This window comes from Catenuloplanes indicus, from assembly GCF_030813715.1.
GTDB lineage: Bacteria > Actinomycetota > Actinomycetes > Mycobacteriales > Micromonosporaceae > Catenuloplanes > Catenuloplanes indicus.
The window spans coordinates 8,234,742-8,347,983 of sequence record NZ_JAUSUZ010000001.1; the positions used below are offsets into that span (position 1 = coordinate 8,234,742).

106 protein-coding genes, 3 pseudogenes and 1 riboswitch (2 of these 110 only partly in view) are annotated in these 113,242 nt (G+C 73.0%); of the genes and pseudogenes, 56 read left to right on the forward strand and 53 right to left on the reverse strand.

From position 1 onward, the window contains the following. Positions 1–141, forward strand: partial view of a putative bifunctional diguanylate cyclase/phosphodiesterase gene (locus tag J2S42_RS36950; RefSeq protein ID WP_307246917.1) — the 3' end only. Its footprint begins 2,124 nt before the window's first position; only the last 141 of its 2,265 coding nucleotides appear in the window; the start codon falls outside the window, past its left edge; the stop codon is at positions 139–141. A gap of 1 nt (position 142) precedes the next feature. On the opposite strand, the gene J2S42_RS36955 is transcribed toward J2S42_RS36950, so the two are convergent. The 7 genes from J2S42_RS36955 to J2S42_RS36985 all read right to left on the reverse strand — a co-directional run bounded on the left by J2S42_RS36955 (position 143) and on the right by J2S42_RS36985 (position 7,571). Then, positions 143–517: an FKBP-type peptidyl-prolyl cis-trans isomerase gene (locus J2S42_RS36955; RefSeq protein WP_307246918.1), complete on the reverse strand. Its 375-nt coding sequence runs from the start codon at positions 515–517 to the stop codon at positions 143–145. 41 nt (positions 518–558) lie between these two features. Beyond that, complete coding sequence (locus tag J2S42_RS36960) at positions 559–1,419, reverse strand: methyltransferase domain-containing protein (RefSeq protein WP_307246920.1); 861 nt, start codon at positions 1,417–1,419, stop codon at positions 559–561. A gap of 10 nt (positions 1,420–1,429) precedes the next feature. Then, positions 1,430–2,500, reverse strand: a complete 1,071-nt coding sequence (locus J2S42_RS36965) for an App1 family protein phosphatidate phosphatase (protein ID WP_307246922.1) — start codon at positions 2,498–2,500, stop codon at positions 1,430–1,432. Between the two features lie 126 nt (positions 2,501–2,626). Next, positions 2,627–3,511 (reverse strand): hypothetical protein, encoded by an 885-nt coding sequence (locus J2S42_RS36970; RefSeq protein ID WP_307246924.1) that lies wholly within the window; start codon positions 3,509–3,511, stop codon positions 2,627–2,629. Between the two features lie 8 nt (positions 3,512–3,519). Next, complete coding sequence (locus J2S42_RS36975; RefSeq protein ID WP_307249244.1) at positions 3,520–4,932, reverse strand: GGDEF domain-containing protein; 1,413 nt, start codon at positions 4,930–4,932, stop codon at positions 3,520–3,522. Between the two features lie 60 nt (positions 4,933–4,992). After that, positions 4,993–5,235 carry a hypothetical protein gene (locus tag J2S42_RS36980; protein WP_307246926.1) on the reverse strand — a complete coding sequence of 81 codons (243 nt, stop codon included), beginning with the start codon at positions 5,233–5,235 and terminating at the stop codon, positions 4,993–4,995. 104 nt (positions 5,236–5,339) lie between these two features. Then, positions 5,340–7,571 (reverse strand): MMPL family transporter, encoded by a 2,232-nt coding sequence (locus tag J2S42_RS36985; RefSeq protein ID WP_307246928.1) that lies wholly within the window; start codon positions 7,569–7,571, stop codon positions 5,340–5,342. Positions 7,572–7,799: 228 nt separating this feature from the next. Here J2S42_RS36985 and J2S42_RS36990 point away from each other — a divergent pair, with 228 nt between their 5' ends. Beyond that, entirely contained in the window at positions 7,800–9,860 is a 2,061-nt protein-coding gene (locus tag J2S42_RS36990; protein ID WP_307246930.1) for a sensor histidine kinase, read from the forward strand. Between the two features lie 57 nt (positions 9,861–9,917). Further along, a complete protein-coding gene (locus tag J2S42_RS36995) occupies positions 9,918–10,721 on the forward strand; it encodes a GNAT family N-acetyltransferase (RefSeq protein WP_307246931.1) in 804 nt (267 codons plus the stop codon). Between the two features lie 418 nt (positions 10,722–11,139). Here the strand turns inward: J2S42_RS36995 and aroA are convergent, their stop codons facing one another. Together aroA and J2S42_RS37005 are read right to left on the reverse strand one after the other, a co-directional pair. Next, positions 11,140–12,381 carry a 3-phosphoshikimate 1-carboxyvinyltransferase gene (aroA, locus tag J2S42_RS37000; protein WP_370879466.1) on the reverse strand — a complete coding sequence of 414 codons (1,242 nt, stop codon included), beginning with the start codon at positions 12,379–12,381 and terminating at the stop codon, positions 11,140–11,142. Positions 12,382–12,529: 148 nt separating this feature from the next. Further along, entirely contained in the window at positions 12,530–15,088 is a 2,559-nt protein-coding gene (locus J2S42_RS37005; RefSeq protein ID WP_307249246.1) for a Tex family protein, read from the reverse strand. 269 nt (positions 15,089–15,357) lie between these two features. Between J2S42_RS37005 and J2S42_RS37010 the strand changes: the two genes are divergently transcribed. The 4 genes from J2S42_RS37010 (at position 15,358) to J2S42_RS37025 (ending at position 21,003) form a co-directional block, all read left to right on the forward strand. Continuing rightward, positions 15,358–16,878 carry a deoxyguanosinetriphosphate triphosphohydrolase family protein gene (locus J2S42_RS37010; protein ID WP_307246935.1) on the forward strand — a complete coding sequence of 507 codons (1,521 nt, stop codon included), beginning with the start codon at positions 15,358–15,360 and terminating at the stop codon, positions 16,876–16,878. A 56-nt stretch (positions 16,879–16,934) separates the two neighbouring features. Beyond that, positions 16,935–18,506, forward strand: a complete 1,572-nt coding sequence (locus tag J2S42_RS37015; RefSeq protein ID WP_307246936.1) for a hypothetical protein — start codon at positions 16,935–16,937, stop codon at positions 18,504–18,506. A gap of 245 nt (positions 18,507–18,751) precedes the next feature. Continuing rightward, positions 18,752–19,960 carry an FAD/NAD(P)-binding protein gene (locus J2S42_RS37020; protein WP_307246938.1) on the forward strand — a complete coding sequence of 403 codons (1,209 nt, stop codon included), beginning with the start codon at positions 18,752–18,754 and terminating at the stop codon, positions 19,958–19,960. 32 nt (positions 19,961–19,992) lie between these two features. Further along, positions 19,993–21,003 (forward strand): acyl-CoA dehydrogenase family protein, encoded by a 1,011-nt coding sequence (locus tag J2S42_RS37025; protein WP_307246940.1) that lies wholly within the window; start codon positions 19,993–19,995, stop codon positions 21,001–21,003. A 157-nt stretch (positions 21,004–21,160) separates the two neighbouring features. Here the strand turns inward: J2S42_RS37025 and J2S42_RS37030 are convergent, their stop codons facing one another. From J2S42_RS37030 to J2S42_RS37055, 6 genes are all read right to left on the reverse strand, one after another. Then, a complete protein-coding gene (locus J2S42_RS37030; protein ID WP_307246942.1) occupies positions 21,161–21,952 on the reverse strand; it encodes a spermidine synthase in 792 nt (263 codons plus the stop codon). Positions 21,953–22,051: 99 nt separating this feature from the next. Continuing rightward, on the reverse strand, positions 22,052–22,249 hold the full coding sequence (locus J2S42_RS37035) for a hypothetical protein (protein WP_307246944.1): 198 nt from the start codon (positions 22,247–22,249) through the stop codon (positions 22,052–22,054). Between the two features lie 109 nt (positions 22,250–22,358). After that, positions 22,359–22,769 (reverse strand): GNAT family N-acetyltransferase, encoded by a 411-nt coding sequence (locus tag J2S42_RS37040; RefSeq protein WP_307246946.1) that lies wholly within the window; start codon positions 22,767–22,769, stop codon positions 22,359–22,361. Between the two features lie 56 nt (positions 22,770–22,825). Further along, complete coding sequence (locus J2S42_RS37045) at positions 22,826–23,197, reverse strand: Hpt domain-containing protein (RefSeq protein ID WP_307246948.1); 372 nt, start codon at positions 23,195–23,197, stop codon at positions 22,826–22,828. Then, positions 23,194–24,351, reverse strand: a complete 1,158-nt coding sequence (locus tag J2S42_RS37050) for a response regulator (RefSeq protein WP_307246949.1) — start codon at positions 24,349–24,351, stop codon at positions 23,194–23,196. Before J2S42_RS37050 ends, J2S42_RS37045 begins: the two co-directional genes overlap by 4 nt. A gap of 31 nt (positions 24,352–24,382) precedes the next feature. Then, on the reverse strand, positions 24,383–24,892 hold the full coding sequence (locus J2S42_RS37055; protein WP_307246951.1) for a GNAT family N-acetyltransferase: 510 nt from the start codon (positions 24,890–24,892) through the stop codon (positions 24,383–24,385). A gap of 95 nt (positions 24,893–24,987) precedes the next feature. On the opposite strand from J2S42_RS37055, the gene J2S42_RS37060 reads away from it, so the two are divergent. Continuing rightward, on the forward strand, positions 24,988–26,934 hold the full coding sequence (locus tag J2S42_RS37060; RefSeq protein WP_307246953.1) for a PPC domain-containing protein: 1,947 nt from the start codon (positions 24,988–24,990) through the stop codon (positions 26,932–26,934). A gap of 42 nt (positions 26,935–26,976) precedes the next feature. Here J2S42_RS37060 and J2S42_RS37065 read toward each other — a convergent pair whose 3' ends face one another. The 4 genes from J2S42_RS37065 to J2S42_RS37080 all read right to left on the reverse strand — a co-directional run bounded on the left by J2S42_RS37065 (position 26,977) and on the right by J2S42_RS37080 (position 30,657). Beyond that, entirely contained in the window at positions 26,977–28,455 is a 1,479-nt protein-coding gene (locus J2S42_RS37065) for an RtcB family protein (protein WP_307246955.1), read from the reverse strand. Positions 28,456–28,645: 190 nt separating this feature from the next. Further along, on the reverse strand, positions 28,646–28,969 hold the full coding sequence (locus J2S42_RS37070) for a phospholipase (protein WP_307246957.1): 324 nt from the start codon (positions 28,967–28,969) through the stop codon (positions 28,646–28,648). Between the two features lie 11 nt (positions 28,970–28,980). Continuing rightward, the gene (locus J2S42_RS37075) at positions 28,981–30,372 is read right to left on the reverse strand and encodes a DUF4331 domain-containing protein (protein ID WP_307246958.1); all 1,392 of its coding nucleotides are present in this window, start codon (positions 30,370–30,372) and stop codon (positions 28,981–28,983) included. 45 nt (positions 30,373–30,417) lie between these two features. Then, complete coding sequence (locus tag J2S42_RS37080) at positions 30,418–30,657, reverse strand: hypothetical protein (RefSeq protein WP_307246960.1); 240 nt, start codon at positions 30,655–30,657, stop codon at positions 30,418–30,420. A gap of 350 nt (positions 30,658–31,007) precedes the next feature. On the opposite strand from J2S42_RS37080, the gene J2S42_RS37085 reads away from it, so the two are divergent. Together J2S42_RS37085 and J2S42_RS37090 are read left to right on the forward strand one after the other, a co-directional pair. Next, entirely contained in the window at positions 31,008–31,247 is a 240-nt protein-coding gene (locus J2S42_RS37085; protein WP_307246962.1) for a CPCC family cysteine-rich protein, read from the forward strand. A 112-nt stretch (positions 31,248–31,359) separates the two neighbouring features. Then, positions 31,360–32,187, forward strand: a complete 828-nt coding sequence (locus tag J2S42_RS37090) for an MSMEG_0568 family radical SAM protein (RefSeq protein ID WP_307246964.1) — start codon at positions 31,360–31,362, stop codon at positions 32,185–32,187. A gap of 19 nt (positions 32,188–32,206) precedes the next feature. On the opposite strand, the gene J2S42_RS37095 is transcribed toward J2S42_RS37090, so the two are convergent. Next, complete coding sequence (locus tag J2S42_RS37095; RefSeq protein WP_307246966.1) at positions 32,207–33,040, reverse strand: DUF1028 domain-containing protein; 834 nt, start codon at positions 33,038–33,040, stop codon at positions 32,207–32,209. A gap of 82 nt (positions 33,041–33,122) precedes the next feature. Between J2S42_RS37095 and J2S42_RS37100 the strand changes: the two genes are divergently transcribed. Beyond that, complete coding sequence (locus J2S42_RS37100; protein ID WP_307246970.1) at positions 33,123–33,731, forward strand: flavodoxin family protein; 609 nt, start codon at positions 33,123–33,125, stop codon at positions 33,729–33,731. Positions 33,732–33,755: 24 nt separating this feature from the next. After that, on the forward strand, positions 33,756–35,006 hold the full coding sequence (locus tag J2S42_RS37105; protein ID WP_307246971.1) for a sugar efflux transporter: 1,251 nt from the start codon (positions 33,756–33,758) through the stop codon (positions 35,004–35,006). Between the two features lie 4 nt (positions 35,007–35,010). Here J2S42_RS37105 and J2S42_RS37110 read toward each other — a convergent pair whose 3' ends face one another. Both J2S42_RS37110 and J2S42_RS37115 read right to left on the reverse strand, forming a co-directional pair. Further along, positions 35,011–35,322 (reverse strand): STAS domain-containing protein, encoded by a 312-nt coding sequence (locus tag J2S42_RS37110; RefSeq protein WP_307246973.1) that lies wholly within the window; start codon positions 35,320–35,322, stop codon positions 35,011–35,013. Further along, a complete protein-coding gene (locus J2S42_RS37115; RefSeq protein WP_307246975.1) occupies positions 35,319–36,470 on the reverse strand; it encodes a PP2C family protein-serine/threonine phosphatase in 1,152 nt (383 codons plus the stop codon). Before J2S42_RS37115 ends, J2S42_RS37110 begins: the two co-directional genes overlap by 4 nt. 41 nt (positions 36,471–36,511) lie before the next feature. On the opposite strand from J2S42_RS37115, the gene J2S42_RS37120 reads away from it, so the two are divergent. From J2S42_RS37120 to J2S42_RS37165, 10 genes and pseudogenes are all read left to right on the forward strand, one after another. Further along, positions 36,512–36,937 (forward strand): MarR family transcriptional regulator, encoded by a 426-nt coding sequence (locus J2S42_RS37120; RefSeq protein ID WP_307246977.1) that lies wholly within the window; start codon positions 36,512–36,514, stop codon positions 36,935–36,937. A 153-nt stretch (positions 36,938–37,090) separates the two neighbouring features. Continuing rightward, positions 37,091–38,401, forward strand: a complete 1,311-nt coding sequence (locus J2S42_RS37125) for a hypothetical protein (protein ID WP_307246979.1) — start codon at positions 37,091–37,093, stop codon at positions 38,399–38,401. Between the two features lie 38 nt (positions 38,402–38,439). Beyond that, positions 38,440–41,382, forward strand: a complete 2,943-nt coding sequence (locus J2S42_RS37130) for a M14 family metallopeptidase (protein WP_307246981.1) — start codon at positions 38,440–38,442, stop codon at positions 41,380–41,382. A gap of 131 nt (positions 41,383–41,513) precedes the next feature. Continuing rightward, the gene (locus tag J2S42_RS37135; RefSeq protein ID WP_306831054.1) at positions 41,514–41,900 is read left to right on the forward strand and encodes a DUF6401 family natural product biosynthesis protein; all 387 of its coding nucleotides are present in this window, start codon (positions 41,514–41,516) and stop codon (positions 41,898–41,900) included. A 175-nt stretch (positions 41,901–42,075) separates the two neighbouring features. After that, positions 42,076–42,813 (forward strand): LamG-like jellyroll fold domain-containing protein, encoded by a 738-nt coding sequence (locus J2S42_RS37140; RefSeq protein WP_307246983.1) that lies wholly within the window; start codon positions 42,076–42,078, stop codon positions 42,811–42,813. Between the two features lie 124 nt (positions 42,814–42,937). Next, positions 42,938–43,942 carry an NAD(P)-dependent alcohol dehydrogenase gene (locus J2S42_RS37145; protein ID WP_307246984.1) on the forward strand — a complete coding sequence of 335 codons (1,005 nt, stop codon included), beginning with the start codon at positions 42,938–42,940 and terminating at the stop codon, positions 43,940–43,942. Positions 43,943–44,017: 75 nt separating this feature from the next. Further along, positions 44,018–45,595, forward strand: a complete 1,578-nt coding sequence (locus J2S42_RS37150) for a methyl-accepting chemotaxis protein (RefSeq protein WP_307246986.1) — start codon at positions 44,018–44,020, stop codon at positions 45,593–45,595. Between the two features lie 562 nt (positions 45,596–46,157). Then, entirely contained in the window at positions 46,158–46,799 is a 642-nt protein-coding gene (locus J2S42_RS37155; protein ID WP_307246988.1) for a response regulator, read from the forward strand. 188 nt (positions 46,800–46,987) lie between these two features. Next, positions 46,988–48,322 (forward strand): annotated as a pseudogene (locus tag J2S42_RS37160) (ABC transporter ATP-binding protein); the annotation flags it as partial. Between the two features lie 367 nt (positions 48,323–48,689). Then, positions 48,690–50,627, forward strand: a complete 1,938-nt coding sequence (locus J2S42_RS37165; protein WP_307249248.1) for an ABC transporter ATP-binding protein — start codon at positions 48,690–48,692, stop codon at positions 50,625–50,627. Here the strand turns inward: J2S42_RS37165 and J2S42_RS37170 are convergent. Then, a complete protein-coding gene (locus J2S42_RS37170) occupies positions 50,605–51,126 on the reverse strand; it encodes a hypothetical protein (protein ID WP_307246990.1) in 522 nt (173 codons plus the stop codon). The genes J2S42_RS37165 and J2S42_RS37170 overlap by 23 nt on opposite strands. A 138-nt stretch (positions 51,127–51,264) precedes the next feature. Here J2S42_RS37170 and J2S42_RS37175 point away from each other — a divergent pair, with 138 nt between their 5' ends. After that, complete coding sequence (locus J2S42_RS37175; RefSeq protein ID WP_307246992.1) at positions 51,265–51,603, forward strand: Imm51 family immunity protein; 339 nt, start codon at positions 51,265–51,267, stop codon at positions 51,601–51,603. A 103-nt stretch (positions 51,604–51,706) separates the two neighbouring features. Here J2S42_RS37175 and J2S42_RS37180 read toward each other — a convergent pair whose 3' ends face one another. Continuing rightward, entirely contained in the window at positions 51,707–52,678 is a 972-nt protein-coding gene (locus J2S42_RS37180) for a helix-turn-helix domain-containing protein (protein ID WP_307246994.1), read from the reverse strand. A 393-nt stretch (positions 52,679–53,071) separates the two neighbouring features. Between J2S42_RS37180 and J2S42_RS37185 the strand changes: the two genes are divergently transcribed. Next, positions 53,072–53,638, forward strand: coding sequence for a dihydrofolate reductase family protein (locus J2S42_RS37185; RefSeq protein WP_307246996.1), 567 nt, complete (start codon positions 53,072–53,074; stop codon positions 53,636–53,638). Between the two features lie 2 nt (positions 53,639–53,640). On the opposite strand, the gene J2S42_RS37190 is transcribed toward J2S42_RS37185, so the two are convergent. Next, positions 53,641–54,186 (reverse strand): Rossmann-fold NAD(P)-binding domain-containing protein, encoded by a 546-nt coding sequence (locus tag J2S42_RS37190; RefSeq protein WP_307249331.1) that lies wholly within the window; start codon positions 54,184–54,186, stop codon positions 53,641–53,643. Between the two features lie 116 nt (positions 54,187–54,302). Beyond that, positions 54,303–54,356: pseudogene (locus tag J2S42_RS37195) on the reverse strand (hypothetical protein); the annotation flags it as partial. A gap of 213 nt (positions 54,357–54,569) precedes the next feature. On the opposite strand from J2S42_RS37195, the gene J2S42_RS37200 reads away from it, so the two are divergent. The 7 genes and pseudogenes from J2S42_RS37200 to J2S42_RS37230 all read left to right on the forward strand — a co-directional run bounded on the left by J2S42_RS37200 (position 54,570) and on the right by J2S42_RS37230 (position 61,267). Beyond that, positions 54,570–55,571: an Acg family FMN-binding oxidoreductase gene (locus tag J2S42_RS37200; RefSeq protein ID WP_307246998.1), complete on the forward strand. Its 1,002-nt coding sequence runs from the start codon at positions 54,570–54,572 to the stop codon at positions 55,569–55,571. Between the two features lie 15 nt (positions 55,572–55,586). Beyond that, positions 55,587–56,366, forward strand: coding sequence for an exodeoxyribonuclease III (locus J2S42_RS37205; protein WP_307247000.1), 780 nt, complete (start codon positions 55,587–55,589; stop codon positions 56,364–56,366). A gap of 123 nt (positions 56,367–56,489) precedes the next feature. Then, positions 56,490–58,100: a SpoIIE family protein phosphatase gene (locus tag J2S42_RS37210; RefSeq protein WP_307247002.1), complete on the forward strand. Its 1,611-nt coding sequence runs from the start codon at positions 56,490–56,492 to the stop codon at positions 58,098–58,100. Continuing rightward, positions 58,097–59,164 carry a cobalamin B12-binding domain-containing protein gene (locus J2S42_RS37215; RefSeq protein ID WP_307247004.1) on the forward strand — a complete coding sequence of 356 codons (1,068 nt, stop codon included), beginning with the start codon at positions 58,097–58,099 and terminating at the stop codon, positions 59,162–59,164. Before J2S42_RS37210 ends, J2S42_RS37215 begins: the two co-directional genes overlap by 4 nt. Further along, positions 59,161–59,517: an STAS domain-containing protein gene (locus tag J2S42_RS37220; RefSeq protein ID WP_307247007.1), complete on the forward strand. Its 357-nt coding sequence runs from the start codon at positions 59,161–59,163 to the stop codon at positions 59,515–59,517. Before J2S42_RS37215 ends, J2S42_RS37220 begins: the two co-directional genes overlap by 4 nt. A 46-nt stretch (positions 59,518–59,563) precedes the next feature. Continuing rightward, a pseudogene (locus J2S42_RS42065) lies at positions 59,564–59,755 on the forward strand (helix-turn-helix domain-containing protein); the annotation flags it as partial. Between the two features lie 258 nt (positions 59,756–60,013). After that, the gene (locus tag J2S42_RS37230) at positions 60,014–61,267 is read left to right on the forward strand and encodes an Hsp70 family protein (RefSeq protein ID WP_307247008.1); all 1,254 of its coding nucleotides are present in this window, start codon (positions 60,014–60,016) and stop codon (positions 61,265–61,267) included. A 718-nt stretch (positions 61,268–61,985) separates the two neighbouring features. Here J2S42_RS37230 and J2S42_RS37235 read toward each other — a convergent pair. Beyond that, positions 61,986–62,825, reverse strand: coding sequence for a helix-turn-helix transcriptional regulator (locus J2S42_RS37235; RefSeq protein ID WP_307247010.1), 840 nt, complete (start codon positions 62,823–62,825; stop codon positions 61,986–61,988). A gap of 169 nt (positions 62,826–62,994) precedes the next feature. Between J2S42_RS37235 and J2S42_RS37240 the strand changes: the two genes are divergently transcribed. Both J2S42_RS37240 and J2S42_RS37245 read left to right on the forward strand, forming a co-directional pair. Next, complete coding sequence (locus tag J2S42_RS37240; protein WP_307247012.1) at positions 62,995–63,750, forward strand: SDR family NAD(P)-dependent oxidoreductase; 756 nt, start codon at positions 62,995–62,997, stop codon at positions 63,748–63,750. A gap of 43 nt (positions 63,751–63,793) precedes the next feature. After that, positions 63,794–64,738 carry an SDR family oxidoreductase gene (locus J2S42_RS37245; protein ID WP_307247014.1) on the forward strand — a complete coding sequence of 315 codons (945 nt, stop codon included), beginning with the start codon at positions 63,794–63,796 and terminating at the stop codon, positions 64,736–64,738. A 34-nt stretch (positions 64,739–64,772) separates the two neighbouring features. On the opposite strand, the gene J2S42_RS37250 is transcribed toward J2S42_RS37245, so the two are convergent. From J2S42_RS37250 to J2S42_RS37260, 3 genes are all read right to left on the reverse strand, one after another. Next, a complete protein-coding gene (locus J2S42_RS37250) occupies positions 64,773–66,395 on the reverse strand; it encodes a GAF domain-containing sensor histidine kinase (protein WP_307249250.1) in 1,623 nt (540 codons plus the stop codon). Positions 66,396–66,475: 80 nt separating this feature from the next. Next, on the reverse strand, positions 66,476–67,441 hold the full coding sequence (locus tag J2S42_RS37255; protein ID WP_307247016.1) for an Acg family FMN-binding oxidoreductase: 966 nt from the start codon (positions 67,439–67,441) through the stop codon (positions 66,476–66,478). A gap of 89 nt (positions 67,442–67,530) precedes the next feature. Next, entirely contained in the window at positions 67,531–68,232 is a 702-nt protein-coding gene (locus J2S42_RS37260) for a VOC family protein (RefSeq protein WP_307247018.1), read from the reverse strand. A gap of 59 nt (positions 68,233–68,291) precedes the next feature. Between J2S42_RS37260 and J2S42_RS37265 the strand changes: the two genes are divergently transcribed. Then, positions 68,292–69,734: an ATP-binding protein gene (locus J2S42_RS37265; protein ID WP_307247020.1), complete on the forward strand. Its 1,443-nt coding sequence runs from the start codon at positions 68,292–68,294 to the stop codon at positions 69,732–69,734. Here J2S42_RS37265 and J2S42_RS37270 read toward each other — a convergent pair. Continuing rightward, positions 69,712–70,320 carry a M15 family metallopeptidase gene (locus J2S42_RS37270; protein WP_307247022.1) on the reverse strand — a complete coding sequence of 203 codons (609 nt, stop codon included), beginning with the start codon at positions 70,318–70,320 and terminating at the stop codon, positions 69,712–69,714. The two genes, J2S42_RS37265 and J2S42_RS37270, sit on opposite strands and share 23 nt — an antisense overlap. A 63-nt stretch (positions 70,321–70,383) precedes the next feature. Continuing rightward, a complete protein-coding gene (locus J2S42_RS37275; protein ID WP_307247024.1) occupies positions 70,384–70,824 on the reverse strand; it encodes a nitroreductase/quinone reductase family protein in 441 nt (146 codons plus the stop codon). A gap of 76 nt (positions 70,825–70,900) precedes the next feature. Between J2S42_RS37275 and J2S42_RS37280 the strand changes: the two genes are divergently transcribed. Together J2S42_RS37280 and J2S42_RS37285 are read left to right on the forward strand one after the other, a co-directional pair. Further along, positions 70,901–71,782 carry a phosphotransferase gene (locus J2S42_RS37280; protein WP_307247026.1) on the forward strand — a complete coding sequence of 294 codons (882 nt, stop codon included), beginning with the start codon at positions 70,901–70,903 and terminating at the stop codon, positions 71,780–71,782. Between the two features lie 8 nt (positions 71,783–71,790). Beyond that, positions 71,791–72,441, forward strand: a complete 651-nt coding sequence (locus J2S42_RS37285; RefSeq protein ID WP_307247028.1) for an SDR family oxidoreductase — start codon at positions 71,791–71,793, stop codon at positions 72,439–72,441. Here the strand turns inward: J2S42_RS37285 and J2S42_RS37290 are convergent. Continuing rightward, entirely contained in the window at positions 72,424–73,239 is an 816-nt protein-coding gene (locus tag J2S42_RS37290; protein WP_307247030.1) for a class I SAM-dependent methyltransferase, read from the reverse strand. The two genes, J2S42_RS37285 and J2S42_RS37290, sit on opposite strands and share 18 nt — an antisense overlap. Positions 73,240–73,537: 298 nt before the next feature. Here J2S42_RS37290 and J2S42_RS37295 point away from each other — a divergent pair, with 298 nt between their 5' ends. From J2S42_RS37295 to ppk2, 5 genes are all read left to right on the forward strand, one after another. Beyond that, on the forward strand, positions 73,538–74,836 hold the full coding sequence (locus J2S42_RS37295; protein WP_307247032.1) for a citrate synthase: 1,299 nt from the start codon (positions 73,538–73,540) through the stop codon (positions 74,834–74,836). Positions 74,837–74,927: 91 nt separating this feature from the next. Continuing rightward, complete coding sequence (locus tag J2S42_RS37300) at positions 74,928–76,955, forward strand: glycerophosphodiester phosphodiesterase family protein (RefSeq protein ID WP_307247034.1); 2,028 nt, start codon at positions 74,928–74,930, stop codon at positions 76,953–76,955. A gap of 77 nt (positions 76,956–77,032) precedes the next feature. After that, entirely contained in the window at positions 77,033–77,914 is an 882-nt protein-coding gene (locus tag J2S42_RS37305; protein ID WP_307247036.1) for a hypothetical protein, read from the forward strand. A gap of 960 nt (positions 77,915–78,874) precedes the next feature. Then, entirely contained in the window at positions 78,875–80,137 is a 1,263-nt protein-coding gene (locus J2S42_RS37310; RefSeq protein ID WP_307243119.1) for an IS4 family transposase, read from the forward strand. Between the two features lie 378 nt (positions 80,138–80,515). After that, positions 80,516–81,448: a polyphosphate kinase 2 gene (ppk2, locus tag J2S42_RS37315; protein WP_370879338.1), complete on the forward strand. Its 933-nt coding sequence runs from the start codon at positions 80,516–80,518 to the stop codon at positions 81,446–81,448. On the opposite strand, the gene J2S42_RS37320 is transcribed toward ppk2, so the two are convergent. From J2S42_RS37320 to cspE, 3 genes are all read right to left on the reverse strand, one after another. Next, positions 81,422–81,982 carry a phosphotransferase gene (locus J2S42_RS37320; RefSeq protein ID WP_307247038.1) on the reverse strand — a complete coding sequence of 187 codons (561 nt, stop codon included), beginning with the start codon at positions 81,980–81,982 and terminating at the stop codon, positions 81,422–81,424. The genes ppk2 and J2S42_RS37320 overlap by 27 nt on opposite strands. 57 nt (positions 81,983–82,039) lie before the next feature. Beyond that, entirely contained in the window at positions 82,040–82,498 is a 459-nt protein-coding gene (locus tag J2S42_RS37325) for a hypothetical protein (protein ID WP_307247041.1), read from the reverse strand. Between the two features lie 140 nt (positions 82,499–82,638). Then, positions 82,639–82,842 (reverse strand): transcription antiterminator/RNA stability regulator CspE, encoded by a 204-nt coding sequence (gene cspE / locus J2S42_RS37330; protein ID WP_033337577.1) that lies wholly within the window; start codon positions 82,840–82,842, stop codon positions 82,639–82,641. A 332-nt stretch (positions 82,843–83,174) separates the two neighbouring features. After that, positions 83,175–83,247, forward strand: a riboswitch (cobalamin riboswitch). Between the two features lie 82 nt (positions 83,248–83,329). Between cspE and J2S42_RS37335 the strand changes: the two genes are divergently transcribed. The 5 genes from J2S42_RS37335 to J2S42_RS37355 all read left to right on the forward strand — a co-directional run bounded on the left by J2S42_RS37335 (position 83,330) and on the right by J2S42_RS37355 (position 88,247). Next, positions 83,330–85,345 (forward strand): magnesium chelatase subunit D family protein, encoded by a 2,016-nt coding sequence (locus J2S42_RS37335; protein ID WP_307247043.1) that lies wholly within the window; start codon positions 83,330–83,332, stop codon positions 85,343–85,345. A 1-nt stretch (position 85,346) separates the two neighbouring features. Next, the gene (gene cobO / locus J2S42_RS37340; RefSeq protein ID WP_307247045.1) at positions 85,347–85,949 is read left to right on the forward strand and encodes a cob(I)yrinic acid a,c-diamide adenosyltransferase; all 603 of its coding nucleotides are present in this window, start codon (positions 85,347–85,349) and stop codon (positions 85,947–85,949) included. Next, positions 85,943–87,370, forward strand: a complete 1,428-nt coding sequence (locus J2S42_RS37345; protein WP_307247047.1) for a cobyrinic acid a,c-diamide synthase CobB — start codon at positions 85,943–85,945, stop codon at positions 87,368–87,370. Before cobO ends, J2S42_RS37345 begins: the two co-directional genes overlap by 7 nt. A gap of 122 nt (positions 87,371–87,492) precedes the next feature. Beyond that, positions 87,493–87,891, forward strand: coding sequence for a cobalamin biosynthesis protein (locus tag J2S42_RS37350; protein WP_307247049.1), 399 nt, complete (start codon positions 87,493–87,495; stop codon positions 87,889–87,891). Then, positions 87,888–88,247, forward strand: coding sequence for a hypothetical protein (locus J2S42_RS37355; protein WP_307247051.1), 360 nt, complete (start codon positions 87,888–87,890; stop codon positions 88,245–88,247). Before J2S42_RS37350 ends, J2S42_RS37355 begins: the two co-directional genes overlap by 4 nt. A 2-nt stretch (positions 88,248–88,249) precedes the next feature. On the opposite strand, the gene J2S42_RS37360 is transcribed toward J2S42_RS37355, so the two are convergent. The 3 genes from J2S42_RS37360 to J2S42_RS37370 form a co-directional block, all read right to left on the reverse strand. After that, positions 88,250–89,080: a hypothetical protein gene (locus J2S42_RS37360; protein WP_307247053.1), complete on the reverse strand. Its 831-nt coding sequence runs from the start codon at positions 89,078–89,080 to the stop codon at positions 88,250–88,252. Positions 89,081–89,270: 190 nt separating this feature from the next. After that, positions 89,271–90,047, reverse strand: a complete 777-nt coding sequence (locus J2S42_RS37365; protein ID WP_307247055.1) for a hypothetical protein — start codon at positions 90,045–90,047, stop codon at positions 89,271–89,273. A 57-nt stretch (positions 90,048–90,104) separates the two neighbouring features. After that, positions 90,105–90,641, reverse strand: coding sequence for a carboxymuconolactone decarboxylase family protein (locus J2S42_RS37370; RefSeq protein WP_307247057.1), 537 nt, complete (start codon positions 90,639–90,641; stop codon positions 90,105–90,107). 22 nt (positions 90,642–90,663) lie between these two features. On the opposite strand from J2S42_RS37370, the gene J2S42_RS37375 reads away from it, so the two are divergent. After that, on the forward strand, positions 90,664–91,155 hold the full coding sequence (locus J2S42_RS37375; protein ID WP_307247059.1) for a MarR family winged helix-turn-helix transcriptional regulator: 492 nt from the start codon (positions 90,664–90,666) through the stop codon (positions 91,153–91,155). Then, positions 91,152–92,984 carry a polyprenol phosphomannose-dependent alpha 1,6 mannosyltransferase MptB gene (gene mptB / locus J2S42_RS37380; RefSeq protein ID WP_307247061.1) on the forward strand — a complete coding sequence of 611 codons (1,833 nt, stop codon included), beginning with the start codon at positions 91,152–91,154 and terminating at the stop codon, positions 92,982–92,984. The genes J2S42_RS37375 and mptB overlap by 4 nt, the downstream gene beginning before the upstream one ends. 383 nt (positions 92,985–93,367) lie before the next feature. Here the strand turns inward: mptB and J2S42_RS37385 are convergent, their stop codons facing one another. From J2S42_RS37385 to J2S42_RS37400, 4 genes are all read right to left on the reverse strand, one after another. Further along, positions 93,368–94,081, reverse strand: a complete 714-nt coding sequence (locus J2S42_RS37385) for a hypothetical protein (protein ID WP_307247063.1) — start codon at positions 94,079–94,081, stop codon at positions 93,368–93,370. 35 nt (positions 94,082–94,116) lie between these two features. Further along, positions 94,117–94,476, reverse strand: coding sequence for a VOC family protein (locus tag J2S42_RS37390; protein ID WP_307247065.1), 360 nt, complete (start codon positions 94,474–94,476; stop codon positions 94,117–94,119). 53 nt (positions 94,477–94,529) lie between these two features. Then, positions 94,530–95,573 carry an NAD-dependent epimerase/dehydratase family protein gene (locus J2S42_RS37395; RefSeq protein WP_307247067.1) on the reverse strand — a complete coding sequence of 348 codons (1,044 nt, stop codon included), beginning with the start codon at positions 95,571–95,573 and terminating at the stop codon, positions 94,530–94,532. Between the two features lie 69 nt (positions 95,574–95,642). Then, positions 95,643–96,479, reverse strand: coding sequence for an AfsR/SARP family transcriptional regulator (locus J2S42_RS37400; protein ID WP_307247069.1), 837 nt, complete (start codon positions 96,477–96,479; stop codon positions 95,643–95,645). 130 nt (positions 96,480–96,609) lie between these two features. Here J2S42_RS37400 and J2S42_RS37405 point away from each other — a divergent pair, with 130 nt between their 5' ends. Together J2S42_RS37405 and J2S42_RS37410 are read left to right on the forward strand one after the other, a co-directional pair. Beyond that, positions 96,610–96,903 (forward strand): hypothetical protein, encoded by a 294-nt coding sequence (locus tag J2S42_RS37405; RefSeq protein ID WP_307247071.1) that lies wholly within the window; start codon positions 96,610–96,612, stop codon positions 96,901–96,903. A gap of 88 nt (positions 96,904–96,991) precedes the next feature. Then, positions 96,992–97,255 (forward strand): substrate-binding domain-containing protein, encoded by a 264-nt coding sequence (locus J2S42_RS37410; RefSeq protein WP_307247073.1) that lies wholly within the window; start codon positions 96,992–96,994, stop codon positions 97,253–97,255. 40 nt (positions 97,256–97,295) lie between these two features. Here the strand turns inward: J2S42_RS37410 and J2S42_RS37415 are convergent, their stop codons facing one another. From J2S42_RS37415 to J2S42_RS37435, 5 genes are all read right to left on the reverse strand, one after another. Then, on the reverse strand, positions 97,296–97,877 hold the full coding sequence (locus J2S42_RS37415) for a dihydrofolate reductase family protein (RefSeq protein ID WP_307247077.1): 582 nt from the start codon (positions 97,875–97,877) through the stop codon (positions 97,296–97,298). Further along, complete coding sequence (locus J2S42_RS37420; RefSeq protein ID WP_307247079.1) at positions 97,787–98,785, reverse strand: helix-turn-helix domain-containing protein; 999 nt, start codon at positions 98,783–98,785, stop codon at positions 97,787–97,789. Before J2S42_RS37420 ends, J2S42_RS37415 begins: the two co-directional genes overlap by 91 nt. Before the next feature lie 23 nt (positions 98,786–98,808). Next, positions 98,809–99,372, reverse strand: coding sequence for an HDIG domain-containing metalloprotein (locus J2S42_RS37425; RefSeq protein WP_307247081.1), 564 nt, complete (start codon positions 99,370–99,372; stop codon positions 98,809–98,811). Positions 99,373–99,437: 65 nt separating this feature from the next. Continuing rightward, on the reverse strand, positions 99,438–100,661 hold the full coding sequence (gene egtA / locus J2S42_RS37430) for an ergothioneine biosynthesis glutamate--cysteine ligase EgtA (RefSeq protein WP_307247083.1): 1,224 nt from the start codon (positions 100,659–100,661) through the stop codon (positions 99,438–99,440). 161 nt (positions 100,662–100,822) lie between these two features. After that, positions 100,823–101,476 (reverse strand): hypothetical protein, encoded by a 654-nt coding sequence (locus J2S42_RS37435; RefSeq protein ID WP_307247085.1) that lies wholly within the window; start codon positions 101,474–101,476, stop codon positions 100,823–100,825. 217 nt (positions 101,477–101,693) lie between these two features. Between J2S42_RS37435 and J2S42_RS37440 the strand changes: the two genes are divergently transcribed. Together J2S42_RS37440 and J2S42_RS37445 are read left to right on the forward strand one after the other, a co-directional pair. Further along, the gene (locus J2S42_RS37440; protein ID WP_307247087.1) at positions 101,694–103,328 is read left to right on the forward strand and encodes a serine/threonine-protein kinase; all 1,635 of its coding nucleotides are present in this window, start codon (positions 101,694–101,696) and stop codon (positions 103,326–103,328) included. Positions 103,329–103,370: 42 nt separating this feature from the next. Continuing rightward, positions 103,371–104,477, forward strand: coding sequence for a questin oxidase family protein (locus J2S42_RS37445; RefSeq protein ID WP_307247089.1), 1,107 nt, complete (start codon positions 103,371–103,373; stop codon positions 104,475–104,477). A gap of 124 nt (positions 104,478–104,601) precedes the next feature. Here J2S42_RS37445 and J2S42_RS37450 read toward each other — a convergent pair whose 3' ends face one another. Both J2S42_RS37450 and J2S42_RS37455 read right to left on the reverse strand, forming a co-directional pair. Next, complete coding sequence (locus tag J2S42_RS37450; RefSeq protein WP_307247091.1) at positions 104,602–105,720, reverse strand: oxygenase MpaB family protein; 1,119 nt, start codon at positions 105,718–105,720, stop codon at positions 104,602–104,604. A 215-nt stretch (positions 105,721–105,935) separates the two neighbouring features. After that, positions 105,936–106,946, reverse strand: coding sequence for a polysaccharide deacetylase family protein (locus J2S42_RS37455; RefSeq protein ID WP_307247093.1), 1,011 nt, complete (start codon positions 106,944–106,946; stop codon positions 105,936–105,938). Positions 106,947–107,078: 132 nt separating this feature from the next. Between J2S42_RS37455 and J2S42_RS37460 the strand changes: the two genes are divergently transcribed. The 3 genes from J2S42_RS37460 to J2S42_RS37470 all read left to right on the forward strand — a co-directional run bounded on the left by J2S42_RS37460 (position 107,079) and on the right by J2S42_RS37470 (position 110,963). After that, on the forward strand, positions 107,079–108,746 hold the full coding sequence (locus tag J2S42_RS37460) for an alpha/beta hydrolase (RefSeq protein WP_307247095.1): 1,668 nt from the start codon (positions 107,079–107,081) through the stop codon (positions 108,744–108,746). 110 nt (positions 108,747–108,856) lie between these two features. Beyond that, on the forward strand, positions 108,857–109,873 hold the full coding sequence (locus J2S42_RS37465; protein WP_307247097.1) for an LLM class flavin-dependent oxidoreductase: 1,017 nt from the start codon (positions 108,857–108,859) through the stop codon (positions 109,871–109,873). 67 nt (positions 109,874–109,940) lie between these two features. After that, positions 109,941–110,963, forward strand: coding sequence for an LLM class flavin-dependent oxidoreductase (locus tag J2S42_RS37470; RefSeq protein ID WP_442320097.1), 1,023 nt, complete (start codon positions 109,941–109,943; stop codon positions 110,961–110,963). Here the strand turns inward: J2S42_RS37470 and J2S42_RS37475 are convergent. Beyond that, complete coding sequence (locus tag J2S42_RS37475) at positions 110,956–111,735, reverse strand: SDR family oxidoreductase (protein ID WP_307247101.1); 780 nt, start codon at positions 111,733–111,735, stop codon at positions 110,956–110,958. The two genes, J2S42_RS37470 and J2S42_RS37475, sit on opposite strands and share 8 nt — an antisense overlap. A gap of 365 nt (positions 111,736–112,100) precedes the next feature. On the opposite strand from J2S42_RS37475, the gene J2S42_RS37480 reads away from it, so the two are divergent. Continuing rightward, positions 112,101–112,661 carry a hypothetical protein gene (locus J2S42_RS37480; protein WP_307247103.1) on the forward strand — a complete coding sequence of 187 codons (561 nt, stop codon included), beginning with the start codon at positions 112,101–112,103 and terminating at the stop codon, positions 112,659–112,661. A gap of 44 nt (positions 112,662–112,705) precedes the next feature. On the opposite strand, the gene J2S42_RS37485 is transcribed toward J2S42_RS37480, so the two are convergent. Together J2S42_RS37485 and J2S42_RS37490 are read right to left on the reverse strand one after the other, a co-directional pair. Next, entirely contained in the window at positions 112,706–113,074 is a 369-nt protein-coding gene (locus J2S42_RS37485; protein WP_307247105.1) for a sporulation protein, read from the reverse strand. Between the two features lie 84 nt (positions 113,075–113,158). Then, positions 113,159–113,242, reverse strand: the end of a protein-coding gene (locus J2S42_RS37490; RefSeq protein WP_307247107.1) for a putative DNA-mimic protein. It continues 549 nt past the right edge of the window; 84 of the gene's 633 nt are visible here — the last part of the coding sequence; its start codon lies off the right edge, out of view; it ends in the stop codon at positions 113,159–113,161.

Consider the following 113,242-nt stretch of genomic DNA (forward strand, 5'->3'; position numbering starts at 1 on the left):
GTGGAGACCGAGGCACAGGTACGCGAGCTGCTGCTGCTCGGCTGCGTCACCGGCCAGGGCTACTACTTCTCCCGGCCGCTGGACGCGCCCGGGATGGACCGGCTGATCGGAGAGGTCTCCGGCCAGCCGGTCCACACGTGACCTACTTGACGTCGACCAGGTCCACGACGAAGATCAGCGTCTCATTCGGGCCGATCAGGCCGCCACCCGCGCCGTGCGCGCCGTAGCCCAGGTGCGGCGGGATGACCAGCCGGCGCCGGCCGCCGACCTTCATGCCCACGACACCGCGGTCCCAGCCGCCGATGACCTGGCCGCCGCCGACCGGGAACGAGAACGTGTCGCCCCGGTCCCACGACGCGTCGAACTGCCGGCCGTTGGAGTGCGAGACGCCGACGTAGTGCACGATGGCGTGCCGGCCGGGCGTGACCTCTTCGCCGTCGCCGACGGTGATGTCCTCGACGATCAGGTCCGCCGGCGGCGGACCGTCGTGCGGGGCGACCTGCGGCTTGCTGCTCATGGAACGGCTCCGTTCACGTTACGAATGCTTACCGGCCCAACCTAGCCGGACCGCGCGGGGGACAGCACCTCGGCATGCAGGGCGGACATCAACTCCGGGATCTCGTCACCCGGACGGTAGGCGAACCGGATACGCACGGTGTCGCCCGTGCGCACCTCGACGGCCTCCGGGAGCGGCACGACCAGGTAGTTCATCAGCCACTCCACCGGCGCGGGCTCCTCGGTGAGCAGATTTTTCGTGATCATCCGCACCGCGTTGAGGAGGCCGTCCTCTTCCGCCACGAAGCGGACATCGGCGGCGCATGCCGACGGCAGCGACCCGGCGCCGTAGAAAAAACTCTGAAAGATCGTCGGCGGGGCCAGCGCGACCGTCCGCGGCTGCTTCGCCGACGGATCCTGGAACAGCGGCGCCGCCACTGTGTACCCATAGAAAGTGAAATCCTGGGACACGGGCTGGACGGCCTGGATCGTCGCGCACGGCAGGAACACCGGCGGCGGGCCCGAGTAGGACGACAGGAACGCGCCGATCACCTCGACCTGCCGCTCCCGCAACAGCCCCACGTGCAGCATCTCGCAGATCACCACGTCCACCGCCGCGGGCGGCACGAACGTGCGCGCGTCCGCGTGCAGCACCGTCACGTCGTCCCCGTGCGCGGCCAGCGCCCGTGACGCGGCCTGCCACACGCTCAGCTCCCGCTCCACCGCGATCACCGACGCCGCGCCGGCCTCGACCGCGAAGTGGGCCAGCACCCCGGTCCCGGCGCCCAGCTCCAGCACGCGCATGCCGGGCCCGACCACCCGCGCGATCGCGGTCCGGAACGCGCCCATCCGCCGGTCGTCCAGCAGCATCTGCGCGTGGTACTGCAACGGGATCACATCGGCCGGACTCCCCTTGTGGTGCATACCGGAGAAGTTACAGCAGGTCAGCCTCGGTGAGCAGTTGCGACAGCCCGGCACCGTCCGGCGCGCCGAGCCACTTGCGGCCGAACCGCGCGGACACCACCGATGTGTCCGACTCGGGCAGCGACGGCAGCGTACCGGCCAGCACGGCCTGTGCGGGGGAGAGCCGCCGGATCGCGACCGCGGCCACGTTGTCCGGGTGCTTCGACGCGAACTCCGCGTAGATCTCCTGGTCGTGCTGCCCGTCGTCGCCGATCAGCAGCCAGCGCACGCGCGGGAACTCCTGGGACAGCCGCTCCAGCGTCAGTCGCTTGTGCTCCGGGCCGCTGCGGAACCAGCGGTCCTTCGTCGGGCCCCAGTCGGTGAGCAGCAGCGGCCCGACCGGGTAGAGGTGCCGGCGGAGGAACCGGGTCAGCGCGGGCGCCACGTTCCACGCGCCGGTGGACAGGTAGAACACCGGCGCGCCCGGGTGCGCGGTGCGCAGCCGCTCGTAGAGCACGGCCATGCCGGGCACGGACGCGCGCGCGTGCTCGTCCAGCACGAACGTGTTCCATGCGGCGAGCATCGGCCGGGGCAGCGCGGTCACCATGACCGTGTCGTCGATGTCGGAGATGATGCCGAACGTGACGGCCGGGTCGACGATCTGCACCGGCGCCTCGACCGGCTCGCCGTCGCCACTCTGGATCGTCACGGTCTGCCAGCCGGGCGCCAGGTTCGCCGGGACCACCGCGTCCACGAACCCGCCGCGGTCGCCGACCGCCTCGTGCCGCACGCCGCCGGCCGTGATGGTCACCGGCGCGTTCATCTGGCTCACCGTGGCGAAGCTGCGCCAGCCGCGCACGCTCTTCGGCTTCGACGAGGAGGCACGCCGGGCCAGCCAGCCGGTCTTCGGCGCCGGCCGGCTGAGCAGCACGCGGGCCATCACCCGCACCCACTCGGTCGTGCCGTAACCCGCATACGCGATGATGCTCGGCTCCCAGCCGCGCTTCACCAGCCGCCGCTCGACGACCTCGTGCACCGCGTCCTCGAGCCGGGCGGCGCGATGCAGGCGGGGTCCGGTTTCTCCCACGGGGATAAGCGCCACCGTCACACCTTGCCACACCCCGATCGGTCCGGCCACGCATGGTCCGATCTTGCCGCCGGGATGTCAAAGATCAAGATCAAATTCATTCCGGGGTACGGGGAACCCGCGCGACGGCCCGGCGGAGGATCACGCGCCGGCCGTCCGGGACCGGGCGATCACCACATCGCCGCCGAGCCGGCCGTGCTCCGGATCCCGGGTCACGGCCGCGGTCTCGAGCAGCCCGTGCAGCGCGCGCAGCGTGTCCGCCGGCCGGTAGACCGTACCCGTCATGGTGAAGTGCTTCAGCTCGGTGACCGTGCGCGGCCCCCGCGCGGCCAGATGATCCAGCAGCTCCCGGCGCAGCGGCGCCGGGTTCGGCGTGAGCGAGATGTCCAGCAGCCGCCGGTCCGGGTCGTGCGGGTCGCGCAGCCGGACACCGGCGTACTCGTCCACCGCCCACAGTTCGTTCTTGAACGCCTCCAGGCTCTTCGCCGACGGCGTGCCCAGGCACAGCAGCAGCGCGCGCCCGGCACCGTCCACCAGCTCCACGGCCGCGTCCAGCCCGAACCCGGCGTCCCGCAGCGCGCGGCCGTCCGCCGTGATGATCAGCAGCTCGCCCGGCTTGCCGGCCCGGACCGCGCGCAGCGTCGCGTCGTCCGCGTCGCCGTCCAGCGCGACCAGCAGCGGCGCGCCCGCGGCCCGCGCCGCGGTCAGCCCGGCCGGCAGCAGCGCTGCGTCCGGGAGCGTGTGGACGGTGAGCGCGGCCGGGGTGCGCAGCTCCGCCTGCACCGCCGTCAGCCGCTCCCGGGCCCGGTCCGCGCCGGGCCCGGCGACGATCATGGTCAGCTCGCGTCCGCGCAGCCGGTCCGCGAACTCCGCGAGCGCGCGCAGCGCCGCCTCGGCCGCCGGTACGCTCACCTCGGTGCGCGCCACCAGCGCGAACGTGGCCCGCCGGCCGCCGTGCAGCGCGCCCGGCGCCCAGGTGCCGAGGTAGCGGACGAGCAGCTCGCGGGTCACGTCGGTGAGGGACACGGGTCCATTCAACCGGATGCCGCTATCTCTCCCGCCCGGACCACCCGGCCCCGGCCGTGCTCCTTGGCCGCGTAGAGCGCGTGGTCCGCGCGGCGCAGCAGCTCGTCCGGCGGTTCCGTGCCGTCCCAGAGCGCCAGCCCGGCGGAGAACGACTGGAGGTCCGGCGTGGCGATGCGCAGCCGGTCCAGCAGCCGGGCCGCGTCGTCCCCGGTCCGGCCCGGCATCAGCAGCACGAACTCCTCGCCGCCGTACCGTGCCAGCGTGTCGCCGTCCCGCAGCAGCAGGCTCCACGCCATCGCGGCACCGGCCAGCAGGTCGTCGCCGGCCTGGTGCCCGCGGGTGTCGTTGTAGCGCTTGAAGTGGTCCAGGTCGAGGATCGCCACCGGCAGCGGGTGCCGGCCGGCCCGGGCCGCGGCCATGTCCCGGACGATCTGGGCGTCCAGCGTGCGCCGGTTCGGCAGCCCGGTCAGCGAATCCGTGCGGGCCAGCTCGTCCAGCCGGCGGGCCTGGTCCGCGAGCTGCCCGGCCTGCTCCTCCAACCGCCGGACCATGCCCGCCATTCGCGTCACCACCAGCACGAATAGCGCGGCGGAGGTGAGCGCGACCGCCCACGTGCTCGGCTCCAGGCCGGCGAGCAGCTGCACGATCAGGATGCCGGGGGAGAGCAGCACCGCGCCGGTCAGCGCGGCCAGCCGGCGGCGGGTGAGCGTCTGCGGCCGGGGCGCCGGGTCGCCGATCGTGCCGGCCGACGGCACCAGCGCGCCCACGCCCCAGAACAGGTAGGACGCGAGGAACGCCATCGTGCCCAGCGTGGTGTTCTCCGCGAACGTGAACGTCACGTCCGCGATCAACAGCGTCAGCACGGCCGCGGTGACCAGCCGGAACGACGTGTTGCGGGCGCCGGAGACGACAAGCAGCCGGACCACGCCGCCGAGCAGCAGCACGTCGCCCAGCGGGTAGCCGAGCGCGATCAGCGTGCCCAGCGTGGACTCGCCGCTGGACAGCGCCGGAGCGATCAGCAGCACCCAGTACGGCAGTGCGAGCCCGGCCACCAGCATCGTGCTGTCCAGCCGGGCGAGGTGGTCGTCCGCGGTGCGGTGCCGCCGGGAGAGCACTAGCAGGGCCGCGGTGAGCAGGGGATATTCGGCTAGGTAGAAGGCGTCGGCGGGGGACGGGAACGGGTCGATGAACGCGATGTTCTCGTAGTAGAGCCAGAGCAGGTCACCGGCGACCGCGCAGGCCTGGCCGGCCGCGAACAGCGCCCACGGCCAGGAGCGCCAGTGCCGGGCCGCGACCGCGTTCGCGGCGACGCTGAGCGCGCCGATGCCGGCGTAGAGCACGTTGCGCTCGAGACCGGCGGGCAGCAGGAACCATAGGCCGATCAGCAGGGGACCGCCGATCAGCAGGAACCGGCGGAACATGGTGATCACGGCCTACCATCGGCCCGGTGCCCGCGGCCGTGAGTTCCTGTGAGCGGTTACTCACGCGTAGTGAATATCCAGCCGGTCGAAGCCGTGTGCGCGGAACCGGTCCGTCACGCCGCGCAGCGCAGCGCCCGCCCGCCCGCAGTCGACCATGGTGAGCGACCGCAGCCCCGGCGCGTCGAGCAGCGCGGGCATCGCGGCGACGTCGGCGCGGTCCAGTTCCGTCTGTACGCCGTTGAGCCGCAGCGTGGTCACGGTCGTCAGCGTCCGCAGCCGCCGGAACGGGAAGCCGCGCCGCACGCCACCGAGCGCGAGCGCCTGAGTCCGCCACGCCCGGGTTGCCGGCGACGTATGACCGGGGGAGAGCCGTCACCCAGCGGTAGCGGCTCTCGCTCAACAGGCCGTCAGGCACCGGTCCGGACCAGGCCGGCGCCCTCGCCCTCCTCCTCGATCTCGTCGGTCTCGGCGAGCCCGGCCCGCTGCTGCAACCGGCGCAGCGGCCCCGGCGCCCACCAGGCGGCGTCGCCCATCAGCCGGATCACGGCCGGGACCAGCAGCATGCGGACCACGGTCGCGTCCAGCACGAGTGCCAGGATCATGCCGACGCCGATGAACCGCATCATGGTCAGCGAGGAGAGAGCGAACGCGCCGGTCACCACGACCAGCAGGATCGCGGCCGCGCTGATCACCCGGCCGGTGCGGACGATGCCGGTGACCACCGCGTCCGCGGTGGACGCGCCCTTGGTGCGCGCCTCCACCATCCGGGACAGCAGGAACACCTCGTAGTCGGTGGAGAGGCCGAACACCACCGCGGCCATCAGCACCACGATGCCGATCTCCAGCGGCGCCGGGGTGACGTCGAGCAGGCCGGCGCCGTGCCCCTCCTGGAACACGAAGACCAGCACGCCGAACGTGGCGGTGAGGCTGAGCGCGCTCATCACCACCGCCTTGACCGGAAGCAGCACCGAGCCGAACGCCAGGAACATCAGCACCAGCGTGGCACCGGCCAGCAGCAGCACCATCCACGGCAACTGCGCGTAGGTGGCGTCGATGCTGTCCACGTTCCGCGCGGTGAAGCCGCCGACCAGCACCTCCGCGCCGGCCGGGGCGTCGAGCGCGCGGATCTGCTCGACCGCGTCCGTGGACGCCGGGTCCAGCGCGTCCTCGGACTCCAGCGCCGCGGTGATCTCGGTGACGCCGTTCTGCGAGCCGCTGACCGTGGCCTCGCCGATGCCGGGCACGTTCGCGACCTGTGCCGCGAACGGCTGCGCGGCCGCCGCGTCCGCGCCGCGCAGCACCACCTGGACGCCGGTGCCGCTCATCGCCGGGAACTCGGACTTCAGCTCGGCCAGCGCCACGCGGGCCGGGTCGCCGGCCGGCAGCACGCGCTCGTCGATCTCGCCGAACTGCACGTCCTTGATCGGGACGGCGAGGAAGACCAGCAACGCCAGGATCGGCAGCGCGACCAGCACCGGGCGCTTCATCACGAACCGGGCCAGGCGCTCCCACCCCGTGCTGACGACCGGCTTCTCGCCCTCGATCTGCTTCTTCCGGCGCGGCAGCGCCAGCTTGTCCACGCGCGGGCCGAGCAGGCCGAGCATGGCCGGCAGCAGCGTGAGCGAGGTGAACGCGGCCAGCGCGACCGCGGACATGCCGCCGTAGGACAGCGACTTGAGGAAGCCCTGCGGGAACAGCATCAGGCCGGCCAGCGCGATGATCAGCAGCGTGGCGGAGAACGCGACGGTACGCCCGGCGGTGGCCACCGTGTTCCGCACCGCGGCCGCGGTGCTGCGCCCGGCGGCCAGCTCCTCCCGGAACCGGCCCACCATGAACAGGCCGTAGTCGATCGCCATGCCGAGGCCGAGCAGGCTGGCCACGTTCACCGCGAACGAGTTGACCTCGGTGGTCAGCGCGATCACGTGCAGCACGCCGAGCGCGCCCAGCACGGCCAGGCCGCCGACCAGCACCGGCAGCGCGGCCGCGACCAGCGAACCGAAGATCAGGACCAGCAGCACCAGTACGACCGGGAGCGACACGCCCTCGGCCAGCGTCAGGTCGGACTTGGACCGCTCGGACGTGGAGAGCTGCAGCGCGGCCGCGCCACCGACCTTCGTCGCCACGCCGTCGACCGTGAAGTCGTCCTTGATCTCGCGGTAGTTCTCCAGCTTCTCGGTCTCGTCCGCACCGGCCAGCGTGAGCAGCGCGATCGCGCTGCGCTTGTCCGGCGTGACGAACTGCGCGGCCTGTGCGGCGGCCTGGGCGGCCCGCGCCGCGGTCTGCGGGTCGGCCGGCTGTCCCTGCGGCTGCCCGGCGGCGGCCTGCGCCCCGGCCGCGAGCTGCCAGTAGGAGAGCGTGGAGTCGACCCGGTTTTGCGGGAGGGCCTGCAGGTCCGCGGTGATGGCCTGTGCCACGGCCGGGTCGTCGACGTTCCCGCCGTCCGGCGTGTAGATGACGATCACGTCGCCGCCCTGCGGGCCGAGCGCGTCCTCGGCGACCTCCGCGGCCCGGGCCGACTCGCTGCCGGGATCGATGTAGCCGCCCTCGGAGAGCTGACCGAAGACGCCCAGACCCCACACGCCGGAGGCGATGGAGGCGGCCACGACCACGATCACCGTGGTCCAGCGCAGGCGGTGCATGAGTGAACCCCATGACGCGAACATCGAGTCCGTACCCTCCGGTGCTCTGTGGTTTTCGGGAAGCTCCAAAAAGTAAACACGTTTCACGGCCGCTCGCACGGGCCGGGGGTTGCTTACCCGCTTTTCCCGAATCGACCCGCGAACCGCCTGCCGCGCGTTAGCGTGAGTTTGTCGTATTTTTCGGAAATCTTGTCACCCGTTGCCCGCGCGGGAGGTGGTAGGCCCGTGGTGTCCCGGCCTCGATCGGCACCGGTGCCGGACCCGGAGATGGCCGCGCTGGCCGACCTGCCCGTGCTCGCCGAGATGAGCATGCTCTCCGACGACCTCGTGCGCGCCGGCGAGATCGCCGAGGCGATCGGGCTGCGCCGGGTGCTGGAGACCACCACCGAGGCGTTCGTCTCGATGGACTCCGACGGCCGCATCCGCGCCTGGAACCCGGCCGCGGAACGCCTGCTCGGCTGGCACGCGGCCGAGGTGATCGGCCGGGTCCTGGCCGACACGATCATCCCGGAGCCGCTGCGCGAGGCACACGCCGGCGGCATGCGGCGGTACATGGCCACCGGCGAGGCGCGGGTGGCCGGTGAACGGCTCGCGCTGCCCGCGCTGCACCGCGACGGTCACGTGGTCACGGTCGAGGTGGTCATCTGGCCGAACCAGGTCGAGGGCGTCTGGTGGTTCCACGCGTTCCTGCACGACATCAGCGACCGGGTCGCGGCCGAGGAACGGCTGCGCCGGGAGCGGATGTTCCTCGCCACCGTGCTGGACAGCCTCTCCGACGGCGTGATCGCCTGCGACGCGGACGCGGTGATCACCACGGTCAACCCGGCGGCCCGGCAGCTGCACGGGCAGCCGACGCCGACCGTACCGATGGAGGACCTGTTCACCCGGCTCGGCGCCTGCCACCCGGACGGCCGGCCGATGGCGTACGACGAGCTGCCGCTGATCCGTGCGCTGCACGGCGAGATCGTGACGGACGCGGAGCTGGTGGTCGGCGACCGGCGTCTGGTCTGTACCGGCCGTCAGCTGCGCGACGCGACCGGCGCGGTCTCCGGCGCGGTCGTCGCGGCCCGGGACGTCACCGCGGAACGCGCGGCCGAGTCGCACAACACGCTGCTGGCCGCGCGGCTACGGCAGACGATCGCGGTGCAGCGCGAGGTGATCGAGCAGGCCGCGGACCGCACCGAGACGCTGCGGCTGGTCGCGGACCGGGCACTGGAGATGTTCCCACAGGCGGACGGCGCCGCGGTCGCGATGCGCGACGGCGACGTGATGGTCTACACCGCGGTCGCCGGCTCGATGTCGCCGAACGCCGGACTGCGGCTGCCGGTGGCCACGTCGCTGAGCGGGCACGCGGTACGGACGGCGACCACCGTGCGCTGCGACGACCCGGACACCGACCCGCGCGTGGACCCGGAGGCCTGCCGCCGGGCCGGTGTCGCGGCCGTGCTGGTCGCCCCGCTGCTCTCCGAGGACCACGTGACCGGCGCGCTGCTGGTCACCAGCCGCCGGACCGGCGCGTTCGACGACAGCGACGCGCACCACCTGGAACTGCTCGCGCACGGCCTGAGCGGCGGGCTGCGGCACGCCGACGACTACGCGGAGATCAACCGGCTGCTGGCCGAGCGTACCGAGGCACTGTCCGAGGTGGAGGCCGCGAACGCGCTCAAGCTCGACCTGATCGGCATGCTCGGCCACGAGATCGCCACGCCGCTGATGTCCATCTTGGCGACGGTAGAGATGGCCGACCGGCCCTCCGCGGAACTCGAACTGATCGGGCGGCAGGCGACCCGGCTGGACACGCTGGTCCGCGAGGTGCTGACCCAGGTGGCGCTGGACGCGGGGCGGCTGCACGCGGACCGGGAACCGGTGCCGCTCGGCGCCGCGATCACCGCCGCGATCGAGCTGGCCGCGGCGGGCCCGGTGCCGGTGCACGGCGACGCGTCGGTCTCCGTGCTGGTCAACCGCGGGCACCTGCAGCAGATGCTGGTCAACTACCTGACCAACGCGGCCAAGTACGGCGGGGGCGCGGTCGCGGTCGAGGTCACCCGTACGGCTGAAAACACGATCCGGGCCGGGATCCGCGACGCCGGGGACGGTGTGCCGGAGGGGTTCCGGGACCAGCTCTTCTCACAGTTCAGCCGCGCCCGCCGGACCGCGGCCAGCAAGCCCGGGACCGGGCTCGGTCTCTACATCGTCCGAGGTCTCGCGCGTGCGAACGGGGGCGATGCCGGATATCTCCCGGCCGTACCGCATGGGTCGATCTTCTATCTAGACCTGGAAACGGCGTGATGTCCCGATCGTCCCGGTCGCGGCGGGTTGCCGCCGGCGCTTTGCCACACTGACGCCGTGCGTACCCGTCCAGCGATCGTCGACGATGCCTCCGCGCTCGCGGAGATCCACGTGCGCACGTGGCAGGCCACCTACCGCGGCTTCGTCCCCGACGCCTACCTGGGCTCGCTGGACCCGGTCCGCTGGCGCCCGTTCTGGCAGGACCGGTTACGCACACCGGAGGGCCGGGCCGGCGTGCTGGTCCTGCTCCCACCGGACGCCGACCGGCCGATCGGCTTCGTCAGCTTCGGCCCTTCCCGCGACGCGGCTCCCGGCCGCGACGTTCCCGGCGGCGACGATTCCGGCCGCGACGTTCCCGGCGGCGACGATTCCGGCCGCGCCGCTCCCGGCGGCGACGATTCCGGCAGTGGCGGTCCCGGTAGCTGCGGTTCCGGTGGCGGTTCCAGCAGCGGTGGTCCCGACGGCGGTTCGGGTGGCGGCGATTCCAGCAGCGGCGCGTCCGCCGGGGACGGTTCTGGCAGCGGCGGGTCCGGCGGCGATGATGCCGGCGCCGACGGTCATGTCGCGGACGGTCCTGATGGTTCCGGTGATGCCGGTTCCGGTGGCGTCGGGGAGATCTTCGCGATCTATGTACTGCCCGCCTACCAGCGGGCTGGCGGCGGGCGGCTGCTGATCGCCGAGGCGCTGCGCGCGCTCGCGGCCGACGGGTGCGGCCGGGCCACGCTCTGGGTGCTGGACGGCAATGCCGCCGCGCGCCGCTTCTACGAGCGTGGCGGCTGGCGACCGGACGGCCACACCAAACGTGACGAGTCGCGTGGCTTCCCGCTCGACGAGATCCGCTACGTCCGCGACCTGCCGTGACCGCCCCCGGCTTGCCGCACCCGGTTCACCGCGTCCCGTCGGCCATCGGCCGCCTCACGGCGTCAGCCGCACGGTTTACGACGCGGTCACCGGGTGCGCACGGAGCCACAGCAAACGCGATCATCGGGTGCGGCGGGCGAAGACTTTATCCCGATATCTCGAGAGGGTAGCGCACCTGGCCGTGACGTAGGCCGGTGCGGAACGGGGATGTGCGGGCCGCGCGGTGCCTGGGTCGGGAAGGCTGCCTGGGTCGGGAAGGCTGCCTGGGTCGCGCGGGCCGTTGGCGGCGCGGGCCAGGGAACCCGCGCGGCCGGCCGTACGCGGCCAGCGCCTCGGCCGGAGTGGGCAGAGAGGCGGGATCATGCGAGAGCGACCCCGCCGGAAGACGGAAGCGGGAAAGCGCGGCGAGTGCTTTTTCCTAGAAATCCCACTCGCCGCGGAGGGCGCCGAAGACGTCGTGGAACTCGGGGAACGTCTTCTTCACGCACGCCGGGTCGTCCAGCGTGATGTGCGGGACGCGCAGTGACGTCACCGAGAAGCTCATCGCGATGCGGTGGTCGCGGCGGGTGCCGATCTCGGCCGGGACCGGGACACCCGGCTGGATCTCGATCCAGTCCTCGCCGGTCTCGACCAGGATGCCGAGGCGGCGCAGGTTGTCCGCGCACGCGTCGAGGCGGTCGCACTCCTTGACCCGGGTGTTGTAGACGTCCTCGATCCGGACCGGGCCGTCCGCGAACGGTGCGATGGCCGCGAGCGTCGGCATGGTGTCGGAGATGTCGCGCATGTTCGTGGTGATGCCGGTGAGCCGGCCGGTGCCGCGGACCGTGGTGGCGTCCGCGCCGATGGTGACCTCCGCGCCCATCCGGCCCAGCACCTCGACGAAGCCGAGGTCGCCCTGGAGCGCGCCGGCGCCGAGGCCGGGCACGGTCACCTCCTGGCCGGTGATCGCGGCCGCCGCGAAGAAGTAGCTGGCGGTGGAGGCGTCCGGCTCGATCGGGTACGTCGTGGCCCGGTAGCCGCCCGGCGGCACCCGGAGCGTGTTGCCGTCCCGGACCACGTGCACGCCGAAGCGGCGCATCATGGCCAGCGTGATCTCCACGTAGGGTGCGCTGACCAGGCCGGTGACCGTGATGTTCAGGCCCTCCCGGGTCAGCGGGCCGGCCAGCAGCATCGCGGTGAGGAACTGCGAGGACAGGCTCGCGTCCAGTTCCATGTCGCCGCCCTTGATGCCGTCCGCGACCACGGTCAGCGGCAGGTGGCCCTCGCGCTCGGTGTGCCGGACGTCGACGCCGAGCGCGCGGAGCGCGGCGGTCAGCGGCGCGACCGGGCGGCGGCGCATCTGCTCGGACGCGTCGAACCGGAACGTGCCGTGGCCGGCCGCGACCAGCCCGGGCAGGAACCGCGCGGCGGTGGCGGCGTCGCGGCAGTAGACGTCCGCGTCGTCGGCGGCCGGTCCCTCGGGGCGGCCGGTGATCGTCCAGTCCGCGGTATCGCGGCTGACCCGGTAACCGAGCGCGGTCAGGCCGTCCGCGAACGCCTCCGTGTCGTCGGAGAGCAGCGGGCGGCCGAGCACCGTGGTGCCGTCCGCGGCGGCCGCCAGGAACAGCGCGCGCGCGGTGATCGACTTCGATCCCGGAATCGCCACCACAGACACCCGAATTACCCCCTGCGCTCGCGTGGATTCGCTGCCACAGATCGTAACGGGCGTGGTGCCGTCGTCCGACGGACTCCGTGCCCGTCCCGTCCGTCGGGAGCCCATTCACGGGTACGGCCCGGAAGCGGTGCTTCCGGGCCGTACCGCCGTGTCGTCAGCGACGCTTGGCGTCGCGCGAGTCGCCGCCGGAGGAGAGGCCCTTGTCGAGGCCGGCCCGCTTCAGCGCGTCCGCCATGGCGGAGTTGGCGAAGTCCGGCCGGCCGCCGCGCTGCTGACCGCCGCCGGACCGGTTGTCCCGGTTGTCGCGGCCGCCGCCACGCCGGTCCTGGCCGCCCTGACCGCCGCGGTCGCCGCCGCGGCCACCGCCGCCGCCCTGACCGCGACCGCCGCCACCCTGCCCGCGGTCGCCGCCCTGGCCGCCGCCCTGGCCGCGCGGGCCGCGCGGGCCGCCGCGCTCGCCGCCCTGAGCGCCGCCGGGTCCGCGCTCGCCACGCGGGCCACGCTGCCGGTCGCCGCGCGGTGCGCCGCCCTCGGCGTCGTCCTCGAGGCGCAGCGTCAGCGAGATGCGCTTGCGCGGGATGTCCACGTCGAGCACCTTGACCGTGACGATGTCGCCCGGCTTGACCACCTCGCGCGGGTCCTTGACGAACGTCTTGGACAGCGCGGACACGTGCACCAGGCCGTCCTGGTGCACGCCGATGTCGACGAACGCGCCGAACGCGGCCACGTTCGTGACGACGCCCTCCAGCTTCATGCCGGGCTGCAGGTCGGCGAGCGTCTCCACGCCGTCCGCGAACGCCGCGGTCTTGAACGCCGGTCGCGGGTCACGGCCGGGCTTCTCCAGTTCCGCGATGATGTCGGTGACGGTGGGCAGACCGAACTGCTCGTCCACGAACTGCGCGGGGGAGAGCCGGCGCAGCGCACCGCCGTTGCCGATCAGCGCCTTGAGGTCGCCGCCGGTCGCCTCCACGATCCGGCGGACCACCGGGTACGCCTCCGGGTGCACGCCGGACGCGTCCAGCGGGTCGTCACCGGCCGGGATGCGCAGGAAGCCGGCGCACTGCTCGAACGCCTTCGGCCCGAGGCGCGGAACCTGCTTGAGCGCGGCCCGGGAGCGGAACGGCCCGTTCGCGTCGCGGTGCAGCACGATGTTCTCCGCGAGGCCGGCGCCGATGCCGGAGACCCGGGTGAGCAGCGGGGCGGACGCGGTGTTCACGTCCACGCCGACGCCGTTGACACAGTCCTCCACGACCGCGTCGAGCGAGCGGGACAGTTTCACCTCGGACAGGTCGTGCTGGTACTGGCCGACGCCGATCGAGCGCGGGTCGATCTTCACCAGCTCGGCGAGCGGGTCCTGCAGGCGGCGCGCGATGGAGACCGCGCCGCGCAGCGACACGTCCAGCCCGGGCAGCTCCTCGGAGGCGTAGGCGGACGCGGAGTAGACGGACGCGCCCGCCTCGGACACCACGATCTTCGTCATGCCGAGCGCCGGGAACGCCTTGATCAGGTCACCGGCCAGCTTGTCCGTCTCCCGGGACGCGGTGCCGTTGCCGATCGCGATCAGGTCGACGTTGTGCTTGGTGGCCAGCGCGGCGAGCGTGGCGATCGACTCGTCCCACTTCCGGCGCGGCTCGTGCGGGTAGATCGTCGCGGTGTCGACCACCTTGCCGGTCGCGTCCACCACCGCGACCTTCACGCCGGTGCGCAGGCCCGGGTCCAGGCCCATGGTGACGCGGGTGCCGGCCGGCGCGGCCAGCAGCAGGTCGCGCAGGTTCGCCGCGAAGACGCGGACCGCCTCCTCCTCCGCCTCCTGCCAGAGCCGCGACCGCAGGTTGATCTCCAGGTGCACCAGGATGCGAGTGCGCCAGGCCCACCGGACCGTGTCCTTCAGCCAGCGGTCGGCGGGCCGGCCCCGGTCCTCGATGCCGAACCGGGCGGCGATCGCGGCCTCGTACGTGGTCGGGCCCTCGACCTCGGTCGCGTCCGGGGACAGCGACAGCTCCAGCACCTCTTCCTTCTCGCCGCGGAACATGGCGAGGATCCGGTGCGACGGCAGCTTCGTCAGCGGCTCGGAGAAGTCGAAGTAGTCCTTGAACTTCGCACCCGCCTCCTCCTTGCCCTCGCGGACCTTGGAGCCGAGCACGCCGCGACTCCACACCTGCTCGCGCAGCGTGCCGATCAGGTCCGCGTCCTCGGAGAAGCGCTCGACCAGGATCGCCCGGGCGCCGTCCAGCGCGGCCTGCGGCGTGGCGACACCCTTCGCCTCGTCGACGTAGCCGGTCGCGGTCGCCTGCGGGTCGTGCGTGGGGTCGCCGATCAGCGTGTCGGCGAGCGGCTCCAGGCCGGCCTCGCGGGCGATCTGCGCCTTGGTCCGGCGCTTCGGCTTGAACGGCAGGTAGATGTCCTCCAGCCGCGCCTTCGACTCGGCCGCCAGGATCTGCGCCTGCAGCTCCTCGGTCAGCTTGCCCTGCCCGTGGATCGACTCGAGGATCGCGGCACGCCGCTCCTCCAGGTCGCGCAGGTAGCGCAGCCGCTCCTCCAGCGTGCGCAGCTGCGCGTCGTCGAGCGTGCCGGTCACCTCCTTGCGGTAACGCGCGATGAACGGCACGGTCGACCCGCCGTCCAGCAGGTCCACCGCGGCCGCCACCTGCCGCTCCCGCACACCGAGCTCCTCGGCGATGCGCTGGTTGATGGCGCCGGCGCTCGCCGCCACGAACGCCGCGGTGGTCGCGGTCGGCGTCACCGCGACCGGCTCGGCCGCCGCGAGCACCTCGGGCTGAGCCTCGGCCGGGGGCAGTGCAGGGTCCACAGACGTAGTCACGCTTGATCCACCTTCTGATGTCATCTCGGCCGCCATTCTGCCCGCACCCACCGACACTTGTCGCGCCACCCCGCGCCGCCCGGCGTGCCGCCGCCGGTGGCGTCGCACCCCACCCCGTACCGTCCGCGGGTAGATGATCTTCAGGCTGTTAGCGTGGCGGGATGGCTGACTCCGAGGATCCCCGTGCGCAGCGGCTCTCCGGTGCCGGGCGGGCGCCCGGCGACCTGGCCGGGTCGCCGTTCCGGGCGGACCGGGACCGGATCGTGTCGTCGACGTTCTTCGCCCGGCTGGGCGGCGTCACGCAGGTGATCAGTCCGGGCGGCTCCGGGCTGCTGGTGCACAACCGGCTGACGCACAGCCTCAAGGTGGCACAGGTCGGCCGCGCGATCGCGGAGCGGTTGCTGGCCGACCCCGGACACCGGGACCTGCTGGACAAGCTCGGCGGCTGCGACCCGGACGTGGTGGAGGCCGCGTCGCTGGCGCACGACCTCGGGCACCCGCCGTTCGGGCACCTCGGCGAGCGGGTGCTGGACCGGCTGGCCCGGGAGCGGCTCGGGCTGGCGGACGGCTTCGAGGGCAACGCCCAGTCGTACCGGATCGTGACCAGCACGGAGATCCGCGGCGAGGCGCGCGGCGAGACGATCATCGGGCTGGACCTGACCGCGGCGGTCCGCGCCGCGATGCTGAAGTATCCGTGGACCCGCCGCGGCTACCCGGCGCCGCACCCGTCCACGCTCAGCCCGGCACCGCGCGGCGCGACCGTACCGGCCGCGGAGCCGGGCAGCGGGTCGCTGAAGTTCGGCGCGTACGGGACCGAGGTGCGTGACCTGCGCCAGGCCCGCGCGCCGTTCGAGGGCCGGATCGCGGACTGGCAGCAGACCGCCGAGGCGTCCATCATGGACACCGCGGACGACATCGCGTACGCGATCCACGACGTGGAGGACTTCTACCGCGTCGGCGTGCTGCGGCAGGGCGAGGTCGCGGCCGAGCTGACCGCGTGGCAGCGGCACGCGGGCGAGCTGGCGATCGAGTCCGACGCGGCGCTGGAGCTGAACGCGCGCCGGCCCGGCCGGTCGATCGAACGGCTGCGGCGCACGCTGCACCGCAAGGATTCCTGGATCAGCGACGACGAGGCGTTCGCCACCGCGGTCGCGCACGTGCGCCGCGAGCTGGTCGACGGGCTGCTGTCCGCGCCGTTCGACGGGTCGGTCGAGGCGGAGCACGCGGTCTCCCGGTTCTCCGACACGTGGACCCGCGGCCTGGTCGACGCGATCACGGTGACCGACAGGCCGTCGATGCGGTCCGGGCACGTGCTGCTCTCCCCGGTGCAGTGGCACGAGGTGCAGGTGCTCAAGTTCGTGCACCACCGGTTCGTGCTGGAACGGCCGGACCTGGCGCTGCACCAGCGCGGCCAGGCGCGGCTGCTCGGCACGCTGGTCGAGGCGCTGCTCGCCTGGATCGACGATCCGGACGAGACCACCCGCCTGCCGCGCCGCCTGCACGACCTGGTCGAGCTGGCCGAGGCGGAGCTGGACCCGGCCACGCCGCACCGCGCCGCGCAGGCCCGCGGCCGCGCGATCGTGGACTTCGTGGCGTCGCTGACCGACAGCCAGGCGATCGCGATGCTGGACGCGCTGTCCGGCCGCTCCGGTCAACTGTGGACGGACGCGTTCGTGCTGTGACGTGCGGCGCGAATATCGGGGTGTCGCGGTGGTGATCATTTCGGTAGCGTGCGCGCGTGCAATCACCCACCCCCGATCCCGCCGGTCGGCCGTCCGCGGCCACCGGCGACACCGCCGCGCCGCCGCCCGCCGCACCGCCGGCCTCCGCCGCGCCGGCTCCCGCGCCCGCTCCGGAGAGCCGGCCCGCATATCCGCCCGCGGTCCTTGCCGCGCCGGCCACGGTCCCGGCGACACCGGTTCCCACACCCGCCGCGGGTACGCAGGCGCCCGCGCCCCGCGGCCCGGAGGCGCCGCCGGCGTCCGGTGACGGTCCCGCGGCACCCGGCCCGGCCGCCCCGGTCACCGCCGTGCCGGACGCCCCGGTTGGCTCCTCCGCCGGTGCTGCCGCGGCCGCGGCGGCCGACGGCGGCCCGGCCGCCGCAGGTGATCCAGTTGCGCCTGGCGGTGCGGTTCCGGCCGGTGACCCGGTCGCGCCGAGCGGCCCGGTCGCGGCCGGTGGCCCGGATGCGGCAACCGGCCCGGTTGCCGCCGGTGGTCCGGTCGCGCCCGGTGGCCCGGTGGACCCCGGCTGCGGGCCGGCCGTCGAGGCGCAGATGCGGCAGCACTCGCCGGTACTGCCGCCGCCGGTGCTCACGCCGCCGTCGCCGCACTTCCCGCCGCCGGCGAACGAGCGCGGCCCCCGGCCCGCCACCGTGACCGTCGCGGTGATCCTGCAGTACGTGGTGGTCGCCCTGCTGGTGGCGATGGTCGGCCTGCTCGTCTGGGAGGGCGTCAGCTACGGCCTGCTGATCGACCAGGCCGCGGACACGCCCGGTGCCTCGCAGTTCGAGGCGGACGCGGAACGCGTCGCCAACTGGTCGATGAACGGCCTGGCCATCGCGCTGCTGGTGCTGCTGGCCGGCTGGCTGCTGACCAACACGCTGCTCACCGCGCGCGGCAACAACGTGGCCCGGATCCTCGGCGTGGCCGGTCTCGGCGCCGCGCTCGGCCTGGTCGTGCTCGGCGCGTGCAGCGGCGGCCTGATCAGCTCGCTTCCGTTCTCGCCGGCGGGTTACGGCGCGAGCGACCCGTTCGCGGAGTATCCGCTCGAGGAGGACCCGTTCCTGGAGGATCTGCCGTCGTCCGGCGGTTATTACCACGAGAACGCGTTCTACGACCGGCTCGCCGATCTGGTGGCCGAGCGGAACTCGGTCGCCTTCGACGCCGGTATGCCGCTGCTCGGCGTGATCGCGGTCTTCCTGGCGATCACCGTGATGGTGCTGCTGCTGGTGCCGTCCGCGAACCGCTGGTTCAACCCGGGCCGCCCGGCCGCCGGCCCGCGTCCGGGCCCGCAGCCGTGGCCGCACGCCACGCCGCGCCCGGTCCCGCCGTTCACCGCGCCGCCGTTCGCCCCGCCGCCGTTCGCCCCGCAGCCGTTCGCGGTCCCGCACTTCGGACCGCCGCCGAACCCGTACGTACCGGCGCCGCCGCTCAATTTCCCGGTCCCGCAGCCGGTGCCGCCGCACTACCCGGTGCAGGTACCGCCGCAGTACCCGGTGCAGGAGAGCCCGCAGTACCCGGTGCAGCCGCCGTACCTCGCCGGGCAGCCGCCGCAGCAGCCGTACCCGGGTAGCAACCCACCGCAGTGACCACACCGGGGGTACGGACGACAGGTCCGTACCCCCGGATGGTCGTCAGGGCTGAAGCGCGCGCGAAGTCGATCTCGATGTCCAGCGGGTTGCCGCGCCCCCACCAGCGGCGCAGGTGCTCCTTCTGGGTGTGGCAGGCCCAGACCAGGTCGCGCGTCGTCAACCCGAAGGTTGAATGCGGTCCCGGCTCCGGATAGTCCAGTTCTCCTATCGTTTCCATAGGTGTTACGGCTCGTTGAGCGGGCATGACTGTCGCGATCATCGGGGCCGGCGCGAGCGGCATCCTGGCCGCCCGGGCGCTCCACCGCCGATGTCCGGGCCGGGAGCTGGTCATGATCGATCCGCATCCGCCGGGCGGGGCGGCCTATCGCGCGCCGGAGCCGTGGCACCTGCTCAACTCGCGGGCTGCCGCGATGGGGGACGGCTTCCTGCGCTGGGCCGGCCCGGTCGATCCGGACGCGTTCCTGCCGCGCCGGCGCTACGGCGACTACCTGCGTGTGATCCTCGCCGGGCTGCCGGTCGACCTCCGCGCCGACCGGGCGGTCCGGATCACCCGCGGCGCGGGCGGGCTGACCGTGCACCTGGCCGGTGGGCTGCCGGTGCGGGCGGCCGGTGTGGTGCTGGCGCTCGGTCCGCCCGGGCCGGTGGTGCCCGCGTTCGCCGCCGGGCGTCCGGGCCTGGTCCCGGACCCGTGGGCGCCGGGCGCGCTGGACGCGATCGACCCGGCGCGGCCGGTGGTGGTCGCCGGAACCGGGCTGACCGCGGTTGACGTGGCGCTCACGCTGTTGCGCCGCGGGCGATCCGCGCCGATCACGCTGGTGTCCCGCCGCGGTCTGCTGCCGAGAACCCATCAGGAGCATCCGGGCGTACGGCCGGACGATGCACTGATCGGGACGGTGCTCGGCCGTGGCCGGCCGCTGCGGTCACTCGTCCGGGGGATCCGGGACATCGCGGCGAGTCACCCGGGCGGCTGGCAACCGGTGATCGACGCGGTCCGCCCGCACGTGAACGCGCTGTGGGCCGCGGCCGCACCCGCGGACCGGGACCGGTTCCTGCGGCACGGCGCCCGGCACTGGGACGTGCACCGGCACCGGATGGCCGCGCCGGTCGCGGCGGAACTGGCTCGGCACCGGGCGAGCGGCGCGGTGCGGGTGCGGGCCGCCGGCGTACCCCCGAAGGATTTTGATCATGAAGGTGTGCAGGTGGTGAACGCGACCGGGTCCGGCCGGCCGCTGGACTCGCCGGATCCGCTGACGGCCGCGCTGGTCGCGGACGGGCTGGCCCGGATCGGCCCGCACGGGCTGGGCCTGGACGTGGCGCCGCCGTTGTGGCTGCTCGGGCCGTTGCGGCGCGGGCGGCTGTGGGAGACCACCGCGATCCCGGAGATCAGGCAGCAGGCGGACGCGCTCGCGGACGCGCTCAGCCGCCCGGATGTATCGGACGTTGCCGCCTGATTTCGGCATATCGGATTCGATACGTTGGCACCATGACTGATGCGGCGACCATGCGTGCGCGGGCCGAGCAGATCACCGAGGAGATGTTCCTGCCGGCCGCGGCCGAGGTGGACCGGGCCGGACGCGTGCCGCGGTCACACCTCGACATGCTGCGGCGGTTCGGCTTCTACGGCGTGGCGGCACCGGCCGAGCACGGCGGGCTCGGCACGGACGACATGGCCACCGCCGCGTATTTGCTGGAGGTGCTGGCCAGTGGCTGCCTGACCACCACACTGGTCTGGATGCAGCACCACGGCGTGGTGCTCGGCGCCGCGGCCAGCCGGACGCCCGGCCTGCGCGAGTCGTGGCTGCCCCGGCTGGCCGCCGGTGACGTGCGCGGCGGCGTGGCGCTCGCCGGGCTGCGGCCCGGTGGTGAGGGCGTGCGGGCCCGCCGGGTGGACAGCGGGTTCGTGCTGGACGGCGAGGTGCCCTGGGTCAGCGGCTGGGACATGATCGACGTCGTCCAGGTGGGTGCCCGTGACGACGCGGGGAACGCCGTGTTCCTGCTGGTGGACGCGGTGCCGTCGGACACGCTGACCGGTACGGTGCAGGACCTTGCCGCGCTCCGGGCGAGCCGCACCGCGGTGCTGCGGTTCACCGGGCATCCCGTGCCGGCCGACCGGCTGATGCACGCGCTGCCGCTCGACTCGTGGACGCGCACCGAGGCCGGCGGCAGCGCGCTCAACGGTTTCCTGGCGCTCGGCGTGGTGCGCCGCTGCTGCGCGCTGCTCGGACCGTCGTCGCTGGACGAGGAGCTGGCGGCGGCCCGGGCCGCACTGCTGGCCGCGGACCCGGAGAAGACGCCGGCCGCCCGCGCGACCGCGTCGGAACTGGCGGTGCGCGCCGCGGCCACACTGATCGTGCACGCCGGTTCGACTGCCGGACTGCGCGGCGGCCACCCGGAGCGGTTGCTGCGCGAGGCCGGGATGCTGCTGGTGTACGGCACCCGGCCGCTGATCCGCGATGAACTGCTGGACCGCTACGCGTTCCGGCCCCTGACGTGACGTTCGGGCCGCTTCGCGACGTGGCGTTCGGGCCGCTTCGCGACGTGGCGTTCGGGCCGCTTCGCGACGTGGCGTTCGGGCCGCTTCGCGACGTGGCGTTCGGGCCGCTTCGCGACGTGGCGTTCGGGCCGGTTCACCGCGTGGCGTTCGGGCCGCTTCAGGACGTGGCGATCGGGTCGTGGAGCGGGGCCGCGCCGCCGGTGAAGCCGGGCAGGTCGGCGCCGCCGATCGCGCGGCCCGGCTCCGGGTCGCGGGCCGCCAGCGCGTTCAGCCGCTCCACCGGGATCCGGCCCTCGGACAACCCGGCGACCAGCACCGTGTTGCCCCACCGGCGGCCGCGCAGCATGCCGTTCTCGCCGATCACGCACACGTCCGGCAGCACCGCGCCGAGCGTCGCCGCCATCACCCGCGTCCGGGCGGACGGCGGCACGTCCACCACGTTCACCGCGAGCAGCCCGTCCGGTCGCAGCACCCGGGCCGCCTCCCGCACGAACCCGGTGCCGGTGATGCTGCGCGGCATCTGCGCCGCCTGGTACACGTCCGCCACCACCAGGTCGAACTCCCGGTCCGGCAGTTCCTCCAGCGTCTGCCGCGCGTCGCCGAGCAGCACCGTGACGCCGGCGTCCTCGGGCAGCGGCAGCCGGTCCCAGATCAGCGCCATCAGCAGCGTGTCCCGGTCGACCACGGTCTGCACCGACCCGGGCCGGGTCGCCGCGATGTAGCGCGGCAGGCTCAGCGCGCCGCCGCCCAGGTGCAGCACGCGCAGCGGCACCCCGGGCCTGGCCGCGGTGTCCACCACCGTGACCAGCCGGCGCATGTAGTCGAACTTCATCCGGGTGGGATCGCGGACGTCGACGTACGACTGCGGGACGCCGTCGACCTCCAGCGTCCACGCGCCCGGCGCGGACGCGTCCGGGACCAGCTGGGCGAGGCCGAAACCGGTCGGCATCGCCACTCCCGCAACGGGTTCAGGGAGATTCACGCACCCAACCTACGCCCACGGGAAAAGGGCCGGTGAGCTCCACCGGCCCTTCGGTCAGGCCGCCGGCTACTTCGACGGCTCCGGCACGTCGCAGTTCACCTTCGGGTTCAGGCCCACGTAGTTCAGCGGTCCGGCCACGATCGTGACCGCGGTGGTGGAGATCTCCGCACAGTTCTCCGCCTCGTTGGCGAAGTAGCCACGCTGTCCCGCCGCCAGAGCGCCGATGATCAGCCAGATGACGATGACGACCGCTCCGATACGCACGTCAGCCTCCTATATAGAGCGTGTGGCATATTCGCCCGCACGCTGCCCGTCGTGTGGTACCAGCTCTCTACCCAACCGCGCTCCGCGCTACACTGCCCCGCACCGGCGCCTACGGCAGCCGCTTGTGGAAGTGGTGTTTGCCGGTGCCACCGGGCATTCCGGGCGTGTAGCCGACCTCGCGGTAGCCGTGCCGCAGGTAGAAGCCGGGCGCGTGGAAGGACATGGTGGCGACCACGACCCGGTCGCAGCCGCGCCGGCGGATCTCGTCCTCGGCGGCGGCCAGCAGCCGGGCCCCGTGCCCCTGCCCGCGGTGATCCGGGTCCAGCCACAGCGAGGTGATGCCGCCGCAGCCACCCCAGGTGTAGCCGGTGAGGCCACCGATCAGCGTGCCGTCGTCACCGGTCAGCCGGATCGCCAGGTTCCGATGGTCGTCGGCGCCGACCGCCGCGTCGTTGATCGCGTCCAGTTCGTCGGACAGGCGCTTCTCAAGATCTGGATCGTCGTCACCGAGACTCAGCATGCACGCGAGTCTCGCCGACGATCGCGGCGGACGCACCCGGATCGTCTGCGACCGGGTCAGCCGGACAGCCGGCCGGCCGCCGCGGTGAGCAGCGGGCAGACGGCGTCGGTCTCGGTGCGGAGCGCGGTGACGGCCGCGGGGGACGGCGGGCGGCCGGCCCGGATCTCGTCCTCGACCGCGCCGGCGAGCAGCGCGAGGCCGTCCGCGCCGATGTTGGAGGCGGAGCCGCGCAGCGCGTGCGCGGCGGTGCGGGCCTCGGCCGGGTCGTCGCCGGCCAGCGTGCGTTCCAGGTGGTCGAGCATCGCGGGGACCTTGCGGAGGAAGTTCTCGATCAGCCGGACCATCAGCGCGCGCTCCGCGGCGGACGGGTCCGGGCCGGCGATGTCGAGGAGGCGTTCGTGCAGCGCGGCCGCGCGGGCGTCGGTCATGACGGCTGTCGCCAGCGGGCGAGGATGTCCGCCGGGATGACCGCGAGGACCGGCTCGGCGATCGTGGCGATCTGCCGGTAGTTCATCAGCCGTTCCAGCAGCAGCTCGGTAACCCGGGTGCCACGGCCGATCAGGACCGCGCCGGTGACGGTGGCGACGTCCTCGGCCATCCGCATGCCGACCTCCAGCTCCGCGATGGCCAGTGCCCGTACCGTGTCGGGGGTTGCCGTGATGCCCTTGATCCGGCGCAGCGCGGCGAGCGCGCCGGGGTGGTGACGGTCGTCGGCGCGCTGCTCGATCGCGCGCAGCGCGGCCTCGCCGGAGACGCCACGGGCGGTGTGGTTCTCGAAGTCGAGGGCCGCGCGGATGACGCCGGCCCCGAGCGACACCAGCGGTGGCGCGGCCGGGTCCGGTGCGCGCAGGCCACGGACGATCGCGAGGACGTCGTCCAGGTTGGGCACGTCGCCGAGGAGGCGGACGGCCACGTCCGGCATGGCGTCGACCATGCGCTGCTCGCGTTCGCCGAGCGGCAGTCCGGCGTCCATTTTCTCCAGCACGCCGGGCGGCAGCGCGACCGCGCCGAGCTGGGAGCACATGGCCGCGACCTCGATCTCCCACCGGTTGTCCAGGTCGAGGTCCTGGCAGAGCGCGCTGACCAGCGTACGGATCCGGCCGGCCCGGGCGAACGCGGCCGGGTTGGCGAGTTCGAGCACGCCGAACAGCGCCTGCAGGCTGGCGCGCAGCGTCTTGGCGAGGACGGTGCGTTCGGCGACCGCGATCCGGTGCTGCGCGACCGCGGCGCTGACCGTGGTGCGCAGCTCGGCGGTGGGGCAGGGCTTGGTGAGGAAGCGGAACGCGCCGCCGTCGTTGATCGCGGCGATCGCGCCGGCCACGTCGGCCTGCGCGGTCAGCAGCACGCGGGTGGTGTCCGGGTGGCGCAGCCGCATCTCGCCGAGCAGCTGTGCGCCGGACATGTCCGGCATCAGCATGTCGGAGACCACGACCGCGATGTCGTCGCGCGCGGCCAGCACGGTCAGCGCGGTGCGGCCGTCCGGCGCGGTGTGCGTGCGGAAGTCGCCGCGCAGCTGGAGCGTGAGCGCGTCGAGCACGGACTCGTCGTCGTCGACGAGCAGCACCGCGGGGCGATCGGCCACGTGTGTCCGATCGGCGGCGGTGGAGTCCGGTTTAGCATTCCCGGCTCATCGCCACGCGCGGCCACCGGTCCAGCCCGCGCGCGGCCTCGTCGGCGCGGATCGCGGCCAGGCCTGGCGTCAGGTCCCGCGGCGGTACGACCGTGAAGCCGAGCCGCGCGTAGTACGGCGCGTTCCACGGCACGCCGGCGAACGTGGTCAGCGTGATCCGCCGGGCACCCCAGGAGCGGCCCCACGCCGCGCACCGGTCGATGAGCGCGGCGCCGAGCCGCTGTCCGGCGTGCTCCGGGTGCACGGTGACCTGCTCGACGTGCGCCGCGTCGTCGACCCGGCCGGCCAGCAGGTAGGCGACCGGCGTACGGCCGGACAGCGCGACCCAGGCCCGCCCGTCGCGCTGGTACCCGGCCAGCGACTCCGCGGTGGGCGGTGCGTCGGCCGCGATTTCCCACATGTTCACAGTGATGAACGCGCGGCCCGCCGCCACCTCGATCGGTGGCAGGAACGGCAGGTCAGCGACGGTGGCGAGGCGCAGTTCACGGGGCACGGACGGCACGGTAGCGACCGGCACGGGACTGCGTGAACCGAATTTCGGCGCCTAGTCTGACCCCGGCACAGTGTCCAGCGTCCATGGGAGGCGTCGTGAACGTACGCACAACCCTGCGCAGAACCGCACCGCCGCTCCTCGTCCTGACCCTCGCCGTGACGATCGCGGCGCCCGCACCGGCCCAGGCCGCGCCGCCCGATCCGGCGAAGCTGACCAGCCTGACCGCGACCGGGGCGAACCCCTACCTGTCGTTCGGCGCGAAGGACGCGCCCGGTGCCCGCGGCACGGCACCCGGCATGACGTTCGGCCTCGACGGCCGGCTGACCACCACGCGGATCGCGGCCTGGCAGCGCGCGATGGCCACCGGCGCGGAGGCGGCGGCATCCCGGCCGGGCGGCGGCACCGGCTCCTACACCGAGCGCGAACCGGCCACGGTCCGCGGCCGCAACGACACCCGGCCGGAGCTCATCCGCGGCGTCGGCTCGGGCCGGCCCGAGTCCGGCTCGTTCACCATCGACGGCACGCTCGCGTCCGAGGCGCCGGTGGCCGAGCCGCTGGCCCCACCGGCCGAGGACGACGGCGCGATCCCGCTGGCCACGGAGACCGGCATCTCGGCGGCGCGGCGCGCGGTCACCACGAGCGGCACGATCGGCGACGGCCCGCACGGCTCGGCCGGGACCGGCACCGGCGACTTCGACTTCTACGAGCTGACCGGCCGGGCCGGTGAGGTGGTCACGGCGGACGTGGACACCCCGGGCGCGGTGCTGGACAGCTTCGTGGCGCTGTACGCGGCGGACGGCACGCTGCTCGGCGGCAACGACGACCAGGCCCCGCCGGACGACTGGAGCAGCCGGTTCTCGATCGAGCTGCCCGCGGACGGCACGTACTACGTGGCGGTCGGCGGCTACTCCGAGCTGCTGCTGCCGGCCGACCCGAACGATCCGGCCAGCGGCCCCGGCGCCGGCTCGGAGGGACCGTACGCGCTGTTGCTGCAGGTCGCGGCCGAGGATCGGGACTCGTTCGCGGTCGACCTGGACAAGGGCGACGTGCTCGGGCTGAACGTGTCCGGTGGCGCGGCCCGGCTGGAGATCTTCGATCCGAGCGGCACGCAGGTCTTCGGCTCGGTGGTGGACCTGTCGTTCATCGTGCCGCCGTCGTCGCCGCTGCCCAAGGGCGGCAACGCGATCGCGGACCACATCGCGGCGGTGTCCGGCCGGCACCGGATCGTGATCGAGCGCGGTGCCGGGGCGTACTCGGCGAACGCCGTGATCACCCGTCCCGCGGCGGAGTCCGAGCGGAGGGGCACGAAGCAGACGCTGCTGATCGACACGAACGGCGCCACGATCGACCCGGCCATCTTCGGCACGGGTGCGTCGGGGGAGCGGCCGGTGACCGGCCTGCCCGCGTTCCTGCCGAATTGGGGCCTGACCGAGGCGGACCTGCCGCGGCTGCGCGACGTCATCACGCGCACCGTGAACGCGCAGCTCAACCAGGCCCGCCGGGACGCGCGCGTGGGCGAGCTGGCGGTGCGCGTGGTGACCGACGCGGACGGCCCGGAGACGTGGGGCCGGCCGGACACCAGCCGGGTGATCATCGGCGGCACGATCGAGGAACTGGAGATCCCCACGGTCGGCATCGCGCAGTCGATCGACCCGGGCAACTTCGCCCGGGAGGAGACCGCGATCGTGCTGCTGGACCTGCTCAGCGGCCCGGCCGGCAGCCCGGTCTCGCTGAACACGTACCTCACGCCGGCCAGTGACCGGGTCGGCTTCGTCGGCCGGGTGCTGGGCACGCTGATCAGCCACGAGGCCGGTCACTACCTCGGCAACTGGCACCTGAGCAGCATCGACGACCAGCTGAACATCATGGACGAGGGCGGCGCCGACCCGGCGTTCTTCTTCGGCGTCGGGCCGGACAACGTCGGCGGCACCGCGGACGACGTGTTCGCCCGCTACGGTCCCGGCCCGCTCAGCACGTTCGAGGGCTTCGACGGCACCGAGAACACCGCGGTCCGCACCGCGTGGGCCCTGATCAAGCCCTGACGGTCGGCGGGGGTACGGAGATCACCCGTACCCCCGCCGGACTCAGCCCTTGACGGTCAGCAGCGGGCGCAGCTCCACCACCGGCGACGCGACGCCCGCACCGCGCAGGCTGTCCACCACCGGCGCCACGTCCTTGTAGGCCCAGGGTGCCTCCTGCTTCAGGTCGCGGCGCCACGCGTCGATGATGTCCCGCCGCGCCAGCACCGCCGGGTCACGGTGGTCGAGCGGCGTGACCACCCGGAAGTCGCGCAGGAAGGCGTCGAGTTCCGCGTCGCTGCCCCGGGCAGCCGCGCCGCGTGGCACCCGGCGGCCGGCACCGTGCGCCGCGCTGCCCAGCGCACGCGGCGCGTCGAGCCCGCGCAGCAGGTAGCTGGGCGCGCCCATCGAGCCCGGCACGATCACCGGCTCGCCGTACAGCCGGTGCGGGTCACCGGTGGGCCCGCCGGCCGGCGTGGCGCCCTTGCGGTGCACCACCGTGCCGTCGGCGGACGGCCAGAGCAGGTTGTGCGGCGCGTCGTAGATCAGCCGGGCGCCGACCTCACCGGCGACGTCCGCGAGCCCGGCCCGCAGCATCATGGCGAGGAAGAACCGGTTGCCGATCGCGAAGTTCGCCGCGTTCCGGAACGCGGTGAGGTAGCGCGCCGGGTCGCCGGCCAGTGGCAGGATCCCGTTGCGCGGCATCGGCAGGCCGCGCGGCCACGCGGCGCGCGCCGCGTCCCGGCCGAGCGCACCGGCCTGGTGGCCGAGCGACAGCGAGCCGCTGTGCACGGTCAGCACCACCCGGCCCGGCGCGAGACCCCACGCGTGCGCGGCCGCGCCGTCGTGCACCGCGGAGACGTACTGCAGCTCCGCGAAGTGGTTGCCGCCGCCGATGCTGCCGATGATGCTGTCGTAGCTGACACCGCCACCACTGGAGATCCAGTCCTCGAAGCCGGCCGCGGATTCCGCCGGGAAGCCGGTCGCGTGCAGCCGGCCGTCCAGTCCGGTCACGTCGTCCGGCCGGACCTGCGCCCACGCACCGCCGTCCGCGTCCGGGACGCCGTCGGCGAACAGGCCGGACAGCCCGTACCGGAGCAGCCCTTCGCGTCGTGCGGCGGTCAGCCCGATCCGCCGCCCGCCCTCGAAGAACAGGTGCCGCAGCCGGCGCTCCAGCGCGTCCAGGTGCGGGCGGATCCGGTCGACGGTCAGCGCGGTCGTCTCGACGCGCATGCCGCAGTTGATGTCGTTGCCGACCGCCGCGGGAATGAGCGCGCCGGTGGTCTGGATCACGGTGCCGATCGGGATGCCGGCGCCCTTGTGGAAGTCCGGCGTGCAGACCACCCGGTCGATCCGCGCGGAGCCCAGCGTGCGCAGCGTGCCGGCGGTCTCCAGCACGGTGAGCAGCTCGTCCACGGCCGCGGCCTCCAGCGGCACGTCCGGTCCGGCGCAGATCTCCACCGGTACGCCGTGCGGGTTGGGCAGCGAGAGCCAGTTGTCGTCGAGCCGGACCAGGCGAGGGTCCGGCCGATGCGAGAGGGGCATCGAAAAACCTTTCACAGAACTGCTGACGCGGGGGTACGAAGCAGCGGCGCACGGATTCACCCGTGCGCTGATGCTGTTGTGGTGCCTGACGGTTCAGCAGCCGCGAGGTCTTTCACCCAGCATAGAAAAGGTGATCAAGCAATTTTGCGACGCGGGAGCCGGGACCTGGCTCCCGCGTCCGGGGGCGGGGCTAGTTGGCCGGCCAGGAGAACTCGGCGACCCGGGAGGCCGCGATGGTGACGGTGCCGGCCTGCTCCGACTCGCCGCGCCAGACCGCGTAGCGGCCGGCCGGGAGGCTCGGGTAGACCGCGCAGTAGAGCTTGCCGTGGTTGATCAGGCGCTCGCGGACGGCCACGTGCGTGCGGGCCGCGGTCAGCGTGTCCAGCGGGCTGATCTCGATCTCCAGGCCCTGCTGCTCCGGGCCGGTGTAGATGACCAGCGCGCCGGTGTCCCGGCCGATGTCCAGCATGACGCTGGCGGTCTCGGAGGTGCCGTAGTGGTGGTGCGTGTGCATGGTGACTCCTCTCAGGCGGACGGGTTGTTGAAGCCGTCGTACGGCAGGCCCAGGTAGGGGAAGTGACCGAGGAACCCGGCGGTGACGTCCGCCGCGGTGATCCCCTGCTCCAGCAGCGCGGTCGCCTCGTCCGGCGTGAAGTCCTTGTCGATCAGCGGGAACGTGGCGCCCGCGACCGCGCGCAGCGCGATGCCGACCACGTCGTCCTCCGGGCGGCGGCCGTTGGGCCAGCCGGCCGCGTCGCCGGCGACCAGCCCGAACGCGTTCGGCTCCGCGGCCGGCGGGATCGCGGTGTTGAGGCGCAGCAGGTCGGCCTGGGTCTCGCCGGTGAAGTTCTGGAAGCCGTCGATGATCCCCTCCGGGATGCCGGTGAGCAGGATCGCCAGCAGGTCGGCCCGGTCGGTCTTGTCCGCGACCAGCTTCTCCAGGTTCGGGAAGACGTCCGGGTAGAGCACCGGCAGCAGCGTCGCCAGCTCGGGCCGGGCCACGAACTCGGCGAACCGCTTGTCCTCCTTCGGCTCCAGCGCGTTGAACTGGTCCTTCTGCGCCATCGGCACGATGACCTCGTTGAACAGTGGGTTGCCGAGCCGGGATACCTGGACGGTCGGGCCGAGGTCGAGGTCGTTGCCCTTGTTGCCGTGCAGCACGCGCACCTGGCGGCGGCTGGCGGTGGTCCACACGCCGATCGTCGCCTCGGCGTCGGTGTACTTGTACTTCTTGCCGCCCTTGGTCACCGACGAGATCGGCAGCTGGATCGCGATGCTGTGCACGTTCGTCCTGTCGAGCGTGTTCACGCCGTCGCCGGCCGCGTCGAAGATGTTCTTGCCGGCCACGTGCAGGTTCTGGAACGGACGCAGCGTGCCCAGGTCGAAGATCGCGCCGAGGTCGACGAAGAAGCCGTCCGCGCGCTGCCCGGCGAAGACCCGCGCGCCGCCCTCCAGCTTGTAGACCGCGTCCTTGGCCAGCTTCGCGTAGTCCGGCGTGGACGCCGGGCCGATGTTGCACGGCGGGCACGGGATGTCCTTGCCCAGCACGGTCGCCTTGCCGTGCATGTCGACGCAGGTGACCGTGTAGAACTGCTGCCGGTTCCAGTCCGGGTCGTCCAGCGACTCGATCGGCCCGGTGTTGTAGAGGAACGTCTTGTCGTTGTTGATGACGGTCCGGAACCGGAATTGGTACGTCAGGTCGGCCTGTGCGTCGCCGTTGTTGTCGATGTGAATCTCGTAGAGCACGTCGTCGCCGAACTCGAAGAAGTTCGGTCCGCCGGACGGGACCTGCAGCGGCAGATAGTTCGCGATGATCGTCACGGTGTCCGGCTTGTCCGGGCTGACGAACGCGTAAAGGTCGGTGCTGTCGGCGACCGGGTCTTTCGAGATCTCGGGGGCCTCGCGGTGCGAAGACATGCTGGTTACCTCTTCGAGTCGGGAGAAGGGCGAGGAGAGGACGGGCTACTGCTTTTTCCGTGAGGCCTTGACCAGGTCGGACGCGAGGCCCTTGTCCTTGACCTCGATCACCCGCTCACCGACGAAGATGCTGAGCAGTCCTTCGCGCGCATTGACCACCTGGACGACGATCGCGTCGTCGGACTCGGCGCCGTTACCCTGCGCGGCGGCGAATCCGGCTACGGCGGCCGTACCGATTCCGACCGTCGCGGTGCCGGCACCGATGAGCACCTTGCGGCGCGACACCGCGGGCCGCGAGCTGTTTCGAAACATCGTCATTCCTTCTTTCCGCCGCCGCCTTCCGAAAAGGAGCGGCGGTGTGTCGGGTGATTCAGCGAGGCGCCCATGAGTACGCGACCGGTAGCCGCGATGGTTCGACGGTTTTCGGAGAGATCCACATACGCACAGCTCACGCACAGTTTGTGACCTGCATCACGTGTAATTGCGGGTGAACGGACCCATCCGCGCCGCCCGCGGCTCCGGATCCCTCCGCGTGGAGGTCTCTGCCCGTGCCGGGAAACGCGCCGGAAACCGGGCGCCGGGCGAGAGGAACTCCGGTCTACCCGCGCCGGGGGCGGCATGGCAAGGTAACCGGGGTGGAGCAGTTTGTAGTCAGCCGGTGTGCGTGTTGCGGGTACCGAACCGGGGGCGGTACGTGCCCGGTGTGTTTCTGGACAGAGGACGGATCGAGCGACCGGGACGCGAAGGTCGCCAAGGGCGGTCCGAACGGTGAGCTCAGCCTCGACGAGGCGCGACTCAACTTCGCGATCTACGGCGCCAGCCACCGCCGGTACCTGGACGTGGTGCGCAAGCCCCGCGAGGACGAGATGCCCTGATAGATCGCTGTGGCCTCCTCACGAGGGGGCCACAGTGGACGTGAGACAGCGTTCACCGGCACTTGTCACGGCCGAAACCCGAAAGATATAGGTAGCCGTCGAAGATTCTGGGATGGCCGCGCCTCCGCGCCCCCGCTTCTACGACCTCACCACCGCCGACGGCACGGCGTACCACCGGATCGCCCGCATGCCCGAGGCCGGTCTCGTCACGTCCACGGTCGTGCAGACGTGCGTGCGCTACGCCGAGCCGGACCGCTGCCGGTTCTGCGCCGTCGAGGAGCCGCTGCGCGAGCCGGACGGCACGCTGCCGGTCAAGCGGCCCGGCCAGCTCGCCGAGGCGATCCAGGCGGCCGTGCGGCTGGACGGCGTCCGCCGGGTGTCGCTGACCACCGGTACCGGAGCCGGGCCGGACCGGGGTGCGCGGTACCTGGCCCGGTGCGTGCGCGCGGTCCGCGCCGCGATCGGCCCGGCCGTACCGTTGCACGTCACCTGCGAACCACCTGCCGACCTGGCCGCGCTCGGCCTGCTGCGCGAGGCCGGCTGCACCGCGGTCGGCATGAACGCCGAGACGCTCGACGACCGGCTGCGCCGCCGCTGGCTGCCCGGCAAGGCCCGGGTCCCGCTCGCCCAGTACGACGCCGCGTGGGAACACGGCGTGCGGGTGTTCGGCCGCGACCACGTCTCCACCTGCCTGCTGATCGGGCTCGGCGAGCGGCCGGAGGACCTGATCGACGGGGCCCGGCGGCTGGTCGCGCGCGGCATCCACCCGTTCGTCGTACCGCTGCGGCCCGTTCCCGGCACGCTCGCGCACCGGGACGGCCTCACCGGGCCGCCACCCGCGCAGGTCGCGCTGATCACCGCGGCCGTGGACGAGTTGCTGGCCGCGCACGGGCTGGCCGGTGGCGCCGGCATGCCGCGCCGCGCGGCCGCGGTCGGGTGAGCGCGCCTGGCGCGAGCGCTCAGAGCGCCCGCAGATGAGCCAGGACCAGCGGGTCGATCCGGCCCGGGACCAGGCGCTCCTCCAGGTTCTCGATGCCGGCCCAGCTCGCCAGCGCGTCGTCCAGCGTGGTCGTGACCGGGTGGCCGAGCGTGACCAGCCGGCCGGTCACCTCGGCCGCGAGGTCGGCGGTGAGGTCCAGCAGCGTGGCCGGGTCCGGCTTCTCGAACAGCATGGTGTGGATGCCGAGCAGCCGGGACAGCTCCGCCACCGGGTCCGGGTGGTCGTCGGCGCGCAGGTCGACCAGCACGTCACCGGTGCCACCGTAACCGCCGCCCTTCTCCACCACGTAGAGCCCCGCGCTCTGCCGTCCGCGCCGGTCACCGCCGGCCCGGTCGCCCGCGGCCAGCGCGCGCAGCAGCCGCTCCGCGAAGCGCAGCGACGCGGCCGCCGGGTCCAGCCATGCGTCCCGCATCGCGTCCAGCACCCGCGGGCCGGCCAGGATGTTGCCCTGGACCGCGAAACCGTCGCCGGTCAGGTGCCCGGCCCAGTCGTGGCAGCCCGCACCGGTGAACGCGGCGCCGTCGCCGGCCGGGCCGACCACACCGACCTGCCGGTGGTCGCGCTCGCCGTCACCGGAGACCAGCGCCGCCACCGTCTCCGCCGCGGACCGGCCCTCGCGCAGCAGATCCAGACCCCGCGGCCGGTACGACAGGTTCAGATGCGCCTGCGTCGCCACCGCGCCCAGCGAGGCCTCCGCGGCCGGCACCAGCGCGCCCGCCGCCAGGAACTTGCTCGCCACCGCCACACCGTGCAGCCGCCCGTCGGCCGACCGCCCCACGATCGAGAACGTCACCGCGCGAACCTACCTCCGGTTTGCGGGTTTTCGCGACGGGTAAGGCCCGGTCAGGCACCCGCCGGAACCGGAAGGGAAACACATGACGCTGCGCGCGATCGTTCTCGGCTGCTCGCTCAAGTCCTCCGACGAGCCGTCCAGCTCGGAGCTGCTCGGCCGCGAGGTACTCACCGCGCTCGCGGACCACGACGTGGACGGCGAGTTCGTCCGCGTCGCCGACCACCACGTGAAGTTCGGCGTCACCACGGACGAGGGCGACGGCGACGAGTGGCCGGTGATCCGCGCGAAGATCATGGATGCGCAGATCCTGGTCGTCGCGACGCCGATCTGGATGGGCCAGCCGTCCAGCGTCTGCAAGATGGTCCTGGAACGCCTGGACGCGGAACTGTCCGAGACCGACGAGCAGGGCCGGATGAGCACGTTCGGCAAGGTCGCGGCCGTGGCCGTGGTCGGCAACGAGGACGGCGCGCACCACGTGGTGGCGGAGGTGCTGCAGGCGCTCAACGACGTCGGGTTCACCGCGGCCGCGGCCGGTTCCACGTACTGGGTCGGCGAGGCGATGGGCAGCGTCGACTACCGGGACGCCGGGCCGAAGCCGGACACCACCGGCAGCGCCACGAAGACGCTCGCGGCCAACACCGCGCACCTGGCCCACCTGCTGGCGAAGGAGCCGTACCCTCCGGCAGCCTGAGACCGCGGGGCGTAGCCTGGCCCGGTGTTGAGTGATCTTGCGGAACGGCGTGGTCTGAGGCGGCTGCTGCTGCCGCTCGGGGTCATCTGCGTCGCGGCCGGGCTGTCCGGCGCGATCTTCTCGCCGCTGCTGTCGCTGTTCCTCAGCACCGACGTCGCGGCGAGCCCGGCCCAGATCACGCTGTTCCTGGTCGCGTCGCCGCTGGCGGCGGTCGCGGTGTCCACGGTCGCCGGGCGGCTCTCCGACCGGTACCCGATCCGGCGCGCGCTGCTGGTCGCCACCGGCGTGGCCGGCGTCACGGGCATGGTCGCGGCGGCGTACGTCCGGGACTTCTGGGTGCTGCTCGCGCTCGCGGTCACGGTGACCGCGTTCGCGCAGACCACGTTCCCGCAGTCGTTCGCGTACGCGCGACAGGCCCTGGCCCGCGTCGAGCCGGGCCGGTCCGCGATGGCGATCAGCACGCTGCGCATGCTCTACTCCGCGGCCTGGGTCGGCGGCCCGCCGATCGCGGCCGTGATCCACTCCGCCGGCGGTTTCCGGTACGTCTACCTGCTCGCGGCCGCCGCGTTCGCGATCGCGATGCTGGTCGCACTGGCCTGGCTGGCCGAGCCACCCCCGGTCCCGTCCGCCGCCCCGCCGTCCGCCGGCCCGGATTCCCTGTCGCCGGCCGGCCCGGACGCGCTGCCGGTCGAGGCGCCCGGTGCGGTGCGGACGCGGCCGAACGCGCCGGGCTGGGTGCTGGCCGTGACGGTCGCCGGGTTCACGCTGCTCCAGACGCCGCTCACGCTCGGCATCCAGGCGCTGCCGCTGTTCGTCACCCAGGACCTGAACGGTGCCACCAGCGCGTCCGGCCTGATCCTCGGCCTGTGCGCGGCGCTGGAGATCCCGTTGATGCTCGGCTCCGGCGCGCTCGCCACCCGGCTGCCGCTGCGCGGGCTCATCCTCGGCGGCGCGGTGCTCGGCACCGCCTACTACGGGCTCGCCGGGCTGGCCACCGAGGTGTGGATGCTGCTGGCCGGGCAGCTGCTCAACGCCGGCTACATCGCGGCGGTCACCGGCCTCGGCATCTCCTACGTCCAGGACATGCTGCCGCGCGAGCCGGGCCGGGCGACCACGCTGTACAGCAACACGTACACGATCGGCGCGATGCTGGCCGGCCCGCTGTTCGGCGTCGCGCAGACGTTCGGCATCCGCTGGGCGTACCCGATCGCCGCCGCGCTCTGCGCCGCCGGCCTGCTCCTGCTCCTGGTCACCCGCCGCGCCTACCCGGTCTGAGCGCCTACGCCAGGTCTATCAGGGTGTCGATGCCGGCCAGGGACATCACGCGGCGCAGGCGTGGGCTCGGGTGCAGGGTCAGTGGCACGCCGGCGGCACCGGCCGCGCGCCACGCCGCGATCAGTGCGGCCAGGCCGCGCGAGTCGCAGAACGAGACCGCGGCACCGTCGATCAGCAGGTGCGTGGGCGTGGTCGCGACCGCGTCGAGCAGCGCGCGTTGCAGCGCCGGCGCGGTCGCGCCGTCGATCTCGCCGTCCACGTGGACGGTCAGTCCGCCGTCCGGCCGGTCACTGCGTCGCAGCATCAGGTCCGTCATGTCTGCCTTCGGTCGTCTCCCGGGCCGGGCGGGGTCCAGTCCAGGCAGACCGCGACCGCGTCGTCGACCGTCTCACCGCCGATGAACGCGCGGAGGTCACCGATCACCGAGCGGACCGCGGCCAGCGGGGACAGCGCGCCGCTGCGGGCCAGGAACCGGTCCAGCAGGTTCTCGCCGTACCGGGTGCCGCGCGCGGTGGCGTCCACGATGCCGTCGCTGACCACGAACAGCCGGTCGCCGGGCTCCAGCGTGAACGTCTGCGTGGCGTACATGGTGCCGTCGAACATGCCGAGCGGGTCCTGCGCCTCCAGCGCCACCGGGCTTATCTCGCCGCCGCGCAGCCGCAGCAGCCGCGGTGAGCCCGCGTCGACCGCGGTCACCACGCCGGTCCTCAGGTCCAGGTCCAGCAGCAGCGCGTCTATGTGCTGCGCACCCCGGTGGTAGGAGTAGATCGCCTGGTCCGCGAGCGTGGCCTGGTCCGCCACGTCCAGCCCGGCCCGGCGCGCGTTGCGCAGCGCGTTCATCGCCAGGCAGGTCAGCGTGGCCGCGGCCACCCCCTCGCCGTGCCCGTTTATCACCACGACCTGCAGCCGGTCCAGGTCGTCGGACCAGTCGAACGTGTCGCCGCGCACCGCGTACGCCGGCTCCAGCTGCCCGGCCAGCGCGAACGCCGGTCCGGTGCGGCCCCGGCCGGGGAGCAGCCCCCACTGCATCTCGGCCGCGAGCGTGAGCCGTTTCGTGCGGGCGGCCACCGCGTACCGGTCGGTGCCCTCGCGGGCCGCGGCCAGCGAGTGCCCGAGCAGGTCCGCGATCTCGGCCAGTTCCGCGCGCAGCCGCGGGTCGTCCGGCGCGGGCGTGATCCGGACGACGCCGAGCCGGTCGCCGCGGACCGCGACCGGGAGCCACAGCGCCGCGCCGTCCACCACCTCGGCCAGGTGGTCGAAGGCACGCCAGGCCGGTGCGCCGGGGTGCGTGACGGCCGGGCCGCCGTCCAGCGGCACCAGCTCGCTGAGCCGGTAGTCGACCTGGAACAGCTCGAGCGCGGCGACCGCGTACTGCTCGGTCAGGTATTCCGACAGGTGTTCCACGATCTGGTGGGCCGGTGCCGACATCAGCGTCCGCTGGGCACCGATCAGACGATCGTGCATCGTGTCTCCCGGGGGCGAACGAGGATACTCTTGCCTGCACCATGGCTTCCGACCGTGATCCGGACGTGGCCGCCGCCGTCGACGCGGCGGCGGACGGGCTGCTGACCGCGTTCGACGACGATCTGCCCCAGCCGCTGTCCGCGTCCCAGTTGCGCGCGGTGCTCGCGCTGGAGTCGCTGCCCGGCGGTGTGAATCTGCGTGGTCTCGCCGACCGCCTCGGCGTGGTGCTCTCCTCCGCCAGCCGGCTCAGCGATCGGCTGGTCGCGGCCGGGTTGCTGGACCGTCGTCAGTCCGACGCGGACCGGCGTGAGGTGCTGGTGCGCCTGTCGCCGTCCGGCCGCCGTTTCCTGGCCGAGATGCGGGCCCGGCGACGGGAGCGGCTGGCCAGGGTGCTGGCCCGGATGACGCCCGACGACCGCGCGGCGTTGCGCCGCGGCCTCGAGGCGTTCCGTGAGGCCGCTGACTAGAGCGGCCCGGTGTTCGCGCACGAATCATCCCCTCCCGCGCAGAAAGATACTTGCTGGACGGCAACTATTCAACGCCGGGCGGCGTGGCGTGGCTTTTGTGCAACAACCCTCGGGTAAAAGGTGCATATCGGGCGGAGTAACGGGGGTTCTCCAATGGTGACAGTCGGTGGGCGGCGGCTGCTGCTCAAAGCGGCCGCGGGCGGCCTGGTCGGGGCCGCGTTGCCGGCCGGGACCGCGAGCGCGGCCGTACCGTGGGTGCAGGCGGCGCGGTTCCTCGACGCGATGACGGACGCGTACGACACGGACGGCCCACGACTGCCACAGTCCTACTCCGACCAGGTCGGACTGCTGAGCACGGCGTTCACGTACGACGCGGCGCTCACGATCATCGCGTACCTCGCGCTCGGCGACCTGAAACGTGCGGTCTCGATCGGCGACGGGCTGCTGCACGCGCGCACCCACGACCCGGAGTGGGGGACCGGCCCGCTGCGCCAGGCGTACGCGGTCGCACCCTACCGGCGCGGCGACCGCGCCTGGGCGCACACGTTCGCCGCGCCGGACGGCACGGTCGACGCGGGCGGCCCGTTCCGGTTCACCGCCGTGTTCACCGGCGACCAGGCCTGGGCCGGGCTCGCGCTGCTTGCCCTGCACCGGCGCACCCGCGACCGGCGCTACCTCGACGGCGCGACCGCGCTGGCCGCCTGGGTACGCGACGAGGCCCGCTCGCCCGGCCGGCTCGGTGGGTACACGCTGGGCCGGAACCGGCAGGGCGCGCCGATCACCGCACAGTCCACCGTGCACAACGCGGACCTCTACACGCTCTTCTCCCGGCTCGGCTGGAAGGCGGAGCAGGACCGGGCCCGGCGCTTCGTCGAGCGGGCGTGGATCGTCGGCGCCGAGGAGTGCTGCTTCTCGGCCGGCTCGCCGGACGGCGGCACGCTCGACGACGGCGCCCGGACGCTGGAGGCGCAGACGCACCCGTGGCTGGCGCTGCGCGACGAGCGGCACCGCGGCGCGCTGACCTTCGTGGACCGCCGGCTGCGCGTCACCGACACGCCGGACGCGCCGAACAGCGAGCTGACCGGCCGGCAGCGCTACCGCGGGATCACGGCCAGCACGCTGAGCCCGGCGTCCGACCCGGGCCGGCCGATCGAGGAGGGCCTGCCGCGGCCGGACCCGCAGGCGGTCTGGTTCGAGGGCACCGCGCAGTACGCGGTGGCGCTGCGCGCGGCCGGTGAGCCCCGGGACGCGCTGCGCGAACGCGACCCGGTCACCGACGCGCAGGCCGAGCTGGGCGCCGGGCAGACCGTCGGCGGCCGGCCGCTGCCGGAGAAGGCCGGCGTGGTGGCCGCGTCCAGCCCGCTGCACGTGGGCTTCGCGGACTCCGGCTACTACCCGAGCCGGCACCTGGCCGCGACCGCCTGGTACGTCCTGTCGATCAAGGGAGTGAACCCGCTTTCCTGAGCCGCCCCTCAGTCGTTGAGGCCTTCGAGGGGGTACGCATGAGAGCAGCCGTGGTGCTCGCGCTGGCCGTCACGATCGGCACCGCCGGGCCCGCCCGCGCGGACGCCGGGGCGGAGCAGCTGGAGGTCTACACCGGCACGGTGACACCCGTCCAGGCCGACCGCATGCGCGCTTCCGGTCTGGACGTCGAGGGCGCCGGCGCGGTCGAGGCGGTGCTGACCCGGCGGCAGGCCGACCGGCTCGCCGCGCGGGGCGTCCGGCTCACGCCGCGGACCGTGCGCGGTGAGCGGGCCTCGGACGCGCTGCGCGCCCAGGCGCGGGCCGGGTGGACCGCGTACCGGTCGTACAGCGAGCCGGGCGGGCTGCGCGACGAGCTGACCGCGACCGCGGCCCGGTACCCGAACCTGGCGAAAGTGGAGACGATCGGCCGTACCGTGCGGGGAAAGCCGATCCTCGCGGTGAAGGTGACCGCGGACGCGCGCCGGGTGCCGGACGGGAAACGCCCGGCCGTGCTCTACGCGGGCGCCCAGCACGCCCGAGAGTGGATCACGCCGGAGATGGTCCGGCGGCTCTACCACCACGTGCTCACCGGCTACGGCGCCGACCCGGAGATCACCCGGCTGCTGGACACCACCGAGCTGTGGTTCCTGCCGGTCGCGAACCCGGACGGCTACGACCACACGTTCACCGAGGGCAACCGGCTCTGGCGCAAGAACCTGCGGGACAACGACGGCGACGGCCGGATCGCACCCGGCGACGGCGTGGACCTCAACCGCAACTTCGGCTACCGCTGGGGGTACGACGACGAGGGCTCGTCCGGCGACCCGGCCGCGGAGACGTACCGGGGTGCCGCGGCCGCCTCCGAGCCGGAGACGCGCGCGCTGGACGGGCTGTTCGCGCGCGTCGGATTCGAGTTCTTCGTCAACTACCACTCGGCCGCGCAGCTGCTGCTCTACGGCGTCGGCTGGCAGGTCGCCACGCCGTCGCCGGACGACGTGATCTACCGCGCGCTGGCCGGTGACGACGCGCACCCGGCCGTGCCGGGCTACGACCCGGATCTGGCCGCGGAGCTCTACACCACGAACGGTGACACGGACTCGCACGCGGCGGAGCGCTACGGCACGCTCGGGTTCACGCCGGAGATGTCCACCTGCAAGGTCGCGGCCGACTCGGTGCCGGACGACCGGTGGCGGGCCGAGGACTGCGCCAGCGACTTCATCTTCCCGGACGACGAACGGCTGATCTCGGCGGAGTTCACCAAGAACGTGCCGTTCGCGCTCGCGGTCGCCGCGGCCGCGAAGGACCCGGCGCTGACGCACAGCACGCCGGACCTCACCGCCGACCCGTTCGCCGTCTCGTACGGCACGTCCCAGCCGGTGGCCGTGACCGCCCGCCGCGGGCTGAAGCGCGTCGCGCTGCACTACCGGATCAACGGGGGTACGCCGGGGACCGCACCGGCCCGGGAGTGGACCGGCGGCGAGCGCTACGGCACCGACGGCACCCGCTGGTTCACCGAGCTGCGCGGCACCGTCCCCGCCCAGCGGCCGGGCGACCGGGTGGAGGTGTGGTTCAGCGGCGAGAAGGACGGCGTCACGGTCACCGGCGGGCGGTTCGGCTACACCGTCGCCGAGGACATCGGCGGTGACGTGCTCCTCCTCGCGGCCGAGGACGTCACCGGGACCAGCCCGGACCAGGCCGGCACGTCCGCCCGGTACGCCGCGGCGCATGCCGAGTCGCTGGGCCGGGCCGGCTTCGACACCGACGTGTACGACGTCGACGCGCGCGGCCGGACCGCGCCGCACCACCTCGGCGTGCTGTCCCACTACCGGGCCGTGGTCTGGGAGACCGGCGACGACGTGATCCCGCGCGCCAAGGGCCAGCCGAACGGCACCACCACGCGCGCCGCGGCCGCGACCGAGCTGGCGGTCCGCGACTACCTCAACGAGGGCGGCAAGCTGCTGGCCGGTGGGCAGCACGCGTTCTACCCGCAGTCGCTCAACGGCGGCGCGGTGTACCACCAGACCGGGCCGGGGGAGTGCACGGACGCCGGCTCGGCCGCGTGCATCGGGCTGTCCAACGACTTCCTGCAGTACTGGCTGGGCGCGTACACGTACGCCGGCGGTGTGCAGAAGCACCCGCTGACCGGAACCGGCGGCGCGTTCCGCGGCTGGACCGGCACGCTGGACGACGGGCAGAAGCACACGGCCACGTTCCTGAGCACGCGCGGCTACTCGCACGTGCCGGTCGGCTGGGACCGGCCCGGCGCCGCGCCGTACGGCCCGGCGACCGGCGACCGCTACGTGTGGAGCGGCCGGCACGACGCGGCCTACCAGCGGCTCAGCCGCCGGGTCACGGTGCCGGCCGGCAAGCACGCGTCGCTGCGGTTCGCCACGTCGTACGACATCGAGAAGAACTGGGACTTCCTGATCGTCGAGGCGCGGCGGGCCGGCACGGACGAATGGACCACGCTGCCCGAGGCCGGTGGCCGGACGAGCACCGCGCCCGGCGAGAGCTGTCCGGTGGAGCTGCACCCGGAGCTGGGCCGCTACCTGACCGAGGACGGTGCCGCGTGCGCCTCCACCGGGCGCTGGCATGCGGCGACCGGTGCGTCCGGCGGCTGGCAGCGGTGGACCGTGGACCTGTCCGGATACGCCGGGTCCGAGGTCGAGGTCGCCATCACGTACGTCACCGACTGGGGCACCACCGGCCTCGGCGTGTTCGTCGACGACGCCACCGTCATGGTCGGCGGCAGCACGGTGTCGGCCACGTCGTTCGAGGACGGCCTCGCCGGCTGGACCGCGCCGGAGGGCTGGACCGCCACGCCGCGGGTGTTCGAGGACGGCGCGGTGGTCACCACGCCGGACACGGTCCTGCTCGGCTTCGGCCTGGAGGGCTTGGCCCCGGCCGCGCGCGACGACCTGGTGCGGCGTGCCATGACGCACCTGAAGATCAAGCCCAGGACCCGTTCGGGGGTACGGTGACCGCGCACACCTTAGAACTTTGTCGGCATTCTGGCTGTTTTCCGTGGCATCGGTAGCCGGTCCGGGTGCAGTTGGTTGTCATTCAGTTACCCGTCTACCACTCAGCGTGTTTACTGCCTAACGTTCACGGCATGAACAACGACATCCCCGCGGTGACCGCCCAGGGCCTCGACGCCGAGCTCCTGCTCAACGCCGACCTGCTCTTCCTGGACGAGGTCATGGCCCGGGTCGGCGTCGACGGCATCACGGCCGCCTACGCCAACGCCGGCCTGCTCGCCGCGGTGGATCAGCACGCGGCCGCGGTCCGTGAGTCGCTGCGCGACGCCGGGCGCGCGATCGACGCGCCCGCGCTCGCGGCCTACGGCCGGTCGATCGCGGCGGCCGCGCGCCGGGCCGGGCGGTTCCTGCCGGACCCGGGCGGCGCGCACGTGGCGCCGCTGGACTGGCTGACCGCGGAGTGGCACCTGCTCCGGCTGGTCGCGGTGTGCATGCTGGCGGAGGACGCCGCCGTGCTCTGACCCTCTCGTGCCCGACACCCCGCCCGGCTGCGGCCGCGGCGGGGTGTCGTGCTTTTCCGGCGTCGTGCTTTTCCGGTGTCGTGCTTTCCGGCATATCGTGTGAATCTGGTTTGTCGTCCTTTCGGGAACGGCACGGCAGCTTTGCCGCTAAAAGGGACGAAACTACTCTGCCCGCATGAAGGTTCCCACCATGTTGCTGGCCGCGGCCGCGTTCGCGCTGCTGCCGGCCACCGCGGCGACCGCCGCACCGGCCGCACCCGCGGCCGCCGCGTCCACGATCGTCGCGAAGTACACGTTCGACAGCGCCGCCAGCACCGTCAACGACGCGTCCGGGCGCGGCCTGCCGCTGAAGATGCGCGCGGCCGACGGGGGCGCGGTCCGCTACGTCACCAAGGGGTCCGGGCGCGCGCTCGCGTTCCCGGTCCGCTGCGCCGCGAACGCGGCCAAGTGCCCGCGCGTGCTCCTCGAGGGCGGCGACGACTCCGACCTCGACCCGGGCACCAAGCCGTTCTCGTACGGCCTGACGCTCGCCGCCACCGCCGCCGCGGTCGGCAGCGAGTCGAACATCCTGCAGAAGGGTGTCGCGGACGCGCAGGGCCAGTGGAAGCTGCAGATCGGCGGCAAGAAGAAGCTGCCGTCCTGCGTGATCGCCGGTGCCGGCAAGGGCGCGAAGCGCTACATCGCGAAGTCCTCGCAGAGCGTGCTGGACAACAAGTGGCACACCGTCACCTGCCAGCGCACCGCCACCCAGCTGATCATCTGGGTGGACGGCCAGAACCGCGGCTCGGTCGCGGTCCCGTCCAGCGTCAGCATCAGCAACAACCTCCCGCTGCGCATCGGCGCCCAGAACCTGAACGCCAAGCAGACCGCATTCGGCGGCGCCATCGACGACGTGGTGGTCGCGGTCGGCTGACCGACCACCCGGCGCGGGCCCACCGGCACGACACGGGCCCGCGCCGGGCGGCACGTCCCCGAGGGGAGACGCCAGGGAACTCCCCGATGGATTCGGTCCGGGGCGATGCCTACCGTCGGTAGTCATGAAGGCCATCGTGCAGCAGCGGTACGGAGCCGCTCCCGCAGTGCTCGAGGTCGGGGAGGTCGCGATGCCCGCGGCCGGGCCCGGCGACGTCCTGGTCCGGGTCCACGCCGCCGCGGTCAACGCGGCCGACTGGCACATCATGCGCGGTGACCCGTGGATCGCCCGGCTGGCCACACCCGCGATCTTCGGGCGGCGCGGGCCGAAGCAGCCGATCCGTGGCCGGGACATCGCGGGCGTGGTGGAGGCGGTCGGGCCGGGGGTGGAGCGGTTCGCGCCCGGCGACGAGGTCTACGGCGATCTCGGCGACGCCGGTGGCGCGTTCGCGGAGTACGCGGTCGCGCCGTCCACCAGCCTCGCGGCCAAGCCGGCCGATCTGACGTTCGTCGAGGCCGCGGCCGTGCCGCTGGCCGGCAGCACCGCGCTGTACGGGTTGCGCGACCTGGCCGGTGTGCGGGCCGGCCAGCGAGTGCTGATCAACGGCGCCTCCGGTGGCGTCGGCACGTTCGCGGTGCAGATCGCGGCCGCGATCGGCGCGGAGGTGACCGGCGTGTGCAGCACCCGGAACGTCGAGTTGATCTCCTCGCTCGGCGCGTCGGACGTCATCGACTACACACGCACCGACTTCGCGGCGCTCGGCCGGCACTGGGACGTCGTCTTCGACCTGGCCGCACGGCGCACGCTGGCGGACTGCCGGCGCGCGCTCACGCCGGACGGCACGTTGCTGCTGGCCGGCGGCGGTGTGTTCGAGGGCGGCAGCCTGTTCGGGCCGATGACCATCCAGGTGCAGGGGCGGCTGCTGGCCCGGGCCGCCCGCCCGCAGCGGCTGCTCCCGCTGCAGATCCGGCCGCGCGCGGCGTACCTGGACGCGCTCCGTGACCTGATCGAGTCCGGCGCGGTCCGCCCGGTGATCGAGAAGACGTATCCGCTGGCCGCGGCCGCGGAGGCGGTCCATCACCTGGAGCAGGAGCACACCCGGGCCAAGCTGGTGCTGACCGTGGTGTGACCTTGTGCTCAGCATTGCCGGAGTTGCGCCGAACGGAGGGGAAAGTACCGGCATGAGGTAGAAGGTGGCGGGAGAATGCGGTCCCTGAGTATGCGCACCAGCCTGCTGGCCACGGCCGCGGTCGCGCTGGTCGTGGCCCTGGTGGTCGGTGGGCTGAGCGTGGTGCGGATGTCCGCGATCGCGGACCGCGCCGAGTCGGTGTACGACGAGGCGCTGCGGCCGCTGAGCGTGGTGCAGGACATCGAGCAGCTGATCTGGCACTCCCGGTGGGCCAGCCTGTCGAACCTGACCGGCACCGACCCGGTGAAGGTCAAGGCGTACGCGGAGGAGACCGCGGCGATGCTCGACCAGGTGTCGGTGCGCATCGACGAGTACGCCGGGCTGACCGTGACGGACGCGGAGCGGGCCGCGATGGCCACGTTCACCGACAACTGGGCGACGTACCTGGACCTGCGGCAGCAGTCCGCGGCGCTGAAGCAGGCCGGGAAGCTCGAGGAGTGGCAGGCGTTCCGCAGCAGCACGCTGAACCCGTCCATCGTCACCGCGATGGAGGACCTGACCGCGCTGAAGGAGCTGTCCCAGGCGCACGCCACCGGGACCGCGGCCGCTGCCCGCCGCACCGCCGACCAGGCCCGTACCGTGATCATTATTGTGCTGGTCGCCGGTGTCGTGCTCGCCGCGGCGTTCTCGCTGCTGGTGGCGCGCGGCCTGGTCCGGCGGCTGGCCGGGCTGGAGTCGGTGCTGGCCGCGATGGCCGCCGGTGACCTGACCGAACGCCCGGCCGACACCGCCGGTGACGAGATCGGCCGGATGTCCCGGGCCGTGCACCAGGCGAACGCGCAGATGCGCGCAGCCGTGCGTACGCTCGCGGAGGCCAGCACCGGGCTGGCCGAGCGGTCCACCGAGCTGCAGCGGGCCAGCGGCACGTTGTCCAGCAACACGGACGAGGCATCCGGCCGGGTCAGCTCGATCGACGAGGCCGCCGGCGAGGTGACCGCCGGCGTCAGCGCGGTCGCCAGCGGCGCCGAGGAGATGGGCGCCGCGATCCGCGAGATCGCGGTCAGCGCCACCGAGGCCGCCCAGGTCGCCGCGGACGCGGTCCGGGTCGCGTCCCAGGCCGAGGAACTGATGACGAAGCTGGACACGTCCTCCGCGGAGATCGACAGCGTGGTCAAGGTGATCACCGCGATCGCCGGCCAGACGAACCTGCTCGCGCTGAACGCCACCATCGAGGCCGCCCGCGCCGGCGAGTCCGGCAAGGGCTTCGCGGTGGTCGCCGGCGAGGTCAAGGACCTGGCGCAGGAGACCGCGAAGGCCACTGAGGAGATCAGCCGCCGGATCGAGGCGATCCAGGTGGACACGCGCACCGCGGTCGAGTCGATCTCCGGCATCGGCGAGATCATCGGCCGGATCAACGACTACCAGAACACGATCGCGTCCGCCGTCGAGGAGCAGAGCGCCACCACGAACGGCATGACGTCCGACCTGAACCGCGCCGCCGGCGGCACCTCCCAGATCAGCAGCCAGATCGGCGAGGTCGTGCAGGTGACGGCCGCCACCCGCGAGGCCGCCCACGCCACCGAGACCGCCGCCGGCGACCTGGCCCGGATCTCCGGCGACCTGCGCGCCGCGGTGTCCGGCTTCCGCTACTGACCACTCCCGGCGGATGCCCGGCCGTTCCGGGCATCCGCCGCAGCCACGCCGGGCGTCACCACGCGATGCGTGTTCTCGCAGGGGACGTGCTGACGAGCTGCCAACCGCCACCGCAGGTGTTACTCAGGCCGCTGCCGTTGCGCCTTCCATCCTGTGCGGCGGTCGGCTTCGACAGCGTGGACGGCCTGCACGATCGCGGTGGCTCAATGGGCAGCAGCGCAGCGTGGTGGGTATCGCTGTGCCGCGCTGCTCGCTGTGCCGCGCTGCTCGCTGTGCCGCGCTGCTCGCTGTGCGGTGTCGCTTGCGCTGGGCGTTCTTCTGGTTGCCGGCCCGCCGCGCGCCTCGCACCGCCTCCGCCGCGAGTAATCGGCCGGCACCGCGATCAACCGTGCCGGCTTTGGCTCTTGTCCCGCGAAACCGGCAGGGAGGAGCGCAGCGACGACCGTTGCCCGCGGGAGCATGCGGACCGTGCCGCGCCGGAAGCGGGAACATCGAGATTTTGATCTTCCGAAGGGACCTTCGGCCCTGTCCCGGTTCCCGTCCGGCCCGGTAGAAAGGAGGGGTGATTCGTGTGTTTCTGCTCGACGACCACGAGGTCGTGCGCCGTGGCATCGCCGACCTCCTCGGGGCGGCCGATGACATCGAGATCGTCGGTGAGTCCGGCCTGGCTCAGGAGGCGGCCCGGCGGATTCCGGCGCTGCGGCCGGACGTGATGATCCTGGACGGCCGGCTGCCGGACGGCAGTGGCATCGACGTGTGCCGGGACGTGCGGGCCGTCGACTCCTCGATCAAGGGCCTGATCCTGACGTCGTACGAGGACGACGAGGCCCTGTTCGCCGCGATCATGGCGGGTGCGTCCGGTTACGTGCTGAAGCAGATCCGCGGCAATGACCTGGTCGACGCGGTGCGCCGGGTGGCACAGGGGCAGTCGCTGCTCGACCCGGCCGTCACCCAGCGGGTGCTGGAGCGCATCCGCACCGGCGTGGAGGAGCCCCGGGAGCTGCGGTCGCTGACCGAGCAGGAGCGCCGGATCCTGGAGTACGTCGCGGAGGGCCTGACGAACCGGGAGATCGCCGGCAAGATGTTCCTGGCCGAGAAGACCGTGAAGAACTACGTCTCCAGCGTCCTGGCCAAGCTCGGTCTCGAGCGCCGCACCCAGGCCGCCGTCCTCGCGACCCGGCTGCTGGGCGAGCACAAGGGCTGACCCAGGCCCTAAGCTGGGCCCATGGTGGACGATAAGTGACCGACTCGTCACCACGGCGGGCGCCCAGGGCCGGGATCGATCCGGATGTCACGAAGGGCTGGCTGCGGCGGGCCGCGCCGATCGTGCGGGCGCACCGGGGGCTGCTGGTTTCGTCGCTGGTGCTGTCGTTCGCCGGGCTGATCGTGCAGGTGCAGATCCCGGATCTGGTACGGCGCGGGATCGACACGGCGCTGGTGGCGCGCGCGGCCGCCCTGGAGCCGTTCGTCTGGCAGATCATGGGGCTGGCGCTGGCCCAAGGCGTGATCAACTTCCTGGCCCGGCTGTATCTGCTGCGCACCGCGTACGAGATGGAGTACGACCTCCGCACCATCGTCTACACGCACCTGATGCGCATGCCGTACGCGTTCTACGACCGGGTGCAGTCCGGCGAGCTGATGTCCCGGTCCAGTGCGGACATTCGCGCGGTGCAGATGTACCTGGCGTTCGGCCCGTCGATCGTGGTGCAGTGCGCGATCGCGCTGGTCGCGTTCGGGCTGATGCTGACCATCAACGTGCCGCTGGCGTGCGTGGCGATGGCGACGATGCCGCTGATCGGTGTGCTCGGGCTGCGCATGCGGCGGGCGATGTTCCCGGTGTCGTGGGTGATCCAGGCGCGGCTGGCCGGGCTCGCGACCGTGGTCGACGAGAACATCCAGGGCGTACGGATCGTCAAGTCGTTCGCGGCCGAGCAGCGCCAGGTGGACGCGCTGGCCACGGCCGCGGACCGGGTGCGCTGGGTCTACATGCGCGACGCGGCGATCCGCAGCCGGTGGAATCCCGTGCTGGACAACCTGCCGCGGTTCGGCCTGGCGCTGGTGCTGCTCCTCGGCGGCCTGATGGTGATCGACGGCAGCGCCACCGTGGGCACGATCGTGGCGTTCAACTCGTACGTGCTGATGCTCCAGCCGCCGTTCCGCATGCTCGGCATGATGATCATGCTGGGGCAGCGCGCGGCCGCGTCCGCGAAGCGCATCTACGAGATCTTGGACACCCGGCCGGACATCGAGTCGCCGCCGGACGGACTCGACACGGCGATCAGCGGTGCGGTGCGGTTCCACGACGTCCGGTTCGACTACCCGGACGGCACCCGCGCGCTGAACGGCCTCGATCTCGACGTCCGCGCCGGTGAGACGGTCGCGCTGGTCGGCGCGACCGGGTCCGGCAAGTCCACGATCGGCCGGCTGATCGCCCGCTACTACGACGTGACCGGCGGATCCGTCACGATCGACGGCCGGGACGTGCGCGACTACCGTCTGGACCGGCTCCGCGACCAGATCGGGATCGTGCCGGACGAGCCGTTCCTGTTCTCCGAGACGGTGCACGCGAACATCGCGTTCGGCCGGCCGGACGCGAGCCGCGCGGAGGTCCGGGCCGCGGCGCGCGCCGCCGGGGCCGACGACTTCGTCCAGGCCCTGGAGCACGGGTACGACACCGTGGTCGGCGAACGCGGCTACACGCTCTCCGGCGGGCAGCGGCAGCGCGTCGCGATCGCGCGGGCGCTGCTGGTCAACCCGCCGGTGCTGGTGCTGGACGACGCGACCAGCGCGGTCGACGTCGCGGTCGAGCACCGCATCCACGAGGCGCTGCGCAGGCTGCTGCGCGGCCGCACCACGATCATCGTCGCGCACCGGCCGGCCACCATCGCCCTGGCACGGCGCGTGCTGCTGGTCGACCACGGCCGGATCGTCGCGGACGGCACCCACGATCAACTGCTGAGGACCGAGCCACGGTACGCCGCGGTGCTCGCGGCCCTCGCGACCGCGGAGAGACGGCCCTCGCTGCTGCGGAGGAGACGGCCCGCGCGACCGCGGACGAGACGGCGCTCGCCGCCGCCGAGGAGACCGCGTGAGCATGTTCGGCGGTGGTTTCGGCGGTCCCGGCGGCGGCCCGGGGTCGGGCTCGCCCGGCGGTTTCTCCGGCAGCGGCGCCGGGAAGGCCGCGCGCAACCAGGGCCTGCCGTTCGCCGGAATCCCGCCCGAGCTGGCCGACGGCGTGGCCCGGCTGGAGGCCACCGAGCCGCCGGTGCGGCCCGCGCACGAGCCGTTCTCGTTCGCGCCGGACGGCGGGCGCGTCTCGCTCTGGTCGCTGCTGTCCCGCCGCCCGCGCCTGCTGGTCGTGGCCGCGGTCGCGGTGCTGGCCGAGGCGCTGCTGCTGCAGTCCGGGCCGTACCTGGTGCAGATCGGCATCGACCACGGCATCGTCGCCCGCAGCGCCCCGGTGCTGGTCGCCAGCGCGGTCGCGTTCCTGCTCGCGGTCGTGCTCACCGGCGTGGCGACCGGCGCCCGGATCCGGCAGAGCGGCCGGCTGGCCGCCTACGCCACCCGCGACCTGCGCGTCCGCGTCTTCGCCCAGCTGCAGCGGATGTCGCTGGACTACTACACGCGGGAGAGGGCCGGCGTCACCATGACCCGGATGACCTCGGACGTCGAGGCGCTGCAACACCTGCTCCAGGAGGGGTTCGCGCAGTTCCTGATCCAGGGTTTGACCATGGTCGTGGTCACCGCGGTGCTGGTGCGCTACGACGCCGGGCTGGCCGCGCTCACGTTCCTGATCGTGGTGCCGCCGCTGCTCGCGCTCACGCTGTGGTTCCGGCGTGCCGCCGACGACACCTACAACCGGCAGCGGGACAGCATCGCGGCGATGTTCGCGCACCTGTCCGAGAGCCTCTACGGCGTGCGGGTGATCACCGCGTACGGCCAGCAGCACCGGCACGTGCTCGCGCATCGCGGTGTGGTCGGCGCGTACCGGGACGCGAACGACGCGACCGGCCGGATCAACGCGGTCTACGGCCCCGGCACGTCCGTGATCGGGCTGCTCGGACTGGCCGCGCTGCTCTGGATCGGCGGCCGGATGGTGCTGCGCGGCGAGCTGTCGATCGGCGAGCTGACCGCGTTCGTGCTCTATCTGAACGCGTTCTTCCTGCCGGTGCAGCAGCTGGTCCAGCTGTACACGAACTATCAGCAGGCCCGCGCCGCGATCGGCAAGCTGCGCGGCCTGCTGAGCACGCCGCCCGGCGTACCCTCGGGGGAATTTGATCTTCCAGAGGTGCGCGGCGAGATCACGTTCGCCGCTGTGGACTTCGCCTATGAACGCGGGCGTCCGGTGCTGACCGGCGTGTCGCTGCGGATCGCGCCGGGGGAGACCGTGGCGTGCGTGGGACCCACCGGCGCCGGGAAGTCCACGATCGCCAAGCTGGTGGCGCGCTTCTACGACCCGGTGTCCGGCACGGTCGAGATCGACGGCCACGACCTGCGCACGGTGTCGCTCCCGTCGCTGCACCGGCAGGTCGGCGTGGTCCCGCAGGAGCCGTTCCTGTTCGCCGCGTCGCTGCGGGACAACCTCGCGTTCGCCCGGCCGGACGCCGGCGACGCCGAGATCATGGACGCGGTCACCGCGGTCGGGCTGGACGACCTGGTCGCGCGCGTCGGCCTGGACGGCTTCCTGCACGAGCGCGGCCAGTCCGTCTCGTCCGGCGAGCGGCAGCTGATCGCGCTGGCCCGCGCGGTCCTGGCCGAGCCGCGGATCGTGGTGCTGGACGAGGCGACCTCCAGCCTGGACTTGCGCTCCGAGCTGCGGGTGGAGGCCGCGCTGGACCGGCTGCTGGCCGGGCGCACCGCGATCCTGGTGGCGCACCGGCTCTCCACGGCGCGGCGCGCGGACCGGATCCTGGTCGTCGAGGACGGCCGGGTGGTCGAGTCCGGCCCGCACGACGCGCTGATCGCCGCCGGCGGCCGTTACGCCGCGATGTTCGCCACCTGGGAATCCGCTATTCCAGGAACCGCGCGGTGAACGCGGCGAAGCGCTCGCCGTACTCCGCCTGGGCGGCCGCCACGATCGCGCCCGGGTCGGTGACCGGCTCCTCGCCGAGCCAGGCCACGAAGTCCTCGTGGGAATCCCGGTGCGCGTCGTCCGCGGCCCGGTAGAACGTGACGCCGTCCCAGTCCACCATCGGCTCCGCGTCGAACGTGGCGATCCGGAACAGCTCACGCAGGTTCCGGGCCACCACGTGCTGGCCGCCTTCGTCGCCGAACACCACCACCGGCAGCGTGGCGAGATCGGCCCGGTCGTCGACCTTCCACAGCGCGTAGAACGAGCCGCCGTCGGTCGCCCGCGCGAACGGGATCAGCGCGGCCAGGAACTCCGGATCCTTCGACCAGCCGGCCTCGAGACCGGACTTGTCGTCCCAGTCGTCCAGGCTGAAGCCGTCGGCGTACTCGCCGTACCCCACCTCGTCCTGGAGGTCCATCAGCCGGTTGAGCTCGGGAACCGGGGAATATGCGCTGGTCACGTCGTTTCTCCTCCTGCTCGGTGCGCCGCGAGCGTACGCCATCGCCACCACCCGCCGCGGACGATCAGCCGACCCCGCGCGGGTGGACTCGCCAATCGGATCTCCCGGCGTGCCGACCCGGGATGCGACCATGGTCCGGTGGATCCATTGAGTCTGATCGAGACCAAGCCCGGTGCCTACTCGCTGATCCTGCACGCCGGCAGCACGCCGGTCGACGAGGTCATCGAGGAGCTCGGCCACGAGCCGAACGGCTACTTCTGGGAGGGCGTGGCACAGCTCGTCGTCCGCTCCGACGCCCCGCACCTGGAGGGCCGCTTCCGCTACGACCCGGAGGGCAGCATGTTCTGCGCCTACGGCGCCGACCGTGCCGCGCTGGAGGAACTGGCCACCCACCTGGCCTCGGTCGCCACCGACGCGGTCCGCGCCCGCCTGATCGTCACGAACGCGGAGGCGCAGGGCTTCGAGTTCGACGACTGATGCGGTTCGCCGACGTCCACGTGGCGGCGGGTGGCTGCCGCCGTTGTCGCGGATGGTGGGGCGGCGTCCGGAGCGGGGCGCCCGGGCCGGCGGTGGGTGACGGTCAGGCGGCCACCAGGAAATCGTGGCGGCGGGCCGGGGTGGCGGCGGTGACGGTCCAGGCGAAGCGGACCGAGACGCCCGGTTTGAGCGGGGTGTCGCTGCGCCACTCGAAACGGTCCAGGTCGCCGAGCGGGGTGACCGTGGCGGGTGGGTCGAGGGGGCGGTCGCCGCTCATCGAGGAGAACTCGCCGGCGACGTGCATGGACAGGTGGCGGGGGAATTCGAGGCGGACCACCAGTTGCTTGGTCAGCCATCGGATCTCGCGCTCGAACCAGTCGCCCCAGTGGGTCTCCGGGAGGCGGTAGCCGTACTCGACGGTGGCGCGCTCGCCGGGATAGATCGGCTCGTGCAGGCCGAAGCGGCGGAAGCGGATCGCGATGTCGCGGCGCCACTCGCTGACCCGCTCGACCTCCCAGGTGACCGGGCGGCCGTTGTACCGGGCGTAGAAACCGAGGTCGCGGTCGCTGATCGGCTGTGCGGTGTAGAGGCGTTTCGCGGCCTGGTAGTCGTCCGGGGACGCGTCCGGCGCGACGTGCGCCGGGAACCAGGTGACCGGCGCGGACGTGCGGTTCAGCAGGTGCCGGCGGATCGAGATCTGGTAGCGCCGGTACGTCTCGTCGTAGCGGACCGAGGCCTCCTCGCGCTCCACGATCAGCTCCGAGGTGCCGGCCGCCGGCAGTTCGGCCTCGCGCGCGATGACCGCGCGCCGGGCCGGGTCGCCGGGCTCGCCGTGCCGCGCCTTGGCGCAGAGCTTGAGCAGCTCACCGTCCGCGCCGAGCACCGCGTCCGCGCGCATCGCGAAGTTCGGCGTGGGTGCGCAGCGGCCGCTGACGATGTGGCTCACGTACGACGGGTGGAACTGCATGGCCGCGGCAAGGTCCTTGTTACTCAGGCCGCGCTTTTCTTGTAGCGTTTTGAGCGTGGCGCGGAATTCTCTTTCGTCCGCTGCCTCTCGCCACCCAAGATCAGTCATGACTACGCCCACCTCCTGCTCAGACAACGAGTATTGCCACGATTACAGGCGGGGCGCAACCCTCTGTCCGAGGTACGGTTGACGAGATCCGGGATCATGTCGTCTAGCTGCTAAAACGGGGGTGGTGCGGTGCCGCGATCAGCCAGGTGGCAGATGGCTGGGGGGCACAAAGGACAATCGCTTTGAGGCGTCTGGCGATTGACCACCACGCAAATCGAAATGCAATTAATCGCCCTTTTCTTATTCCGCCGGCACGCCGCCGGACCCGCTTTCGTTCCCCGTCGGGTCGACATAGGTGATCTTTCGGACACGTCCTCGGTGATCCGTGGGGCATGTCGAGTAGGTGCCGGTGCCGTTCGACGTAGCATCAGCAACCTACGTGAGGAGACTCTGATGCGTACCTTGATCGTCACCGCGTTCGTGTCGCTGGACGGTGTCATGGAGGCGCCGGGCGGCGAGCCCGGCTACCGCAACTCCGGCTGGACGTTCAAGGGCGTGGAGTTCGACCCGGCCGCGTACGAGATCAAGGCTCGTGAGCAGGACGAGGCGGGCGCGATGCTGATCGGCCGCCGGTCCTACGAGGCGTTCGCCCCGGTCTGGCCGACCATGACCGAGGACTTCAAGGGCTACAACAGCATGCCGCGGTACGTCGTCAGCACCACGCTGGCCGCGCCGGACGAGCGCTGGCCGGCGACCATCCTGCGCTCGCTGGACGAGGTGGCGGCGCTGAAGGAGACCGAGGGCGGCCCGATCATCGTGCACGGCAGCGCCACGCTCGGCGCCGCACTCGCCGACGCCGGGCTGGTCGACCGCTATCACCTGCTGGTCTTCCCACTGCTGCTGGGCGCCGGCAAGCGCCTGTTCAGCACGGCCGACAAGGACCTGACGGCGCTGCGGCTCGCCGAGCACGAGGTCTACGGCAACGGGATCCAGAAGCAGGTCTTCGACGTGGTCCGCTGAACTCAGCCCGCGTGCACGGTCTCGCGGATCGCGGCGTCCAGGGACCGGCCGCTGACCGGCTCGATGTACAGGTTGCGCCGCGCGAGCCGGGCGAACGCGGCGATGTCCAGGCCGGTCTCCCGGCTGGCCAGCCTGGTGCGCGCGCCGCCGACCGCGGCCGGGAGCGTGACCGCGGAACCCGGGAGACGGCGGACCGGCCGGGCGCGGCCGGTCGCCGCGGCCATCCGGGCGAACAGCTCGCGCCAGGTCAGGTTCTCGTCCGCGACCGGGAGGTCCGCGCCGCCGCCCCGGTCCGGCGCGTCGGCCGCGGTCTCGGCGACGCTGCGCGCGGAGACCGCGGCGGTGCCGCCCCGCTCCGGCAGCCGCCACTCCGGATGCAGCCGGTGGAAACACGTGTAGTAGGAGCCCATCAGCACGCCCCGGGTCAGCCCCTCCGCGCGGGTCGCGGTGAACAGCCGGACCAGCGGGTCGACCATGTTCGCCCGGAACGCCGGGTGGGCCGGTCTCGGCACCGGCTTCTGCTCGTCCGTCCGCGCCGCGTAGACCACGCCGTCGTACCGCGCAGCAGCGCGCGCAGGTCCGCGACCGAGGCGGTCCCCGCGTCCAGCACACGCTGCACGTCCGGCCGGGCGGTGCGCGCCACGGCGGTGACGTCGTGCCCCCGCGCGGTCAGCACGCTGACGACATGTGCCCCGATGAGACCGCTTCCACCGACCACGCGACAACCTGCATGGACGCATTGTCCGGACTCGATGCGGCGCCGTCACCCACGACGAGACGTGCGGGGAGGAGTGCCGTCGACGACCGGTGCCCGTGGGAGCGTGCGGAACCCGGCCATGCCGGAAGCGGGCGGATCATTAAAGGTCTTTCGGCCCTGAATGCTGCTCGCAGCGCAGGTCAGAGTGGAGGGAACACGTTCAGGAGGTGTGCCATGGTCCGGATCTCGCCGGCGGCGGACGCCGCCCCCACGGCGCCGGACGGCTATCGGGCGGAGGATCTCGCCGCCGCGGTCGCCGCGGCCGTGCGGGCGCCGTCGCAGCACAATACGCAGCCGTGGCGGTTTCGGCTGTCCGGTGGCGCGATCGAGATCCGGTCGGACCCGGCGCGGCGGCTGCCGATCGCGGACCCGACCGGCTGGGCGGTGCGGATCGCGTGCGGCGCCGCGCTCGGCAACGCGCGGCTGGCGCTGGCCGGCCGCGGGCGGCCGGCGGACGGCGTGATCCGGCCGGTGCCGGGCGAGGCGGACCTGGTGGCGCGGCTGGTGCCGGGCCCGCCCCGGCCGCCCACGCGGACCGAGCTGGCGCTGCTCGCGGCCGTGCCGAGGCGGCGGAGCACGCGTGGCCGGTTCTCGGCGCAGCCGGTGCCGGCGTCGATCCGGGCCCGGATGCTGGACGCGGTGCGCTCGGAGGGCGGCTGGCTCGACCTGATCGTGGGCACCCCGGCCGTGACCGCGGTCGCGGAGATCGCGCACAGCGCGGACCGGGTGCTGCGGCGCAACGACGAGTACCGCGCGGAGATCGAGGCGTGGACCCGCCCGGCGCCGTCCTTCGACGGCGTGCCGCCGGAGGCCGCGGGACCGAAGGCGGACCCGACGGACATCCTGCCCCGGCGCGACTTCCGCGGCGCGGTGCCGGACCGGGACGCGACCCCGGAGCCGGAGCCGCTGGTCGCGGTGCTCGGCTCACCGGCGGACACCGCGACCGAGCAGATCGCGGCCGGTCAGGCGCTGCAGAAGCTGCTGCTCACGATCACCGACGCGGGCCTGGCCGCGTCGATGGTGTCGCAGCCGATCGAGGTGCCGGCCGCACGTGAGCAGCTGCGGCTCGCGCTCGGCCGGTCCGGCCCGCCGCAGATGGTGGTGCGGATCGGCTACGCGGACCCGGGCGCCACCACGCCACGCCGCACCGTGGAGAGCGTGATCATCCCGGCATAGGGCACTGTGGGACCCATGCGGCTCGCCACCTGGAACGTCAACTCCGTCAAGGCCCGTCTGCCCCGGCTGCTCGAGTGGCTGGCGGCGACCGGGCCGGACGTGCTGTGCCTGCAGGAGCTCAAGGTCTCGGCCGGGCAGTTCCCGCACGAGGAGATCACTGCGCTCGGGTACGAGGCCGCCGTGCACGGCGACGGCCGGTGGAACGGCGTGGCCGTACTGTCCCGCGTCGGGCTGGCCGACGTGCGCACCGGCTTCGACGGCGACCCCGGCTTTCCGGACGAGGCTGCGCAGGAGACGCGCGCGGTGTCCGCGACCTGCGGCGGGCTGCGCGTCTGGTCGGTCTACGTGCCGAACGGCCGCACTCCGGACGACCCGCACTACGCGTACAAGCTGCTCTGGCTCGCCCGGCTGACCGAGGCGCTGGAGCGCGAACCGGCTCCGCTCGCGGTCTGCGGGGACTTCAACGTCGCCCCGGCCGACGACGACGTGTGGGACCCCGCGGTGTTCGCCGGCTCGACCCACGTGACGAAGCCGGAACGGGACGCGCTGGCCGCTCTGCGCGAACGTCGCGGTCTGCACGACATCGTGCCGCGGCCGCTCAAGGGAGACCGGCCGTTCACCTATTGGGACTACCGCGCGGGCATGTTCCACCAGAACAAGGGCATGCGGATCGACCTGGTGTACGCGACCGAGCCGGTGCCGTCGCGGGTCACCGACGCGTACGTCGACCGCGAGGCGCGCAAGGGGAAGGGGCCGTCCGACCATGCGCCGATCGTCGTCGACATCGATCTGTAACGGGTTGCGGTGAGAACCGTCACCGTTAGGCGCGACAGTTGCCGCCAGGCAAGTAGGGCGTAGGCTGGCCGTTGACCGCGCTGAACGACGCAAAACCGACACCCGGAACCGGAGGAGAACGCCGTGACGGGGATACGGAACGTCAGCACGCCACCGCCGACCCACCTCTTGCACGCCGTACTCGATGCCACCGCGGAAGCGGTGCTGCTCTGTGACGACCAGGGCACGATACTGCTCGCGAACGCCGCCGCGCACCGTCTGCTGCCCGGCCTGCTCACCATCCGGGAGATCACCGACGACCCGGACTCGTTCGACCGCGAGCTGCACGGGCGCCCGCTGCGGGGACGACGCCAGCCGGTCGACGACGCACACGACGTGTGGACGGTGCACGACTGCACGGACGAGACGGCCCGCCTGGCCGCGATCGCCGAGGAGCGGGAACGCACCGCGTTCCTGGTCGAGGCGAGCCGCCGGCTCTCCGCCTCGCTGCACCGCGGCCGGTGCGTGCGCACCACGGTCGAGCTGGCCGCCGCGCACCTGGCGGACGCGGCCGTGGTCGTGCTGCCCCCGGCCCGGCACCGGGTCGAGTGGGTGCGCGCGGTCACCGGCAGCCGCTTCGAGACCGGCGTGATGAAGGAACGCGACGCGGAGAGCGTGCCCGGCCTGTCCGAGGCGCTCGCCGGGTTCCCGCCGGTGCCGAGCCGCTGGCTGGACCAGACCCAGGTGCCGGCGTCGCTGCTTCCGGCCGGGTTCGGCGAGATCGGCGCGCTGCTGGTCACGCCGCTGCCCGGCAACGGTGTGCCGGCCGGCGCGCTGATCCTGGCCCGGCGTGCACCCGGCGCGTTCGCCGAGTCCGAGGAGTTGCAGGCCCGCATCTTCGCGGCCCGGGCCGGTGGTGCGATCTCCGCGGCCGTGCTCTACCAGGACCAGGTGGAGACGACCGCGATCCTGCAGGCCGACCTGCTGCCGCCGGACCTGCCGCACATCGACGGGCTGGAGCTGGCCGGGGCATACCGGCCGGCCAAGGACGCGGCCCGGATCGGCGGCGACTTCTACGACGCGTACCCGCGCACGCCCTCGCTCTCCCCGTCCGGCACGGACGCGGAGACCATGGTGGTGCTCGGCGACGTGGTCGGCAAGGGACCGAAGGCGGCCGTGCTGGCCGGCAAGGTACGCCAGACGCTGCGCGCGCTGCGGCTGCTGGAGGGCCGCCCGGAACCGCTGCTGCGGGTGCTCAACCAGGCGTTGATGGACCCGCGCGACCGCACCCGGTTCGTCACCATGGTGCTGGCCTCGATGGTCCGCGACGGTGACGGCTGGCGGGTCACGGCCGCGTCCGGCGGGCACCCGCCACCGCTGATCCTGCGCGCCCGGGGCGGTGTCGAGGCGGTCCCGGCCAGGGGCACGCTGATCGGCGTCACCGGCCCGATCCGGGTGGAGACCGCGACCGTCCGGCTCGGCCCCGGCGACCTGCTGCTGCTCTACAGCGACGGCCTGTTCGAGGCGCGCGGCGGCGTCGGCGGCCGGGACGCCTACGGCGAGGACCGGCTCGCCGACTCGCTCGCCAGCTGCCGCGACATGCCCGCGGCCGCGGTCGTGGAACGGCTCGAACAGCTCGTCTCCGACTGGATCAACGGTGCCGGGCACGACGACATCGCGATGCTGGCCGTGCGGGTACCACCGCGCATATCGGAGAACGGATACCATCCGGCGAGCTTCCGGCGTGCCCGATGACGGCGACCACGCCGCTGCGGCACGGCGTCGACGAGCAGTACCTGGAACTCATCGGCGCCGGTGACGAATGGGGCGCCACCGACCTGGTGCTCACGCTGTGGGAGAACGGCGCCGACCCCGAGCAGCTGCTGCTCGGCCTGATCGCGCCCGCCCAGGTGCGCGTGGGCGAGCTGTGGGCGGCGAACGAGTGGTCGGTCGCGCGCGAGCACGGCGCCACCGCCACCAGCGAACGCGCCATAGCCGCACTCGTCGCCCGCGCCGCACCCCGGCCCACGCTCGGCCGGATCACGGTCGCCTGCACCGACGGCGAATGGCACGCGCTCCCGCCCCGGCTGCTCGGCGAGGTGCTGCGGCTGCGCGGCTGGCGCGTCGACTTCCTCGGCGCGAACGTGCCCGGCCCGCACCTGGTCACCCACCTGCACCAGACCGGTCCGGACGTGGTCGCGCTCAGCTGCGCGCTACCCACCCGGCTGCCGCGCGCCCACGCCACGCTCACCGCGTGCCAGGCCGTGGGCGTACCGGTGCTCGCCGGTGGCCGCGGCTTCGGCGCCGACGGCCGGCACGCGCGCCTGCTCGGCGCGGACGGCTGGGCCGCGACCGCCACCGACGCCGCGGACATCCTCGACTCCGGCTGGAACCCACCGGCCCGCGCCCCGCACGACGACCTGGCCCACCTCGCGGACGAGGAGTACACGCAGCTCGTCCGGCAACGCCACGGGATCATCTCCGGCGTGCTGGACCGGCTCCGTGACGCGTACCCGCCGATGCGCGCCTACGACGCCCGCCAGGCCGACGCGACCGCCGAGGACGTAACGCACATCGTCGACTTCCTCGCCGCCGCGCTCTACGTCGACGACGCCACGGTCTTCACCGACTTCCTCACCTGGACCGCCGCGGTGCTGGCCGCCCGCGGCGTCCCCGCCTCGGCACTGACGGTCTGCCTCGACCTGCTCAGCACCGACCTCCGCGACTTCCCCCGCGCCGGGGAACTGTTGAAATCGGGTTTAGCGGAACTGGCCACGGGTATTTCTCCGGGCCAGGACATCACAAGGCCGGAGCGATGATCGACGATTCCCCGCTACGTATCCACCAAAGTCACCCGGACAAGACGACAGTCATCCTGTCCCTCTCCGGCGACCTCGACTTCGACACCGCCGAAGAATTAGTCGACCACGCCGGCCGAGCCCTCACCCCGGGTATCTCGTCACTCTCCCTCGATCTGTCCGGGCTGTACATCTGCGACTCATCGGGGTTGAGCGCGCTGATTCATATCAGCCAGGAAGCCCGCGGTCTTGGGGCCACTTTTGCGATGACGGGGATCACCGCCCAATTGCGCCGGATCCTTGAGGTGACCGGGCTGGATTCGGTGCTGGGTACCGCGGCGCACGATGACGACCGCGCCGGGGCGCATTCCTGAGGTTCGCCGGATTGCGTCGCGGCCTCGGTTCACCGGCGTCTCACAACCCCGCGTCCAAGTCCCGCTCGCCCTGGCGCATCCGCGTTATGGCGACACGTAGGCCCGCCTCGCCGACGGGTTCGGTGTCGGGCTGGCGACCGCATGGCGTTACGTGTGCGGAGGCCCGCACGGGGAATGGATCCCGGCCTCACCCGCGCTGCCGGGCGGTGCACACGACCTTACCGCCGCCCGCACCCGGTACCGGTCGTCCGCAGGACCCGAGCACCCGGCGGCCACAACACCCCTCCTGAGCGGCCGCTCAGTTTTCCACCCCGCTCACGGGATGTGATCGGGCCGGGATTTCGATAGCGTGCGCGGGAGGGATGACGGTCGGTGCGGTGGTCGTCGCTTAAGTTGATCACCCATCAGTGTGGTCTCTAGCTGCGGGGCTGGGTCCGTGGGTACCATCCCGGCGGCGCGGCGGCGCGCTGGCCGGGAACGGGTGGGGGAGACAGCAGTGGAGAGTCCGTCGCAGCTGGCGGTGGATCTGGGCACGACCCACACGGTCGCGGTCGTCGGGCAGCCCGGGGAAGCGCCTCGCACGCTGCTGTTCGACGGGTATTCGCTCATGGATTCGGGCGTCTACCTGGATGCCGAGGGCAACATCGTGACCGGACTGGAGGCGACCCGGCTCGGTGCGAACGATCCGGTCCGGTTCGAACCGCACCCGAAGCGGCGTGTCGGTGAGGGGTCGATCCCGCTCGGCGGCGTCGAGGTGCCGGTGGTGCTGCTGCTCAGCGCGGTGCTGTCCCGGGTCGCGCACGAGGCGCGGATGGCCGGGGTGAACCCGGACGGCGCGCTGCTGACCTGCCCGGTCGGCTGGGGGCGGCAGCACCGGGAGATGCTGACGGACGCGGCACGCCGGGCCGGCATGGGCGAGGTGCGGCTGCTCGAGGAGCCGGTCGCGGCCGCGGTCTACTGCACGCAGGTGGAGGGGCACCACGTACCGTTCGGTGGTTCGATCGCGGTCTTCGACTTCGGCGGCGGCACGCTGGACGTCACGGTCGTGCGCCGGGAGATCAACGGCTGGCAGGTGGCGAGCACCGGCGGCCTGGCCGACCTCGGCGGCGTCGACATCGACCTGGCGCTGCTCGACCACCTGCGCCGGCATCTGGCCCGCCGCGACCCGGAGACGTGGAAGCGGCTGTTCCGCCCGCGTACGGCCGTGGAACTGCGGTCACGCCAGGATTTCCGCACCGAGGTGCGCGGCGCGAAGGAGGCGCTGTCCCGCAACTCGGCCGTGACGGTCCGGGTGCCGGGCTGGGACCGGCCGTTGCACCTGACCCGGGAGGAACTGGAGCACGTGGCGGAGCCCCTGGTGGCCCGCGCGGTCGAGGAGACCCGGCGCGTGGTCGAGGCGGCCGGCGTGTCGTCGTTCCTGCTGAACTCGTTGATGCTGGTCGGCGGGTCGAGCCGGATGCCGCTGGTCTCCGCGCGCCTCTACGCCCGGCTCGGCACCACGCCGTCGGTCCCGGAGCAGCCGGAACTCCCGGTCGCGGTCGGCGCGCTCGCCTACCACCGGCTCAGCCGCAACGAGGAGACCGGCGACCTCTCCCAGGTCGTCGCGATCACGCCGGAGTCCGGCCACGTCACCCGCGCCGGCCAGGCCGCGCAGAGCTTCCGCGTCCCGGTCGCCCAGCCGAGACTTCGGCACCTGCAGCGACGCTGGCTCGGCGCGGTCCGCAACGCCTTCAAAACCCCGAAGGACTGACGGAAGGCGATTTTCCCGCTTCCGGCCCGGTTGCGGCCCGTACGCTCCCGCGGGCCAACCTCGCCGAGGGCTCCGACTCCGCTGGCGCTCCGCTCCGCCCGCGGCATCGGAGCCGGTCCCGCCGTGGCCGGGAAGGACCACGCGACCTCCGCCGGTCACCGGTCTCCACCGCGCCGCGCCCCGGGCGCCGGCCTTCGCAGGGTGTTGTGTTCTCCGGCCGCCGGTTCCGGTCGGTTCCTGCGCTGTCCGGCCGCCGGTTCCGGCCGGTTCCTGCACTGTCCGGCCGCCGGTTCCGGCCGGATCGTGCGCTGGCCGGCCGGGGTTTCCGCCGCGCCCGCCGGCCGCCGGTCTCTGTCAGGAGTTCGTGGAACCCTGGCTCCGGGCGGGTGCCACCCTTTTTGCCCCTTCGGCCGCGGTTCCGCTGCGCCCCGGACTCCGCCCGCCGGTTTCAGATTTCCGCCGGGTCTCCGCGCGCCGGCCTCCCCGGCGCCGGCTTCCGTGGGGTGTTGCGTTCCTCTGGCGCCCGTTCTCGTCACGCGCCGGTTCTCCGTGGCCGGTTTTCGCCACGCGCCGCGTTCGGCGGGTGATGGCTCTGCCGATTGTCGCGTTCCCGGCTGCCTGATTCACCGGTGCCACGACGTGAATGACGGCCCGGTCGCGGACGATGGCGCTAGCGGCCCCGAGTGGCGACAGGATCCGCTCCCGCGCCGCCCGGCGGTCAGCCCCGCTGTTGCACTCCGATGACCGAGAGCAGGCGCAACTTGTCCCAGGACTCGCTCCCCGGAACCGCCGTGTAGATGAGCAGCCGGTGGGCGCGTTCCGGGTCGAGCAGGGTCTGGCAGTTCAGCTCGAGCAGCCCTACCTCGGGATGATTCAGCCGCTTGGTCTCGCTCAGTTTCACCCCGATCTCGTAACGATCCCAGTAGTCCGCGAAATCGCGACTCTCCTTGAACAGCAGAGATGAGATGTGCGCGGCACGCGAGTTCGCTCCATCGCGACCCACCGCGGCCCGCAGGCCCGACGCAAATGCACGGGAATGGAGCTCGTGCAGATCGGGCGGAAACAAGTCTCGCTGCCGCTCGTCGGTGAACCACCGGTAGATGATGCTGCGCGCAGGCCCGGTGAACCGCGTGGTGTCGCCGGTCAACGCCGCACCCAGTGGGGTCTGGCGGAGTGTCTCGCCGAGTTCGGTCGAGACCTCGGCCGGGGTGTCGGTGAGCCGGTCGAGTGCCCGCATCATTCCCGGGCTGACGTGGTCGCTTGCGCGCCCGCTCGCAGGAGGCCGATACCCGGCGAGGACGAAGAGATGGTCGCGCTCGTCCAGTGACAGATGAAGCCCTTGCGCGATCGACGCGACCATCTGCTCGGACGGCTGCGGCCCGCCGGCGCGTTCCAGGCGTGAATAGTAGTCGGCCGACATGTTGCTCAGAGCGGCCACCTCCTCACGCCGCAGGCCGGGTGTCCTACGGCGCGCGCCGGGGAAGATGCCGACGTCCGACGGCTGGAGGGCCTCGCGGCGGCTCCTGAGAAAGCGGGCCATACCTACTCGGTCGAACACCGGGAGTTCCCCCCTGTCGTCTCAGCCATGTCTCGCCTGCGGTGCGACGCCAGTCGCGTAGCTCCATGATCGCGCACGCCGGCCCGGACGTTCCTCTGCATGACATGCACTGGTTGGTCGCAAGCGGCTCTCTGATCATGGAGGAACGCACCCACTCAGGAGGAATGACATGACTGATCTCACGGGAAAGGTCGCTGTAGTCACCGGATCCGCTCGCGGCATCGGCGAAGCAATCGCAAAGCGCTTCGCCTCGCTCGGTGCGAATGTCGTCGTCAACTATTCGACGGACGAGGAGAACGCACGGCGCACGGCGAGCGAGATCGAAGCGGCCGGCGGGCGGGCGCACGTCGTGCAGGCCGACATCTCGTCGTTGCCCGACATCGACCGGCTCTTCGACGAGACGCTCACCACGTTCGGCTCGGTCGACATCGTCGTCGCGAACGCAGGACGCGAGGTCGTCGGTCAGCTCGCGGCCGACGTGACGGAAGACGATTTCGACCGGCTCTTCAGCGTGAACGCCAAAGGCGCGTTCTTCACCCTGCAGAAGGCGGCGAAAGTGCTGACCGACGGCGGCCGCCTCATCTCGATCGGGTCGACGACGACGATCTTCCCGTACTCGGGGCTGGGCCTGTATTCGTCCAGCAAGGTGGTCGCGGCTCAGTTCGTCCGCATTCTCGCTCTCGAACTGGCCTCGCGCGCCATTACCGTCAACACCATTCTGCCGACCGGCATTCTCGGCGCGGGCGTTTTCGCCGACCCCGCCGGCGCCGAGGCCTTCCGCGCCGGGGACGCGCAGATGGGCCGGATCGACGGGCGCGTCGGGACGCCCGAAGACGTCGCGGATGCAGCCGAGTACTTCGTCGGCGACCTCGCCGGCTGGGTGAGCGGACAGACGCTCACGGTCGCCGGCGGCGCCATCGCCTGACCCGCGCCACCAGCCACACTCACACGTACGCAAGGAGCACCACATGTCACCCCGGAAGCAAGACATCACCATCCCCGATATGTCGGCGAAGCGCGTTCTCGTCACGGGCGCGAGCGATGGAATGGGACTCGTCATCGCGCGCACGCTCGCCGCCGCCGGCGCCGAGGTCATCATGCCGGTCCGCAACCGGCGAAAAGGTGAGGCCGCCATCACGACGATCCGCGATCACGCGCCTCGGGCCAGGCTCGAACTGCGTGAGCTCGACCTCTCGTCGCTCGAGTCGGTCTCGGCGCTCGGCGAGCAGCTGCGTGCGGAGGCGGCCCCGATCCACGTCCTCATCAACAACGCCGGCATCATGACGCCGCCCAGCCGGCAGCTCACCCGGGACAGGTTCGAGGTACAGTTCGGCACGAATCATCTCGGGCATTTCGCGCTCGTCGCGCACCTGCTTCCTCTGCTGCGGCAAGGAAAGGCACGGGTCGTGTCGCAGACCAGCGCGTCGGCCCAGGCCGGGGGGATCAATTGGGACGATCTAAACTGGGAACGGTCGTACTCGGGCTCCCGCGCCTATGCGCAGTCCAAGATCGCGGTGGCCCTGTTCGGTCTCGAGCTCGATCGCCGCAGTAAGGCGAACCGGTGGGGGATCACGAGCAACGTGTCCCACCCCGGTCTGGCGCCGACCAGCCTGCTGGCCGCGCGGCCTGAGGTCGGCCGCGCGCGGGACACGTCGACCGTCAGAATGATCCGTTGGATGTCGGCGCGGGGCATCCTGGTCGGAACCGTCGAGAGCGCCGGGCAATCAGCTCTGTACGCCGCCACGGCCCCCGAGATCAAGGGCGGCGAGTTCGTCGGACCGGGCGGTGCCGGTGGCCTGGGTGGCCCGCCGCGGATCCAGCGCCCCTACCGGCCCTTCAGGGATCAGCATGAGGTAGCTCAGCGCCTCTGGACGACGTCGGAAGAACTGACGGGAACGAGCTTTCCCTCCTGAGAGTCCGTTGTGCTTCGCGCGTCCCGGGCACTCATCAGATGGGGATGGACCAGGTGAGGAGGGTGCCGGACGGGTGCGGCGCGGGTGCGGGGGTGAGGTCGAAGGTGCCGTCGTGCGTGGTGGCGCGGTCGCCGAGGTTGACCAGGCCGCTGCGGGCCGCGTCGGGTGGGCAGCCGACGCCGTTGTCCAGGACGGTCAGTGTGAGGCGGCCGGCGGCGACGCGCACGCCGACCTCGACCACCGTGGCCCGCGCGTGCTTGACCACGTTGGACAGCGCCTCGCGCAGCACGGCCAGCAGGTCGTCCCGGACCGCGTCCGGGACGGCGCTGTCGACCGGGCCGAAGAGGTCCAGACGGGGGCGGAAACCCAGGGGGATCGCGGCCGCGTCGACCATCTCGCCGAGGTCGGCGCGGAGGGCGGGCGCGACCGGGGTGCGCAGTTCGAAGATGGCGCGGCGGATGTCGCGGATCGTGCTGTCCAGGTCGTCGACGGCCGCGTTGATCCGGGCGCCGGCCTCCGGGCGGCCGGCCAGCGGTATCGCGGTCTGCAGGTGCAGCCCGGTGGCGAACAGCCGCTGGATGACCACGTCGTGCAGGTCGCGGGCGATCCGCTCGCGGTCCTCCAGCACCACCAGCATTTCGCGTTCCTCCTGCGCCCGGGCGCGTTCCAGGGCCAGCGCGGCCTGCCCGGCGAACGTGCCGAGCATGGTCAGGTCATCGTCGTCGTGCCGGATCGCGGCCGGGTCGTGCACGACCACGAGCGCGCCGTGCAACGCCTCCGCGCTGCCCAGCGGTGCGATCATCGCTGGGCCGCCGGGCACGTCGCCGGGCCAGGCCGCAGCCTTGGCGAGGCTGTCGACGGTGACGGTGCCGGCGCCGGTGACCGCGGGCAGGAACGCGGTCTCGCTGGCCACCAGCTGCACGCCGGGGGACACGGACGAGTGGCCGTCCACCACCTCGACGGTGAGCCGGTCCGCGTCCGCGTCGTAGAGCAGGACCAGCACCAGGTGCGCGCCGGACACCTCGCGTGCGCGGCGGGCGATCAGCGACAGCGCGTCGGTGCGGCGGACCTCGGACAGCAGCACGCCGGTGATCTCCGCGGCCGCGGCCAGCCACTGCTCGCGGCGGTGCGAGATCGCGTACAGGCGGGCGTTCTCGATCGCGACACCGGCCGCGGCCGCGAGCGCGACCACGACCTCCTCGTCGTCCACCGTGAACTCGGCCGCACCCTGCTTGTCGGCCAGGTACAGGTTGCCGAAGACGTGCTCGCGGATGCGCAGCGGCACGCCCAGGAACGAGTGCATCGGCGGATGATTGGCCGGGAACCCGTACGACTGCGGGTGCTGGGTGATGTCCGGCATGCGGACCGGGCGCGGGTCCTGTATCAGCAGGCCCAGCACGCCCCGGCCGTGCGGCAGGTCGCCGATGTGCGCGGCCTGCTCGCGGGTCATGCCGTGGGTGATGAAGTCGGTCAGCCGGCGGTCCGGCCCGACCACGCCGAGCGCGCCGTACCGCGCACCGGCCAGTGAGCACGCGGCCTCCACGATGCGCTGCAGCGTGCTGCGCAGATCGAGGTCGGTGCTGATGCCGACGACCGCGTCGAGCAGTGCGCGCAACCGTTCCCGGCTGGCCACCACGTCGCCGACGCGGTCGAGCATCTCCTGCAGCAGTTCGTCGAGGCGGACCCGGGACAGCGGCCCGAGTCCGAGCGAGGGCGGTTGGTCTACGGCCACGAACGCTAGCGTACGGCGGACGTGTCGATCAGTTGTGCCGCCGGCATCCGTGGCGTGGCCGGCGGTCCCGCATGCTCGGTGTCCGGCAGGCCCAGGCGCACCACCAGGTACGGGTAGCCCAGCTCGGCCAGCGTCATCCGCAGCGCCGTGCGGGTCACGTCGACCTCGATCACGCCGGACAGCGGCAGCACGCCGATGCCGCGCTCGGCCGCGGCCAGCCACGCCGCGGACAGCGCCTCACCGGCCCGCAGCCAGGTGCGCGGCTCGTCGTCGGGACCGAAGATCACCCCGTACGACGCGAAGTTGTCGTGGCCCTCGCCGATCGGCAGCCGGCCGTGCTCGCCGAAGTCCCGGTTCGGCACGGTCGACTGCACCGGCGTCTCCGGCAGTGACTCGGCGGGCAGCGTCTTCGCCTTCCAGAAGTCCAGCTCGTGCTGCACGAACGGGTCGCGCACCGCCACCTCGACCGCGCGCCCGGCCGCGGCGGCCAGCTCGTAGACCTGGTCGTCGACCAGCAGGTGCAGTTGCACGCCGTGGTCGGCGACGATCCGCTGCAGCGCGGTCAGGTCGGCCGGTGCGACGGCCTCGTCCCGGGTCGGCCGCCGGTCGGTGCGCCGGGTCCGCAGGTGCTGCACGCGGCGCATCGCGGCCGGTGTGACCTCGCACGGCGCGCTCGGCGTGATCCTGGCCAGCAGCTCCGGCCCGTCGAAGCGCTCCACCGAGGCGGTGAGGCCCAGCGCCTCGAGCGCTACCACCGCGTGGTGCAGTGCCGCGCCGACGCTGACCGTGAGCAGCCGGCCGGCCGGGTCGATGGAGAGCACCTTCCGCTCGGGTACGGCGTACAGCTCCAGCGCGTCCGGCAGCACCCGCCACCGCCACGGCTGCGTGTTGTGCACCGACGGCGCGAACCCGGCCGTCGCCGCGGCCTCGGCCAGCACGGTCGCGGCCGTGCGGGTGGTCTGGCTCGTCATGGTGTGCCTCCTGAACTCTCACTGCCATGACCAGTGTCGCGGCGCAGGCCCGGGACCCGGCAGGGCCACGGGCACCGGTCGCACAGGACCTAAGTCCCGGCCGGGAACGCGCAGAACTCGTTGCCCTCCGGATCGGCCATGATCCACCAGCGGTTCTCGTCGTCCGGTGCGCGCAGCACGGTGGCCCCGGCGGCGACCAGCGCGTCCGGTGCGGCGTCGGTGAGCGTCACGTCCCAGTGCAGGCGGTTCTTCACGGTTTTCGGCTCCGGCACGTTCCGGAACACGAAGTTCTCGAACGTCTGACCGGCGCCGTCCGTCACGGCCGCGAAGTCGCCGGACTCCTCGACGTCCCCGCCGAGGACCGTGCGCCACCACCGGGCCTGGGCCGCGCCGTCCCGGGCGTCCACGACCAGCTCGTACAGGCGGGGCGGTCGCCCGTCCGGCGGGAACACGCAGAACTCGTTGCCCTCCGGGTCCCGCATCAGCCACCACTTCTCGTCCGGACGCGGCTCCAGCAGCACCGTCGCACCGGCCGCGACCAGCGGCGCGATCGTCTCGCCGGTGCCGAGCCGCAGATCGAGGTGCACGCGGGTCTTCACCGGCGGCGGCGCCTCCGGCACGTCGTTGATCCACACGACGGGCGCGTCCCCGATGCCGGGGGTCAGCCACCAGAACTGCGGATGCGTCCGGTGTGGCGTCCGTTGCGCGTGCAGCGCGAGCTGCCAGAACCCGGCCGTGCGGTCGCCGTCGGAGGCGTCGATGCAGATGTCCTTCAGGCTGGCGAGCGGCATGGTCACATCCTGCCCGATCGTCCGCTGCGTGGCAGACTCGATCGGAGAGGGAGGTTCACATGACCGACGACCGCCTCAGGCCACCGAGTGAGACCGTCGAGTGCCGGGGTGCGGCCGTGCGGATCGTGGACCCGGACCGGATCCTGCTGGCCGCGGCCGGCCCGGAGCCGGTCGAGCTGCTGCACGGCGCCTCGTTCCCGGGCCCGCTGCGCGCGGTGACGCTGACCGCGGGCAGCCGGCTGTCGACGAACGGGCCGGTCTACCGGTTCGTGGGCACGGCACGGCGGGCAGCCGGCTTCGACGCGCTGCGGATCGGGCTGACCGGGCCGGTCGGCGTGATGCTCGCGCGGCAGATGGCGACGAAGGACCCGCTCGGGTTCGCGGCGCGGACCGCGTCGCTGGCCGGTGAGACGATCCGGCGGCTGGGGGAGCGGCCGGAGGACCTGCCGAAGGACCGGACCGTGGTGGACGCGGTCTCCGGGCTGTCCGCGCGGGTCATCTACGGCGTGGAGCCGTCCGGGCTGCCGCAGCAGGTGTCCGTGACCGTGACGGCCGAGGCGCCGCGCCGGGCCGACGTGGCGCTCACGCCGTACCTGCGCGGTTTCGTGGTTTTGTTCTTCGAGGTTCTGGCGGACCTGGCCGGGGCGGAGCTGAGCGGCCGCTACCACGTCGGGTTGCGGGAGGAGATCGCCGAGCGGACCGACCGGACGACGCTGGACCAGGTCGGCGGGCTCGACCACATCGTGTCCCAGCTGCGCGAGGTCGCGGTCAGCTTCAACCATCCGGAGGCGATGGCCCGGTGGGGTGCGCGACGGCCGCAGGGCATCCTGCTGTACGGGCCGCCCGGCACCGGCAAGACCATGCTCGCCACCGCGCTGGCCAACGAGATCGGCGGTGAGCTGCGTGAGATCCGTACGCCGGAGATCCTGGACCGGTGGCTCGGCGCGTCCGAGCGCAACATCAAGAAGATCTTCACCGAGGCGCGCCGCTACACCACGCCGACCGTGCTGCTGTTCGACGAGTTCGACTCGATCATCAGTTACACCGGCGGCGGGCAGGACGCGGCCGGTCAGGCGATCAACTCGGTGGCCGGCATCTTCAAGCAGGAGATGAACACGCTGATCGAGGCCAACCCGCAGGTCATCGTGGTCGCCACGACGAACTTCCCGGACCGGGTGGACGCGTCGCTGACCCGGTCCGGCCGGTTCGACATCAAGCTGTCCGTGCCGAAGCCGGACACCGGCGGCCGCGCCGAGATCATCGCGAAGATGCTGCGCGCGCTGATCGCCGCGCACGAGACGCCCGGGTTCCGGATGTTCGGCGACGACGTCGACGCGGGCGAGCTGGCCGCCGCGAGCCCGGGCGCGACCGGCGCCGACATCCGCGAGGCGCTGCGCCGCGTGCAGCTGCAGAAGGCGATGGCGGAGGCCCGGGGGCACGCGCCGGAGCCGATCAGCCAGGCCGAGCTGATTCAGGCGCTCATGACAGTTTCTCCGGCTTGAAGCCCCAGTGCCACGGCTCGCGCGGGGTGTCCTCCTCGAAGCCGTACTTCCCGGCGTTCTGCCGCATCCAGGCCTGCGCCTTCGCGTTCAGGTCCAGGTCGGTCGCCATGCCCCAGCCGTGGTCGGAGGTGCCCGGCTTCGCGGCCAGCCCGCCCTGTGAGTAGAGGCCCTTGCGGCGTACCAGGTCCACCTGCTCCTCGTACGGCCGGTACGAGTCGGTGATCCCGATCGTGACGCCCTGTGCCTTGGCGTCCGCGATCATCTGGGTCAGCTTCTCCGCGGCCGGTGCCCAGAGCTTGTGACCGGTGCTGCCGACCTGGCCCAGCGCACTCGCCGGGATCTTGCCGTTGCCGTACCCGGCCAGGTCCTCCGGGATGCCCTTCGAGTTGACCTTCATGCTGGCGGTGGGCGTGGCCGGGGCCGGGGCCGTGCTGCCGTGCACGGCGCTGGCCAGCGCGGACGCGAACGCCTGGCCGGTGTGCGAGACCGCGCTCGCGGTCCGCGCCGCGGTCTGCTGGGTCATCGACGCGATCCGCTGCTCGATGTCGTTTATCCGCGCGGTGATGCCGGTGATGCCGTTCAGCACGCGCCACCTCCCCCGAAGCTGGTTCAGCCACCCATCGGCGGCCGCCGCCCCGACCTGAGGGGATCAGGGCACCGGGATCAGCCGGAAGATCCGGACCGGCCGGTCGCCCGCGGTGTCCAGGTACAACCGGTACCCGGGCCAGCGCGCCACGATCGCGGTCCAGAACCGGTCGTACTCCGCCCGGTCGGTGACCTCCTCGGCCCGGACCGCCAGGTCGGCGCCGCGTACGGTGACGATCGCGACCGGCGTGGCACCCAGGTTGAACACCCAGCCGGGTGGGCTCGGGCGGCCCCAGTTCGTGCCGACCACGACGAACGCGTCGCCGTCGCGCAGGTAGCTGATCGGGTTCCGCCGGGGCAGACCGGAGCGCCGGCCGGTCGTGGTGAGCAGCAGGCTGGGCAGCATGCCGAGGGCGACCACCCGGCCCCGGGTGACCCGGCTGATCAGCCGGTCCAGCGGCACCGCGGCCTCGGCGAACCGGGTGAACCACCGGTACCGGCTCATCCGTGAGGAGATCATCCGCCACCATCGCATGCGCTCACGATCCCGAATGCGACCGGAAAAATCTAGGATCGTCGCCATGCTCGCCGAACCGCCGGATCTCGACCGGGCCGACGTGGCCGCCGCGCTCCACAGGGGATGGGGGCTGACCGTGGCGGCGCTGGACTACGCGCCGCTCGGCTACGGCGCGCACCACTACCGGGCGCGGGACACCGGCGGCGCCGAGTGGTTCCTCGGCGTGGCGCTCGACCCGGACGTGGCCGCGCTGGAGCGCGCGTTCGGCACGGCCGCGGCGCTGCGCGAGGCGGGGCTGGACTTCGTGGCCGCGCCGCTGCGCCGGCCGGACGGGCGGTGCGTGACCGTGACGGCCGGGGGTGCGGCGGTCTCGGTGACGGAGCTGATCGACGGGCGGTCGCACGGGTTCGGCGACGTGCTGCCCGCGCCGGTGCGCGCGGAGCTGCGGTCCGCGCTCGACCGCATGCACGCCTCCCCGGTGCCGCCGGGTGCGCCGGTCGACTCGTTGGCCGTGCCGTACCGCGACGAGCTCGACGGTCCGTGGAGCGACGGGCCGTACGCACGGCGTACCCGCTCGTTGTTGATCTCTCGAACGGCTTTTCTGGAAGATCTTTTCGCCCGGTACGACGCGTTGGTGCCGGTCGTGACGGCGGAGCGGGCGGCGTGGGTGGTCACGCACGGTGAGCCGCATCCGGGCAACGTGATGCTCCCGGCCGGCGGCGGCCTGCGGCTGATCGACTGGGACACGGTCGCGGTCGCGCCCCGGGAGCGCGACCTGTGGATGGTCGCGCCGGACGACTCGCCCGCGGCCGCGCTGTACCGGTTGCGCCGGACGCTCACCGACATCTGCGCGTTCGTGCGCGAGCTGCGCGGGCCGCACGTGGACGACGAGGACACCCGGCTGGCCTGGCGCGAACTGAGCGGATACCTCGCACCGGCCATATGATCGGCCGCATGGCACGAGTCCTGATCGTCGGCGGGCACGGCAAGGTCGCACTCCTGCTCGCGCCGCTGCTGGTCGCGGCCGGTGACGAGGTGACGTCGGTGTTCCGCAACCCGGAGCACGTGCCGGACGTGGAGGCGACCGGCGCGCACCCGGTCATCGCGGACGTGGAGTCGCTGGACGTCGAGGCGATCGCGGCGCTGCTGGCCGGCCACGACGCGGTGGTCTGGTCGGCCGGTGCCGGTGACGGCAACCCGGTCCGGACCTACGCGGTCGACCGGGACGCCGCGATCCGCACCATGGACGCGGCCGAGCGGGCCGGCGTGCGGCGGTTCGTGATGGTGTCCTACTTCGGTGCCGGCCCGGACCACGGCGTGCCGGCGGACAGCGGCTTCTTTCCGTACGCGGACGCGAAGTCCGCGGCCGACGCACACCTGGCCGGGACGTCGCTGGACTGGACGATTCTGCGGCCGGGCCGGCTCACGACGGACGCGCCGACCGGGCTGATCGAGACGGCCGCGCAGGGTGCGGCGCCGGGCGCGGTGTCCCGGGCGGACGTGGCCGCGACCGTGGCTGCCGCGCTGGCCGACCCGTCGACCCGCGGCCTGACCGTCGAGTTCAACAACGGCGGCACGCCGATCGGGTCAGCGCTCGTACCGTAGGTACCGGGACATGTGCCGGACGGCCGGGATCGGGCGGAGCACGGCCGACATCATCCGGGCGCCGTGCGGCAACCGCTCCACACCGGGCGCGGTGAGCGCGTCGACCGCGTCCCGCAGGCGCAGGCCCGGCACGTCCCGCACCAGGTCCCGCGGGTGATCCACGCTCCAGTGCAGCGTGGCGCCGGACATCCGGACCGCCGGGTTGGCCTTCTGGGCGCGGATCGCCAGCCGGTTGAACGCGTCGAACGCGATCGTGGTGCCGCCGTTGAAGCGGTCGGTGATCCGGCGCAGCAGTGTGAGACCCTGCTCCTCGGTGAGGTACATGCTCAGGCCCTCCGCCACGGCCAGCGTCGGCCGCCCGGTCGGGATGCGCTCCAGCCAGCCGTCGTCGGTGACCGACGAGCCGATCATGTGGTAGCCGGGCCGCTCCGGGAAGAGCGCGCGACGGATCTCGATCACCTCGGGGAAGTCCACGTCGATCCAGGTCACGGCCGGCCCGGGAGCGATCCGCCAGACGCGGGTGTCCAGCCCGGCGCCGAGATGGACCACGGTGGCCTCGCCGTCGTGCTCGCGCAGGAACTCGCGCACCCACTCGTCGATGAACCTGGCCCGCACCGCCACGGTGGGCGCCATTCGCGGCGTGATGTGCGTGGCGCCGAAGTCGAAGTCGATCGCGTCGACCGCCTCGGCGGCCATCGTGTCGCCGAGCACCGGATCGGCGGCGCGTGCGTCGAGCGCCCGCGCGTACAGCGTGACCAGTAGCGTCTCGCGCGCGCCGGAGAGGCGGACCGGCAACATCCTTTGACGGTACGCGCGACGGTCCGGCGCGTGGGGCCCGCGCGGTGCGGCATACGGCAGAACGGGCGCACTGCACATTTCGCACCCGCCGGACGCCGCGGCGGCGATATGGTGCCCGGGTAAGGCCGCACGACGCGCCGGAGGTCGACCGAACAGCATCCGTTGAAGCCGCGTCAAGGCGCGATGACCGCGCTCGGTGATCCATGCCTCACTGGGGCCGTTGCGCCGGTTCCCGGCGGAGGGTTTACGGTGAACGGAAGGTCTACCCAGAGATCTGCCGGTAAAGCGAGGGAAATACATGACGGACGTCAAGGCGAGCGATGTCAAGCTTGAGCATCCTGGCGGACAGCTGTCGATGCCGGTCCGAAACGCGGTTGAGGGACCGGCGGGTGTCGACGTCGGTCAGTTGTTGAAGGAAACCGGATACGTCACCCTCGACACCGGATTCGTCAACACCGCCTCCTGCACCTCCGCGATCACCTACATCGACGGCGACGCCGGCATTCTGCGCTACCGCGGTTACCCGATCGACCAGCTGGCGGGTAACGCGTCGTTCCTCGAGACGTCGTACCTTCTCATCTACGGCGAGCTCCCGACCACGGAGCAGCTCGCCGAGTTCGACTCCCGGGTCCGCAAGCACACGCTGCTCCACGAGGAGATGCGCCAGTTCTTCGGCGGTTTCCCGCGCGACGCGCACCCGATGGCCGTGCTCTCCTCCGCCGTGAGCGCGCTGTCGACGTTCTACCAGGACGCGCTCGACCCGTTCAATCCCGAGGACGTGGAGATCTCCACGGTCCGGCTGCTGGCCAAGGTGCCGACCATAGCGTCGTACGCCTACAAGAAGTCGATCGGCCAGCCCGCGCTGTTCCCGGACAACAACCTGGGCTACGTGGAGAACTTCCTCCGCCTGACGTTCGGCGTCCCGACCGAGGACTACGAGGTCGACCCGGTCGTCGCCAAGGTGCTGGACATGCTGCTCGTCCTGCACGCCGACCACGAGCAGAACTGCTCCACCTCGACGGTGCGGCTGGTCGGCTCGTCGCACGCGAACCTGTTCGCCTCCGTCTCGGCCGGGGTGAACGCGCTCTTCGGCCCGCTGCACGGCGGCGCGAACGAGGCCGTGCTGACCATGCTCAACGGCATCCACCAGTCCGGCGGCGACATCAACGCGTTCGTCGAGCGGGTGAAGAAGAAGGAGCCCGGCGTCAAGCTGATGGGCTTCGGTCACCGGGTCTACAAGAACTACGACCCGCGCGCCGCCATCGTGAAGAAGGCCGCGCGGGACGTGCTGGAGCGCACCGGCGGCAACGACCCGCTGCTCGACCTCGCGATGCAGCTGGAGGAGATCGCGCTCGCCGACGACTTCTTCATCTCCCGCAAGCTCTACCCGAACGTGGACTTCTACACGGGCCTCATCTACAAGGCGATGGGCTTCCCGACCAAGATGTTCACGGTGCTGTTCGCGCTCGGCCGGCTCCCCGGCTGGATCGCGCAGTGGCGCGAGATGATCAACGACCCGGCTACGAAGATCGGCCGCCCGCGCCAGCTCTACACGGGCGAGGCCGAGCGCGCGTTCGTCCCGATCACCAACCGCTGAACCTCGGCTGACGGGCCCGCGCTCCGGCGCGGGCCTTTGCCGTCGGTCCGGGTTCACGTCGATGTCGCCTGGGGCCGACATCATGTGCGGCATGTGGAATCGACGACTGTTGACGGCCACGCTGGCGTCGGGGTTGATCGCGGGCGTGCTGGTGGCGCCCGCGTCGGCCGCGGCCCGGCGATCCTTCGATCTCCAGGCGCACCGGGGCGGGCTCGGGCTGCGCGTGGAGAACACGCTCGCGTCCTTCGGCAACGCGCTCCAGCTCGGTGTGTCCACACTGGAACTGGACGTGCAGATCACCGAGGACCGCCGGGCCGTGGTCACGCACGACCGCCGCGTCTCCGGCACGAAGTGCGTGGACACCGCACCCGCGGTCGCTGGTGATCCCGAGTTCCCCTATGTCGGGAAATATGTCAATACGTTGACGCTGGCCCAGGTCCGTACGCTCGACTGCGGCTCCAAGGTTCTGGCCGGCAAGCCGGGGCAGCTGGCCGTGCCGGGTGCCCGGATGCCGCTGCTCAGCGAGGTCTTCGCGCTGGTCAAGCGCTACCGGGCGGACGACGTGACGCTCAACATCGAGACCAAGGTGGAGGCGGGCGCACCGGCCGAGACCGCGCCGCGCGAGCAGTTCGTGCAGGTGACGCTGGCCGAGATCCGCACGGCCGGGATGCTGCGTCAGGTCACGATCCAGAGCTTCGACTGGGGTGCGCTCAAGCGGTTCCGCGAGGTCGAGCCGCGGCTGCCCCGGGTGGCGCTGACCAACTACGACTTCCTCCAGACCGGGCAGCCCGGCGCGTCACCGTGGCTGGGCGGCCTGGACATCGACGACTTCGGCGGCGACCCGATCCGGGCGATCAAGACGTTCGGCGCGTCCGCGTTCTCCCCGGTGCACGGCTTCCCGCAGAACGGCACGGTGACCGATCCGGCGTACCGGCCGTACGTCACGCCGGCGATGGTCGCGCACGCGCACCGGAACGGCATCAAGGTCATCCCATGGACCGTCGACGACGTGCCGACCATGGCCAAGCTGCTCGACGACGGCGTGGACGGCCTGATCACCGACTACCCGGACCGGCTCCGCACGCTGCTCGCGTCGCGCGGCTATCCGCTGCCCCGCGCGTACCGCTCGCCGTTCGACGTGCAGGCGCACCGCGGCGGCCGGGCCACACTCCCGGAGAACACGCTCCCGGCCTTCTCCGCCTCGCTGGCCAACCCGGCGATCTCCACACTGGAGCTGGACACCGGCGTGACCCGCGACGGTCACCTGGTGGTGCTGCACGACCGTACGATCAACGGGTCGCACTGCGTCGACACCGCGCCCGCGTTCCCGGGCGACCCGGCGTATCCGTACGTCGGCGACCTGGTCCACTCGCTGACGCTCGCACAGATCAAGACCCTCGACTGCGGTACGCGGACGAACCTGCCCACCCAGACCCCGGTGCCCGGCGCGCGCGTGCCCACGCTGGGCGAGGTGTTCGACCTGGTGCGCTCCTCCGGCCGGACGGACGTGCGGCTCAACATCGAGACGAAGATCAGCCCGACGGTGGACGACACCGCACGGTACGACGTCTTCACCCGCAAGCTGGTCACCGCGATCGGGCAGGCACGCCTCACGTCCCGGGTCACGATCCAGTCGTTCGACTGGCGCACCATCCAGCTGTCCCGCCGGCTCGACCCGCGGATCGAGACGGTCGCGCTGGTCTGGCAGTACGGCCCGGCCGAGTGCGCGTCCCTGGCCGACGAGTGCTCGCTGCGGGCCGTCTACGGCGATCCGTCGGTGCGCAGCCCGTGGACCGGCTCGCTCGACTGGTGGCGCTTCCGCGACCTGGGCGCGCTGGTCCGCGCCGCGGGCGCCGGCACGGTCTCGGCCAACTGGCAGGTCCACGACCCGCACCAGCCCGCGGTGGCGAACCCCGACTGGTACGTCCGCACCGACCCGTCCTACTTCCACGGACCCACGGTCCAGGTGCTGCAGCGGCGGCACCGGCTGAAGGTGGTGCCCTACACGCTCGACGACCCCGCGGTCATCCAGCGCGCCATCGACCTCGGCGTCGACGGCATCATCACGGACACCCCCGCCCTGGTCGTCGACATCGCGATCCGCAACGGCCTCCGCTGAGCCGGCGTCCGGGCCGCCGCCGGTCCTCCCGGCGGCGGCCCGTTGCCCATCGACGGATTTAGCGACATCATCTCGGGGTGAACCGCACCGCGACGTACGTGCTGACGATCGCGGTGGCCCTCGTCCTGATCTGCGCGGTCTGCGTAGCGGTCGTGTTCCGGGACTCGGATCGCGCGACGAACCCGCCGCCCGACCCGCACGCCGACATCCAGCGTGTCTATCGCCTGGGCCGCGGCGGCCTGACCGGCGGCGTGGCCACCGTGGAGGCCCTCGATCAGCTCACGGTCGGCGAGCCGGCGCGCGTCACGGCCCGGGTCTGCGGCGACCTGAGCGCCGCGTGCGAGCCACCGGCGCCGTCCGCCGCGGCATCGTCCACCGTGCCGGGCCAGAGCGCGCCGGTGCCGGTCGGCGCGCGCATCGAGGTGATCGCGGCGGGCGGCGACGAGCTGACCGTCACGCCGGTCAGCGGCGCGGTGCAGCCGATCTTCGACCGGGGCGACTGGGCCGAGTGGGAATGGTCGATCACGCCGAACGCGCCGGGCAGCCTCACCCTCACCGTACGATTCCGCGTGCTGCTGGCCGACTCCGGCGAGTCCCTCGTACCGGACACACTGATCCACGTCCCGGTGCGCGCCGCGCCGAAGCCGGTGAACCCGTTCACCCGCGCCCTCGACGCGGCGACCGGCTTCCTCGGCGCGGTCTGGGCCGTCCTCCTCGCCGTCTTCTCCGTCCTCGGCGTCACGGTCGCCGGTCTCTGGCGAACGCTACGCCGCCACTGGCCCCGCCGACCCACCACCACCGGAGCCGCTGCCACCACCGGAGCCGGAGCCGACGACCGTCCAGCCGAGGTGGCAGGCGCGGGGCCGGGAGATCCGGGCGCGGAACCGGGTGACCCGGGCGCGGGCGGAACCGGCGCTGTGCCCCACGGTGGCCCGCCAGGTAGCCCGGCCGGCTCCTGATTCGCGTCTGCCGACCCCGGGGAAGCGAGTGCCGCTGCCCGCTCCGCGTGTCGTGAGCGGTCCGATCGTGGGGTGCGGCCTCGGAAAGGGGGCCGCAAGCCCTCGCTGTCATCGCTCTGCTCTGCTTACCTGACCTTCCGCCCTACCCGAACACCGACCTTTCCCAGCACCCCCTCACCCCAGGCGACCAGCCGAAATACTTCGCAACCGGCGCAAGGCCTACACCCCGAAGGCACACGCCCCGCCCCGCTCCGGAGACCCGCCCCGGTCCGGTGGCACGCCCCGGCTCGGCACGGGCGTGCCGGGCACCACACGAACGCGCGAAGCGCAGCGTCGGGCTGCGCGACGCGACACGGTCCGGCGCTGCGCAGTGGCGATGCGCCGTGGCTGCTTCGGAGCGCGTGCCAAGCCCACGTCCGAAATATCGGCATATCTGGCGCCGCCTTCGGGTGTCCGAGTTCGCGGGAATCCCGCCTTCCCGGCTGAGTGATCAATCAGTGGTACCAAATGGCGATCAACTTCGATATTTGACCTCTTTTTCGTACCACTGAGTGATCACTCAGGGCTGGCGGCGCCGCCTACGCGCCGGGCCGGCGGAGAGCCGCCGGGCACCTCGCCCCGGATATGGCGATATTTCGGGGCGCGGGGCGCGGGGCGCGGCGGTTGCCGGCTCGGTGGTGCGGTGCGAGATCTGTGGGCCGCTGGTGGCTGCTTCGATCCGGGCGAAGCGGCCACCACCACACCGGGATCTTCGATCCCCGCACGGATGGAAGATCATCCCGGGCGTCGGCCCGCCTGCGGTGGCGGGCGAAGCACGCGGATTGCCGGCACCACGGCCTGCGCGCCGGCGTCGCTGTGCCAGGGCGGAGCGCCAGCGACGACCGGTGCCCAATGCCACTTAGCTTATTTTGATCTTGGTTGCCTGGTGGGTGGTCTGGTGGCTTTGTCTGCTTCGATGGTGTGGTGTCGGGTGTGGGGGTGCGGCCGGATCAGGTGTCGGTCGGTGTGCTGGTGACGGCGGTGCCGCGGGATGCGGTTGATGGGGCGGTGGCGCAGTGCGGTGTGGGTGCGAAACGGTCGGATGGGAAGTTGCCGCCGCATGTGACGGCGTATCTGACGATGGGGTTGTGGCTGTTCGCGGATGATGACTATGCCGAGGTCGCGAAGAAGGTGACCGGTGGACTGGACCGGTTCGGGTGCTGGGATGCGGGCTGGTTGGCGCCGACGCCGGGTGGGATTTCTCAGGCCAGGAAGCGGCTGGGCCGGGATGTGCTGGCGGAGGTGTTCGAGCGGGTCGCCCGGCCGGTCGCGTCACCGGTCACGTCAGGTGCGTGGTTGCGGGACCGGCGGGTCCTTGCCATCGACGGGTTCGACGTGGACGTGCCGGACACGATGGAGAACGCGGCCGAGTTCGGGTACTCCCGGACCGGTGGTGGCCCGTCGGCGTTCCCGAAAGCCCGGGTCGTGGCGTTGACCGAGTGCGGGACACACGCGTTCCTGGCGGCGGAGGTCGGCGCGTATGCGGTCGCCGAACAGACCCTGGCCATGCCGTTGTATTCGCGGCTGCGACGCGGGGAACTGCTGACCGCCGACCGTGCCTTCTACTCGTTTACGGCGTGGGACCGGGCGCAGGCGACCGGCGCGGACCTGCTGTGGCGGATCCAGGCCGGGATCAGGCTCCCGGTGATCGAGATCCTCGGCGACGGCACCTATCTGACCGTGTTGATGGACAAGACGATCCGCGGTGGCCGCCGGGACCGGATCCTGGCCGCCGCGGCCGGCGGGACCCTGGACACCTGCGACGACGCGATCAACGACCGTGGCCTGCCCGCCGCCCACCTGGTCCGGGTCGTCGAGTACGACGTCCCGGACCGGGCCGGTAACGGCACCGGTGAGCTGATCACCCTGGCCACCACCATCACCGACCCCGCCCAGGCCGGCCCGGACGAACTCGCCGAGGCATACCACCTGCGATGGGAACACGAAACCGCCAACGACCAGCTCAAAACCCACCTCCGCGGGCCCGGCCGGATCCTGCGCTCGAAACTGCCCGACCTCGTCCACCAGGAAATTTGGGCCTGGCTGCTCGTCCAGCACGCACTCACCGTCCTGATCACCGCCGCCGCCGACGCCGCCGCGATCGACCCCGACCGGATCAGCTTCACCGACACCCTGCGCCTCGTCCGCCGCTCAGCCACCGGCTCAGCGGCCATTTCCCCCTGAGGACTGGACCACCCAGCTACCCACCATCTGGACCCACATCACCCGGGAACTCAACCCCACCCGACGCCACCGCACCTGCCCCCGCGCCGTCAAACGCTGCCGCCGCAACATGTACCGGCCCAAACGACGCGACGAACCCGCCAGCACCCGACACACCGGCCCCGCCACCATCCGCCTCCACCCACCATCAAGATCAAAATAAGCTAAGTGGCATTGGACCGGTGCCCGCGGGAGCATGCGGAAGGTGAGCCGCCGGAAGTGGGTATATCGGTTTGAAGCAGTATGTAGCACCCGTGGTGCACCGCGGCCGCGCAGTTCATGCGATGTTCGCCGGGCGTAGGCATATTCGGCGGCGTGACGACGGGGTATCACCCTGTCATGGTGGACATGACGCACGGCGATGATCTTCAGCCCGTTCTGGACCAGCTCGGGGAGTACGACGTGCGCGACGACGACGATGACGACCCGATTCTGATCAAGCCGGACGGGTCGCCGGTCGACACGTGGCGCGAGGACTACCCGTACGACGAGCGCCTCCACCGGCCGGACTACGACCGGGACAAGCGGCTGCTGCAGATCGAGCTGCTGAAGCTGCAGAACCACTGCAAGGCCAGCGGGGAGCGGCTGGTCATCCTGTTCGAGGGGCGGGACGCGGCCGGCAAGGGCGGCACGATCAAGCGGTTCATGGAGCACCTGAACCCGCGCGGCGCCCGCGTGGTGGCGCTGGAGAAGCCGAGCGAGCGCGAGTCCACCCAGTGGTACTTCCAGCGGTACATCCAGCACCTGCCGGCCGCGGGGGAGATCGTGCTGTTCGACCGGTCCTGGTACAACCGGGCCGGTGTCGAGCGGGTGATGGGCTTCTGCACCCGTACCGAGTATCTCGAGTTCATGCGGCAGGCGCCGGAGCTGGAGCGGATGCTGGTGCGGTCCGGCATCAAGCTGGTCAAGTTCTGGTTCTCGGTCACGTCCGGCGAGCAGCGCACCCGGTTCGCGATCCGGCAGGTCGACCCGGTGCGGCAGTGGAAGCTCTCGCCGATGGACCTCGAGTCGCTGGACAAGTGGGATGACTACACCGAGGCGAAGGAGGCGATGTTCTTCTACACGGACACCGCCGACGCCCCGTGGACGGTGGTCAAGAGCAACGACAAGAAGCGGGCCCGGGTCGAGGCGATGCGGCACGTGCTGAGCCGCTTCGACTACGAGGACAAGGACGTGAAGCTGGTCGGTACGCCGGACCCGCTCATCGTCGGCCCGGCCTCGCTCGCGGTCGAGGGCGTGCAGGCCTCACCGCGGGTCTTCCCCCGCCTCTGACGCCCACCTGACGATCAGCTCCACCAGGCCGCGCAGCCGTTCCAGCTCCGCGGCGTCGTCGTCCAGCGGCCGGCCGTAGGCGTTCCGCGCCTTCGAGCCGCGAATCATGCGGCCGAGCACGGCCGGCCCGAACCAGCTGTACTTCGCGGCCCCGCACGCCGCGATCGCGCGCCGGACCAGGTCCGGATCGCCGCGCCAGCCGCCGTCGCGCAGCCCCTCCAGGTAGCCGGCGGTCGCCGCCTCCTCGATCTCGGGCAGCAGCGCGGCGTCGATCAGGCCGTCCGTCACGCTGTCGGCGACCAGGTTGGCGATGTCCTCGCCGAGCGCGCCGTCGCCGGTGAACGCCCAGTCGATCAGCACGGTACGGTCGCCGTCCGCGATCAGGTTCGTCGGCCAGACGTCCAGGTGGGCGAGCGTGCGCGGCATCGCCTCGGCGGCGCGCAGCACCCGCTCCCGGCCCTGGTGGAGCGCGCGCAGCTCGCGGGCCGGCCAGGCCGCGGTGATCGGGTGCGCGTAGTCCTCGCCGGTGTGCATCCAGACGACGTTCGCGGGTCCGTGCACCAGATAGTTGCGCAGCCAGCGCCGGGACAGTCAGGGCAGCTCGGGCACCCGGCCGGCCCAACGTGCCTGACCGGCGCCGAGCCGGCGCGCGAAGTCCCGGAACCGGGCGGGCGGCCAGGCGGTGCCGTGTGCGCCGGTGGCCTCGGCCAGCCAGAGCTCGACCGCGCCGTCCGGCCGCTCGACCGCGTCGATCAGGTCGGGCGGGACGATGCCGGTGCCGGCGTAGGCCTCGGCGGCGAAGCCGGTGGTGTAGGCGAGGACCTCGCGGCGCCAGTAGTTCCAGTGGTCCGGCGCGTCGCTGGTCTGCCAGTTCGGGCTGCCGGCCGGCGTGGCGGACGGCGGCCGGGCGATCTTGCGGATTGCGGTGCCGGCCGGGCCGTGCACGCGCCAGATGCCGCCGGTGGCGGCGTTGCCGGAGTTGTGCGTCAGCGGCTCGGCGCGTGTGACGGTGCCGCCGATGCGAGCCGGAACCCGCGGTGCTGGCTCCATGGCGGGCCTCCGGGTGACGATCGTCATGACGTCGTGCGGGACGGCACAGAAAAGCACCGGCAGTCGGTGGCTGCCGGTGCTCTTCTATGAGGTCTTGGGCACCGCCCGGCCCGGATGGCTACGGGCGGTGGGTGTGGTCCTTAGAGCGGACGGATGTTCGCGGCCTGCGGGCCACGCTGGCCCTGGGTGATCTCGAACTCGACTCGCTGGTTCTCGTCGAGCGAGCGGTAGCCGCTGGACTGAATCGCCGAGAAGTGCGCGAAGACGTCGTTGCCGCCGTCATCAGGGGTGATGAAGCCGTAGCCCTTGTCCGCGTTGAACCACTTGACGGTGCCGACAGCCATGTACTTCTCCTTGCCAAATCGAACCCCGCGTCGTGCGGGGTCGCTAGGTAATGAGCCCGCAACTCACGAGCCCGTTCGTTGCAATTCCGGCCCCAACGCAAGAAGCGCCCGCGGTCGTAATCCCGCAGGCGCTGCCGAACTCTCAAGAGAAGCACGCTCTCGAGAGAGATAACACTGGGAACCAAAACTGCAACGTTGCGATGCTAACACGGTTACCGCCCGGCGCCAGATGAATCCGCGGGAAAACCCTGGGTTCACGCCGTGGTGCCCGTAACCCCGCGTTGACGTGCGCGCCGAGGGTACGCGAGCATGGCCGTCGAGCGGATGCGGAGGAAACCCGGTGCGAGTCCGGGACGGTCCCGCCACTGTGACCGTGCGGCGGCGCCGCACGGGAAGTCAGGTCACTCCGGCCGCTCGTACCGACCACCAGCGCGGGCGTGGACACCCGCGGAAGGGACACGAGCATGCGGCCGCCTCTGAGCGCGGAATGACCACCCCGTACCCGTTCTCGGCCGTCGTCGGCCTCGACGATCTGCGCCAGGCCCTGCTGCTCACCGCGGTCTCCCCGGCGGTCGGCGGCGTGCTGGTCCGCGGCGAGAAGGGGACCGCGAAATCCACGGTGGTCCGCGCGCTGGCCGCGCTGCTGCCGTCGATCGACGTCGTCGCCGGGTGCCGGTTCGCCTGCGACCCGGCCGTGCCGGATCCGTCCTGCCCGGACGGGCCGCACCCGGCCGGCGGCGCGGCGGACAGCCGCCGGGCCCCGCTGGTCGAGCTGCCGGTCGGCGCGACCGAGGACCGCGTGGTCGGCACGCTGGACATCCACCGGGCCCTGGCCGACGGTACGAAGGCGTACGAGCCCGGCCTGCTCGCGGCGGCGCACCGGGGTGCGCTCTACGTCGACGAGGTCAACCTGCTGCCGGACCACCTGGTGGACCTGCTGCTGGACGCGGCCGCGATGGGCCGGGCGCACGTGGAGCGGGACGGTGTCTCGGTCAAGCACGCGGCCCGCTTCCTGCTGGTCGGCACCATGAACCCGGAGGAGGGCGAGCCGCGGCCGCAACTCGTCGACCGGTTCGGGCTGGTGGTGAACGTGGCGGCGCCGCGCGAGGCCGCGCTGCGGGCCGAGGTGGTGCGGCGGCGGCTGGCGTACGAGGCGGACCCGGACGGGTTCGCGGTGCGGTGGGCGGCGGACGAGGCCGCGCTCTCGGCCCGGATCGTGGCGGCGCGGGCGCTGCTGCCGTCCGTGACGCTGCCGGACGCGGAACTGGACCGGATCGCGCGGATCTGCATCGCCTACGCGGTGGACGGCATGCGCGCGGACATCGTGGTGGCGCGGGCGGCGATCGCGCTGGCCGCGTGGGCCGGCCGGACCGTGGTGACCGGCGACGACGTGCGCGACGCCGCGCGCCTCGCGCTGCCGCACCGGCGCCGCCGCGACCCGCTCGACCCGCCGGGGGCGGACGAGGAGAAGCTGGAGGAGGCGCTGAACGAGGCGGGCGCCGATCCGGAGCCGCCGGCCGGGCCCGCCGACGACTCGGACGACTCGGACGGGCCGGAGGACGGTGGCCCGGGCGGTGGCGGTGGCCCCGGCGGAGGCCCGTCCGGTGGACCCGCCGGCGGTCCGGACGGTGCCGGGTCGCCGCCGCCGTCCTCGACGTCACCGCCCTCGTCGCGCAACGGCTCGGCCGAGACCGGGACACCGCCGCCGGGGAACGGCAAGGAGCGGCAGGCGGCGCAGCCCGCGCCGGTCGGGGCCGCGTTCCGGCCCAAGGCGTTCACGGTCACCGGCCGGGGCGAGGGTGCGCACGCCGGGCGGCGCTCGCCCGCGTTCGCCCGCCGCGGCCGGGTGGTCGGCGCCCGTACCCCGGTGGGCCGTCGCGGTTTCGCCGCGCACCTGCCGGCCACGCTGCGGGCGGCCGCGGGGCGGGGCAGCCGCACCGTCGAGGCCGTTGATCTTCGTGAGGCCGTGCACGTGGGCCGGGAGGCGAACCTGGTGCTGTTCGTGGTGGACGCGTCCGGGTCGATGGCGGCCCGGCAGCGGATGCGGACCGTGAAGACCGCGGTGCTGTCGCTGCTGCGCGATGCGTACCAGCGGCGGGACCGGATCGGCATGATCACTTTTCGGGGCGGCGAGGCGACCACCGTGCTGCCGCCCACGTCCAGCCACGAGGTCGGCGTGGCGCGGCTCGCGGAGCTGCGCACCGGCGGGCGTACGCCGCTCGCGGCCGGCCTGCGCTCGGCCGCGACCGTGATCGCCGCGGAGCGCCGCCGTGACCCACGCCGCCGCCCGCTGCTCGTGGTGGTCACGGACGGGCGTGCCACCAGCGGGCCGGACCCGCTGACCGTGACGCCCGCGCTGACCGGCACGTCGGCCGTGGTCGTCGACTGCGAGTCCGGGCCGGTCCGGCTCGGGCTGGCCCGGCGGCTCGCCGGTGCGCTCGCGGCCGACTGGATGCCGCTGGACCACCTGTCCGCCTCCGCGATCTCGATGAGGACGGCCTGAGATGCCACAGGGCAGAGTCGATGTCGTGCCGGACGACGGGCTGACCACGCGGCAGCGCCGCCGGCAGCCGGTGCTGACCGTGCACACCGGGCCGGGCAAGGGCAAGTCCACGGCCGCGTTCGGCATGGCGCTGCGCGCCTGGTCGGCCGGGTGGCCGATCGTGGTGTTCCAGTTCGTGAAGAGTCCGAAGTGGAAGGTCGGCGAGGAGACCGCGCTGCGCGCGCTCGGCGAGGTGCCCGGCGGTGCGCCGGTGACCTGGCACAAGATGGGTGAGGGCTGGTCCTGGATCCAGCGCCCCGGCAGCGAGCGCGACCACGCCGTGGAGGCCGCGCAGGGCTGGGCCCGGATCAAGGAGGACCTGGCCGCGGAGGCGTACCGCTTCTACGTGCTGGACGAGTTCACGTACCCGATCAAATGGGGCTGGGTCGACGTCGACGACGTCGTGGCCACGCTCCGGGACCGGCCCGGCAGCCAGCACGTGGTGATCACCGGGCGGGACGCGCACCCGGCGCTGCTCGGGGCCGCCGACCTGGTCACCGAGATGACGAAGGTCAAGCACCCGATGGACGCGGGCCGCAAGGGACAGCAGGGGATCGAATGGTGAGCATCCCGCGCGTGGTCGTCGCCGCACCGGCGTCCGGCCACGGCAAGACCACGGTGGCGACCGGGCTGCTGGCCGCGTTCGCGGCCCGTGGCACCCGGGTGGCGCCGTTCAAGATCGGGCCGGACTACATCGACCCGGGCTACCACGCGCTCGCGGCCGGCCGGCCCGGCCGCAACCTGGACGCGGTGCTGGCCGGCGCGGACCGGGTCGCGCCGCTGTTCGCGCACGGCGCGGCCGGCGCGCAGCTGGCGATCGTCGAAGGCGTGATGGGGCTGTACGACGGGCGCGTCGGTGAAGGCGACTTCGGCTCGACCGCGCACGTGGCCGGCCTGCTCGGCGCGCCGGTGATCCTGGTGGTCGACGCGACCGCGCAGGGCCGCTCGGTGGCGGCGGTGGTGCACGGCTTCCGGTCGTTCTCCACCGGCGTGCACATCGGCGGGGTGATCCTGAACCGGGTCGGCTCGGACCGGCACGAGTCGCTGCTGCGCGAGGCGTGCGAGGAGGTCGGCGCACCGGTGCTGGGCGTGCTGCGCCGGCACGACGCGGTGGCGGCGCCGTCCCGGCATCTCGGGCTGATCCCGGCGGTCGAGCGGCGGGCGGAGGCGTCGGCCGCGGTGGACGCGCTCGCGTCGCTGATCGCGTCGTCGGTGGACCTGGACGAGGTGTACGCGCTGGCGTCGTCGGCCGGAGCGCTGCCGGTGCAGGCGTGGTCGCCGACGGAGGCGGTGCGGACCGCGGCCGGGCGGGCCGGCGGCGTCGGCGCGGCCGGTGCCGGGGACGGCCCGGCGGCCGCTGCCGCGGGTGCGCGGCCGGTCATCGCGGTCGCCGGGGGAGCCGCGTTCAGCTTCGGCTACGCCGAGACCACGGAACTGCTCGCCGCCGCCGGTGCCGACGTGGTCACGGTCGACCCGCTGCACGACGAGAAACTTCCCGAGGGCACGCGCGGCCTGGTCGTCGGCGGCGGCTTCCCCGAGGTGTACGCGTCGCAGCTGTCCGCGAACGCGTCGCTGCGGAACGAGGTGTCCCGGCTCGCGTTCACCGGCGCCCCGATCGTCGCCGAGTGCGCCGGGCTGCTCTGGCTGGCCCGCACGCTCGACGGCACGCCGATGTGCAACGTCCTCGACGTCGAGGCCGCGATGACGCCGTCGCTGACCCTGGGTTACCGCGACGCGGTCGCGCTCGCCGACAGCGTGATCACCCCGGCCGGCACCCGCGTCTCCGGCCACGAGTTCCACCGCACCATGGTCAGCCCGCGCTCCGGCCTGCTGCTCGCCCCGCGCGCCGACGCGGCCTGGGCCTGGCGCGGCGCCGAGCCCGAGGGGTTCGTCACCGAGAACGTGCACGCCTCCTACCTGCACCTGCACTGGGCCGGCCAGCCGGAGATCGCCTCCCGCCTGGTCGCCGCCGCCACCGCGGCGTGACGCCGGACGACGATCCGGGGACCGGTCCCGCCGATCTCCCGGCGGCCGCGTCGACGTCACGCCCGGACCATCGCCCCACAGCGGCCCCGGCGGCGCGAACCGGCCCGCCGCGCCGCTACACCGTGGGAGTCGGCGCTCGTCCGCGGCTCACCGCGGACGAGCTCGCCGGCCTGATCGACGCGGTGCTCGCGGACCACTCGATCGCACCGGAAGCGGTCCTCGCGCTCGCCACGCTGGACCGCCGCGCCGATCACCCCGCGCTGCGGACGGTCGCGGCGGCGCACGGCTGGCCGGTGCTCGGCTACCCGGCGGACGAGCTGGCAGCCGTACCCGCGGCGGCGGGCTCGGCCCGGGTCCGGGCCGCGACCGGCACGCCCAGCGTCGCCGAGGCCGCCGCGCTGCGCGCCGCCGGCGCGAACGGTGGCACGCCGTCGCTGGTCGCCGCCAAACGCACCGTACCCACCGCCTCCGTCGCGGTCGCGACCCGAGCCCCCGGGCCTGGAGAGGAACGAGAACAGTGAGCCACCCCCTCCTTACCGGCTGCCTGGTCACCGTGTGCCGGGACTGCTGCTGCGGCAGCCGGCGCAAACACCCGGGCGTCGACCACGACCGCCAGCTGAGCCGGCTGGAGAGGCAACTGGCCCCGGCCGGTCACCGCGTCCGGACCAGCCTCTGCCTGGATCTCTGCGACCAGTCGAACGTCGTGGTCGTCCACCCGGCACCCGCCGCCCGGCGGCGCGGTGCCCGCCCGGTCCGGTTCGGTCTGGTCCTGGACGACGCGATCACGGACGACATCGCCGGCTGGGTCCGCGCCGGCGGCCCCGGCATCGCGGAGATGCCGGCGCCGCTGGAGCTCTCCGTGATCGAGAAACCGTAGCGCTACCGCTGCTGGAGCGCGCGGAACGCGGCCAGGGCCGCGGCCAGGTCGGCCGCCGACCCCAGTTCACCGCCGGCCGGCGCACCGGCCGGCCGGGCCGCGTCGTACTGGTCGAAGCTGAACGAGACCCCGCCGGCCGGACGGTCCCCGGCCGCCGGGTACTCGAACCCGAACTGCCGCAGCCGTCCCTGGTGGTCGGTGGTGGCGCGGAACGGCAGCGACCGCGCCCGGTCGCCGAGCGCCGTGACGTGGTCCTGCGCCAGGCCGAAGCCCAGCGTGCCCGGACCGGCCGCGGTCACGTCGACCGTCCCCTCGAACGAGGCCGTGCCCTTCCGGGTCACCGTGACCACGGCGCCGACCAGGCTCTCCACCCCGGTCAGGCGCTTCTCCGGCCCGATCAGGCGCAGCGCGCCGAACTCGGTGCCGTTCGAGATGCCGGCGGCCGGCAGCCACATGCGGCCGGTCAGACCGCCCGGCAGGTCGCCCGGCACGTCCGGGAACTGGGAGAAGTCGATCCGCAACCACTTCTCGTCGCCGACCCCGCGGTATCGCACGTCGCTCATGCCGCCGTCGCGGAACCGGGCGCGCTGCTCCAGCTCCAGCGAGCCGGTCGGCGCGTGCACGACGCCGGAGATGTCGCCGTCGTACGGCGATGCGAGCTTGAACTCGTAGTCGAGCTGGTCGAGCGCTGTGACCGAGGCGGCCAGCGCCGCCGCCGGATCCGGCAGCGCGGCGGCGCTCGATGCGGCCGGCTGCGGTGCGCCCGCCGCCCCGGAACAGCCGCTCAACGCGATGATGATCGCCGCGAGTGCGGCTATGTGTCCCCGTGACAAGTCGTCTCCAGTACGTGGATCCTGTCGAAACGTCCGGAGCCTACCGATCGGGTACGACTACCGTCGCTCGGCCAGTGCCCGCAGCACCTCGGCCCGTCGCCGCGCCTCCGGATCGTCCCCGTCGGACCGAGCCGCCAGCATCCGCGCCCGGTCCGCCGGCTCCGCCGGGAGCGGGGCGCGGATGGGTCGATCATTGCCGCTGGATGGCCTTCATCGCCTCGTCGTAGTTCGCGACCTTCGCCGGGTCCGGCTTCGCCGGGGGCTGGGACGCGCCGTAGCCGCTGAGCGTCAGCTCGACGTGGTTGGCCGGGACCGACCCGGCGGCCGGGACGTCGTAGACGAACGTCAGCAGCCGGCCCTCGCCGTCCAGCGTGGCCGTGAACGGTACGGCCGAGGCCGCGTCGCCGAGCTGGGCGAGCAGTTCCGCGGTCGGGCCGACGCGGAGCACGCCCGGTCCGACCTGGGTCAGGTCGAGCGTGCCCGCGTACGTGCGGTCGCCGGTCGCGCGGGCGTCGGTGACCGCGCGGACGGCCGCGGTCGCTCCCACCACGTCGTCGCCCGGCTTCGGGAACGGGATGCCGCCGAGTTCGGTCACGGCCGGGTCGGTGAGCGGCACCCATTTCGCGCCGGTCATCACGTCCGGCAGCGCGGACGTCATGTTCTCCACCTTGCTGAAGTCGAGCAGCACGAACCGCTCGCCGGACACGGTCACGAAGTCGGAGGTGAACTGCTGCCCCGCGACCCGGGAGTCCAGCGTGACCCGCATCGACTGCGCGTCGGCCAGCATCGAGCCGTCGACCACCTGGTACGTGGTGGTGTGCCGGAACGTGTAGTTGCCGTCCAGCAGCGCGACCACGGAATCGTCGAGCGCGTCGAACGGGTCCTCGGGCGCCGCTTCCTCGCCGCCGCAGGCGCCGAGGGCGAGCGCGATCAGCACCACCGAAACTGCCCGTAGCTGCTTCTTCACCGCTCGTCCGCTCCTGTTCATCGCCCGCGACCGCCGCGAGCCTACCGTCTCCCTTCCTTACGCACGGGCGGCCAGTTCCGGATCGACGGTGGCGCCGGTCAACCTGTTCGCGAACGTCGACAGCGTGTAGGTGGCGATCCCGAGCACCACCTCCAGCGCCGCCTGCGCGCTCCACCCGGCCGCCGCGAAAGCCGCACGGCCATCCGCCGGTACGTCGCCGGAGTGCGCCATCACGGCCAGCGCGAACGCCCGTACCGCGGCAAGGTCCGGCTCGTCGATCGGGGTCTCGGCGCGCAGCGCGGCGATCAGGCCGGCGTCCGCGCCGAGCTGGTGCAGCCGCTCGGTGTGCAGCGCGACGCAGACGTGGCAGCCGTTGCGGACCGCGACCGTCATGATCACGGTCTCCCGGGCGAGCGGTGGCAGCGACGTGGACCCGAAGAGCGCGTTCAGCCGCTGGAAGCCCTCCAGGACCTGCGGTGACGTGGCCATCCGGGCGGCCGCGTCCGGCAGGTAGCCGAAGTGTGCCTCGATGGCGTGCAGGCCTCTCCGGGCCGTGCCGGGCGCGGAGGCGGTGGTGTGTGCGGGGAAGTGCACGGCATCTCCTAGACTCGTCAACGTGGTTGACGAAAACGTAAACCGGGTTGACGAGTCTGTCAACGGCTGGGAACTGCCGCTGCTGCTCTTCGGCGGCTTCCGCACGCTCGTCGACGCGTTGCACGCGGAACTGGCCGCGCAGGGCCACCCGCACGCGCGGCCGGTGCACGGCTTTGCCATGCAGGCGATCGGCCGGCACGGCGCCACCGGCACCGAACTCGGCCGCCGCCTGGGCGTCTCCAAGCAGGCCGCCGGCAAGACCGTCGACCGCCTGATCGCCCTCGGGTACGCGGAACGCGCCGACGACCCGCACGACGCCCGCCGCAAGATCGTCCGGTTGACCCCGCACGGCCTGGACTGCCTGGCGCGCTCCGCCCGCATCTTCGACACGCTGCGCGCCTCCTGGGCGGGGCGGCTCGGAACGGACCGGGTCGCGGACCTCGAGGCCGCGCTCCGCACGGTCGTCCCGGCCGACGCGCTCCGCGTCGACGCACCCGGCTGGCTCGGCGCATGAGCGCGCCCGGCTCCCGGCGCCCCGCGCGGCTCGGTCCGGCCCGCGCGCGGCCGGTCTCGGTTCGCGTGCGGCTCGGTTCGGTTCCCGCGTTGCTCGGCTTCGTGTCCGCGCTGGCGCTGGCCGGTGGGGGCTGGTTCGCCGGTGCGCTGCCCGCGGGGCACCGCACCGGACCGGCCGGCCCGTACACCGCGGGTCTCGTGGCCTGTCTGCTCGGCCTGGCCGGGCTGATCGCCGCCTGGGTGCTCATCGCCCGCCGGCCGCCGCCGTCCCGTGGCCTGCTGCTCATCGGTGTGCTCTGGCAGTTGCCGTTCCTGTTCGCGCCGCCGCTCGGCTCCCGGGACGTCTACTCCTACGCCTGCCAGGGCTGGGTCTTCGCCCGCTCGCTGGACCCCTACACGGTCTCACCGCGCGCGGCCGGCTGCCCGTGGCTGCCCGGCGTGGCCACGCTGTGGCAGGACGCGACCACCCCGTACGGCCCGTTCGCGCTGCTCCTCTCCGGCGCCGCGGCGACGTCCGGGTCCTGGATCGCGGCACTGGCCGTACTGCGCCTGTTCGCCGTGGCCGGGCTGGCACTGACCGGCTTCGGCGTGTACCGCCTGGCGCGACGCTTCCACCCGGACCCGCGCCGCGCGGTCTGGCTGGCGCTGCCCGCACCGCTCATCGCCGTGCACGCCACCAGCGGCGCCCACCACGACGCGCTGCTGGCCGGACTGGTCCTCGCCGCACTCGCCCTCGCGCTGAGCGCGGGCGGCTCGCCACCGCCCTTCGGGGCCGCCTCCTATGGCCCGCTGGTGACCGGGCGTGAATCCCGTCCGGTCACGGACGGTGATCGGCCTGCCGGGGGCGTGCCCGCGGCCGGCGGTATGCCGGCGGGCGACGACGTCCCCGTGGCCGGCGGTGCCGCCGAGGGGATCGGTGCTGCGGGAGCCGCAGGTTCCGGCGGCGTGACCGGCTCCGCCGGCGCTTCCGCCGGTGTCGCTGACGTCGCTGACGTCGGCGGGGAGGCGGGTCCCGCTCGGGCGGCCGGTTCCGTCGGCGCTCCCGCCGGTGTGGCTGGCTCCGCCGGTGTGGCCGGCTCGCCGGTGGGGCGGGGTATGAGTGCGCGGGGCCGATGGCCTGTCGTGGTTGCCCTTGTCGCCGGTGCGGCGATCGGCCTCGCCGCCGCCATCAAGATCACCGCGTTGGCCGCGCTGCCGTTCGGGCTGATTCTGGCCGCCCGTGCCGCGCTCCGCCGTACCGTGCCGGTCATTGTCGGTGTGGCCGGCTTGTTCGTCCTGGTCAGCGTTGTGTCCGGCCTGGGGGTGGGCTGGGTCGCGGCTCTCACCGAATCGACCGGTCCGAAGCAGTGGACCTCGATTCCCACCGGCGTCGGCATGGTCGCCGGCTACGTGCTGAGCCCGCTCGGCCTGGCGGCCCACGAGGACACCGCGCTTGCCGTCGCTCGCCTCGCCGGTCTCGTCGCGCTCGGCGGTATCACGATGGTCTGCCTCTGGACCGCCTGGCAGCGTCGGAACGACCCGAGGGCCGTCGTTCTGCGTGCCGGATATGTTCTGCTCGCGCTGGTTCTGCTCGGGCCGGTCGCGTACCCGTGGTACTTCCTGACCCCGATCCCGGTCCTCGCCGCGGCGCTGATCGACGATGCTCACCGGCGCTGGCTCGCGCTCGGTGCCGCCGTCGCCGCGCTGCTGGTCCTGCCGGACGGCCTCGGCATCCCGTCCCAGACGAAGGCGGTCGGGGCCTTCGCCGACCTGTTCTTGATCATCGCCGTCACGACCATCGCGATCCGCCGCCGAAGAGCGGCTTCCCGCACCCCGGCGGCGGGCGGTTGATCCGTCGTCACGGTCGACGATGATCTCTGCGGAGTCATGCCCGACAGGTGCCGTACAAACGCATGAATCTCACGCGACCCACTGTTCCCGTGTTGAGTGGCGCCCGCCGCGCAATCGGCGTGGCGCCGGGAACCGCGTGGATCACGCCGGGAGCGCGTTCGCCGGGTTCCCGGCGCCCTCGGCCGCCACGGCGGGAGTCCCGTGCTGCGCTGCCGATCGGCGGCTGCGCTCAGCATCTCGGCCGGCGCTGGGCGTCCGACACCGGGCTGCGGACTCAGGACCGCCGGGGATCCCGCCGGTACGCGGTCACCTCCGCAACAGGCGGTCACCTGGCGCAGCAGGCGGTCGCGTGCGTGGCAAGCGGTCGCGGACGTGGCAGGCGGTCAGCTCCGCAGCAGGCGGGCGGCGAACACCTCGGCGTCCGCGCCGAGCGCCTCGCGGGCCGCGTCCGGGCCGCCGTTGACCCGCCGGGCCACGTCGACGCGGGTGAACTGGGCCGGCCACAGGTGGTCTACCAGCGTGCCGCCGGTGAACTGCGGTGACATCGCGGTGTGCGTCTCCTGGGTGAGCAGGAACGTGCCGGGGCAGTGCACCGCCTCGGTGGCCAGTACCTCGCCCGCGCTGACGCCGTCCCGGCACTCGATCCGTCGTGCACCGGCCAGCGTGTAGCCGTAGGTGGCCGCGAGCAGCGCGCCGGTGACGGTGAGCGTGCCCAGCACCACGACCCGGGCCTTGCGCCGCAGCACCAGGTTGCCGTTCACGGTCACGTCGCCGGGCCAGACGCGCAGCTCGCCCTTGTCCAGCACGACCGGGCCGGTCAGCGACAGGGGCGGGCCGGGCGGTACGGCCGCGGTGAGCACGCGCAGCATGGCCCAGCGCAGCGGCAGGTGGGCGCTGCTCCACTCCTTGAACGCGGGCACCTCGGACAGGTCGTCCGGGATCTCCTCGAACGACCTGTCCAGCGCGTCGGTGCCGCCGCGGGCGAACGGTGTCTCCCGGGCGAGCGTCTCCCGCAGTGACCGCCAGACGTCCAGCACCCGCGCCCTGTCCAGCGGTGCCGCCGCCTCCGGCCACTCCGTCCCCGTGTCAACGCCCACCGGCGCATCGTAGCCCGGTTCGTACCGAGATAGGCCTAATTCACGCAGAGGCAGAACGGGTGCCCGGCCGGGTCCAGGAACACCCGGAACGTGGTGCCGGGCTTGTGTTCGTGCCTCACCGCGCCCAGCTCGACCACGGCGGCCTCGGCGGTGTCGAGGTCGTCCACGATCACGTCGAGGTGCATCTGCTGCGGTTTCTCCTGACCGGGCCAGACCGGCGCCGCGAAGCCGTCCACCCGCTGGAAGCTGATGCAGGTGCCGTTCTCCGCGCGGATCTCGGCCCAGCCAGGGTCGGAGTCGTCGACCTTCCAGTCCAGCAGCGTGCCGTAGAACCGGGCGAGCGCGCCCGGATCCGGGCAGTCGAGCACGAGGCTCGGGAATCGTGCGATAGCCATGCCGTCACGCTAGAACCGGTTCCCGACATCTTTTGTCGGGTTCACCGAAAAGATCAGGCCGGGTCCCGGTGACCCGGCAGCAGGCCGGTGACCGAGCTGGGCCGAAGCGCGGCACTGGCCGTACCCGCGTGCTGCGACATGCCCTGGACCAGCTCGTCGAGCGCGGCCCAGGCGTCGTGGCGCGGCGCCCACCCCAGCTCCGACGCGGCCCGGCCGGCGTCCAGCAGCGGCACGCCGACGGCCAGGTCCAGCCAGCCCGCGTCGGTCGGCTGCAGCCGCGCCCGCCAGGTGGCCGCGGCCAGCCCGCGCAACATCCCCAACGGCACCGGCACGGTACGCCCGTGGAAGCGATGCGCCAGCCCGGCCGGTTCCAGCACCGGGTCGGCCACGATGTTGAACGCGCCGGACACGTCCGCCCGGATCGCCCGCAGGTACGCGTCCGCGACGTCGTCCGCGTGCACCGCCTGGACGCGCAGCCGCGGGTGGTCCGGGATCAGCGGCACGCGCCGGAACCGCAGCAGCGACACCGGCAGCAGCGGCCCGAGGAACAGCCGCGCGATGCCGGAGCCCGCGTCGTGCTGGAAGATCAGCCCGGGACGCAGCAGCACCACCCGTGGCCCGTCCGCCGCGCGCAGCAACTCCTCCGCCGCCACCTTGTCCCGGCTGTAGCTCGACGTCGGGATGCCGGTCGCCGGGTGCGACTCGTCCACCGCACGGTCCTTCGGGCCCTCGCCGTAGACGCCGACCGACGACGCGTGCGCCAGCACCGGCACACCCGCGCGCCGGACCGCCTCCAGCACGTGCCGGGTCCCGTCGACGTTGGTCCGCCGCAGCCGCTCCCGATCGTGGCTCGGCTGGATCTGCCAGGCCAGGTGGATCACCGCGTCCACGCCGTCCAGCCACCCGGCCAGCGGCGCCACCACCGCCGGGTCGCCGAGGTCGGCCGCGTGCCACCGCACGCCGTCGTAGGGTGCGCCCGCGCCCAGGGCCGGCACCCGCCGCGCCACCCCGATGATCTCGATGTCCGGCTCCGCGCTCAGCCGCCGCAGCACCGCCGTACCCACGTTCCCGGTCGCCCCGGTGACAAGAATTCGCATGTCCGCCCTTTACCCCACCGGACCGAAACCATCCGGCGGTACGGCGCCGGCGCACCGGATCCGCGGACGTCAGGCGGTGCCGCACCGGTGCGCCTCCGGCACCCGCATGGGTGCGGACCGGCGCGGGCCCGGTACGCCGACCGGTGGGCGCAGCCGCGAGCCGCGCAGTGCGCGCAGCAGGGAGCCGTGCAGTGCGCTCAGCTCCGGGCCGGGACGGAGGCCGAACCGGTCGGCCAGGCGGCGCCGGTGCCGCTCGCACTCGCGCAGCGCGTCCGCCGGCCGGCCGGTCGCGATCAGCGCCCGGACCAGCGCCGACGTCAGTGACTCCAGGTCCGGGTGGTCGGCCGCGGGGCCGCGCAGGCCGGTGAGCACGTCCGCGGCGAACCCGGCGCGCGTCTCCGCGCCGGCCCAGGCCACCAGCGTGTCCAGGCACTCGCGGTGCAGCAGCTCGCGAGTGCGGGCGGCCCAGTCGCCGGGCACGCCGGTGAGCGGCTCACCGCCGGGTAACGCGACCGCGCGGCGCAGCCCGGCGAGGCGCGCGGCCGCGGTCCGGGCCGGGTCGCGCGCCTGCCGGACCAGGCGGCGCATCAGGTGCAGGTCGACCCGGTCCGGGTCGACGTCGAGCCGGTAACCGCCGGGCTGCCGGACGATCCGCGGCGGGTCCGGCCAGTCCGCGTCCGCGATCACCCGGCGCAGGCGGGTCAGGTGCGCGCGCAGCGTCTCGGTCGCCTTCGCGGGCGGGTCGTCGCCCCAGACCCGGTCGACCAGCGTGCTACGGCCGACCACGGTGCCCGCGTCGACCAGCAGTGCGGCCAGCACCGCGCGCCGCCGCGGCTCGCCGACCGCGACCGGGTGCGCCCCGTTGTCGATCTCCACCGGCCCGAGCAGCCGGAATCCCGCGACCATGATCGCCCCCCGAGGTGGCGGTGCCCCCTGAGACCACAACGCTATCGTCAGCCCGCCGGTTGCATACTCGGCCCGCGCCGGAGCGGTCGGCCACGGGGACGGCGGCGACCGGTGCGCCGGAGGAGGAGAGATGAACCGGACCATCCGGACAGCCGCCGGTCTGGCGGCCGCGCTGGTGCTGGTGGCGTTCGCGCTGCTCGGCGCCGCCGTGGCGGGCAGCTACCACGACCTGGGCGTGGTGCTGGCCGGCACGCACTGGGACAGCATCGCCACGGGCGTGCTGACCGGGACCAACTGGGATGCGGTGCTCCCGCTGTTCAACAAGAACTGGAACGTGACCGGCGCGGCCGACATCAGCGTGGTTCTGCTCAGCGGCCAGGACTGGACCGCGATCGGCGTCGCCGGGTTCCAGAAGCCCACGTGATCCGGTAGCCGGCGGTGGTGGCCGTGAGCCTGCGCGCGGCCACCGCTCCCGGTCGTACCGTGGGGGTCAGGTGTCGCGGAGCGACGCGGTGGAGTTGACCCATGCCAGGATCAGCGCGCAGCCCGGCAGCGTGGCCAGGCCCAGGATCGGCGCCTCCTACGACGACGAGGTGGCCCACCTGGCCGAGCCCGCGCTGACCGCGGTGCGGCCGCCGAAGAACCACGTCGGCCGGGTGGCGGTCGAGCTGATGGTGTCGCGGCTGCTGGAGGGCGAGCGCCGCCCGTCCCAGCAGGTCCCGGTCATGCCGGAGCTGGTCATCCGCAGCTCCTCGCTGCCGCGGATGATGCGCTGACCGGCCGCGCCGAGCTGACCGGCCGCGCCGAGCCGAACGCTCAGCGACGCACCGGATATCGCAGGTGCAGCACCCGGTTGCCCTGGATCACCACGTCCGGGTCCGCCAGCAGACGCTGTGCGTCGACCGCCCCGAAGTAGCGTTTGCCGGAGCCGAACACGACCGGTACGACGTCCATCCGCACCTCGTCGACCAGGCCCGCGGCCAGCACCTGGCCACCGACGTCACCGGCCGCGACCTCGACCAGCCGGTCACCGGCGAGCTCCCGCGCCCGGGCCACGGCTGCCTCCACGCCGTCGACGAAGTGGAACGGCGCCGCCGGGTGCCAGCCCTCGGGCCGTCCCCGGTGCGTCACGATCACGACGTGGTCGATCCCGCCCGGCGGCGTGCCGTCCCAGCCGTCCGTCATGTCGAACACGTGGCGGCCGGCGATCGTCACGCCGATCGCGTCCCAGTACGGCCGGACGTAGTCGTAGGAGGTCTGCGACACCGTCAGCGCGCCGCTGCCGTCCAGCGGGACGTCGCCGCCGGTCAGCCACTCGAACAGCGGTCCGGGCTGGTCGCGCTCGTCCGCGATGAAGCCGTCCACCGACACCGAGGCGTACATGACCACCTTGCCCACGCCGGCTCTCCTCTGCTCTGGGGTGCCGCCAAACTAGCGCGCCGTGAGCCGCGGCTCTTGTAGAAAATCAATCGGCCGGCAGCGGCCAGCCGTCCAGCGTGTGGCCCGGGTGCTCGCGCAGGAACCGCCGCCGGACCTCCAGGTACCGGGTCGGCGGGAGCCCGGTGAACGCGCGGAACTCGTGGCCGAAGTGCGCCTGGTCGAAGTAGCCCGCGGCACCGGCGAGCGCGCCCCAGTCGACCGGGCCCGGCCGGGTCGATGGTGAGCACGGCGGCGGCGAAGCGGTGGGTGCGGGCCAGCCGCTTCGGCGTGACGCCGATCAGCTCCTTGAACCGCTGCGCCAGATGGGTGCTGCTGACCCCGGCCGCGTCCCGCAGGCCGCCGATCGGCACCGCGCCGCCGGTCGCCGCGATGACGCCACCGGTGCGGCGGACCAGCCCCAGGCCGGTGGTCTCGCGCAGCCGCCGCAGCAGCTCCTCCTCGAGCAGCGTCAGCATCCGGTGCGGCCGGTCCGCTGCGGCCAGCCGGTCGCGCAGTTCCGCCACGGCGGGCCGGCCCCAGACCTGCTCCAGCGTCACCGGCCGGTCGCACAGTTCGGCCGCGGGCATCGGCAGGAACGGCGCCAGGCCCCACGGCTTGACGTGCGCGCCGACCGACCCGGTACGGGACGGGTAGCCGAACTCGAACGCGCGGGTGGGCGTGGTGATCACGCAGCCGTCGGCGTACTCGGCCGTCGCGCGGTCGGCGCCGCCGCGGATCCGGAACGGCACGCCGAGGTTGACGATGAGCAGCGCGCCCGGCATCGGGGGCAGCGTCAGCCGGGCGTACGGCGACGGGCCCGCCAGGTGGTAGAGGTCGTCGATCAGGCCGTCCAGCGGCGGCCGCGGCACCCGGGACACGTACTCCACGCGCCGAACGGTAACGGGCTCTCCTACAGAGCCGCGCCCAGACGGGTCCGGACGCGGTCCGCGATCGCGCGGATGTGCGGGGTGCGCAGGTGGGCGACCGCCGCGTTCGGCGAGCCGGGACCGTGGCGGTGCAGCATGTCCGCGATGCGCGCGTCGATGCCGAGCGGCTCGCCGCGGGAGCCGACGGTCTGGTCGGCGTAGGTCAGCGCGTCCGAGGTCGCGGACGCCTCGTCGGGGTAGGCGGCCATCTCCGCCTCGAGGCCGTGCACCGCGGCGACGAAGCAGGCGCCGGAGTGGTTGGCCACGAGGCGGGAGATGCGGGCCGGCCAGCCGTGGTGGTCGAGCAGGCGGGCGCCGTCGAGCGGGTGGAAGCCGGTGACGCGGGCCAGCTCGCCGTAGCCGATGTCGTGCAGCCAGGCCGAGGCGACGAGGATCTCCCGGTCCTCGGCCGGGACCACGGCGGCGAGCTGCGCGGCGCGGGCCGCGACCGCGGCGGTGTGCAGCCAACGGTTGCCCAGGTCACCTATCACGCGGTGGGCCAGCGCGCGGGCGGCGTCGGCGGTGGGACGCAGCAGGACCGAAGACATGCCCACACGGTACGACCGGAGATGGGCGTTCTGACCAGCCAGTTCGCCGGGTGTTCACCCAGGTTTCAGGGGCGCGTCGCTGACTCCTCGCTCAATCGTCGCGCGATGATCTCCGAGACCCGGTTGCGGGTGGGCGCGTCGAGCGTGGTGCGGTCCAGGCGGCGGACGGCCAGGTCCAGCACGGCGTGCGCGGCGCGGGCGACGGCCGGGTCGGTGAGACCGTCCCGGGCGGCCGGCTCCCAGCGGCCGGCGGCCGGCGCGGCCAGGTCATGGGCCAGGTCGGTGGTCTCGTCGTCGGCCAGCAGCGCGGCGATCGCGGCGATCGGTGCGATCCACTCATTGCCGGGCTGCGCGTCGAGGCAGCGGACCTCCAGGTAACCGCGCGGCCGGATCGGCGGGAACAGCAGCGTGAGGTGGTAGTCCAGGTCCTCGGTCGTGGGCGGCGTGTCCAGCGCGCCGTCTATCCAGTCGTTGAACGTCAGGCCGCGCGGCGCCGCCCAGTCGCGGTCGTCGCGGCGCACGCAGAGCAGCGGCGCGGCGAGCGCGTGCCGGGCCCACGCGTGGGCCGGGTCGGCGCCGAGGTCTATCTCGCGGGTGAGCTGCCGGTCGACGCCGAACCAGGCACGCATGCGGGCCGAGCACCAGCCGGTGTCGATGCCGCCCTGGCGGTGCGACGTGGCGAACGCGGCCATCAGCGCCGGACCGGCCGCGTAGAGCGCGGCCCAGCGCGCCGCGAGCTGCCGGGGTTCGCCCGCGTCGACGCACGCCTGCAGGCCGGCCGTGTTGCACATCATCACGCGCCCGGCCGAACCGGTGCGGTCGAAGGCCTTCTCCAGCGCGTCGAACCGCGGGGTGTGCAGCAGCCGGCGCGGGGACCGCCACGGGTCCAGGCCGCTCTCGCCCAGCACCAGGCCCTCGGCGGCGAGCAGCCGGGCCAGCTGGCGGCGGTCGCCCTCGGTGGCCGCGTAGAGCGCCGTCAGCGAGCGGAACGGGGCGGACGAGATCTCCACCTGGCCGCCCGGCTCGACCGTGACCGGCGTGCCGTTGTCCAGCGTCTCGTGCGGACTGTCCGGCGCGATCGTGGCCGGCGCGTGCGGGCCGAGCGCGCGGCGCAGCGTGCCGAGATCGATCGGGCGGGCCGGGTCGTCCGCATGATGGACCGTGAACTCGAGCTCGGCGCCGATCAGCCGGGACGGGCCGGTGCGGAAACAGACGGAGGCGATGTGCGCCTCCGCCTGATCCCGATCGGTGACCGGGGCGTGCGGTTGCGTGATGGTGGACGTTGACAAGACCCTTGCCTCCGGGACGCGTGGACCAGCGGATTCCCCGTGTGGACGTGCGAGTGCGCGTCGCGCCCACATCGGCCTGGGCTGCGACAACCCACGCGACGTTACCGGCTCACTGCGTTCGGTGACACCCCCGCGCCGTGCAATTTTCTGTTCTGCATGGTTCACGTCACGCGGTACCACCAGACCTCGGCTTCCTCGCCCCAGGCTGCCAGGTCCTCATCGGACGGGCGGTATCCGTCCGGCAGCGGCACCGAGAGCGCGCCGGTGCGGCCGACGATCTCACGCAACCGTCGCAGCGCCGGGCTCTCGTCCATCTCCTCGACGGTCGGTGTCAGTGTTTCCATGATCGTCGTGGGGCCGAGCGCGTACCACAGCGCGATCAGCTCGCGGTCGCCGTCGCGCTCCGCGGCCTCGCTCACCGCGAGCACCACGTCGAGCAGCCGCACCGGGCGTGGCGGAGCCGCGTCCGCGCCGTGCAGCCGGCCCTCGTCCACCAGCCGCCGCCACCGGGCGCCGCCGGCCTCCGGGTAGACGAAGTCGTCGTCGGCGTACTCGTCGTCGAGGCCGTCAAGATCGTCGTCGTCCGGATCGTCTTCGCCGGGGTCGTCGATCTCCGCGATCGGGAACCGGTAGGAGTGGCGGTGGCGGAGCAGGACGTCCAGCACCCGGCCCTGGGTCAGTGAGCAGTCGTGCGTGCGCTGGAACGCGTAGAGCGCGACCAGCCAGTCACGCACCCGGTCGTCGTCCTCGGCGTGGTGCCGGTCCAGCGTCCGTACGGAGTCTTCCACCAGGTCTTCGATGAGATGCTCGGACATGGGGTGACTCTACGATCATGGGCTGGCTGCGCGGGCCCGGAACCGTCCGTCCCGACCGAGTGCCGGGCCCGCACATCAGACGAGTCAGCGCCACCGATCACGGTTCCGTCACTCCGGCGGTGAGGTCAGTGCGCCAGATCACGCGCCTGGCGAATTCGTCGTGGCCGGAGCGCCTCCCTGATGCGTCGCTGTCACACCTAGTGGGTAGTTTTCACGTATGCCAGAGGCCCCCACCATGATCGCCGGACGATACCGTCTCGGCGAAGCGATCGGCTCCGGCGGCATGGGCCGGGTGTGGCTCGCGCACGACGAGCGCCTCGATCGAGATGTCGCCATCAAGGAGATCGTCCTCCCGCCCGGGAGCGAGGAGGACGCGGCGGTGGCCCGCCGCCGGACACTGCGCGAGGCCCGCGCGGCCGCCCGGCTCAACCATCCCGGCGTGGTCGGCGTCTACGACGTGTTCGAGGCGGACGGCAAGCCGTGGATCGTGATGGAGCACGTGCCGTCCCGCTCGCTCAAGGAGATCGTCCAGGAGGACGGGCCGCTCGACGACCGGCAGGCCGCCGTGATCGGGCTGGAGATCCTGGAGGCGCTCAAGGCCGCACACAAGGCCGGTGTCCAGCACCGCGACGTCAAGCCGGCGAACGTGCTGATCGCCGACGACGGCCGCGTGGTGCTGACCGACTTCGGCATCGCCACGATCGAGGGCGACGGGCTGGTCACCAGCTCCGGCCAGCAGCTGCACGCCTCGCTGGACTACATGGCGCCGGAGCGCGCGCAGGAGGGCGAGGCCACCGAGGCGGCCGACCTGTGGTCGCTCGGCGCCACGCTCTACGACGCGGTCGAGGGCCGCGCGCCGTTCCACCGCTCGTCCGCGGTCGGCACGCTGACCGCGATCGCGGCCGACCCGCCGGACCCGATGGAACGCGCCGGCGCGCTCGCCCCGGTGATCGACGGCCTGCTGAAGAAGAACCCGGGCGAGCGCCTGTCCAGCGCGGAGGCGGGCCGGCTGCTGCAGGCCGCGGCGGAGGGCAAGCCCCGGGTCGCGCGCGCGTCCGCGGTGCCGGTCGCGCCACCCAGGAAAAATCATGACCCGTCCACGGTACGGCCCGGGCCGGCCCGGCCGCTGATCATCGGCGCGGCGGCGGTGGCGGTCCTGCTGGTCGTGGCGCTGGTCGCGTTCGTCGCGATGCGGCCGGACGGCACCACGCAGACGCCGGACGACACCGCCGCCGCGCCCGGCCCGGCCGCCAGCGCGGGCGCGCCCTCGGCCGTACCGTCGGATGCCTCTGCCTCTCCGACGGCGGAGCCGTCGCCGGCCGGTGCCGCGACGCCGTCGCCGACCGCACCGGCCGCCGGTGGTGGCGACGACGACGGCGGCGGCGGTCCCGGCCAGGGCGCCGCGCGGCCGCAACTGCCGGCCGGCTGGCGGGACTACACCGATCCGACCGGCTTCAAGGTCTACGTGCCGAACGGGTGGGCGCAGTCGCAGGAGGGGACGATGGTCTACTTCCGCAGCGCCAACGGCCGGGTGCTCGGCATCGACCAGACGGACCAGCCCCGGCCGGACCCGGTGGCGGACTGGAGCGCGCAGCGGGACACCCGCCGCGCCGGTGGCGAGTTCCCCGGGTACCGCGAGGTGAAGATCGCCGAGGTGGACTACTTCCGGAAGGCGGCGGACTGGGAGTGGTCGTACGACACGAACTTCGGGCGGGTGCACGTCAACAACCGCGGCGTGGTCACGTCACCGAACCAGGCGTACGGGATCTACTGGCAGACCATGGAGTCCGACTGGGCCGCGGCGAACAAGGACCTGCAACTGATCTTCGACAGCTTCGTGCCGCGGTCCTGAGGCCCTTGACCTGAACCGCGGTTGAGGTCCGAGTCTGTGCGCATGGCGGATTCGGACCTCGACGAGGCGTACGCACGACTGGCCGGCACCGGCCCGGAACGCGACGGCTGGCTCTCCAACCACGCACCGATGGCGGTGGAGGTGCTGGCCGCCCGCGGTGCCGGCGACGCGGTGCACCGATGGATCGACGACTACCGGGACCGGCTCAGCGAACGCCCACGCGGCATCGCCCCGATCCGGCCGGAGGAATGGCGGGACCCGCTCGGCGACCCGGTCCGCACCGGCGACTGGCTGGACTTCTTCGCCCGCGCCACCGCCGCCGCACCGTGGCGGGACGTGCTGGTCACCTGGTGGCCCCGGCTCCTGCCGGGCATCGCCGCCGGTGCCACGCACGGCGTGATCCGGGTCGGCCACGCGATCCGCGCACTACGCGCACGGGAGACACCGGAACGGGTGGCGGAACTGGGTCACGGACTCGCCTACTGGGCGGCGCGCTGGCAGCCGCTGGCACCGGCGGGGTCGGGGCCGTACCGGGCGGGCGACCCGCGGTCCGCGCTGGACGCGGTGCCGCTCGTGCGGGACCAGCGCTTCGGCATCCGGTCCCGGCTGGCGCAGCTGGCGGCGATGCCGTCCTGGGCGGCCACCGCGGGCGCGATTCCCACGCCGCCGGGTTCCACGATCGCGCACCGCGCACCCGGCGCGGCTTCCGGCTCCGGCGTGGGTCCCGATCGTCGCGCGGCTTCCGGTGGCGGAGCGGCCGAGGCCGCGGCGGCGATCGCGGCGATCGTGGACGCGGCGGTGGCGCGGCACGTCACGCACGGGTACCGCAATCCGGTCATGCTGGTGCACGCGGCGACCGCGCCCACGGCTGTGCTGCGGGTCCTTCCGGTACTGCCGGCCGGACTGCACCGGGCCAGCCTGGCCGCGGCGTGGGCGGCGACCGCGGCGGTGACGGCCGCGTACTCCGCGCCCACGCCCCGGCCGGCGCCCGCCGGCACCTGGCCGGCGGAGGAGACGCTGGACCGTGCGCTGGCCGGCGGTGATCCACATGCGATCAAGTTCGCCGACGCGGCCATCGACGCCTACGCACGCACCGGCGATCCCCGCCACCTCACGGCCTCGGTCACGGCCACGGCCGACATCGGCTGAGCCGCGGTCGGGCGCGTCGCCGCGTGCGGGCCCATCCCGCCGCGCACGGTGGCTCGGGCGGGTGGCCCGACATGTCAGCCTGCCGCCGTGCCTGGCGGGAACGACCGGATCACCGCGCTGCCGCTCAGGGGTGATGGCGGCCGGTGGCCTGGGAGCGGCGGAGCTGGCGTTCGGCGCGGGCGAGGAGCCGGCGGCGGCCGCCCGGGAACCGGCCGGCGACGTGGGTGGCCGCGAGGTTCGAGGCGACGCGGGACAGGGCGAACCACGGCATGCGCGGCGGCAGGCCGAGGTCGCGGAGCGCGGCCGGGCCGAGCAGCCAGGTGGCGACGGAGAGCGCGCGCTCCCGGGACTCGGGTGCGCCGGAGTCGATCAGGGCGCGGGCGAGCGCGGTGCTGTTCGCGTCCGGTGGCGGGTCGTGGGCGAGCAACTGGTAGAGCAGGCGGCGGCCGGTGCGTTCGGTGTACGGCAGCCAGCGGTCGGCGACCCCCATCAGCGCGCCCACGTAGCTCCACAGGTGCATCACGGCGGCGCCGTCCGCGCGGCTCACCCGCACGCCGAGCAGCCGCAGGTGCAGCAGGAAGCTCGTGCTGAACACGCCGAGCGTGCTCGCCTGGTCGTACTGGTTGATCGGGACGCCGCGGCCGGGGTGGTCCCAGGACGGGTCCGCCTCCAGCCGGTGGTTGACCATCGCGTGCATCACCCGGACGTGCAGCGTCAGCCGGTGGCCCTCGGCGCCGGGCCGCAGACCGCCGGGCGCGGTCACGGCGCGCCACCACTCGGTTGTCTCCGCGATCCGGCGCGCGGTCTCCGCGCCGGTCAGCCGGCCGGTGCGGACCAGCGGTTCGAGCGCGGCGGCGGTGCGGTAACCGCCGAGCAGCGAGCCGTACGCCAGGACCAGGGTCGCGTCCAAACCGAACGTGCGGCAGGCCTCCGCGCCCCGGTCCAGCAGTCGGTCGTCCACCCAGGACGGACGTACCCGTACCGTGTCGAGGAACTGCTCCATGGGTTCCGGCGCGTCGGCGCCGGGGTCGGCGAGCGCGGCACGGACCTGGTCCTGGGTGATCGTGCGGTCGGTGAGCAGCGCCCGGGCCAGCGTCGCGCCCGGCTCGTCGCGCTGCAGCAACGCTTCCCGGAGCGCGGTCAGGTCGTCCGCGGTGGGTCGTGCGCCGGGACCGGCCACGAGCCGGAGCGGGCGGGCGGCGCGTTCCGCCCACGCACCGCCGGCCCCGAATCGTGCGACCATTCAAAAACCATAGATCAGGCGGGTGCGGCGTGCCGGTCGAGGACGCCGGGGGCGGACCCGCCAGGGCCGGGCGGCATCCGCCGTGTGCTGGGCGAAGAAGCCGTGCGGCGCGTCCGGGAAGAGTGTGGACCGGGCCTCGTCGCCGGCCCTGCCGTGTCCGCCACCGCGGCGAACCGGTCGACCAGCCCACTGGCCGGTCGACCGGTTCGTTCCGGTCAGGGGGTACGGCAGGTGACGGCGGGGGCGGTCCAGGTGCCGTTCGCCATGACGGTGAAACCGAAACTGGTACTGGCACCGGGCGCGAGCGCGCCGTTGCCGTTCGGGCGCATGGTCATCACGGTGCCGGAGGAGTCCCAGGTGGGCGAGCCGTTCCAGGTGGTGGAGACGCGCTGGCCGCCGGAGAGCGTGACGGTGGAGGTCCAGCTCGTGATGGCGGCGCTGCCGGCCCGGATGGTGACCTGGCCGTTGAAGCGGTCGCCCCAGCGCTGCGTCTCGGCGTAGGTCGCGGTGCAGGACGCCGGGCCGGGGTCGGTGCCGCCGTTGCCGTCCGGTGCGACGGCGCGGCCGGTGGACGGGGAGATCATGCCCGGGCAGAGGCCGCGGGCGGCGAGGTTGGCGACGATCTGCGGTACCGCGTTGATCGTGGTCTGGTAGGCGTCGTGCATCAGGATGATGCCGCCGGGCTGCAGCGAGTTCGCGGCCGCGACGATCTGCGCGGTGGACGCGTTGTTCCAGTCCTGCGAGTCGACGGTCCAGATGATCTCGCGCAGGCCGAGCTGCGCCTCGACCGACTGCAGCGTCCCGTTCGTCTCGCCGTAGGGCGGCCGGAACAACCGCGGCGTCACGCCGGTGGCCTGCGCGATCGCGGTCTGGGTCTGGGACAGCTCCTGGTTCATCTGCGCGGCGGACAGCTGGGTCAGGTGCGGGTGGCTCCAGCTGTGGTTGGCCACCCAGTGACCGGCCGTCACCTGGGCGCGGGCCAGCGCGGGGTTCTGCTGGACGCGCTGGCCGGTGTTGAAGAACGTGGCCCGCGCGTTCGCGTTGCGCAGCGCGGTGAGCAACGCCTGCGTGGTGGACGGGTTGGGCCCGTCGTCGTAGGTGAGCGCGACGTAACCGTTCTCGCAGGCGGCGGCCGCGGTGGCGGGGCCGGTGGTGACGACGGCGAGGGCGGCGCTCGCCACGGCCAGCGCGGCCGTGACGAGCGAGGTGGTGCGGCTCCGGGGCATCGGTGGGCTCCTTCCGGACAACTTCTGAAACATTCCGGAGTATCTATGGAACTTACGACGCGTTCAAGAGACAACTTTCGATGAATGGTGTGATGGGTGCGGGGCTCCGGCGGTCGCCGGTACGGTGCAGCGATGCCGATCCGACAGTGGTGGTCCGTCCTCGTCGCCGGGATGCTGGCGGTGGCCGCCGGGCTGACCTGCCTGATCCTCGCGGACCGGGGTCTGCGCACCGAGGCGGTGCGGGCCGGCGGCGTACCGGTGGAGATCGTCCGGGGGCCCGGTGCGACCGGCGCGCGGCCCGCGGTCGTGGTGGTGCACGGGTACGCCGGCTCCGGCCGGCTGATGCGGCCGTTCGCGGACACCCTGGCCCGCCGCGGGTACGTGGTGCTGCTGCCCGACCTGGCCGGGCACGGCGCGAACACCCGCCGGCTGGACGTGCCGGCGGTGATCGACGCGGAGATCGCGTCCGTGGTCGCGCACGCGCGCGGCCTGCCGGACGTCGACCCGGACCGGGTCACGCTGCTCGGCCACTCGATGGGCGCGGGCGCGGTGGTCCGGGCGGGTGCGGCCGACCGGCGGATCGCGGCCACGGTCGCGATCTCACTGCCCGGCTCCGGCACCGGGCCCGGCCCGCGGCGGCTGCTGCTGATCGTCGGCGCGCTGGAGCCGGGCGGTTTCCGCACCGCGGCCGAGCGGGCGGCCGGTGACCGGGCAGCGGGGGACCGGCGCCTGGTCAGCGTGCCGCTCGTCGAGCACATCAGCGTGCTCTTCGCCCCCCGCACGCACCGCGAGGCTGCCGGCTGGCTGGACGCGGCGGCCGGCAACGCCGCGGCCGGCAACACCGCGGCCGGCGCCGGCATCGTCCCGCTCCGCCGCGTCGCCGCCGGCGCCTTGACCATGCTCGGCGCGCTGCTGCTCCTGGCGGCGGCACTGGCCCGCGGCGGAACCGGTTCACCGGCCGGCCGCCCGCCGAACGCCGCGGCCGCGACGTCACGGGCCTCGACGATCCGGGCGCTCGTTGCCCGGTGGCCGGCGAACGTAGCGGCTTCGGCGATCCGGCGGCCGGCGGACTCTGCGTCGCCCGCCTCGGCGATTCCGCGGTCGGCGGACTCCGCGGCTTCGACGTCACCGGCCTCGGAGGTCCGGCGGCCGGCGGGCTTCGCGGCCCCGACGTCACCGGCCTCCGCGACCCGGGCGGACCCGGTCCGGCGGCCGGTGACCTGGCTGGCCGTCGCGGCGGCGAGCGTGCTCGGCGTCCTCGGCGGCGGGATCGGGGCAGTGGCAGCGCCGGCGCCGGTGACCGGCTATCTGATCGGCTTCTTCGCGGCCGTGGGTGGCGGGCTCGCGCTCGCGGCCGGCCTGCTCACCGGATGGCGGCGTCCACCGGTGCCGAGGTGGACGGCCGCGGTGCCGGCGCTCGCCGGGGGCGCGGCCGTGGTCGTACCGGTGCAGCTGGGTTTGACCTTGATGGTGCCGCACGGGGACCGCTGGTGGCTGGTGGCGGCGCTGGCACTCGCGACGGCCGCGCTGCTGGCCGGGGCGCGGGCGCTGGCCGGGCCGGGGTGGGATCTCGCGGTGCTGGCCGGGACCGCGGTGCCGCTCGCCGCCGCGGCCGTGACCGGCCTGGCGCCGGGCTTTTTGATGCTGATCGCGCCGCTGCTCGCCGTGCTCTTCGCGCTGTGCGCGCTGCTCGCGGCCGTCGCCCGGCGCGGCGGTGCTGCCTGGTGGCCGTCGATCGCCGCGGGCGCCGTGATGATCGCCTGGCCGGTCGCGGTCGCGCTGCCGGTGAGCGCCGGCTGACGGCCCGCCGTCCGGGCGACGTGGGGGACCCGATCCGGGCGCGGTTGAGGAATGCGTCGCAGTGCGACGGAATCGGGAACCGGATCGGCGGGCCGGGCGTTGTCGGCAGCGTGAAGAAGATCGGATTCTTGTCGTTCGGCCACTGGCGGGACGTGCCCGGCTCGCAGACGCGCAGCGCCGCGGACTCGCTGCTGCAGACGATCGAGCTGGCCGAGGCCGCGGAGGAACTCGGCGTGGACGGCGCGTTCGTGCGCGTGCACCACTTCGAGCGACAGCTCGCCTCGCCGTTCCCGCTGCTCGCCGCGATCGGCGCGCGCACCCGCCGGATCGAGATCGGCACCGGCGTGATCGACATGCGTTACGAGAACCCGCTGTACATGGCGGAGGAGGCCGCGGCCGCGGACCTGATCAGCGGCGGGCGGCTACAGCTCGGGATCAGCCGGGGATCCCCGGAGACCGCCCTGCGCGGCGCGGAGACGTTCGGGTACGTGGCGGACGACGCCGCGGAGATGGCCCGGTCGAAGGCCGAGGCGTTCCTGGCCGCGATCGACGGCGCACCGGTCGCCCGCACCGATCCGGGCCGGACCGGTGGCGTGAGCGGCCACCTGGCGGTCCAGCCGCAGTCGCCGGGCCTGCGCGACCGCATCTGGTGGGGCGCGGGCAGCCGCGCGACCGGGCAGTGGGCCGCGAAGCTCGGGGTGCACCTGCAGAGCTCGACGCTGCTGACCGAGGACACCGGCGTGCCGTTCGACCAGCTGCAGGCCGAGCAGATCCGGCTGTTCAAGGCCGCCTGGGCGGAGCACGGGCACGAGCGGACGCCGCGCGTGTCGGTGTCCCGCAGCGTGCTGCCGATCACCGAGGCGATCGACGAGCTGTACTTCGGCGCGCAGGGCCACGACGACCAGGTCGGGCTGCTGGAGGGCGTCCGGTCGCGATTCGGGCGCACCTACGTCGGCGAGCCGGACCGGATCGCGGCGGAACTGGCCGCGGACGAGGCGGTGCGCGAGGCCGACTACGTGCTGTTCACGGTGCCGAACCAGCTGGGCGTCGAGTACAACGCGCGGATCCTGGGCACGATCGCGGCGCACGTCGCGCCCGCCATCGGCTGGAAGCCCCGGAATTCCTAGATCTCCGATCGTGATCTGTGTCCCGTCCTGGCGGCGGCGGGGCCCGGATCGCGGCAGAATGACGATCGTGCCGACGCCAGACAAACCGCTCCGGAAACTGGGCTTCCTGACCATCGGGCTGTTCGACGAGGCCGATCCCGCCGCCGGTCACGAGCCCACGCTGCAGATCATCGAGCTGGGGGAGCGCCTCGGCTTCGACAGCGCGTGGCTGCGCCACCGCCACTTCCAGTTCGGGATCTCGTCGCCGGTCGCGGTGATGGCCGCGGCCACCCAGCGGACCCGGCGGATCGAGTTGGGCACCGCGGTCACGCCGCTCGGCTGGGAGAACCCGGTGCGGCTCGCCGAGGACTGGGCGACCGTCGACGTACTCTCCGGCGGGCGGCTCAACCCCGGGTTCAGCGTGGGCCCGCCGATGCGCTGGGACGTGGTCCGGGACGCGCTGTACCCGGACACCGCGGACACCGAGAACCTCTCGTACGGCCGGGCCGAGCGGCTGCTCGCGGCCGTGCGCGGCGACGAGCTGACCGACGGCGACGCGGCCGAGGGCTTCGAGGCGTACTCCAATCGGGTACAGCCGCACTCGCCGGGCCTGACCGGCCGCCTCTGGTACGGCGGCGGCAGCCTCCGCTCCGCGGCCTGGGCCGGTGAGCACGGCCTGAACTTCCTGACCAGCAGCGTGGTGTTCGCCGAGGGGGAGACCACGGACTTCGCGGAGGTGCAGCTGGCCCAGGTGCGTGCGTTCCGGGCCGCGCATCCGGCCGGTGCGGCCGCGCGCGTCTCGCAGGGCCTGGTCGTCATCCCCACGGACAGCGCGTCGCCGGCACAGACCGAGAAATATCGCGAGTACGTGGCGAAGCGCCTGCCCCGCACCCGCGAACCGCACGGCCCGCGGCGGATGATGTTCGCGCCGGACCTGGTCGGCACGTCCGAGGAGATCGCCGCACAGCTGCACGCGCACGCCGCGTTCCGGGAGATCGACGAGGTCGCGTTCGCGCTGCCGTTCTCCTTCGCGCACGACGACTACGTGCAGATCCTCACGGACATGGCCACCCGCCTCGGCCCCGCGCTCGGCTGGCGCCCGGCTAGCTGAAGTCGGCCGCGTGGTCGCGCGCCCACACCGCGAACGTGCGCGCCGGGCGTCCGGTCAACTCCTCGACGGTACGGGTGACCGGCTCCGGCTTGTCCACCAGAGACGCCCAGTAGTCCAGCGCCGTCTCCGCCCACTCCGGCGTGGCCCAGGAGAGCATGTCCCGCTTCGCCTCCGCCCGGGGCTGCTCCTCGATCCGCAGCTCGCGGCCGATCGAGGCGCCGATCGCGTGCACCTGCGCGGTCTGCGACAGGGCCTCCGGACCGGTGATCACATGGGTACGGCCGGCGTGCGCGTCGTCCACGAGCGCCGCCACCGCCAGGTCCGCGATGTCCCGCTCGTGGATCAGCGATCGCCGGGCCGCCGGGTACGGCATCCGTACCGTGCCGGTGTCCTTGATCTGATCGGCCCAGCCGAGCGTGTTGGTGGCGAAACCGCTGGGGCGCAGGAACGTCCACCGCTCCGTCACGCCGCGGATCGCGGTCTCCACCTCGCCCCAGAAGCCGGTCTCCGCGCTCATCGCGGACACGTAGACGACCCGCTTCCCGGCGAACCGGTCCGCCACCGGCCGTGCGTGCTCCGCGGTCATGAACGGCCAGATCAGGAACACCGCCGCGGCGCCGTCGGCTGCGTCCGTCAGGTCGGCCGGGTCGGCGAGGTCGAAGCCGTCGCGCCGGCTCACCGCCCGCACCGGGGCCCCACGGTCCCGCAGTCCCGCGGCCACATGCCGCCCGATCTTCCCGGTGGCGCCGACGACCAGCACGTTCTCGCTCATGTGGACGATCCTCGAATCTCAACGAAGGTTGAGGTCAAGCCTCGGAGCAAAATGAGGGTAGCCTCCTAGGATGCACAAGCGGATGTGCCGGGCGAACGCGAGCGGAGATGTCTGCTGTGGGGCGGCTGAGCGGCGGCTTCGGCGGTGGGCTGACTGGCAACTCAGGGCGAGCGGCCTCGTCGCCGAGCGATGGGGACAGGGCGGCGAAGGGTACCCGCGAACGGGGGAGGGCGCTCCAGTATGGATCTTCGTCGCCCGAAAGATGACCCGGTGTCTCGTACCCTCGGATGGTTTCGATCTTCGGGACGGCGCGGCGCGTCAGTTAGCTGCCCGAATTTACGGGAAATATCTGCATAATGTCGGCCATGAAGCGTAACTACGTGGCGTGGGCGGCGCTCGCGCTGTCCCTTTCTGGGCTGGTAGTCGGTGCGGCGCCGGGCGTCGCGATGGCCAAGGGGTCGCAGGTGTCGCTGGGCGGGGTGCGTGCGCCTGAGCCGAGCGGCGCCAGCCTGCGCGACCTCACCAGCGGTAAGAGCATCTGCGTGAACATCCAGGTGGACAAGACCGGATGGCAGGGCTGGCGGTGCGGGAAGAAGGGCGCGCGGGTGACCGCGGGCGCGGCCGGCACCACCAGGAAGGCGAAGGCGGTGGCGATCACGGCGAACGGCGTCGGGACGCTCTGCATGAAGATCACGATCCAGTCGGCGCCGGTGCAGACCTGCGTCAGCGACCGGACCGTGCTGGTCGCCGGGTCGGCGAACGGCGGCGTCCGGCTGGACACGCTGCAGGTCAAGACGAGCGGCAGCGGCCTCTGCGGCAACAGCCGGGCGTCGACGGCCGCGTGGGCGTCGGTGACGTGCGCGAAGGCGGGTCAGTGGCTCGCGATCGGGCGCGGCGGGGCCAACGCGGTCGGACTGTCGGTCTAGGCAACGGTACGGCCGGGAGCGCGCGCTCCCGGCCGTACCGTCGATCAGTCCTCTTCCTCGTCCTCGAAGATCTCCTCGAACACCTCGTCGGCGACCAGGCCCGCGGCGAGACCGCCGGCCGCGCCGAGCGCGACGCCGCCCCAGCCTGGCCCGTCGTCCTCGTGATGCTCCGCGTAGTGGTGGCCGCCGGTGGCCGGCATCCGCGCGGCGGCCTCGCGCATCCAGCCGTCCACGACCGCGGTGAAGTCCACCCGGTCCGCGTCGCCGTGCGCGTACCGCGGCGCCGCGCGGAACTCGATCTCCTGGTAGGACGGCAGCGTCTGGGCCACGCCGCTGAGCCGGCCGCGCTCCAGGTCCGCGGCGACGAAGCCGAAGTCGAGCCGGGCGAACGCGTCCAGGATCCGCTCCTGCACCTGAACAACGTTCGCCTTCCTGTCCGTGGTGGATCGTCGGACAGCAGGAAACCAGGCGCGTCTGAACGGAGGCTGTGCGGGCCTCTAGTGGAACACGATCGCGTGACCACCGGTGATGCTGGCGCGGCAGGCATCCCAGAGCGTGAACCACACGGTGATCTCGATGGC

What these genes read in the sequence shown, in the direction of transcription:
- J2S42_RS37150 (WP_307246986.1), top strand. Translation starts at nt 44,018, where the DNA reads ATGCGGTCCCTGAGTATGCGCACCAGCCTGCTGGCCACGGCCGCGGTC.
- J2S42_RS37125 (WP_307246979.1), top strand. Translation starts at nt 37,091, where the DNA reads ATGGTGACAGTCGGTGGGCGGCGGCTGCTGCTCAAAGCGGCCGCGGGC.
- J2S42_RS37245 (WP_307247014.1), top strand. Translation starts at nt 63,794, where the DNA reads ATGTCACCCCGGAAGCAAGACATCACCATCCCCGATATGTCGGCGAAG.
- J2S42_RS37205 (WP_307247000.1), top strand. Translation starts at nt 55,587, where the DNA reads ATGCGGCTCGCCACCTGGAACGTCAACTCCGTCAAGGCCCGTCTGCCC.
- J2S42_RS37120 (WP_307246977.1), top strand. Translation starts at nt 36,512, where the DNA reads ATGGCTTCCGACCGTGATCCGGACGTGGCCGCCGCCGTCGACGCGGCG.
- J2S42_RS36985 (WP_307246928.1), bottom strand. Translation starts at nt 7,571, where the DNA reads ATGCACCGCCTGCGCTGGACCACGGTGATCGTGGTCGTGGCCGCCTCC.
- J2S42_RS37070 (WP_307246957.1), bottom strand. Translation starts at nt 28,969, where the DNA reads ATGCACACGCACCACCACTACGGCACCTCCGAGACCGCCAGCGTCATG.
- J2S42_RS37220 (WP_307247007.1), top strand. Translation starts at nt 59,161, where the DNA reads ATGATCGACGATTCCCCGCTACGTATCCACCAAAGTCACCCGGACAAG.
- J2S42_RS37145 (WP_307246984.1), top strand. Translation starts at nt 42,938, where the DNA reads ATGAAGGCCATCGTGCAGCAGCGGTACGGAGCCGCTCCCGCAGTGCTC.
- J2S42_RS37475 (WP_307247101.1), bottom strand. Translation starts at nt 111,735, where the DNA reads ATGAGCGAGAACGTGCTGGTCGTCGGCGCCACCGGGAAGATCGGGCGG.
- J2S42_RS37115 (WP_307246975.1), bottom strand. Translation starts at nt 36,470, where the DNA reads ATGCACGATCGTCTGATCGGTGCCCAGCGGACGCTGATGTCGGCACCG.
- J2S42_RS37460 (WP_307247095.1), top strand. Translation starts at nt 107,079, where the DNA reads ATGCCGATCCGACAGTGGTGGTCCGTCCTCGTCGCCGGGATGCTGGCG.
- J2S42_RS37260 (WP_307247018.1), bottom strand. Translation starts at nt 68,232, where the DNA reads ATGCCGCTCGCCAGCCTGAAGGACATCTGCATCGACGCCTCCGACGGC.
- J2S42_RS37285 (WP_307247028.1), top strand. Translation starts at nt 71,791, where the DNA reads ATGGCACGAGTCCTGATCGTCGGCGGGCACGGCAAGGTCGCACTCCTG.
- J2S42_RS36975 (WP_307249244.1), bottom strand. Translation starts at nt 4,932, where the DNA reads ATGTTCCGCCGGTTCCTGCTGATCGGCGGTCCCCTGCTGATCGGCCTA.
- J2S42_RS37040 (WP_307246946.1), bottom strand. Translation starts at nt 22,769, where the DNA reads ATGCTGAGTCTCGGTGACGACGATCCAGATCTTGAGAAGCGCCTGTCC.
- J2S42_RS37425 (WP_307247081.1), bottom strand. Translation starts at nt 99,372, where the DNA reads ATGTCTTCGGTCCTGCTGCGTCCCACCGCCGACGCCGCCCGCGCGCTG.
- J2S42_RS37440 (WP_307247087.1), top strand. Translation starts at nt 101,694, where the DNA reads ATGCCAGAGGCCCCCACCATGATCGCCGGACGATACCGTCTCGGCGAA.
- J2S42_RS37215 (WP_307247004.1), top strand. Translation starts at nt 58,097, where the DNA reads ATGACGGCGACCACGCCGCTGCGGCACGGCGTCGACGAGCAGTACCTG.
- J2S42_RS37135 (WP_306831054.1), top strand. Translation starts at nt 41,514, where the DNA reads ATGAACAACGACATCCCCGCGGTGACCGCCCAGGGCCTCGACGCCGAG.
- J2S42_RS37025 (WP_307246940.1), top strand. Translation starts at nt 19,993, where the DNA reads ATGACTGATGCGGCGACCATGCGTGCGCGGGCCGAGCAGATCACCGAG.
- J2S42_RS37090 (WP_307246964.1), top strand. Translation starts at nt 31,360, where the DNA reads ATGGCCGCGCCTCCGCGCCCCCGCTTCTACGACCTCACCACCGCCGAC.
- J2S42_RS37200 (WP_307246998.1), top strand. Translation starts at nt 54,570, where the DNA reads ATGGTCCGGATCTCGCCGGCGGCGGACGCCGCCCCCACGGCGCCGGAC.
- J2S42_RS37185 (WP_307246996.1), top strand. Translation starts at nt 53,072, where the DNA reads ATGCGTACCTTGATCGTCACCGCGTTCGTGTCGCTGGACGGTGTCATG.
- J2S42_RS37130 (WP_307246981.1), top strand. Translation starts at nt 38,440, where the DNA reads ATGAGAGCAGCCGTGGTGCTCGCGCTGGCCGTCACGATCGGCACCGCC.
- J2S42_RS37240 (WP_307247012.1), top strand. Translation starts at nt 62,995, where the DNA reads ATGACTGATCTCACGGGAAAGGTCGCTGTAGTCACCGGATCCGCTCGC.
- J2S42_RS37325 (WP_307247041.1), bottom strand. Translation starts at nt 82,498, where the DNA reads ATGGAGCCAGCACCGCGGGTTCCGGCTCGCATCGGCGGCACCGTCACA.
- J2S42_RS37100 (WP_307246970.1), top strand. Translation starts at nt 33,123, where the DNA reads ATGACGCTGCGCGCGATCGTTCTCGGCTGCTCGCTCAAGTCCTCCGAC.
- cspE (WP_033337577.1), bottom strand. Translation starts at nt 82,842, where the DNA reads ATGGCTGTCGGCACCGTCAAGTGGTTCAACGCGGACAAGGGCTACGGC.
- cobO (WP_307247045.1), top strand. Translation starts at nt 85,347, where the DNA reads ATGCCACAGGGCAGAGTCGATGTCGTGCCGGACGACGGGCTGACCACG.
- J2S42_RS37065 (WP_307246955.1), bottom strand. Translation starts at nt 28,455, where the DNA reads ATGCCCCTCTCGCATCGGCCGGACCCTCGCCTGGTCCGGCTCGACGAC.
- J2S42_RS37445 (WP_307247089.1), top strand. Translation starts at nt 103,371, where the DNA reads ATGGCGGATTCGGACCTCGACGAGGCGTACGCACGACTGGCCGGCACC.
- J2S42_RS37165 (WP_307249248.1), top strand. Translation starts at nt 48,690, where the DNA reads ATGTTCGGCGGTGGTTTCGGCGGTCCCGGCGGCGGCCCGGGGTCGGGC.
- J2S42_RS37455 (WP_307247093.1), bottom strand. Translation starts at nt 106,946, where the DNA reads ATGCCCCGGAGCCGCACCACCTCGCTCGTCACGGCCGCGCTGGCCGTG.
- mptB (WP_307247061.1), top strand. Translation starts at nt 91,152, where the DNA reads ATGAGCGCGCCCGGCTCCCGGCGCCCCGCGCGGCTCGGTCCGGCCCGC.
- J2S42_RS37045 (WP_307246948.1), bottom strand. Translation starts at nt 23,197, where the DNA reads ATGACCGACGCCCGCGCGGCCGCGCTGCACGAACGCCTCCTCGACATC.
- J2S42_RS37140 (WP_307246983.1), top strand. Translation starts at nt 42,076, where the DNA reads ATGAAGGTTCCCACCATGTTGCTGGCCGCGGCCGCGTTCGCGCTGCTG.
- J2S42_RS37345 (WP_307247047.1), top strand. Translation starts at nt 85,943, where the DNA reads ATGGTGAGCATCCCGCGCGTGGTCGTCGCCGCACCGGCGTCCGGCCAC.
- J2S42_RS37320 (WP_307247038.1), bottom strand. Translation starts at nt 81,982, where the DNA reads ATGCACACCGGCGAGGACTACGCGCACCCGATCACCGCGGCCTGGCCG.
- J2S42_RS37255 (WP_307247016.1), bottom strand. Translation starts at nt 67,441, where the DNA reads ATGACGAGCCAGACCACCCGCACGGCCGCGACCGTGCTGGCCGAGGCC.
- J2S42_RS37405 (WP_307247071.1), top strand. Translation starts at nt 96,610, where the DNA reads ATGAACCGGACCATCCGGACAGCCGCCGGTCTGGCGGCCGCGCTGGTG.
- J2S42_RS37180 (WP_307246994.1), bottom strand. Translation starts at nt 52,678, where the DNA reads ATGACTGATCTTGGGTGGCGAGAGGCAGCGGACGAAAGAGAATTCCGC.
- J2S42_RS37280 (WP_307247026.1), top strand. Translation starts at nt 70,901, where the DNA reads ATGCTCGCCGAACCGCCGGATCTCGACCGGGCCGACGTGGCCGCCGCG.
- J2S42_RS37020 (WP_307246938.1), top strand. Translation starts at nt 18,752, where the DNA reads ATGACTGTCGCGATCATCGGGGCCGGCGCGAGCGGCATCCTGGCCGCC.
- J2S42_RS37030 (WP_307246942.1), bottom strand. Translation starts at nt 21,952, where the DNA reads ATGCCGACCGGTTTCGGCCTCGCCCAGCTGGTCCCGGACGCGTCCGCG.
- J2S42_RS37075 (WP_307246958.1), bottom strand. Translation starts at nt 30,372, where the DNA reads ATGTCTTCGCACCGCGAGGCCCCCGAGATCTCGAAAGACCCGGTCGCC.
- J2S42_RS37295 (WP_307247032.1), top strand. Translation starts at nt 73,538, where the DNA reads ATGACGGACGTCAAGGCGAGCGATGTCAAGCTTGAGCATCCTGGCGGA.
- J2S42_RS37390 (WP_307247065.1), bottom strand. Translation starts at nt 94,476, where the DNA reads ATGGCTATCGCACGATTCCCGAGCCTCGTGCTCGACTGCCCGGATCCG.
- J2S42_RS37450 (WP_307247091.1), bottom strand. Translation starts at nt 105,720, where the DNA reads ATGGTCGCACGATTCGGGGCCGGCGGTGCGTGGGCGGAACGCGCCGCC.
- J2S42_RS37395 (WP_307247067.1), bottom strand. Translation starts at nt 95,573, where the DNA reads ATGCGAATTCTTGTCACCGGGGCGACCGGGAACGTGGGTACGGCGGTG.
- J2S42_RS37275 (WP_307247024.1), bottom strand. Translation starts at nt 70,824, where the DNA reads ATGAGCCGGTACCGGTGGTTCACCCGGTTCGCCGAGGCCGCGGTGCCG.
- J2S42_RS36960 (WP_307246920.1), bottom strand. Translation starts at nt 1,419, where the DNA reads ATGCACCACAAGGGGAGTCCGGCCGATGTGATCCCGTTGCAGTACCAC.
- J2S42_RS37250 (WP_307249250.1), bottom strand. Translation starts at nt 66,395, where the DNA reads ATGCTCGACCGCGTCGGCGACGTGGTGGCCAGCCGGGAACGGTTGCGC.
- J2S42_RS37480 (WP_307247103.1), top strand. Translation starts at nt 112,101, where the DNA reads ATGAAGCGTAACTACGTGGCGTGGGCGGCGCTCGCGCTGTCCCTTTCT.
- J2S42_RS36955 (WP_307246918.1), bottom strand. Translation starts at nt 517, where the DNA reads ATGAGCAGCAAGCCGCAGGTCGCCCCGCACGACGGTCCGCCGCCGGCG.
- J2S42_RS37400 (WP_307247069.1), bottom strand. Translation starts at nt 96,479, where the DNA reads ATGGTCGCGGGATTCCGGCTGCTCGGGCCGGTGGAGATCGACAACGGG.
- J2S42_RS37300 (WP_307247034.1), top strand. Translation starts at nt 74,928, where the DNA reads ATGTGGAATCGACGACTGTTGACGGCCACGCTGGCGTCGGGGTTGATC.
- J2S42_RS37265 (WP_307247020.1), top strand. Translation starts at nt 68,292, where the DNA reads ATGACCGACGACCGCCTCAGGCCACCGAGTGAGACCGTCGAGTGCCGG.
- J2S42_RS37110 (WP_307246973.1), bottom strand. Translation starts at nt 35,322, where the DNA reads ATGACGGACCTGATGCTGCGACGCAGTGACCGGCCGGACGGCGGACTG.
- J2S42_RS37010 (WP_307246935.1), top strand. Translation starts at nt 15,358, where the DNA reads ATGGCTGACTCCGAGGATCCCCGTGCGCAGCGGCTCTCCGGTGCCGGG.
- J2S42_RS37290 (WP_307247030.1), bottom strand. Translation starts at nt 73,239, where the DNA reads ATGTTGCCGGTCCGCCTCTCCGGCGCGCGCGAGACGCTACTGGTCACG.
- J2S42_RS37435 (WP_307247085.1), bottom strand. Translation starts at nt 101,476, where the DNA reads ATGTCCGAGCATCTCATCGAAGACCTGGTGGAAGACTCCGTACGGACG.
- ppk2 (WP_370879338.1), top strand. Translation starts at nt 80,516, where the DNA reads ATGGTGGACATGACGCACGGCGATGATCTTCAGCCCGTTCTGGACCAG.
- J2S42_RS37335 (WP_307247043.1), top strand. Translation starts at nt 83,330, where the DNA reads ATGACCACCCCGTACCCGTTCTCGGCCGTCGTCGGCCTCGACGATCTG.